The sequence below is a fragment of the Streptomyces sp. NBC_00057 genome (assembly GCF_045041165.1).
In the GTDB taxonomy this organism is placed as follows: domain Bacteria; phylum Actinomycetota; class Actinomycetes; order Streptomycetales; family Streptomycetaceae; genus Streptomyces.
In genome coordinates this window covers 8,248,367-8,363,709 of sequence record NZ_CP108256.1, presented here as the reverse complement: position 1 = coordinate 8,363,709, position 115,343 = coordinate 8,248,367, and the positions used below count along the sequence as shown (strand labels likewise).

The 115,343-nt window shown below is 69.9% G+C and carries 92 protein-coding genes, 11 pseudogenes and 1 riboswitch (2 of these 104 running past the window's edge); of the genes and pseudogenes, 52 read left to right on the top strand and 51 right to left on the bottom strand.

What is annotated here, in order from left to right:
* A protein-coding gene (dhaL, locus tag OG953_RS39265) for a dihydroxyacetone kinase subunit DhaL (RefSeq protein ID WP_405690489.1) crosses the window boundary here: on the top strand, positions 1-433 show its 3' portion. The gene continues 182 nt to the left of window position 1, outside the view; the window shows 433 of its 615 coding nt (coding positions 183-615); its start codon lies off the left edge, out of view; it ends in the stop codon at positions 431-433.
* Positions 430-840 carry a PTS-dependent dihydroxyacetone kinase phosphotransferase subunit DhaM gene (locus tag OG953_RS39260; protein WP_405690488.1) on the top strand — a complete coding sequence of 137 codons (411 nt, stop codon included), beginning with the start codon at positions 430-432 and terminating at the stop codon, positions 838-840. The genes dhaL and OG953_RS39260 overlap by 4 nt, the downstream gene beginning before the upstream one ends.
* 107 nt (positions 841-947) lie before the next feature.
* Here OG953_RS39260 and OG953_RS39255 read toward each other — a convergent pair whose 3' ends face one another.
* Positions 948-4,376: a phosphodiester glycosidase family protein gene (locus tag OG953_RS39255; protein WP_405692327.1), complete on the bottom strand. Its 3,429-nt coding sequence runs from the start codon at positions 4,374-4,376 to the stop codon at positions 948-950.
* A gap of 315 nt (positions 4,377-4,691) precedes the next feature.
* Here OG953_RS39255 and OG953_RS39250 point away from each other — a divergent pair, with 315 nt between their 5' ends.
* Entirely contained in the window at positions 4,692-5,219 is a 528-nt protein-coding gene (locus tag OG953_RS39250) for an NUDIX domain-containing protein (RefSeq protein WP_405690486.1), read from the top strand.
* 67 nt (positions 5,220-5,286) lie between these two features.
* Here OG953_RS39250 and abc-f read toward each other — a convergent pair whose 3' ends face one another.
* The 3 genes from abc-f to OG953_RS39235 form a co-directional block, all read right to left on the bottom strand.
* Positions 5,287-6,936 (bottom strand): ribosomal protection-like ABC-F family protein, encoded by a 1,650-nt coding sequence (gene abc-f / locus OG953_RS39245; protein ID WP_405690484.1) that lies wholly within the window; start codon positions 6,934-6,936, stop codon positions 5,287-5,289.
* Between the two features lie 296 nt (positions 6,937-7,232).
* Positions 7,233-8,177, bottom strand: coding sequence for a M56 family metallopeptidase (locus OG953_RS39240; protein WP_405690483.1), 945 nt, complete (start codon positions 8,175-8,177; stop codon positions 7,233-7,235).
* Complete coding sequence (locus OG953_RS39235; RefSeq protein WP_405692326.1) at positions 8,174-8,506, bottom strand: BlaI/MecI/CopY family transcriptional regulator; 333 nt, start codon at positions 8,504-8,506, stop codon at positions 8,174-8,176. Before OG953_RS39235 ends, OG953_RS39240 begins: the two co-directional genes overlap by 4 nt.
* 255 nt (positions 8,507-8,761) lie before the next feature.
* On the opposite strand from OG953_RS39235, the gene OG953_RS39230 reads away from it, so the two are divergent.
* From OG953_RS39230 to OG953_RS39215, 4 genes are read left to right on the top strand one after another with little or no spacing between them, the layout of a single operon-like run.
* Positions 8,762-9,430, top strand: a complete 669-nt coding sequence (locus OG953_RS39230) for a DedA family protein (protein ID WP_405690481.1) — start codon at positions 8,762-8,764, stop codon at positions 9,428-9,430.
* Positions 9,430-10,032: a phosphatase PAP2 family protein gene (locus tag OG953_RS39225; protein WP_405690479.1), complete on the top strand. Its 603-nt coding sequence runs from the start codon at positions 9,430-9,432 to the stop codon at positions 10,030-10,032. The genes OG953_RS39230 and OG953_RS39225 overlap by 1 nt, the downstream gene beginning before the upstream one ends.
* Positions 10,029-10,733 (top strand): phosphatase PAP2 family protein, encoded by a 705-nt coding sequence (locus OG953_RS39220; protein ID WP_405690477.1) that lies wholly within the window; start codon positions 10,029-10,031, stop codon positions 10,731-10,733. Before OG953_RS39225 ends, OG953_RS39220 begins: the two co-directional genes overlap by 4 nt.
* Positions 10,734-10,773: 40 nt before the next feature.
* Positions 10,774-11,142, top strand: coding sequence for a hypothetical protein (locus tag OG953_RS39215; RefSeq protein ID WP_405692496.1), 369 nt, complete (start codon positions 10,774-10,776; stop codon positions 11,140-11,142).
* Here OG953_RS39215 and OG953_RS39210 read toward each other — a convergent pair.
* The 5 genes and pseudogenes from OG953_RS39210 to OG953_RS39190 all read right to left on the bottom strand — a co-directional run.
* Positions 11,037-11,249 (bottom strand): annotated as a pseudogene (locus OG953_RS39210) (short-chain dehydrogenase); the annotation flags it as partial. The gene OG953_RS39215 and the pseudogene OG953_RS39210 overlap by 106 nt on opposite strands.
* 22 nt (positions 11,250-11,271) lie before the next feature.
* On the bottom strand, positions 11,272-12,486 hold the full coding sequence (locus OG953_RS39205; protein WP_405690475.1) for a PP2C family protein-serine/threonine phosphatase: 1,215 nt from the start codon (positions 12,484-12,486) through the stop codon (positions 11,272-11,274).
* A 178-nt stretch (positions 12,487-12,664) separates the two neighbouring features.
* Entirely contained in the window at positions 12,665-13,441 is a 777-nt protein-coding gene (locus OG953_RS39200; RefSeq protein WP_405690473.1) for a GNAT family N-acetyltransferase, read from the bottom strand.
* A complete protein-coding gene (locus OG953_RS39195; protein ID WP_405690471.1) occupies positions 13,438-14,358 on the bottom strand; it encodes an NADP-dependent oxidoreductase in 921 nt (306 codons plus the stop codon). Before OG953_RS39195 ends, OG953_RS39200 begins: the two co-directional genes overlap by 4 nt.
* Before the next feature lie 141 nt (positions 14,359-14,499).
* Positions 14,500-15,411 carry a TIGR03619 family F420-dependent LLM class oxidoreductase gene (locus tag OG953_RS39190; RefSeq protein WP_405690469.1) on the bottom strand — a complete coding sequence of 304 codons (912 nt, stop codon included), beginning with the start codon at positions 15,409-15,411 and terminating at the stop codon, positions 14,500-14,502.
* A gap of 55 nt (positions 15,412-15,466) precedes the next feature.
* On the opposite strand from OG953_RS39190, the gene OG953_RS39185 reads away from it, so the two are divergent.
* From OG953_RS39185 to OG953_RS39175, 3 genes are all read left to right on the top strand, one after another.
* Positions 15,467-15,682 (top strand): hypothetical protein, encoded by a 216-nt coding sequence (locus OG953_RS39185; RefSeq protein WP_405690466.1) that lies wholly within the window; start codon positions 15,467-15,469, stop codon positions 15,680-15,682.
* Between the two features lie 140 nt (positions 15,683-15,822).
* Entirely contained in the window at positions 15,823-16,410 is a 588-nt protein-coding gene (locus OG953_RS39180) for a helix-turn-helix domain-containing protein (protein WP_405692324.1), read from the top strand.
* Between the two features lie 308 nt (positions 16,411-16,718).
* Positions 16,719-17,627: an RNA polymerase sigma factor SigF gene (locus OG953_RS39175; protein ID WP_405690463.1), complete on the top strand. Its 909-nt coding sequence runs from the start codon at positions 16,719-16,721 to the stop codon at positions 17,625-17,627.
* A gap of 497 nt (positions 17,628-18,124) precedes the next feature.
* Here the strand turns inward: OG953_RS39175 and OG953_RS39170 are convergent, their stop codons facing one another.
* Positions 18,125-19,021 carry an NAD(P)-dependent oxidoreductase gene (locus OG953_RS39170; protein WP_405690461.1) on the bottom strand — a complete coding sequence of 299 codons (897 nt, stop codon included), beginning with the start codon at positions 19,019-19,021 and terminating at the stop codon, positions 18,125-18,127.
* 54 nt (positions 19,022-19,075) lie between these two features.
* Complete coding sequence (locus OG953_RS39165) at positions 19,076-19,678, bottom strand: adenosylcobinamide amidohydrolase (protein ID WP_405692321.1); 603 nt, start codon at positions 19,676-19,678, stop codon at positions 19,076-19,078.
* 125 nt (positions 19,679-19,803) lie between these two features.
* On the opposite strand from OG953_RS39165, the pseudogene OG953_RS39160 reads away from it, so the two are divergent.
* Positions 19,804-20,043 (top strand): annotated as a pseudogene (locus tag OG953_RS39160) (IS200/IS605 family accessory protein TnpB-related protein); the annotation flags it as partial.
* Between the two features lie 43 nt (positions 20,044-20,086).
* On the opposite strand, the gene OG953_RS39155 reads toward OG953_RS39160, so the two are convergent.
* A complete protein-coding gene (locus OG953_RS39155) occupies positions 20,087-20,851 on the bottom strand; it encodes a MerR family transcriptional regulator (protein WP_405692320.1) in 765 nt (254 codons plus the stop codon).
* 166 nt (positions 20,852-21,017) lie between these two features.
* On the opposite strand from OG953_RS39155, the gene OG953_RS39150 reads away from it, so the two are divergent.
* Positions 21,018-21,752, top strand: a complete 735-nt coding sequence (locus OG953_RS39150; RefSeq protein WP_405690460.1) for a transposase family protein — start codon at positions 21,018-21,020, stop codon at positions 21,750-21,752.
* A 75-nt stretch (positions 21,753-21,827) separates the two neighbouring features.
* On the opposite strand, the gene OG953_RS39145 is transcribed toward OG953_RS39150, so the two are convergent.
* The 10 genes and pseudogenes from OG953_RS39145 to OG953_RS39100 form a co-directional block, all read right to left on the bottom strand.
* Positions 21,828-23,537: an ISAzo13 family transposase gene (locus OG953_RS39145; RefSeq protein ID WP_405682394.1), complete on the bottom strand. Its 1,710-nt coding sequence runs from the start codon at positions 23,535-23,537 to the stop codon at positions 21,828-21,830.
* Positions 23,538-23,744: 207 nt separating this feature from the next.
* Positions 23,745-24,419: pseudogene (locus OG953_RS39140) on the bottom strand (IS701 family transposase); the annotation flags it as partial.
* 4 nt (positions 24,420-24,423) lie between these two features.
* Complete coding sequence (locus OG953_RS39135; protein WP_405690458.1) at positions 24,424-25,245, bottom strand: ABC transporter ATP-binding protein; 822 nt, start codon at positions 25,243-25,245, stop codon at positions 24,424-24,426.
* Positions 25,242-26,333 carry a FecCD family ABC transporter permease gene (locus OG953_RS39130; RefSeq protein WP_405690456.1) on the bottom strand — a complete coding sequence of 364 codons (1,092 nt, stop codon included), beginning with the start codon at positions 26,331-26,333 and terminating at the stop codon, positions 25,242-25,244. Before OG953_RS39130 ends, OG953_RS39135 begins: the two co-directional genes overlap by 4 nt.
* On the bottom strand, positions 26,330-27,397 hold the full coding sequence (locus OG953_RS39125) for an ABC transporter substrate-binding protein (protein WP_405690454.1): 1,068 nt from the start codon (positions 27,395-27,397) through the stop codon (positions 26,330-26,332). Before OG953_RS39125 ends, OG953_RS39130 begins: the two co-directional genes overlap by 4 nt.
* A 34-nt stretch (positions 27,398-27,431) precedes the next feature.
* Positions 27,432-27,621, bottom strand: a riboswitch (cobalamin riboswitch).
* Between the two features lie 78 nt (positions 27,622-27,699).
* A complete protein-coding gene (locus OG953_RS39120; RefSeq protein ID WP_405690452.1) occupies positions 27,700-28,923 on the bottom strand; it encodes a beta-ketoacyl-[acyl-carrier-protein] synthase family protein in 1,224 nt (407 codons plus the stop codon).
* Entirely contained in the window at positions 28,920-29,198 is a 279-nt protein-coding gene (locus OG953_RS39115; RefSeq protein WP_405690450.1) for an acyl carrier protein, read from the bottom strand. Before OG953_RS39115 ends, OG953_RS39120 begins: the two co-directional genes overlap by 4 nt.
* 87 nt (positions 29,199-29,285) lie before the next feature.
* A complete protein-coding gene (locus OG953_RS39110) occupies positions 29,286-29,432 on the bottom strand; it encodes a hypothetical protein (RefSeq protein WP_405690448.1) in 147 nt (48 codons plus the stop codon).
* A 26-nt stretch (positions 29,433-29,458) separates the two neighbouring features.
* A complete protein-coding gene (locus OG953_RS39105) occupies positions 29,459-31,330 on the bottom strand; it encodes an acyl-CoA dehydrogenase (protein ID WP_405690446.1) in 1,872 nt (623 codons plus the stop codon).
* Between the two features lie 13 nt (positions 31,331-31,343).
* Complete coding sequence (locus OG953_RS39100; protein WP_405690444.1) at positions 31,344-32,621, bottom strand: beta-ketoacyl-[acyl-carrier-protein] synthase family protein; 1,278 nt, start codon at positions 32,619-32,621, stop codon at positions 31,344-31,346.
* Positions 32,622-32,818: 197 nt separating this feature from the next.
* On the opposite strand from OG953_RS39100, the gene OG953_RS39095 reads away from it, so the two are divergent.
* Positions 32,819-34,111, top strand: coding sequence for a hypothetical protein (locus OG953_RS39095; protein WP_405690442.1), 1,293 nt, complete (start codon positions 32,819-32,821; stop codon positions 34,109-34,111).
* 65 nt (positions 34,112-34,176) lie between these two features.
* A complete protein-coding gene (locus OG953_RS39090) occupies positions 34,177-34,395 on the top strand; it encodes a hypothetical protein (protein ID WP_405690439.1) in 219 nt (72 codons plus the stop codon).
* A 75-nt stretch (positions 34,396-34,470) separates the two neighbouring features.
* Here OG953_RS39090 and OG953_RS39085 read toward each other — a convergent pair whose 3' ends face one another.
* Together OG953_RS39085 and OG953_RS39080 are read right to left on the bottom strand one after the other, a co-directional pair.
* Positions 34,471-35,403, bottom strand: coding sequence for a carbohydrate kinase (locus tag OG953_RS39085; protein ID WP_405690438.1), 933 nt, complete (start codon positions 35,401-35,403; stop codon positions 34,471-34,473).
* Positions 35,404-36,000: 597 nt separating this feature from the next.
* The gene (locus OG953_RS39080) at positions 36,001-36,888 is read right to left on the bottom strand and encodes an ABC transporter substrate-binding protein (protein WP_405690436.1); all 888 of its coding nucleotides are present in this window, start codon (positions 36,886-36,888) and stop codon (positions 36,001-36,003) included.
* A gap of 219 nt (positions 36,889-37,107) precedes the next feature.
* On the opposite strand from OG953_RS39080, the gene OG953_RS39075 reads away from it, so the two are divergent.
* Entirely contained in the window at positions 37,108-37,608 is a 501-nt protein-coding gene (locus OG953_RS39075) for a GNAT family N-acetyltransferase (RefSeq protein ID WP_405690434.1), read from the top strand.
* 39 nt (positions 37,609-37,647) lie between these two features.
* Here the strand turns inward: OG953_RS39075 and OG953_RS39070 are convergent.
* Positions 37,648-37,967 (bottom strand): annotated as a pseudogene (locus OG953_RS39070) (GNAT family N-acetyltransferase); the annotation flags it as partial.
* Here OG953_RS39070 and OG953_RS39065 point away from each other — a divergent pair.
* The gene (locus OG953_RS39065) at positions 37,902-38,246 is read left to right on the top strand and encodes a hypothetical protein (RefSeq protein WP_405692494.1); all 345 of its coding nucleotides are present in this window, start codon (positions 37,902-37,904) and stop codon (positions 38,244-38,246) included. The pseudogene OG953_RS39070 and the gene OG953_RS39065 overlap by 66 nt on opposite strands.
* A gap of 394 nt (positions 38,247-38,640) precedes the next feature.
* On the opposite strand, the gene OG953_RS39060 is transcribed toward OG953_RS39065, so the two are convergent.
* On the bottom strand, positions 38,641-39,501 hold the full coding sequence (locus OG953_RS39060; protein WP_405690432.1) for an alkaline phosphatase family protein: 861 nt from the start codon (positions 39,499-39,501) through the stop codon (positions 38,641-38,643).
* 43 nt (positions 39,502-39,544) lie between these two features.
* The gene (locus tag OG953_RS39055) at positions 39,545-41,662 is read right to left on the bottom strand and encodes an alpha-galactosidase (protein ID WP_405690430.1); all 2,118 of its coding nucleotides are present in this window, start codon (positions 41,660-41,662) and stop codon (positions 39,545-39,547) included.
* 156 nt (positions 41,663-41,818) lie between these two features.
* Between OG953_RS39055 and OG953_RS39050 the strand changes: the two genes are divergently transcribed.
* From OG953_RS39050 to OG953_RS39010, 9 genes and pseudogenes are all read left to right on the top strand, one after another.
* Positions 41,819-42,976, top strand: a complete 1,158-nt coding sequence (locus OG953_RS39050) for an ROK family protein (protein WP_405690428.1) — start codon at positions 41,819-41,821, stop codon at positions 42,974-42,976.
* Between the two features lie 141 nt (positions 42,977-43,117).
* Entirely contained in the window at positions 43,118-44,395 is a 1,278-nt protein-coding gene (locus tag OG953_RS39045; protein ID WP_405690426.1) for an ABC transporter substrate-binding protein, read from the top strand.
* Positions 44,392-45,381, top strand: a complete 990-nt coding sequence (locus tag OG953_RS39040; protein WP_405690424.1) for a carbohydrate ABC transporter permease — start codon at positions 44,392-44,394, stop codon at positions 45,379-45,381. Before OG953_RS39045 ends, OG953_RS39040 begins: the two co-directional genes overlap by 4 nt.
* A 5-nt stretch (positions 45,382-45,386) precedes the next feature.
* Positions 45,387-46,232, top strand: coding sequence for a carbohydrate ABC transporter permease (locus tag OG953_RS39035; RefSeq protein WP_405690422.1), 846 nt, complete (start codon positions 45,387-45,389; stop codon positions 46,230-46,232).
* A gap of 87 nt (positions 46,233-46,319) precedes the next feature.
* Positions 46,320-48,278: a glycoside hydrolase family 5 protein gene (locus OG953_RS39030; protein ID WP_405690420.1), complete on the top strand. Its 1,959-nt coding sequence runs from the start codon at positions 46,320-46,322 to the stop codon at positions 48,276-48,278.
* Between the two features lie 93 nt (positions 48,279-48,371).
* On the top strand, positions 48,372-50,126 hold the full coding sequence (locus OG953_RS39025; protein ID WP_405690418.1) for a glycoside hydrolase family 35 protein: 1,755 nt from the start codon (positions 48,372-48,374) through the stop codon (positions 50,124-50,126).
* 78 nt (positions 50,127-50,204) lie between these two features.
* Positions 50,205-50,501: pseudogene (locus OG953_RS39020) on the top strand (alpha-amylase family glycosyl hydrolase); the annotation flags it as partial.
* Between the two features lie 57 nt (positions 50,502-50,558).
* Positions 50,559-53,600 (top strand): alpha-mannosidase, encoded by a 3,042-nt coding sequence (locus tag OG953_RS39015; protein WP_405690416.1) that lies wholly within the window; start codon positions 50,559-50,561, stop codon positions 53,598-53,600.
* Positions 53,601-54,213: 613 nt separating this feature from the next.
* Positions 54,214-54,885 carry an HAD family hydrolase gene (locus OG953_RS39010; RefSeq protein WP_405690414.1) on the top strand — a complete coding sequence of 224 codons (672 nt, stop codon included), beginning with the start codon at positions 54,214-54,216 and terminating at the stop codon, positions 54,883-54,885.
* A 593-nt stretch (positions 54,886-55,478) separates the two neighbouring features.
* Here OG953_RS39010 and OG953_RS39005 read toward each other — a convergent pair.
* From OG953_RS39005 to OG953_RS38980, 6 genes are all read right to left on the bottom strand, one after another.
* Positions 55,479-55,898, bottom strand: coding sequence for an ankyrin repeat domain-containing protein (locus OG953_RS39005; RefSeq protein WP_405690412.1), 420 nt, complete (start codon positions 55,896-55,898; stop codon positions 55,479-55,481).
* A 37-nt stretch (positions 55,899-55,935) separates the two neighbouring features.
* Positions 55,936-56,199, bottom strand: coding sequence for an integrase core domain-containing protein (locus tag OG953_RS39000; protein WP_405690410.1), 264 nt, complete (start codon positions 56,197-56,199; stop codon positions 55,936-55,938).
* A gap of 76 nt (positions 56,200-56,275) precedes the next feature.
* Positions 56,276-57,439, bottom strand: coding sequence for an IS30 family transposase (locus OG953_RS38995; RefSeq protein ID WP_405691598.1), 1,164 nt, complete (start codon positions 57,437-57,439; stop codon positions 56,276-56,278).
* Positions 57,324-58,328, bottom strand: a complete 1,005-nt coding sequence (locus OG953_RS38990) for an IS3 family transposase (RefSeq protein ID WP_405690407.1) — start codon at positions 58,326-58,328, stop codon at positions 57,324-57,326. Before OG953_RS38990 ends, OG953_RS38995 begins: the two co-directional genes overlap by 116 nt.
* Complete coding sequence (locus tag OG953_RS38985) at positions 58,316-58,549, bottom strand: transposase (RefSeq protein ID WP_352271737.1); 234 nt, start codon at positions 58,547-58,549, stop codon at positions 58,316-58,318. The genes OG953_RS38990 and OG953_RS38985 overlap by 13 nt, the downstream gene beginning before the upstream one ends.
* 226 nt (positions 58,550-58,775) lie before the next feature.
* Positions 58,776-59,666 carry an AraC family transcriptional regulator N-terminal domain-containing protein gene (locus OG953_RS38980; protein WP_405692319.1) on the bottom strand — a complete coding sequence of 297 codons (891 nt, stop codon included), beginning with the start codon at positions 59,664-59,666 and terminating at the stop codon, positions 58,776-58,778.
* Positions 59,667-59,860: 194 nt separating this feature from the next.
* Between OG953_RS38980 and OG953_RS38975 the strand changes: the two genes are divergently transcribed.
* From OG953_RS38975 to OG953_RS38960, 4 genes are all read left to right on the top strand, one after another.
* A complete protein-coding gene (locus tag OG953_RS38975; protein ID WP_405690405.1) occupies positions 59,861-60,403 on the top strand; it encodes a (2Fe-2S)-binding protein in 543 nt (180 codons plus the stop codon).
* Complete coding sequence (locus OG953_RS38970; protein ID WP_405690403.1) at positions 60,400-61,389, top strand: FAD binding domain-containing protein; 990 nt, start codon at positions 60,400-60,402, stop codon at positions 61,387-61,389. Before OG953_RS38975 ends, OG953_RS38970 begins: the two co-directional genes overlap by 4 nt.
* 39 nt (positions 61,390-61,428) lie before the next feature.
* Positions 61,429-63,621: a xanthine dehydrogenase family protein molybdopterin-binding subunit gene (locus OG953_RS38965; protein ID WP_405690401.1), complete on the top strand. Its 2,193-nt coding sequence runs from the start codon at positions 61,429-61,431 to the stop codon at positions 63,619-63,621.
* A 72-nt stretch (positions 63,622-63,693) separates the two neighbouring features.
* On the top strand, positions 63,694-64,677 hold the full coding sequence (locus OG953_RS38960) for an XdhC family protein (RefSeq protein ID WP_405690399.1): 984 nt from the start codon (positions 63,694-63,696) through the stop codon (positions 64,675-64,677).
* 444 nt (positions 64,678-65,121) lie between these two features.
* Here the strand turns inward: OG953_RS38960 and OG953_RS38955 are convergent, their stop codons facing one another.
* Together OG953_RS38955 and OG953_RS38950 are read right to left on the bottom strand one after the other, a co-directional pair.
* The gene (locus tag OG953_RS38955; protein WP_405690397.1) at positions 65,122-65,649 is read right to left on the bottom strand and encodes a hypothetical protein; all 528 of its coding nucleotides are present in this window, start codon (positions 65,647-65,649) and stop codon (positions 65,122-65,124) included.
* A gap of 63 nt (positions 65,650-65,712) precedes the next feature.
* On the bottom strand, positions 65,713-74,337 hold the full coding sequence (locus OG953_RS38950) for a DNRLRE domain-containing protein (protein ID WP_405690395.1): 8,625 nt from the start codon (positions 74,335-74,337) through the stop codon (positions 65,713-65,715).
* A gap of 526 nt (positions 74,338-74,863) precedes the next feature.
* On the opposite strand from OG953_RS38950, the gene OG953_RS38945 reads away from it, so the two are divergent.
* The 4 genes from OG953_RS38945 to lepB all read left to right on the top strand — a co-directional run bounded on the left by OG953_RS38945 (position 74,864) and on the right by lepB (position 79,217).
* Entirely contained in the window at positions 74,864-75,385 is a 522-nt protein-coding gene (locus OG953_RS38945) for an MmpS family transport accessory protein (protein WP_405690393.1), read from the top strand.
* Complete coding sequence (locus OG953_RS38940; protein WP_405690392.1) at positions 75,382-77,751, top strand: N-acetylmuramoyl-L-alanine amidase; 2,370 nt, start codon at positions 75,382-75,384, stop codon at positions 77,749-77,751. The genes OG953_RS38945 and OG953_RS38940 overlap by 4 nt, the downstream gene beginning before the upstream one ends.
* A gap of 92 nt (positions 77,752-77,843) precedes the next feature.
* Positions 77,844-78,485 (top strand): L,D-transpeptidase family protein, encoded by a 642-nt coding sequence (locus OG953_RS38935; protein ID WP_405690390.1) that lies wholly within the window; start codon positions 77,844-77,846, stop codon positions 78,483-78,485.
* A 72-nt stretch (positions 78,486-78,557) separates the two neighbouring features.
* Complete coding sequence (lepB, locus tag OG953_RS38930; protein WP_405690388.1) at positions 78,558-79,217, top strand: signal peptidase I; 660 nt, start codon at positions 78,558-78,560, stop codon at positions 79,215-79,217.
* Between the two features lie 535 nt (positions 79,218-79,752).
* Here the strand turns inward: lepB and OG953_RS38925 are convergent.
* A complete protein-coding gene (locus OG953_RS38925) occupies positions 79,753-80,628 on the bottom strand; it encodes a LysR family transcriptional regulator (protein WP_405690386.1) in 876 nt (291 codons plus the stop codon).
* Between the two features lie 80 nt (positions 80,629-80,708).
* Here OG953_RS38925 and OG953_RS38920 point away from each other — a divergent pair, with 80 nt between their 5' ends.
* Positions 80,709-81,974, top strand: a complete 1,266-nt coding sequence (locus OG953_RS38920) for an MFS transporter (RefSeq protein WP_405690383.1) — start codon at positions 80,709-80,711, stop codon at positions 81,972-81,974.
* On the opposite strand, the gene OG953_RS38915 is transcribed toward OG953_RS38920, so the two are convergent.
* A complete protein-coding gene (locus OG953_RS38915; protein WP_114242880.1) occupies positions 81,964-82,281 on the bottom strand; it encodes a cupin in 318 nt (105 codons plus the stop codon). The two genes, OG953_RS38920 and OG953_RS38915, sit on opposite strands and share 11 nt — an antisense overlap.
* 107 nt (positions 82,282-82,388) lie before the next feature.
* Positions 82,389-82,871 carry a GNAT family N-acetyltransferase gene (locus tag OG953_RS38910; RefSeq protein WP_405690381.1) on the bottom strand — a complete coding sequence of 161 codons (483 nt, stop codon included), beginning with the start codon at positions 82,869-82,871 and terminating at the stop codon, positions 82,389-82,391.
* Between the two features lie 247 nt (positions 82,872-83,118).
* Here OG953_RS38910 and pgm point away from each other — a divergent pair, with 247 nt between their 5' ends.
* Positions 83,119-84,759 carry a phosphoglucomutase (alpha-D-glucose-1,6-bisphosphate-dependent) gene (pgm, locus tag OG953_RS38905; RefSeq protein WP_405690378.1) on the top strand — a complete coding sequence of 547 codons (1,641 nt, stop codon included), beginning with the start codon at positions 83,119-83,121 and terminating at the stop codon, positions 84,757-84,759.
* A 44-nt stretch (positions 84,760-84,803) separates the two neighbouring features.
* Here pgm and OG953_RS38900 read toward each other — a convergent pair whose 3' ends face one another.
* Entirely contained in the window at positions 84,804-86,477 is a 1,674-nt protein-coding gene (locus tag OG953_RS38900; protein WP_405690376.1) for a PHP domain-containing protein, read from the bottom strand.
* Positions 86,478-86,694: 217 nt separating this feature from the next.
* Between OG953_RS38900 and OG953_RS38895 the strand changes: the two genes are divergently transcribed.
* From OG953_RS38895 to OG953_RS38885, 3 genes are read left to right on the top strand one after another with little or no spacing between them, the layout of a single operon-like run.
* Entirely contained in the window at positions 86,695-89,049 is a 2,355-nt protein-coding gene (locus tag OG953_RS38895) for an FHA domain-containing protein (RefSeq protein ID WP_405690375.1), read from the top strand.
* Between the two features lie 15 nt (positions 89,050-89,064).
* A complete protein-coding gene (locus OG953_RS38890; protein WP_405690373.1) occupies positions 89,065-89,811 on the top strand; it encodes a hypothetical protein in 747 nt (248 codons plus the stop codon).
* The gene (locus OG953_RS38885; protein WP_405690371.1) at positions 89,811-90,860 is read left to right on the top strand and encodes a serine/threonine-protein kinase; all 1,050 of its coding nucleotides are present in this window, start codon (positions 89,811-89,813) and stop codon (positions 90,858-90,860) included. Before OG953_RS38890 ends, OG953_RS38885 begins: the two co-directional genes overlap by 1 nt.
* Before the next feature lie 9 nt (positions 90,861-90,869).
* Here the strand turns inward: OG953_RS38885 and OG953_RS38880 are convergent, their stop codons facing one another.
* Positions 90,870-92,147, bottom strand: coding sequence for a streptophobe family protein (locus OG953_RS38880; protein ID WP_405690369.1), 1,278 nt, complete (start codon positions 92,145-92,147; stop codon positions 90,870-90,872).
* 144 nt (positions 92,148-92,291) lie between these two features.
* Between OG953_RS38880 and OG953_RS38875 the strand changes: the two genes are divergently transcribed.
* The 4 genes and pseudogenes from OG953_RS38875 to OG953_RS38860 all read left to right on the top strand — a co-directional run.
* Positions 92,292-93,644, top strand: coding sequence for a DUF6777 domain-containing protein (locus OG953_RS38875; protein ID WP_405690366.1), 1,353 nt, complete (start codon positions 92,292-92,294; stop codon positions 93,642-93,644).
* A 156-nt stretch (positions 93,645-93,800) separates the two neighbouring features.
* The gene (locus OG953_RS38870) at positions 93,801-95,888 is read left to right on the top strand and encodes a SpoIIE family protein phosphatase (protein ID WP_405690364.1); all 2,088 of its coding nucleotides are present in this window, start codon (positions 93,801-93,803) and stop codon (positions 95,886-95,888) included.
* Entirely contained in the window at positions 95,878-96,072 is a 195-nt protein-coding gene (locus OG953_RS38865) for a hypothetical protein (RefSeq protein WP_405690362.1), read from the top strand. The genes OG953_RS38870 and OG953_RS38865 overlap by 11 nt, the downstream gene beginning before the upstream one ends.
* Positions 96,051-96,472: pseudogene (locus OG953_RS38860) on the top strand (hypothetical protein); the annotation flags it as partial. The gene OG953_RS38865 and the pseudogene OG953_RS38860, both read left to right, overlap by 22 nt.
* A 357-nt stretch (positions 96,473-96,829) precedes the next feature.
* Here OG953_RS38860 and OG953_RS38855 read toward each other — a convergent pair.
* Positions 96,830-97,309 (bottom strand): annotated as a pseudogene (locus OG953_RS38855) (lamin tail domain-containing protein); the annotation flags it as partial.
* A 535-nt stretch (positions 97,310-97,844) separates the two neighbouring features.
* Here OG953_RS38855 and OG953_RS38850 point away from each other — a divergent pair.
* The 4 genes from OG953_RS38850 (at position 97,845) to OG953_RS38835 (ending at position 100,539) form a co-directional block, all read left to right on the top strand.
* Positions 97,845-97,973, top strand: coding sequence for a hypothetical protein (locus OG953_RS38850; RefSeq protein WP_405690360.1), 129 nt, complete (start codon positions 97,845-97,847; stop codon positions 97,971-97,973).
* A gap of 69 nt (positions 97,974-98,042) precedes the next feature.
* Positions 98,043-99,746: an acyl-CoA dehydrogenase family protein gene (locus tag OG953_RS38845; RefSeq protein ID WP_405690358.1), complete on the top strand. Its 1,704-nt coding sequence runs from the start codon at positions 98,043-98,045 to the stop codon at positions 99,744-99,746.
* Between the two features lie 138 nt (positions 99,747-99,884).
* On the top strand, positions 99,885-100,364 hold the full coding sequence (locus OG953_RS38840) for a helix-turn-helix domain-containing protein (protein ID WP_405690356.1): 480 nt from the start codon (positions 99,885-99,887) through the stop codon (positions 100,362-100,364).
* Positions 100,282-100,539, top strand: coding sequence for a helix-turn-helix domain-containing protein (locus OG953_RS38835; protein WP_405690354.1), 258 nt, complete (start codon positions 100,282-100,284; stop codon positions 100,537-100,539). Before OG953_RS38840 ends, OG953_RS38835 begins: the two co-directional genes overlap by 83 nt.
* On the opposite strand, the gene OG953_RS38830 is transcribed toward OG953_RS38835, so the two are convergent.
* The 8 genes and pseudogenes from OG953_RS38830 to OG953_RS38795 form a co-directional block, all read right to left on the bottom strand.
* Complete coding sequence (locus OG953_RS38830; RefSeq protein ID WP_405690352.1) at positions 100,536-101,144, bottom strand: DUF6629 family protein; 609 nt, start codon at positions 101,142-101,144, stop codon at positions 100,536-100,538. The two genes, OG953_RS38835 and OG953_RS38830, sit on opposite strands and share 4 nt — an antisense overlap.
* 51 nt (positions 101,145-101,195) lie before the next feature.
* Positions 101,196-101,906 carry an SRPBCC family protein gene (locus OG953_RS38825; RefSeq protein ID WP_405690350.1) on the bottom strand — a complete coding sequence of 237 codons (711 nt, stop codon included), beginning with the start codon at positions 101,904-101,906 and terminating at the stop codon, positions 101,196-101,198.
* A gap of 51 nt (positions 101,907-101,957) precedes the next feature.
* Positions 101,958-103,070 carry an XdhC family protein gene (locus tag OG953_RS38820; RefSeq protein WP_405690348.1) on the bottom strand — a complete coding sequence of 371 codons (1,113 nt, stop codon included), beginning with the start codon at positions 103,068-103,070 and terminating at the stop codon, positions 101,958-101,960.
* A pseudogene (locus tag OG953_RS38815) lies at positions 103,063-103,857 on the bottom strand (vWA domain-containing protein); the annotation flags it as partial. The gene OG953_RS38820 and the pseudogene OG953_RS38815, both read right to left, overlap by 8 nt.
* Before the next feature lie 513 nt (positions 103,858-104,370).
* Positions 104,371-105,225 (bottom strand): annotated as a pseudogene (locus OG953_RS38810) (FAD binding domain-containing protein); the annotation flags it as partial.
* A gap of 16 nt (positions 105,226-105,241) precedes the next feature.
* Positions 105,242-106,028, bottom strand: a pseudogene (locus tag OG953_RS38805) (xanthine dehydrogenase family protein molybdopterin-binding subunit); the annotation flags it as partial.
* Entirely contained in the window at positions 106,025-106,591 is a 567-nt protein-coding gene (locus OG953_RS38800) for a (2Fe-2S)-binding protein (protein WP_405690347.1), read from the bottom strand. The pseudogene OG953_RS38805 and the gene OG953_RS38800, both read right to left, overlap by 4 nt.
* A gap of 16 nt (positions 106,592-106,607) precedes the next feature.
* Positions 106,608-106,907, bottom strand: coding sequence for a DUF1876 domain-containing protein (locus OG953_RS38795; protein WP_405690345.1), 300 nt, complete (start codon positions 106,905-106,907; stop codon positions 106,608-106,610).
* Between the two features lie 167 nt (positions 106,908-107,074).
* Between OG953_RS38795 and OG953_RS38790 the strand changes: the two are divergent.
* A pseudogene (locus OG953_RS38790) lies at positions 107,075-107,652 on the top strand (PP2C family protein-serine/threonine phosphatase); the annotation flags it as partial.
* Complete coding sequence (locus OG953_RS38785) at positions 107,629-107,958, top strand: MASE1 domain-containing protein (protein ID WP_405692317.1); 330 nt, start codon at positions 107,629-107,631, stop codon at positions 107,956-107,958. The pseudogene OG953_RS38790 and the gene OG953_RS38785, both read left to right, overlap by 24 nt.
* 43 nt (positions 107,959-108,001) lie before the next feature.
* Here the strand turns inward: OG953_RS38785 and OG953_RS38780 are convergent, their stop codons facing one another.
* Positions 108,002-109,261 carry a D-arabinono-1,4-lactone oxidase gene (locus OG953_RS38780; protein ID WP_405690344.1) on the bottom strand — a complete coding sequence of 420 codons (1,260 nt, stop codon included), beginning with the start codon at positions 109,259-109,261 and terminating at the stop codon, positions 108,002-108,004.
* A gap of 335 nt (positions 109,262-109,596) precedes the next feature.
* Here OG953_RS38780 and OG953_RS38775 point away from each other — a divergent pair, with 335 nt between their 5' ends.
* Entirely contained in the window at positions 109,597-111,144 is a 1,548-nt protein-coding gene (locus tag OG953_RS38775; protein WP_405690342.1) for a sugar transferase, read from the top strand.
* Between the two features lie 114 nt (positions 111,145-111,258).
* Here OG953_RS38775 and OG953_RS38770 read toward each other — a convergent pair whose 3' ends face one another.
* Positions 111,259-112,242: a GDP-L-fucose synthase family protein gene (locus tag OG953_RS38770; RefSeq protein WP_405690340.1), complete on the bottom strand. Its 984-nt coding sequence runs from the start codon at positions 112,240-112,242 to the stop codon at positions 111,259-111,261.
* A gap of 113 nt (positions 112,243-112,355) precedes the next feature.
* Between OG953_RS38770 and gmd the strand changes: the two genes are divergently transcribed.
* The 3 genes in view from gmd to OG953_RS38755 are tightly spaced (each overlapping or abutting the next) and all read left to right on the top strand, a layout consistent with a single transcriptional unit that may run on beyond the window.
* Entirely contained in the window at positions 112,356-113,369 is a 1,014-nt protein-coding gene (gene gmd, locus OG953_RS38765; RefSeq protein WP_405690338.1) for a GDP-mannose 4,6-dehydratase, read from the top strand.
* Entirely contained in the window at positions 113,366-113,674 is a 309-nt protein-coding gene (locus OG953_RS38760) for a hypothetical protein (RefSeq protein WP_405690336.1), read from the top strand. The genes gmd and OG953_RS38760 overlap by 4 nt, the downstream gene beginning before the upstream one ends.
* On the top strand, positions 113,671-115,343 hold the 5' portion of the coding sequence (locus OG953_RS38755) for a LamG-like jellyroll fold domain-containing protein (RefSeq protein WP_405690334.1). It continues 589 nt past the right edge of the window; the window shows 1,673 of its 2,262 coding nt (coding positions 1-1,673); it begins with the start codon at positions 113,671-113,673; the stop codon falls past the right edge of the window. The genes OG953_RS38760 and OG953_RS38755 overlap by 4 nt, the downstream gene beginning before the upstream one ends.

Below are 115,343 nucleotides of genomic sequence, written 5' to 3'. Positions count from 1 at the left end.
GGCCGTGCTGATGCTCGCCGGGCGACAGCTGATCGCGACGGTCGGCGGGGCTTCGGGCCCCTTGTACGGAACGCTGTTGCGACGTACCGGTAAGGCTCTGGGCGACGCGCCCCGGGTGCCGCGGCAGCAGTTGGCACAGGCGCTGGGGGCGGGCGTCGCGGCCGTGGCCCAGATGGGCGGGGCGCAGGCCGGGGACAAGACGATGCTCGATGCGCTGCTGCCGGCCGCCGAGGCGCTCGGCACGTCGTTCGGGGCGGCCCGGGAGGCGGCGGACGCTGGGGCGCTGGCGACGGTACCGATGCTGGCCCGCAAGGGCAGAGCAAGCTATCTGGGTGAGCGCAGCATCGGGCATCAGGACCCGGGTGCGACGTCCTCCGCCCTGCTGATCACCGCACTGGCCGAGACCGATGGTGCGAGGGGCGGTGACGCATGAGCGGCGGGAAGCAGGTCGGGATCGTGCTGGTCTCGCACAGCGGCCCGGTGGCCGAGTCCGTCGCCGAGCTGGCCAGGGGTCTCGCGGCAGGTGGTGCGACGGCTCCGGTGGCCGCCGCCGGTGGCACTCCTGCGGGCGGTCTCGGGACCAGTGCCCAGCTGATCGCCGAGGCGGCCAGGTCGGTGGACGGCGGAGCGGGGGTGGCGATACTGGTCGACCTGGGCAGCGCGGTGCTCACGGTCAAGGCGATGCTGGCCGAGGGGGACGAACTGCCGGACGACTCGCGGCTGGTGGACGCGCCGTTCCTGGAGGGTGCGGTGGCTGCCGTGGTCACCGCGTCGGCGGGCGGCGACATCGCGGCGGTGGAGGCTGCGGCGTCGGAGGCCCACGAGTACCACAAGGTGTAGGCAGACGGGTTCCGCGGTCGTAAAACCGCCCCGCACCTGTGTCCATGGGTGGTGCGGGGCGGCCCGGGGCCTGTCCGGCTGTGATCGCCGGACAGGCCCGTGGTCCGTCAGGCCGCCGACGCGGCCCCGGCTGCCCCGATCCTGATCTGCACCTTCTGTGTCGTTCCGTTGACCGTCACAGCGAGCGTGATCGTGCCCGGTCGGAGCGCGGTGAGGGTGCCGGTGGACGGGTCGAGGACCGCCGTGTGGCGGTGGCGGGCGTCGTCCCGGTCGCCGATGTGGACGTTCGGGGATCCGGTCCAGTCCGCGGCCAGCGGGAAGCCGACCGGGACACTGCGGGTGCCCTGGGTGACGGTCGCCGTGACTCTCGTACGGCTTCCGGTGCCGAGGACCGGGGGTGCCTCGATTGCCAGGGCGTCGACATGCGCTCGGGTCTGTACGGAGACCCAGTCGGGGCCGCCCTGCCACGGCCGCTGCCGCGCTGCCGCCTGTTCACCGGACGTGATGTGGTCGGCGCCGACCAGCGACCAGCCGGTGAAGCCCCCTTCGTCCGCCGGTCCGGCCGGTGCCTTGCCGGAGTTGCCGTTGATCAGATACGGCACTCCGTCGACGTGCGAGGCGTGGAAGACCCCGACATGGCTGCCGATGAAGGCCGCGCCCTTGCCCGTCGTACGGCGGAAGTCGGCGAGCCACTGTTCGACGAGGGCCGCCTCCTTGCGGTCCGCGAGCTGGCTGCCCTTCTGTACGGTCGGGTCGCGCGGCGGCACGTGCTCGATCAGCATGACCGAGCCCACGGTCCGGTCCTTCGCCGCCGCGTCCAGCTGGGCGCGGAGCTGCTTGATCTGGGCGAAGCCCCCGCCGCGCAGGCTGAGGCTGGATGTGTCGAGCGTGACGAAGCGGGTGCCCTTGTGGTCGAACGTCCGCTGGGCGGGCCCGAATTCGGTGACGAAATTGTCGATTTTTCCGCCCATCACCTCGTGATTGCCCGGTACGTAGTACCAGGGCAGCGAGTCACCGAGTTCCTCGGTGAGGATCCGGTGGGCGAAGGCCAGGTCGGCGGGCGATCCCTCGTCGACGAGGTCGCCGTTGATCACGAGGAAGTCCGGGCCGACCGCCTTGATCTCGCGCAGGGTGCGCCGCGCCTGGGTGACGATTGCGCTGTCCGGGTCGCGGGCGACGAACTGGGCGTCCGACATCACCGCGAACCGCCAGTCCCTGCGCTCGGTCACGGCTGCCGGGTCGATCAACGGGTCGGCGGCAGCTGCCTGTTCGGGAAGGTCGACGGTCGGCGGCACCTGCGCGGTGAGCTCGTCGATGACGATCTCGCCCGTGTACTGCTTGGCGGCCGCGGTCTCCGCGAGGTAGAAGCGGGACACGGAGAGCGGCATGGCAGCTCCCGGCGGTACTGCGAAGGTGACTTGCCGCCAGCCGGTCCAGGTGACGTACGGTCCGCGCAACAGCTGGTCGGAGCCTGCGGCGTCCTTGAGGTGCAGGGTCGGCCAGGCGCCCTTGCCGTCTCCCTTGATCCACAGCTTGAACGACTGGGGCTGGCCGGGCACGGTGACCGGCTGGGGCGGGGTGGCGTAGGCGGCGCGGGTCGCGGTGGACTGGGTGAAGTCGTAGGTGAGCTTCAGTCCGGTGCCGGTGTGGCCGTCGGGCGTGCCGGCGAGGGAACCGCTCGCCCGGGCCTGGCTGAACTTCCAGGACCCTGCGTCGTCGAAGGAGGAGACTGCCTGCTCGGTGAGGCCGACGCTGACGGCGAGGACGGTGGTGGTACCGGCCACGGTTGCCTTGATCTGTCCGGCGCCGGTGCCGGTGCGTGAGGTGACGGTGAAGGAGCCCTGGCCGTCGTCGCGGATGTCGAAGAGTGCGTGGTCGTAGTCGAGGGTGATGTCGCGCGGTTCGACGGGGGCGCCGGTGCCGTGGGCGTCGAGTCCGACGATGCCGAACGTGCCGGTGGCCTCGGCGTCGGCGAGGCCCACCCGCTGGGTGGTCGGCTCGATCCGGGCGAGCTTGTCGAGGACGGTCAGGGACGTGCTGCCGCGCGCCCGTCCGTGCTCGGCACGTACGTCGGTGGTGCCGCTGCGGCGTGCGGTGAAGAGCCCGTTGCCGTCGACCGTACCGATGGTGCCTCGCACCGTACGCCAGCGAGGGTTGCCGTCGGCGGGGCCGTACGTCTCGTCGTATCCGGTCGCGGTGAGGCGTCGGGTGAGTCCGGGGAAGACGCGGTCGGGGCGGCCGCCCTTCACGGGGTCTACGCCCGGTGCGGAATCGGCGGGCGTATGGGGCTGGACCCAGAAGCCCTTGAGCCGGCCGCTGCCGTCGGGGGCGGTGAGGGCGAGGCCGTTGGGGACGGTGCGTTCGCTGCCGTCGGACGGGCTGTTCTCCACCCGGAGCGCGTCGCTGCCGGGCTCGCGCGCGACGAGGGTCGACGATCCGCCACCGTCCAGATTGAGTGCGCTGTACGAGCCGGCGCGCTGCATCATCAGACCGAGTTCGGTGAGGGTGACGCCGCCGCTGTCGGCCTGCCGCCCGTCGACGGTGAGGATCTGCATGGTCCGGCCGTCCTTGGAGAAGCCGACGGCGGTGCGGGGCGCTGCGGTGTTGTTGCCCTCGCCGTCGTGGTTCTCTGCGACTCCGTCGACGACGAGAAGTTCACGGCCGCCGACCGCGGTGCGCGGCACGGCTCCGCTGTCGGTGCGTGCCCGGTAGGTCAGGGACACCGGGTCGCCGGGCTGCAGGGCGTTAAGTGCGACGGCCCCGGCTTCACGGCCGACCAGGACGGTGGTGCCGTCGGGGACGGCTCCCGATCCGGGGGTGTCCGAGACGGAGACGACCTTGCCGTCCCGCACGACCGCTTCGGTGACCGGGGTCGCGTTGTCCACGGTCAGGGCACGGTCGGCGGCTCCCCAGGCTGAGGTGTACGCGCCGACTCCCCCGGCAGGCACATTGGCGGCGTTGTACGCGGCGAGCGGCTGCTGCCCGGCGGGCAGGGTGAGCGTCCCCTCGAAGTACAGGTTCAGGATGCGGCCGGCGCTGTCGGGGCCGATGCCGACGGCCCGGTTGATTCCCGGGGCGGGCGACTGGACGGTGATCCCGTCCTTGATGCCGATCCCTTGCGGTGCACCGGTCTGGTTGATGTCGAAGAAGTCGGCGTTGATCGCGGCGACGGTGCGGCGGCCGCGGCCCGCGTCGTGGCCGGCGGCGAGTTCGGAGACCGTGCGCCGGTCGGAGACCTTGCCGGAGGAGAGGTAGTCGGCGTGTACGCCGGTGCCGGTGAGGTCGACGGAGAGGGAGTCGACCCGCAGCCACTTGTCGGATTCGAGCCGGTCGTACGAGTCGATACGGACACCCGGGGCGATCGGGCGCGACGTACGAGCGGTCTCGATACCGTCGCCGTCCGCGACCGATCCGGATTCCCCTGCCACGTTGCTCGCGGGTGGCGGGGCGACCGGTCTGAGGATTTCGGCGGAGGTACGGGGACGGGGGTCGGGCGTCGAATCGGCCAGCGCGGGAGAGATCGCGCCGACCGTCATCGCGGAGACCGTCGCAAGCAGCACGAGCGGTCGCGCGACCGTCCCGTACCCTCGCGCCGCCCTCCCGCGCGGTCCGGTCGTCTTGCCGACTATGCCAAGGACCACAAATCCTCCTGGAATCCCGATGGTTGCGCGGCTCGGCCCGCGGGCAGAGAGCGCTGTCGGCGGACAGCATGGCCGCACGCACAGCCGCGCACCAGGGGGCATCGGGAACCTCAGGGGAAACAGGGCGCGTCGACTCGATGACGGCGTTGATCACCGGGGAAGGGGTGTCGTCCGTGGCGGCGTACGGTACCGGGACGCAGACTTGACGGCATGCCATCCCAGAAGCGCGCCACGCGCAGTGCGGGTCTCCTTCTGTTCCGCCGACCGGACGGGGCATCGTACGACAGCGCCGGTTTCGAGGTGCTCATCGGGCATATGGGCGGCCCGTTCTGGGCAGGCCGCGAGAGCGCGGCGTGGTCGATCCCCAAGGGTGAGTACGGCCCGGCCGAGGACCCCGCGGCCGCGGCCCGCCGTGAGTTCGAGGAGGAGTTCGGCCGTCCGGCGCCGGACGGTGAGTGGGTGGCGCTCGGTGAGGCCCGTCAGTCCGGCGGCAAGACCGTGACGGTGTGGGCGATGGAGGCGGATCTCGATGCTGCGGCGGCCGTTCCCGGGACGTTCACCATGGAGTGGCCGAGGGGGTCCGGTGTGCTGCGCGAGTTCCCGGAGATCGACCGGTTCGCCTGGTGCACGCCCCAGGAGGCCACGGTGCGGCTTGTCACGGGCCAGCGGATCTTCCTCGACCGGCTGCGGGAAAGCGTGGAGTACGGCCGGGTGACACACGCTCAGGACGGGCCCTGAGCGTGTGTTCCGCCGTCTGGGCGGTTGATCTCCGGGCTGTGCAGGTGGTGTTCAACCGCGTCCCGGCTCACACGGAGCCGTTCCCGACCGGACGGCCGCCGTGCAGCTCCAGCCGGTCGCCGGTGAAGCGGTTGCGGAAGCTGCGGTCGTGCGAGACGACAACGACGGCTCCCCGGTACTCCGCGAGCGCTGCCTCGACCTCCTCGACCAGACTGAGCGCGATGTGGTTCGTCGGCTCGTCCAGCACCAGCAGATCGGCCGGGCGGGTGACCAGGCGGGCCAGTGCGAGCCGTCGCTGCTGGCCGACGGAGAGGGCGGCGACCGGCACCGTCAGGTCCTCGGGACGGAACAGGCCCAGGGCGAGGAGGCTCTCGACGTGCTCGTCGGGGTGGCCGGACCGCCCCGCGGCGAAGGTCGCCAGCAGTGTGCGGCACGTCGGCCGGGCGGGAAGTTCCTGCGGGAGGTAGCCGATCCTGGCGCGGCGGCGCACCGTGCCCTCGTCGGGGGCGAGGTCCCCGGCCAGGACCCGCAACAGGGTGGACTTCCCCGCGCCGTTGGGGCCGGTGACCAGGAGACGCTGCCCCGGGTCCACGCGCAGTGCGGGCAGGCGGAGCCGGTCGCCGACGACGACGGAGTCGAGCGCGGCGAGGAATCCGGGGTCCGCATCGCCGTCGGCTGCGACGGCGATGTCGGCGCAGAATCGCAGGGGTCGGGGCGGGGCGGGTACGGGTTCCCTGCGCAGCCCGTCCAGCCGGCCCCTGGCGGCCCTGACCTGCCCGGACAACTTGGCCTCGTGCGAACGGCGGTGCTTGCCCCAGCCCTCGCCCGGGTCCTTTCCCGTCCCGGCGAGGCGCCGGCCGGCGGCGCTCACGAGTTCTTCGGTACGGGCCAACTCGTCCAGCCATTCCTGGTGGTCCTGTGCCCAGCGGCGGCGGGCGGCCGCCTTCGCGGTGCGGTAGTTGTCCCAGCCGTCCCCGTACCGCACGACACTGCTCAGGTCACGGTCGACCTCCAGGATGACGGTGGTGGTCCGCTCCAGGAAGGTCCGGTCGTGGGTGATGACGACGACGGTGCCGCGGTGGGCACGCAGGTGCTCCTCCAGCCAGGTGGTGGAGCGGAGGTCGAGGTGGTTGGTCGGCTCGTCGAGCAGCAGAAGTTCGGGGGCGGATGCCAGTACGCAGGCGAGCGCGAGCCTGGACTGTTCGCCACCGGACAGCGTGCCGAGGGGTCGTTCGCGCGCGAGGTGGGCGAGTCCCAGGCCGTGCAGGGCCGTGTCGACCCGGGTGTCGGCCTGGTATCCGCCGCGTTCCTCGTACGCCGTCAGCAGATCGCCGTACGCGGCGAGACGGGATTCGTCCGGAGTCCGGGCGGCGGTGAGCGCCTCTTCGGCGGTACGGATGTCCCGCTCCAGCTCGCGCAGTTCGGCCAGGGCCGTGTCGACGGCGTCCTGGACGGTGCGGTCGGGGGCGAGAGGGAGCGTCTGGGAGAGGTAGCCGGTGCCGCCGGGGAAGCGGACGGTGATCTCGCCGCTGTCCGGTGCCTCTTCTTCGGCCAACAGCCGGAGAAGAGTGGATTTCCCGGAGCCGTTCTCGCCGATCACTCCGACTCTGTCGCCGGGGCGGACGGTGAACGACACCTGATCGAGGACGGTTCGGTCCCCGTAACTCTTGGAGACGTCCTTCATGGTCAGCTGGGCGCGGGCGTGCTTGGGCGTCATGGGTGCTTTCCCTGAGGTGACATGCCTCGGCGGCGCATGAAGGTGCGCTGCGGGGCGGGGCTGCCGGACGGGCGGAGGGGACTGCGGCACGCGGGGGTGGCCCCTGGGGTCACCCGGCGACGCTCAGCGTCACGCGGCGGCGTCCGTGCCCGGAATCAGCGAAAGAAGTAGTACGAACCCATGGCATTCAGTGTAACCAAGGCCGTTGGAGCCGCCCACGAGTTTTTCGGGCAACTCCGGCCGAGGGCTCGGCCCAGGAGAAGCGGCGGCCTGCGGCGGCAGCCCGCCGGGCGAGGTCAGTGCTGCGGGTTCGCGCCCTGGGCCGCTTCGATGCTGCTGTGCAGATCGCTCGTCGCGTCGAGCGCGGCGGCGCCGGAGACGACCAGGCAGGCCAGCAGCGCCGCAACGGCCGCCCGGCCGACGCGGGGTCGCGGGGCGCTCCGGCCGAGGAGTGCGGCGACGCGGCGCGGTACGGGCCCTGCCGCTGCGGCGAGCGCCACTCGTGGGCGAGGCTGAGCGGCGCCTTCGGCGGCGCGTGCGGCGAGGGCGGCTCGGCCGATGGCCCGGGCGGCGACCCTTCGGTCGCCGACGGCGGAGGCGGCAGCCTCGTCGGCGCAGCGCTCCAGGGCGTAGCCCATGGGCGCGCGCAGGGAGCGCAGCGCGGGGTGGCAGAGCGCCGCCATTTCGGCGGCGGCGATGAAGAGGTGATGGTGGCCCGCGAGATGGGCGCGTTCGTGTGCCAGCAGGGCGTCGCGTTCGGCGGGGTCCAGGGCGCGCAGCATCCCCGTGGTGACGACGATCCGGCCGGGAGTGCCGGGCCGTCCGGGCAGCGCGTATGCGTCGGGGCGGCTGTCTCGCAGAACGGCCAGCTCGCCACCGGTGTACTCGGACGGCTGCGCGGACCGGTGCAGCTCCGCCCAGTGGCGGCGGGCGGTGCGGGTGACGGCGGCGGCGCAGCCCGCAAGCAGTGCCAGTGCGGCAGCCGCGAGGGGCACGGCGACGGCGGGAGCTGCGTCGGAGAGCGGCCTGACGAGTTCACCGAAGGTGGAGACGGCGGAGAACCGGGTCGCACCGGGCACCACCAGCAGGGCCAGGGCGAGCAGGCTGCACAGGGCGAGGCCGATGCCCGTCGAGGCAAGCAGCCGTACGGCCCGCACCGGCGACAGGGCGTCTGCCAGGCGACGGGCTGCGGGTACCGCGACGAAGGGCATCAGCAGCGGAACCCACACGGCATAGATCATCGGGCTTCTCCGTCGAGCAGGTCCCGGAGCAGCTGCTCGTCCTCGTCGGTGAGCTGTGACACGAATCGGGCCAGCACCGTGCTGCGGTCCTCCTCCTTCTGCAGTTCGCTGTGCATCCGGCGAGCGGTCAGCCCGGGCGCGTCCTCGGTGGGGGTGTAGGCGAATCCGCGGCCTGCGCGGGTTCGGGTGACCGCACCCTTTTCGTAGAGACGCGACAGGATCGTCGTGACGGTGGTACGGGCGAGAGCCGCCCCGATCGCACCCTGCACCTGGCCTGGAGTGAGCGGGGTCTCGGCCGCCCACAGGGCCGCCAGGATCGTGGACTCCAGCTCGCCGGACGGGCGCCGCTCCGATGCGGTGTGGTGCGGTGACGGGCGCTCCGGCCGGTCTTCCGTTGCCGGCCCGGGGGCCGGTTCGCCGTACGAGCGGGGGTCGGGTTCTTCGCTCGATATCCCCTTCACCTGGGACATGGGAACTCTCCTCCGCCTTCGGGCGTCTACAGTGACGTAGACCGTCTACATCACTGTAGTCAGTCCGGGCGTTCCGCAGGGCCGCCCGCTCACCATTATGGGAGACCTTCCACCGTGTCCGTATTCTCACTGGCGGCTGCGCCACAAGCGGTGAACCTGCTCGACGCGGGTTCGCTGCTCGGAGCGTTCGGTGCGCTCGGCATCGCCGTCGTGCTCTTCGCCGAGACAGGACTGCTCGTCGGCTTCTTTCTGCCCGGCGATTCCCTCCTGTTCACGGCGGGACTGCTCTGCGTGTCGGGCACCCACGGCCCGGTCCAGCTGTCGTTGCCACAGGTGCTGATCGCCGGCCTGGCCGGCGCGCTGCTCGGTGCGCAGGCGGGCTACTGGATCGGTCGCCGCGGTGGCCGTGCCCTGCTCGCCCGCAGCCGCGCCAAACGGCTGCACGAGGGCGCCGCCCGCGCCGAGGAGCTGCTCGGCAGATACGGCCATGCGCGGGCGATCGTGCTGGCCCGCTTCGTACCCGTCGTACGCACGGTGCTCAACCCGCTGGCCGGGGCGCTCAATGTCCCTGCCGGACTCTTCACACTGTGGCAGGTCGTCGGCGGGGCGGTCTGGACCGTCGGCCTGGTCCTCGCGGGATACGCACTGGGGTCCTCGGTGCCCAACGTCGACCGTTATCTGCTGCCGATCGTCGCTGTTGTGGTCGTGGTCTCCCTCATCCCGCTCGCCGCCGAACTGCTCCGCTCCCGTGGCCGGCGCACCGCCGAAGGAGACAACAGCTGATGCCTCTCGCCTCCACCGCCACCTCGATCGACGGCGGCCTGTACACCTGGATCACCGAGTTGGCCCAGCGCTCCCCAGCTGCTCTGGATTCCACCATCCGCGTCTGGTCGGACTACGGACTGGCACTGTTCGCCCTGCTGATGCTCGCGTCCTGGTGGCGTTCCCGCTCCGCGGGCCCCGCCCGTACCGCCATGGCGCTCTGCGCCCCGCTCGTCGTGGTGGCCGCGTACATCGTCAACGATCTGGTGAAGTCGGCCTTCCATGAGCAACGGCCGTGCCAGACCCTGCATGTCGTGACGGTGGAGGCATGTCCCGCACTCGGCGACTGGTCCTTCCCCAGCAACCACGCCGCCGTCGCGGCGGCCGCGGCGATGGCGATCTGGCTGACCGACCGCCGGCTCGGGGCGCTTGCGGTGCCTGCCGCTCTGCTGATGGCGGCATCCCGGGTGTGGATCGGCGTGCACTATCCGCACGATGTGCTGATGGGGCTGGTCACCGGCGCGCTGGTCGCCTGGCCGCTGACGGTCGCGGCGCGGCGCTGCGCCCCGGCGGTCGTCCGGCTGCGCGAAAGCCCGCTGCGCCCCCTGGTGGCGACACGGTGACCGAAGACGCTTCGGCGGTCGCGCGCGCCCGGTCCGTACCCGTCGCGTTACCGCTCCGTGCACCACTGGGAGCCGTTCTCGTCGGGCTGCTCGGACTCCTCGGGCTGACGGCTCTCGTCCTGGCCACCCGGCACGGCTCCCCGCCCGCCCTGGACCGGGCCGCCCACGACTGGTCACTGCGGCACCGGCCGTCGGGCCTCGTGGCGACCGCCCGGGCCGTTACGGCCACCGGTACCGGAGTCTTCCCGTACGGGACAGCGGTGATCGCCGGGCTGATCGGCGGCCGTGACACCCGCCGACGGCTGGGGTACGCGGCAGGCGCCCTGGCCTTCCTGCTGCTTGCGCAGGGCGTCCGCTACGGCCTCATGGAGCTGATCGCCCGGCCACGCCCGCCGCTGGGCGACTGGGCCACGCACGCCTCGGGCTTCGCCTTCCCTTCGGGGCACGCGACGACGTCCGCGCTGATGGCCGGCCTGCTGATCACGGCCATCGGTCTCCGGAGGCGCGGTGAGACCGGGCCGCGTCCCCTCCGAACCGTCGTCGCCGTCCTGGTGGTCTGCTGGGCCGCAGCCGTCGGTGTGAGCCGGGTTCTGCTCGGCGTTCACTGGGCGACGGATGTACTCGCCGGATGGCTGTTCGCCACGGTCTGGATCGGGTTCGGGACCGCGCTGATACGGAAGGCACTGCCGCTCCCGCAGTGACCGGTCCGTTCAGGCCCCACCCCCATCGAGGTTCCGTGCGATGCCACTCATCTCTCCCGCACGTGCCACCCGTTTCATCCGTCCACCGGTTGTGCCGCGTCTGCTCTCGCTCCTCCAGCGACGGCTGACCTGGGTGATGGTGGCCGCGTACACGGCGGCCACGCTGCTGCCGCAGGCCGGACCGGCCCTGCGGCAGCTTCACCTCGCCGCAGTGCCCGTCCCCGGCGGCGCCGCCCGTACCCAGCTCACCCTGCCGTCGCTCCTGCTCGGCTATCTACTCTTCACCGCGGCGTTACGGGTGCCTGCCGGGGGGGCTGCCTCGGCTCGTCCGCCGACCACTGCCGCTGCTGCTGGGAACGGCCGCCCGACTGCGCCGCCGCCCGCCGCGACGATTGCGGGGAGCTCGTAGCGCATCGAGTAGAAGACACCGCTGAGGTTGGTGGCGACGACCCGGTTCCAGTCCTCGATCGCGTATTCACCGGTGGGGTTGCTGGGACCGCCGATGCCCGCGTTGTCGTCTCCACTGACACCGGCCGCTCTACCGGCCGCTGAAGGTCTCAGCGGCCCGGCGAGCACCGTGACCGGTCGCCACGGGCCGGTGGCGGCTGCCTGCCGGTGCCCGCCGCAGGGCGAGGGCGGCGATGTCGTCGCGTCGCACACCTCCGGAGAAGGACTCCAGGTCGGCGTGGAGCGCGTCCAGCACCTCGCGCGGCCCGAGCCCTGCCCAGTGGCCCAGCCGGGCGTCCAGCGGATAGAAGGCGCACGATGCGTCGCGGGCCTCGGTGACCCCGTCGGTGAAGGCCAGAAGCGTCGCGCCGGGTGGGAAGTCCAGCCATTCCGCGACCCGTCCCTCCGTGCTGAGCTCCGCCATGCCCAAGGGAACGGATGTGCGCCGCAGCGGAACCGGGCAGGCCACCCCGTCGTGCAGCAGCCGGGGCGGCAGATGGCCGCAGTTCACGGCCTGCACCCGGTCCTTCCCGTCGAAGCCGAGCACCAGAGCGGTGACGAAGCGTTCGATCTCTCCGGTCTGGGGGGAGAACGCGTTGTGCCGGGCGACGGCGTCCTCCAGCGCATCGACCACTCCGGTCAGAGCGGGCTCGCGAATGGCCGCTTCCCGGAACGCTCCGAGCACGGCAAAGCCTGCCCCGATCGCGGCGAGCCCCTTGCCCTGGACATCCCCGATGATCACCCGGGTTCCGTAGGGCGACTGCACGACCTCGTAGATGTCACCGCCGACCAGGCGGTCCTCCTCGATCGGCGTATAGATGCCGTGGGCGAAGATCTGCTCGGTCAGGATGGGCAGCGGGCGCAGAATCTGCCGCTGGAGCGCAACGGCGGCGGAGCGCAGTCTGGCTATCTCGGCGGCATGACGGAGCCGCAGCGCGCAGGAGCCGACACCCAGGAAGCAGGCCAGCACGGTGACGGCGACGTTGCTGGTGATGTCCCAGAACGTCCCTCCGGTCACCAGCCGGGAGCAGACGACGACGGTCATGATCCAGGTGGCCACACCGACGGTCTGCCGGATCGTTCCGAAGACCGAGACGAGTGCGGGCACGACCACGAGGAGCGGTATGAGGCGCAGCTCGTCGCCGGTCCGGATGTCGAGGACGGCAACCAGGGCGGTCAGCAGTGCCAGCCCGCCGAACAGAGCCCCGTTCCCGATCCGGGGGGCGAAAACGGCTTCCTCCCCCGCGTCCATACCAGGGAGCGTCGCTCCACGCGTCGCCGCTCGGTGCTGGAGCCCGATCGTCACGGCCCATTCCTCCCGGGATCTGCCGGCCCTGCGCCGGCGTTCACTCCCAGTCCATCCGGTTCACAGGTGGCAGCACACGAGGCTTACGACCTCTTGGAGCGCGCCGAAGGTCCCGGAACTGGAAATGGCAGTGACCTTCGGCCCGGAAGCCCCGGGACGAAGGTCACTGTGTTGCGGTTCAGCGCACGGCTGCCGCACGGGCTTCGCCGTCGCGGCGGACGCCGCCGGTTCCCGGCAGGCGCGTCGGCGGGTGTTCCGGTACGAGCGCCGAGAGGAAGGACGTCCGGAGGCGGAGCACGAATCCCAGCGATTCGTAGAGGCGGACGGCATCGGTGTTGGAGGCGGAGGCGTGCAGGAACGGTGTTTCGCCGCGCTGCCTGATCTCGTGGGCGACGGCGAGGACGAGCCCGCTGCCGAGCCCCTGCCCGCGCACGCACTCGTCCGTGCAGACGCCGCTGATCTCGCTCCAGCCGGGTAGGTGGAGGCGTTCGCCCGCCATCGCGACGAGCGCTCCTTCGCGCCGGACGCCGAGGTAGGTGCCGAGCTCGAGCGTGCGGGGCAGGAACGGCCCCGGGCGGGTGCGGGCGACCAGGTCGAGCATCTCGGGCACATCGGCGGGTCCGAGCCGTACGGCCTGCGGAAACGGGGCCGCCGCGACCCCGGCGTCGACGAGCTGGACACCCTCGGCGTGAAAGGTGATCTCCCAGTCGTCCGGCGGCGGTTCGCGGAAGGCGGTGATGGTGACGGCGCCACCGGGTCCGGCGAGCGTTGCGGCGTCGGACCAGTCCTCGGCCTGCGGCGCGTCCGGGATCGCGACCCAGGGGGCCACGTCCGCCGGGTAGCGCAGGATGCGGCCACGGTGCTCGGCGAAGTGGGCGTGCGGGCCGGTCAGCGCGGCGCGGACCGGGTTGTCCAGCGGATGCGTCTCACCGGCAGTGGCATGCGGTGCGCTCACGCGATCGCCTCGATCACGATCTTCCCGCGCGCATGTCCGCTCTCGACGGCGCGCAGCGCTTCTCCCGCCTCGGCGAGCGGGAAGGTCCCGGTCACATGCGTCCGCAGGGCTCCGGTGACGACGAGGTTCGCCACCTCGTCGAGGACCGCCGCGGTGCGGGCCCGTGCGACGGCCGCCCCGCCGAGCTCCACCGCCAGTGGCTTGCCTCCGGCGCTGATCAGCGTGGCCGGGTCCGTGAGAAGCGGGGCCACGGCCCTCAGGGTGTCGCCGCCGACCAGGTCGAAGACCGCGTCGATGCCGTCGGGTGCCGCTGCCCGGACCCGGTCTGCGAGACCGGCGCCGGATTCGACATGCACAGCGCCGAGCGACTCGATGAAGTCCTTCTTGGTCGCGCTCGCGGTACCGATGACATGGACACCGGCGTGGCGGGCGAGCTGTACCGCGGCCGTTCCGACACCGCCTCCGGCCCCGGTGATCAGCAGGGTCGAACCGGGGGCGAGTCCCAGCTGGCGGACGCCGTCGTACGCGGTGGCCACCGCGACCGACAGCACGGCCGCGTCGGTGAACGACAGCTCGGCCGGCTTGTGCGCGGTCACGGCGACGGGCAGCAGCGTGTACTCGGCGTACCCGCCGGTCACCGGATTGCCGAAGACCTCGTCCCCGACCGCGAATCCTTCGACATCCGGGCCCACGCCCTCGACGACTCCGGCGGCCTCGCTGCCGAAGACGGTGGGAAACGGCTGAGGCTCACTGCCGGGCCTGGTGTACCCCGTACGCAGCTTCCAGTCGACCGGGTTGACTCCAGCCGCCCGGACGGCGACGAGCAGCTCGCCGGGGCCCGGCACCGGCACGTCCTGCTCGATGAGGGCCTCCACCTCCGGCCCGCCGTTGCGGGTGAACACGTACGCCTTGGGCATGGGCTCCCTCTCTCCTGGTCATGGCAGCGACGGTTCACGGCACCGACGGCCGGGCCGGTCCCCGGTCGCTACAGCAGCAGGAAGGTCCTTTTCCGTGCAGGTATTCCCGGGCCGGTGGAGTGTTCATCGGGCCGCAATGATTCAGCGGACGCCGCCCGTGACCGGGTCCACGACCTTGTTCACGAGGAGTTCGAGAAGCCTCCGGTCGTCGCCCGCGGTGCCGCGTTCGGCGGGTGTGTCCGGGTTGACGTCGAGCAGAACGTGGGTGACGCCCAGCTCGCCGAGTTCTGCCAGATCGGCCCGGATCCGGTCGATCGTGCCGTGCCCGGCGGGGCGTTCACTGCCGAGGAGTGCGTCGGTGACGCGGATCTGCAACCGCGGCACGAGCGTGGGAGCGGGGCGCCGGACCCGTTCGGCCTCCTCGGTGATCACCGGCAGCCCGGCCCGGATCGCATCGAGCGGCAGCCGGTACGGGTGCCAGCCCTCACCGAGCCGGGCGGCGCGGCGCTGGGCGGCTGCCGAGTTGCCACCGACCCAGACGGGCAGACAGGGGGCGGATGCGGGCGCGGGCGCGGTCCGTACCCCTTGGTACGAGACGTGCTCGCCCCGGAACGTCGTGGGGTCCTCGGTCCATGCGGCACGGATGGCGGCCAGGTATTCATCGGTGATCCGTCCCCGCTCGGCGAAGGGCACGCCCAGCGCCTCGTACTCGGCCCTGGACCAGCCGATCCCCGCGCCGAGGATGAACCCGTCGGCGTTCAGGTTGTCGATATTGGCTGCGAGCCGGGCCGTCTGCAGAGGGTGCCGGTACGGAATCACGGTGACGGTCGTACCGAGCACCAGACCTGGCACCCGCCCGGCGATGTGCGCGGCAAGTACGAACTGGTCGTAGAACGGGGCGGGATACGTCTCGTGCACGTCGGGGGTGACCGCGATGTGATCGGAGATCATCGCGAAGGAGTACCCCAACTCACGGGCATCCACAGCCTGTTGAAGGAGGCTTGCCGGAGTGGCGCCGACACCGAAATTGAGTATGTTCACACCGAATTTCACGATCGGAGCCTAACAACCGGACGTGGGCGCCGACGCGGGGAAGGTGGGCACAGCCGTGCGACGTGTCCGTGAGGCGATGCTGCGGCTGGTCCATCCGGTCGAGGCCCGGATCAGTCCCGACGGGCGCGCGGTCGCCGTGGCCGCAGCCGGCCCGGAGACGTCGGACTGGTCCTGGCCCCGGTCCCGGTCCCGGCCGGACCGCAGGGCCCGGGGGCGGATGCGCAGCCCCTTGCGCTCCTCGCACCGCCGGAGCCGTCCGCACCCCGCATGATCGACGCGCTGCCCGAGGTCGCGGGCAGCAGCGACAAGGATCTGACCGGCCGGCAGCCGCGCCGGTAGAGTGTGCCGCTGACCTGCGCGTACCACCGGGAGCGAACAGGAACGGCGTCCGAGCCACCCGTCACCGTCGACCTGCCCGCGCCCCCGCGTCCACCGGATGCACAGCAGTCCGCCGCCGCCGGCGTGCGGACAGCGTTGGCCGGAAATCTCAACCGCCGTCTGTTGGCCCATGGTTGGAACCTGCGCGAACTCTCGGCGGCGACCGGTGTCAGCGAGGGGCTGCTGTCCCGGATCGAACGCGCCGAAGCCAAGCAGACGGTCGATGTGCTCGTGCGCATCGCCGACGCGCTGGACACGAATTGCACGGATCTGCTCCGTCAGCCGCTGCTGCAGCCGGAGATCGTCCGCGCCGCCTCGCTGGACGAACCCGAGGACGAGACACCGGTCGACCTGCTGTACTCAGGCCACGAGCAGGGCCGCATCGAGATCTACCGTACCCGTCTGCATCCGCACGCCCAGAGCCAAGTCAGTTCGCACGGTGCGGATTCGGTGGAGTACGTGTTGGTGATGTCGGGCCAGGTGACACTGGTCGTGAACGAGGTCCCGCATCTCCTGGGGGCGGGGAACACGGCCCGGTTCGCGGGGCTCAGCAGCCACTACTGCACCACCGAGGATTCCCCCGCCGTCACGCACACCATCGTGGGCTACCCGCGCGACTGAGCAGTCCGGGCATCGTCCGCAGTCGGGGCACCGTCGATTTCGACTCAACTACCGCCGGATATGAGCCGGTCGGCCCCGATGAGCCGTCGGCTGTGGCAACCTGGAGGCGACCGCCCCACCGGGCTCCCCCGTACCGGTGGGGCGGTTCTGGTGTCCGGTGCGCCTCGCCGGCACAGAGATGACGAGGGATCACGACGATACCCCGCCATTGATGCCGTGTGATCTGATCGACTTCCACTTTTCCGCATGGGAGCCTCCTCCGGGGGCAGACGCATACACCTCACCTACGACCAGGGGAGCGTGACGAGATGACGGCGCACACTGCGCGGACTGCCGGTGCGGAGCGAGCGGAGAGTGCGCGGTCGACGCAGACGGGGGAGGCTGCCGGGGACATCGGCGACCTGCCGTGGATCGAGGACGCGGGGAAGATCGCTCCGCCGGATGCGCGTGAACTGTCCAGGCTGTTCTTCGACCGGCTCCGGGTCCTGGAGGAGGGAACCCCCGCCCATCAGTACGCGCGCAACACCCTCATCGAGATGAACCTCTCCCTTGTCCGGTTCGCCGCAGGACGGTTCCGCAACCGGGGCGGCGGCGACATGGAGGACATCGTCCAGGTGGGCACCATCGGGCTGATCAAGGCCATCGACCGGTTCGATCTCTCCCGCGAGGTCGAGTTCACCTCCTTCGCGGTCCCTTACATCACCGGCGAGATAAAACGGTTCTTCCGTGACACCAGCTGGGCGGTGCATGTCCCGCGCCGACTACAGGAGTTGCGGGTCGACATCGCCAGGACCAAGGAGTCCCTGGCCACGCAGCTCGACCGCGACCCCACCCTTCCGGAGCTGGCCGAACAGCTGGGGCTCAGCGAGGGCGAGGTCACCGAGGGCATCGTGGCGGCCAACGGGTACACGGCGGGTTCGCTGGACATGCCGGCCGATCCGGCGGACGCGGGCCGGCGAAACGCACCGGGGCGCACCTTCGCCGATGTCCTGGGCGGACCCGATCCCGCCATGGAGACGGTCGAGAATCTGCATACGCTCGCGCCGCTGCTCGGCGATCTCGACGATCGTGAACGTCGCATCATCGGCATGCGTTTCGGCCAGGAGATGACCCAGTCCCAGATCGGCACGGAGCTCGGCATCTCGCAGATGCATGTGTCGCGGCTGATAAGCAGAATTCTGCGGAAGCTGCGCAGCGGAATGCTCGTCGAGGAGTGATCTGAGCGGACGCGGTCTCCGGCTGATGCATCAGCCGGAGTCTCCATCGCCCGTCTGCCCCGCGATCGCGCTCGTGCATTGCGGCCGAATGAAATCGGGCGCCCGCATCGGGCCACTCGGTGACCCGCTTGCAGCGGTCCCGTACGGCTGCGCAACAGGTTCGTCACGCAGGTCGGAGCCGATACGGAGACATGGCGGGCAGCGCCGTGACCAGTGGCTGAACCACATACGCCACGCCGTGCAGCCGTACGGAAGAGCGGTTGACGCCTTTCGGAGCCGCTGCCACGCTCACGCCACGCCCGCGAGTCCGGTTCTCGTCTCGCGGCGCCACGTCGATCCGGGTCGCCTCGCGTCCGCGGCGTGTCGCCGGGGCCCCTGCTGCGTCCGATCGAGCACGGCGCGGATGTCGTCGTCCGACGGCTCTACGGGCCCGGCGGGGCCGGAGCGGATTGCTCCGGCCCCCTGGGCGGGCCGTCCGGCGGGACTCAGTCACCGTCCTACTCCGGGGTGCGGCCCGCGTAGTAGGTGGCGATCATGTCCTCGCCGCCGTGCCCTGCCGCCTCGGCGCGCGCGAAACGGTCGGCCGACGCGGCGACCAGGTCCAGCCGCACCCCCGACTTCTCCGCCGCGTCCAGGATGAGGTGTGTGTCCTTGAGTGCTGTGGACAGGGCGAAGCTCGGGGTGAGGTCACCGGAGAGGACGGCGGCGGACTTGCCCTGGAGGTAGGCGGAGTCCAGCGGGCCGCCCTTCATGACGTCCAGGAACGTCTGCGGAGCGATCCCCAGTCCTTCGGCCAGGTTGAGGCATTCCGCGATGCTGTTGACCATGGTGATCACCCAGGTGTTGACCACGAGCTTCAGCCGCGAGGCCGCCCCGGGAGTCTCTGCGACCCAGACCGTTCGCTGCCCGATCGCGTCCAGCACCGGGTTCACCGACGCCCGGGCGGTGGAGGGACCGGACACGAAGACCGTCAACGTGCCCTGTTCCGCAGGCTGTTTGGTACCGGAGACCGGTGCGTCGAGATAGACCAGACCCGCGTCCATCGCGCGCCGGGCGAGATCGGCGGTGGCGTCGAGCCCGACGGTCGAGCTCTGGAGGAGCACCTGTCCGGCGCGCAGCGCCGGCGACGCGGCGGTGAGTGCGGCGGCGACGGCGGGGCCGTCGTTGAGCATGGTGAGGATGACATCGGCACCGCGTACGGCTTCCTCCGCCGTCGCGGTGACCGTGGCTCCGTCGGCGGCGAGCGGTGCCGCCTTGGCCTGCGTACGGTTCCAGGCACGGACGTCGAGTCCGGCCCGGAGCAGACTCCGGGCCATGCCTGATCCCATGATTCCGGTGCCGAGGACGGCGACCGTCGACCGCTGCGGGGTTGCGTCGGCAGCGCTTGAGGTCATGAGAGGACTCCCTTCATCGGCCGCGCCCCGGTCGGCTCGCGGCGCGGTGGGTTCTCAGCATTGCCGCAGCGCACCTTCGAGGACGGCAGCGTGCACGGCCCTGGCGAGTCGTGCACCCCAGCGGGAGCGGGGTCCTGCGAAGGGTTCACCGGGGGTGGGTCCCGGGGAGGGGGCGGCGATGCAGACGGCGTCGGTGGGGGTGCCGGAGCAGTCGAGTCCCGCATCCAGGAGTGCCTGGACCTTGGCCTCGGTCGCAGTGGCGACCGCGTTGACGAGTGCGGCGTCGGAGAGGGCCACCGGCAGGGTGACGACGATATTGACCGTGCCCGGCCGCGGCGGCCCCTCGGTGCCCTCGGCCGGGGCGGCGGCCCAGCCGCGTACGCCGAGTCCGCAGGTGGCGGTCGCCGTCACCCCCTCGTCGTCCGCGACTGTGTACGCCGTGACATCGGCGGCCGTCATCAGTCCGGCACCGGGTCCGCCGAGGTGTTCCGCAGCGGCGATCTCGGCGAGGTGACGGTCGGGGTCCAGGCGCGGATAGCCGCCGGGTACCTGTGCGTTGAGGATCCAGGAGCGCGGGCCAATACCACCGCCGAGCACGGCACTGCTGCACACCCGCCACCCCGGCCCGAGCCGCCATACCAGATGGTGAATGTCCAGGCCGTCCTCGTGCCGGGTCAGCAGTTCACCGCGCTGTTCGGGGAGCCGGATGCGTACGGAACGGATGAGGCACCCCCGGTGGCGCGGCAGGACGACGGTGGGCAGTCGGCCCGTCGATCATATGCGCCGGGTCGGGCCGGTACACCCTCACCTCGACCGCGGCGTTTGCGCACCGGGGTCAGGAGTGGGCCGACCGCATCACCGCGAACCGGTCCGTCGCCTACCGCATCCACCTCGACACCGGCCGTGGCCGCTGGTACCTCACCGCCTCCTGGCAACGCCCCGTCGTGAAGACCCTCCCGCTGGAGACCGCTCGCGCCCGGGGCGTGATCGGCGTCGACACCAACGCCGACCACTTCGCCTCTGGCTGCGCCCATGACCCACCGAACAGCCCTTAGGCGCGTGCGGTCAGCTCAGTCGGGCATCGGCATACACGGTCATCGCATCGCGCTGGTAGACGGCGAGACCGTCGGCGATCTTGTCGAAGTTGGCCCGCATCTGCGGGTCGTCGACATAGGTCTGGCCCACTCCCTTGTACGCGGCCGCGGTCGGGGTCCAGAACCGGCAGATGCCCTGGTAGTTGGCGTCCACCTCGGCCTGTACCGCCGGGTCGGATACCGGCGTGCCAGCCACCATGAACTCCGCCATACGGATCATCTGCGCCGTCACCTCACGCTGCCAGCGCTCCGTGTCCTCGGAGGTCATCGCCTCGACGGCCTGCCGGGACTGCTCCCACGCCTGCGGCCACCGCTCCCGTACCTCGGCCTCGGCCTCGGAGGGGGGCTGGAACCCCTCGAACAGGTTCTCCGGCTTGTTGATTTTCGTCATATGGCCCTTGTCCTTACCTTCTTCCAGTTCGGCGATGGTGCGGCCGACCGTACGGGCCAGCGTCTCCAGCCGGTCCCGTTCCGCGAGCAGCCGTTGGTGGTGCTCACGGAGCACGGCCACCTGGTCGAGCTGGCTGTCCAGGACCGCCTGGATCTCGCGCAGCCCCAGGTCCAGCTCCCGCATCAGCAGGATCTGCTGCAACCGCAGCAGATCGGCCTCCTCGTAGTAGCGGTGCCCGTTGCTCCCGATCCATGCGGGCGGCAGCAGGCCGATCTCGTCGTAATGCCGCAGCGTCCGCGATGTCACCTTGGACATCCGCGCCACCTCCGCGATCGACCAGGCCATTGCCGGTGCCTCCCTCGCCGGGCCGGTCTCTCCGGCCACACACATGACCGTAGAAGTTGCCGCAACGGAAAGCGCAAGCCCAAAGCCCTGTTGGACAGGCACCAGGGCCTGACCCGTCGGACAGGCCCTAGTCACCCTCATCCATCTGCGGCACGGGCTGCCGCACGTGGTCCTGGCCGAGTTCTTCAACGTGGACCGCTCCACTGTCTCCGCCGCGGTCCGCCAGGTCCGTCCCCTGCTCGCGGCCCGGGGTTTCGCCGTCCCCGACCGTCCCGGCCTGCGGCTGAAGACGTTGGAGGACGTCTTTGCCTATGCCGAGGCCGAGGAGGTCGAGCTGCGGTTGGACGGGGCGGAGACTCAGGTCCGCCGCCCGCAGGCGGGGCGGCCCGGCCGGCGGGCGTTCGTCTCGGGCAAGCGCAGACAGAACACGATCAAGACGACGACGTTCAGTGACGGCCAGGGCCGCATGCTGTTGTCTGGTGTCGTCCGGCCGGGCCGCATGCATGATCAGACGGCGGTCCGCAGCGAGGGCATCGCCGAGCAGTTCCGCCACCGTCCCGGCGTGAAAGCCGAGGTCGACTCCGGGTATCAAGGGCTGGCCAAGGAGTTTCCCCGCCAAGTGAGCGCCCCGCCGAAGAGTCCGAAGGACAACGCCTGCGACGGCGACAAGTACGCCTGGCGCGAAGCGCGGCGCCGCCAGTCCTCGGCCCGGATCTGCGTCGAGCACACCAACGCCGAACTGCGGCAGTGGGCTCCTCTCCGGCGGTTCACCGGACGCCGTGAAACGCATGCCGAGACCCACATCGCAATCGCCTGCCTGGTCTCCGACCGAGCCGCCAAGCGACCCAGCCGCCCCCGGACAAACACCGAACTGGTCCTCGCCCGCACCATCGCCTGCTGATCAACCACCAGCCGAACACAAGGCCAGCACACCCCGAATTCAATTCCTCCCGAGGTCGTTAGGGCTCGCAGAGAATCAACATGCGGGTTTGATCTCTTTCGGGGGTTCGGTCCCGTATTTTTCGAGGTAGGCGGTCACGTCTGTGGGGGTGCGGAACCGCGCTGTCGAGGCGGGGATGCGGTGGCCGTGCTGTTTCAGAAGCGGGCGGACCTCGCCGACGGCGTCGGTGATCGTGCTCCGGTTCACAGCGAAAAGCTGGCCGAGAAGGTCTTGAGTACCGAGTCTGCGCAGGTAAAGCACGGTGGCCAGGATCCGGTCGGCCGAGGTGAGCTTGCACTTGGCGCCCGCGCCGGGGGCTCGGCGGCGTTCGCCTCCGCGTTGTTCGCACCGGGAATGCTCGCGAAGTTCCGCCAGCGCTGGAGTCAACTCGCCGATCAAGGCGTTCAGTTGTTGGTGAGTCATGCCGGTCAGTTCCGGGTCGCGGAGTGAGGCGGAGTTGATCCGGCCTGGCTTGTCGGTCGTGTGCATGGCGTGTGTTTCGGTGGTCTTGGTTCCAGTGCGGGCGGGGTGGGGGTGTGCGGGGTGAAGGGTGTAGTTCCAGTCGCCGTGGAAGCGGTGCCGGCTCATCGGCAGCGCGTCAATCTCGGCGTCGGTGACCTTCACGCCGGTGGGGTAGAGGCTGGTGTCGAGTTCGGCGCGAACGGCCAGTCCGGTGCGGGTGGTGGTCGCCGCGATGCTGTTCACGATGACTTCGTGGCTGGTCAGGGGCCTGCCGCGCCAGTTCATGGAGATGTGGGAGAACAGTCGGTGTTCCACCTTGTTCCATTTCGAAGTCCCCGGAGGAAGGTGGCAGACGGTGATTTCCAGGCCGGTCTCGGCGGCCAGGACGGCGAGTTCGGCCTTCCAGGCGCGGGTGCGGTAGCCGTTGGAGCCGCCCGCGTCGGCGGTGATCAGCAGCCGGGTGGCCGTGGGGTAACTGTCCCGCCCCTGGGCGTGCCACCAGCGGTGGATGGAGGCGACCGCGAACGCGGCGGTGTCGTGGTCAGTGCCGACGCTGACCCAGCCGGTGTTCGCGATGGTGTCGTAGATCCCGTACGGGATCGCCTTGCCCGGCCCCTGCCGGTCAAGGAAATCATGCGTCTTGACCTTGACCGGTTCACCCTGGGGCTGCCACTCGCGTCCGGCGTTCCTGTACTGCCCCACCAGTTCCTTCTTCTTGGTATCCACGCTGATCACCGCGTCTCCCGCGTCCCGGTGGGCGCGGGCCTGCTCGTTGATGTAGCGGAACTGGGCGTCGCGGTCCGGATGCTGGGCACCCTCGACGGTCTTGGCGTTGGCCTGCAGACTGAAGCCCTCCTCGCGCAGCAGGTCACCGACCGTGTCCGCGCAGACGCGGTGCCCCTGGCGGGTGAGCTCGGCAGCGAGGTTACGCGTCGACTTCGTCGTCCAGCGCAGCGGCGACATCGGGTCCCCGCGCATGTCCGGCTCGACCAGCTCAAGCAGCGCGGTCCGCAGGCCCGCGTCCAGGTCAGCGGCTTTCTTCCGCCCGCCGCCAGGACGGCGCACCCGGCCCAGCGACGCCTCGCCCGCCTCCAACTCGTCCACACCTTTGCGTACCGTCGCCTCGCTGACACCGGCCGCCCGCGCGACGGCCCGGATCCCACCGTGCCCGAGGATCCGGGCCTCGGCGCCCATCAGCAGCCGACGCTGCCGCTCGTCCAGATGCGGGAACAACACCGCGAACTTCGCGGCGAGTTGCTCACGAGTCGACTCGGATACGCTCATACCACATCAACGAGCCGAATCACGGGAAGCAACACCTTGATTCTCTGCGAGCCCTTAGTACTGCAACCGCATCTGGAGAATGTGGCCTCGGCGTTTGTAGTGGGAGCGGCGGGCTCGTGCCTGGCTGCGTCGTCGGAAGCGTGACCAGTGCAGATAGTGCTCGTTGCTGTGGCAGTGGCGCGTGACGACGACGTGGCCCATCAACCGGCGGATGGCCAGCACGTGCGCGACCCGACGTTCCTCCAGCCACACTCGCAGGTGCTTGACCTGCCCGTATGCCTCGTCAGCGGTGACCCACGCGAACGGGACACCCGCGTCGATGGCGCGTTGCAGCATCCACTTGAAGTGCTCGTTCTTGGTCGCGAAGGGAACTCCGTCATCGATCCCGGCCGCGCGGCAGCGCTCACGGTTATCCGTCCAGGAGACAGGGATGTAGAGCTCGCGGTCGATCAACGCCCGCCCCCTGGAGGAGGCGTAGGCCAGGAATGTTCCGATCTGGCTGTTCTCCGTGCGGCCGGCCGTGCCGGTGTACTGACGCTGGACGCCGGCGGACTTGGTGCCCTTCTTCAGGAAGCCGGTGTCGTCGCCGATCAGCACCGCATCCTTGGCACCGATGGTCTCCACGACGAAGTCCCGCACATCGTCGCGGACCGCGTTCTCGTCCCAGCCGGAGTGGTTGAGCAGCCGCTGGACGCCGTCGGGGCGCAACTGCCCGACCTGCTCCGACAGCGTCCACCCGTTCTTTTTCTCAAGCGGCGCGAGCAACCCGTTCAGGTAGTCCGACGCCCGCTCGCGGGGCTCCGACCTGCCGAAACGATGGGCGAACCGGGCATGGAACCCGGCTATCCCCTCGGACCACGACTCGACCTGCTCAACCGTCAACGATTCATCGCACAGTCGGAACAACGAGCCAATCCGGCCCCGGCCGCTGGGGCAGGAAGCGCACCGAGGGCCGCCCGTCCGGGCCATCGGGAGTGACCCGCGCCCTGACCCGGTAGACGTCGGCGATCAGCTCCTCGGTGAGCACTTGCGCCGGGGTCCCGGCGGCCACCACCCGCCCCTCCTTCATGACGACGATCCGATCGCAGAACATCGCGGCCAGATTGAGGTCGTGCAGAGCGATCACACCGGTGAGGGGCAGCGAGGTGATCAGCGACAGCAGATCCAACTGGTGCTGGATGTCGAGGTGGTTCGTCGGCTCGTCGAGCAGCAGTTCACGCGGCTGCTGGGCCAGTGCGCGCGCTATCTGGACACGTTGCCGCTCACCGCCGGAGAGGGTGTGCCAGGACTGGTCGCCGCGATCGGCGAGACCGGTCCGCTCCAGGGCTTCGCGCACCGCGTCGTCGTCCGTCCGGCCTGGTGCCGACCAAGCCCTGCGGTGCGGGATACGCCCGAGGCTTACCACATCCAGGACGCTCAACTCGACCTGGGTGACGGCATGCTGGTCGACCACGGCAACCCGCTGGGCCACGGTTCGGCGACCGATCTCGTCGAGCCGCCGGCCGTCGAGGGAGACCACGCCCGCATCCGGGGCGAGGACTCCTGCCAGCACCCGCAACAGGGTCGACTTGCCGGAGCCGTTCGGCCCGATCAGCCCGACGGTGGCGCCGGGCGGCGGGGCGAGATGGACCCCGTCGAGGATGAGGCGGCCGCCCGCCTCCCGGCTGACCCGCTCGGCGCACAGCCCCTCAGTGGCTCCACCCGTCATGTGATCCTCCGGCTGCGGTACAGGACCAGGACGAACGCGGGTACGCCGATGAGGGCGGTGACGACTCCCACGGGCACTTCCTGCGGGTCGAGGACCGTCCTGGCCAGGGTGTCGACCCAGACCAGGAAGACCGCCCCTGCCAGGGCGGTGACCGGCAGCAGCCGCCGGTGCCCGGAGCCGGCGAGCGCACGGGCAGCGTGCGGCAGGACCAGACCGACGAAGCCGATGGCGCCGACCGAGCTGACGAGTGCGGCGGTCAGCAGCGCGGTCGTGCAGAGCAGCACGATCCGGGTGCGCGCGACATGGACGCCGAGTGTGGCGGCGGCGTCCTGGCCGAACGCGAAGGCGTCGAGCGTACGGGCGTGGCCGAGGCAGATCAGCAGCGTCACGACGAGAACGGCGGAGCAGAGCCACACATCGGTCCAGCCGACCCCGCTGAGCGAGCCGAGCAGCCAGAACAGCACCCCGCGGGTCTGCTCGGCGTCGGCGGCGGTCATCACGACGAAGGAGGTGAGCGCGGAGAACAGCTGCATGGCCGCCACACCGGAGAGGACGACCCGGTCGGTCGTGCCGCCCAGGGTGTGGCTCAGCAGCAGAACCAGGGCGAACGAGCACAGTGCGCCGATGAACGCGCCGGTCGAGATCGACACCGCTCCCCCGCCGACGCCGAGGACGACGACCACGACCGCGCCGGTCGACGCACCGGAGGAGACGCCGAGGACGAACGGGTCGGCGAGCGGGTTGCGGAGCAGGGACTGCATGACGGTTCCGCACACCGCGAGCCCGGCGCCGCACACCGCGGCGAGCAGGGTGCGCGGCATGCGCAGGTTCCAGATGATGCCGTCCCGGATCGGGGTGAGCCTTGACCGGCCCCAGCCCAGGTGGGAGGCGACCGTGGACCAGACGTCGGCGACGGAGATACGGGCCGGGCCGATGGTGACGGCGACCGCGACGGACAGCACGAGCAGTGCGATGCCACAGGCCCACAGGGCTCCGCCGCGCAGCTTCCGCATCCCCGTGCCACTGCGCACGGCTGCTTCAAAGGCCCATGGCGCGTCCACCGCCGTGGCCCGTTCGGTGTCCGTCACCCCGTGAATCCGAATGTGCGCAGCCCGGCGGCGACGCGTTCCACACCCTCGACCGTCCGGATGGACGGGTTCATGGCCTGGCCGCTCAGCAGGACGTACCGCTTGTGCCTGACGGCGTCCATGTTCTTCGTGACGGGGTTGGACTCCAGGAATTCGATCTTCTTCGCGGCGCTCTCGGCGGTCTGTGCCTTGCGGGTCAGGTCTCCGATGACCAGGACGTCGGGGTTGCGGTCGGCGACGGTCTCCCAGCTGATCTGGGGCCATTCCTCATGGGTGTCGTCGAAGACGTTCTTCGCGCCGAGTTCCCTGGTGATGATGCCGGGCGCTCCGCAGCAGCCGGCCAGGTACGGGGCCTTGGAGTCGGAGAACCAGTAGAGGAGGGTGGCGTCGGAGGCGTCGACGCCCTCGGTCGCCTTCTTCACCCGGGCCCGCAGCTGCGCCACGAGCGTGTCGCCGCGTTTCTGCACGCCGAACACCTTGGCCAGGTCGCGCACTTCGTCGTACACGCTGTCCATGGTCAGCGGCGCGGTACGGGCTCCGTCGCCGCCGCCGCTGTTGTCCTTGCCGGTGCAGTCGGCGGGCGAGACATAGGTGGGGACGCCGAGATCCTCGAACTGTTCGCGGGGTGCGACGCCGCCCTTGGCGAGCGTCGACTCGAACGACGCGCTGATGAAGTCGGGTTCCTCGTCGAGGACCTTCTCCGACGACGGCCGGTTGTCCGCGATCCTGGGAACCTTGGCGTTGGCCTTCTCCAGGCCCTTCATCACCGGGTCGGTCCAGGTCGAGGTGGCGGCCAGCCGGTCGGCGAGGCCGAGGGAGAGCAGGATCTCCGTCGATCCCTGGTCGACCGGGACGGCCCGGTGCGGTGCGGCTTCGACGGTGACGGTGCGTCCACAGTTCTTCAGCGTCACGGGGTATCCGTCGGCGGAGCCGGACTTCGCGGCAGAGCTGCTCGTTCCGCCCCCGCAGGCGGTCAGCAGGACGAGTCCCGCCGAGAGCAGGGCAATGGTGCGGACAGGGCTGGCTATGGACGGCACGGAGTCCCTCTGCGTCTCGGGGCTCATGCGCGGAGCCCGCTGTACGGAGTCCTGCGCCCGGTACCGGGTCGCAGATGCCAGCAGGTCTTCGGACTCGGGCTCCTACGGACGGGACGCCTTCCCAGGACACCCGCGGGTGGTCCCAGTGGCCGTGGCCCCGCCCGTCCCCCTCACCGCTGCGCGTCAGTTCCGGATTCTCACCGGATTCCCTGACCCCTACGTGGAGTTTGACTGGCTTCGGCAAGCTATCACGAGCCTCCGCGCATCTCATGGGCGGTGTGGCCGGTGGTACGCCGGGCTGTGCTCCCGTCGCACCACCTGCCCGATGCCTATGGACGCTGAAGAGCGATCACGGCGTTGTGCCCGCCGAAGCCGAAGGAGTGGCTGACGGCGCGCCGGATGGGCTGCCGCAGGGGTTGCTCGGTGACGCAGTTGATGTCGAACTCCGGCGCCGGGGCGTCCAGGTTGGCGATCGGCGGTACGACTCCGCGCTGGAGCGTCAGGACGGTCAGTCCGGCCTCGATCGCTCCGGCCGCCCCCATGCAGTGCCCGAGTACACCCTTCGGGGCGGTGACGGGCGGCCGGTGCGGGTAGACCCGGCCGATGAGGGCGGCCTCGGTTGCGTCGTTGATCGGTGTCGCCGTGCCGTGTGCGTTGACGTGCTCGACGTCCTCGGCCACCCAGCCCGCGTCACGCAGCGCGGCCTCGACCGCGGCCTGGGCGACCGCGCCGGACGGGTGCGGGCTTGTGGGGTGGTGGGCGTCGGTGGTGGCGCCGGTGCCCGCCAGCAGTGCCCGCGGCGCGGCGCCCCGGGCGACGGCGTCGTCCGCCCGTTCCAGCACCATGACGGCGGCGCCCTCACCCATGACCAGCCCGGCACGGTCGGCCGCGAAGGGCCGGCACCGCCTGGCCGGGTCGCCCTCCGCCCGGGCCGTGGCTCCGGACCGGGCGAATCCGGTCATGGCGACCGGGTGGACGATCGACTCGGTGGCTCCGGCGATCGCGATGTCGCACTGTCCTGTGACCAGCAGATCGCGGGCGACGGACAGTGCGGTGGCGCCGGACGAGCAGGCGGTGCACGGTGCCAGGCTGGGGCCGGTGGCCCGCAACTGGATGGCGATCTCGGCCGCGGGCATGTTCGGAATGGTGAGCAGGATGCCCGACGGCGAGGTGGCATCCGGTCCGCGCCGGTCGAGTACGACGGCCTGCTCGGTCAGCGCGGCGGAACCTCCGCTGCTGGTGCCGACGACCACCGCGACCCTGCTGCCCTCCCACCGCGCCGGGTCGAGTCCGGCGTCGGCGACCGCCTCCCGCGCGGCGAGAACGGCGAACTTGACGTACTTCCCCATCCGGAAGGACGTGCGGCCGCCGATCGCGGCGTCCAGATCGATACCGTCGACCGTGCAGGCGAAGTCGACCGCGCACCCTTCGAGTGCCGCGACGGTACGCACCGGCGAGACTCCGGCGCACACACCTTTCCAGGTGGATTCGGTGTCGTTGCCGACCGGGGTGATCATTCCCAGGCCTGTTACGGCAATCGCGGGCTTGTTCATCGGGCGTTGCTCGTCGGTGCCGCGCCGCCCATCAGCACCCCACTGCCGGCTGTCGCGTCGATGTACCCCGTGATGTCGGCCAGGGTGGCGTCCTTGGGGAGCTTGTCGAAGTCCCCGTCGCCGCCCATCGTCTCCCTGATGAGGACGGCGAACTCGGCGACGGCGAGGGAGTCCATCTCCATGCTGCCCATCGTGGAATCCGGCCGGATCTCGGCGACGGGCACTTTGAAGGTGTGCGTCAGAACCTCGGTGATCTTGGGATGAATCGCACTCATGAGCTTCCTCTCCATCATTCGGTACGGCTGCCGGGGACGGCGGGGGCACCGTCCCGACGCCGAATCAACTGGGTGACGTGCCTCCAGTTACGCCTTGTGCCGAACCGATTCGCCACCGCCCTGCTGCGGCTGCGTGCACCACCGGGCCAGGACGGCTGCCGTACCCCAGAAGACCAGCAGCGCAACGCGGACACCGAGGGCCTCGGCCGCCTCCCGTACCCGCTGCGTCCGCACAGTTGTTCCCATCCCTGTCGCGGCCCTCACTGCTCCCCCGGGGCCGTCGCCCGGTCCCCGTCCGACTGCCAGGCCGCCGCCGGATCGTCGTACGCATCGACGTAATCGGCCCCCGCGATGGGCCAGTCGGCGAGCAGTTCCTGCGGCAGCGCGAAGGAGTCGGCGAGGGTGGGCAGATGAGCGGCGACGGCGGTGATCAGCTCTTCCAAGGCGTCCGGCAATCCATTGACCTGATCGGCCGTCAGATATCCTGCGGCCATCAGATCGCCGCTGTTCCGGGCGATCCGGTCGAGTGCGAACAGCCGCTGCAGCTCGACCAGCCGCTCACGGGCGGGCCCGTCCGGCAGACCTGCCACCGCGTCCGTGTACGCCTCGGCAGCCTGCCGGTGAGCGTGGGCCTCGACGCCGCGAAGGGCGGGACCGGATGCGATGTTCCACCGCTCCAGCGGGTCACCGTGCGGTGCGTGGCCCAGCCTTTCCCTGGCCCGGCCGAACCAGATCTCCTCCAGCACAGCCAGGAGTCTGCCGAGGAACCCGGGGTCGGTGAGGTCACCGGGTTCGCCGCCGAAGGGAGCGTCGAACGCGGCCGGTTCGGTGGCGAAGAGCATTTCCGCGGCCGCCTTGGCGTGGATGGCCAGGTTGTCGCCCTCAGCGGTGATGACGCCTTCCACTCCGGTGATGAGTTCGGTCATGCCGTTGTTCTCCAGGAGCGCCTGGGCACCGCACCGTTCACGGCATTCGACGATCACGGACCTGGCCTGCCAGCTGATCCATCCCTTGGCGACGGCGACCAGCCGCTCCGCCTCCTCCCGGTCCGCGCCCGAGCCGTCCTCCCGTCCCTCCCAGCGGTTCAGGGCCCTGCGGTGCAGCAGGCTCATGGCGAAGACCGTGGCCATGGCCCGGGCGAGCGGGCCGTGGTGGCTGCGGTGGGCGATCACCGGTACCCGACGCGATCCGCGGGGCCCGGAGATGTACCGGTGGCTGCCGTAGCGGACGGCGACGGCGAGCGTTGCGCGCGCGGAGCCGACCGCGCAGGCACTCATGGAGATCTTGCCGGAGGTGACGCGCCCGATCGACGCGAGGAGGCGACATCTGCGGTTCTCGACGGCGCTGCTGAACTCGCCGTCGTCACCGATCCGTCCGTGGTCCCCGCCGAGCAGCGCGTCGCGCCCCACGAAGACCTGGTCGAAGGAGGTCAGGCAGTGGTCCACCGGGCTCCCCATGCGTGCGGGAAGTCTGCGCACCCGTACGCCGGGCAGGGCCCGTACGGCATCGGTGAGCGGTACGAGGAAGAGGAAGACGCCGTGATCGGCGCCGTCGACGAGCAGACGCGCGGCCACAAGACCGGTCTTGGGGCCGCCTGCCGGACTGGTGTTGGGCATGAATTTCTGGGCACCGGCATGCGGTGTGTGCAGCACAAACCCGTCGCGTTCGCGGTCGTAGGCGGCCGTGGTCTCGACGGCCGCCGCGTCATTGCCGTGCGCCACCTCCGTACAGAGAAAGGTGCCGATACTACGTAGTCGCAGGAAGTCCGACAGATCGCGCCGGCTGTCGCCTTCGTGGTCGAGGAGGCTACCGAGAAAGAGGTTGTAGTGGATGCCCGCCACCGTGGTGAGGGCCGGGTCGACCGGGCCGAGCCATTCGTGCAGGGCCGCGAGGGCGCGCGGGTCGGCGGCGAGCCGGGCGCCGCTGTCGAGGCAGTCGTTGAGGATACGCAGCCGCTCGTACGCGAGACGCAGGCGTTCGTCGGGAGTGCAGCGGTTCGGGCGGCGGAACGGTTTCGTGCTGATCAACCGCTGCCAGAAGCCGTGCTCCCGGCTGAAGTTGTCGCCCAGGAGCACACCGGTGAGGAGTTCCATGGACCGTTCGGTGGAGAGGTCGTCGATCGTTGCGGTCATGAGACAAGAACGATCAGCCGACGGCGAGGACACCGGGGGCCGTCTTCGGCAGGCCGTCCGCGTCGACGCGCTGGAAGGCGAGCGCAACGTTGTGTCCGCCGAAACCGAAGGAGTGGCTGAGTGCCCGCTCGACGTGCTGCGTGCGGGGCTCCTTGACCACACAGTCGAGGTCGAACCCGTCCGGCAGCGAGTCCAGGTTGGCGATCGGCGGGACGAGACCGTGCTCCAGGGTCAGTACGGTGGCCACCGCTTCGATCGCCCCGGCCGCGGCGAGAGTGTGCCCGAGCACACCTTTCGGGGCGGTCACCGACGGCCGGTGGGGGAAGAGCCCCGAGATGAGCGCTGTCTCCATCGCGTCGTTCGCCGGGGTCGATGTTCCGTGCGCATTGATGTGGTCCACCTCGTGTGCCGCCCAGCCCGCCTCGTGCAGCGCCGCCTCCACGGCCCTGCGCGCCCCGGCTCCTTCCGGGTGCGGGGCTGTGGGGTGGTGGGCATCGGTGCCGGAACCCGCGCCGGTCAGCAGGGCGCGCGCCCGTCCGCCGCGGGCTTGCGCATCGAGTGTCCGCTCCAGCACGAGCACGGCGGCGCCCTCACCGATCACGAAACCGTCCCGGTCCGCGGCGAACGGCCGCGACGCGCCCGCCGGATCGCCGGTACGCAGGGAGAGCGCTCCCATTCCCGCGAAGGCGCTCACCACCAGCGGAGTCAGTACGGACTCCGCGCCACCTGCCACAACCACATCGCACCGGCCGCTCGTCAGCAGGTCACGGGCCACGGCGATCGCGGTGGCCCCGGACGCACAGGCCGTGGCCGGTGCCAGGCTGGGCCCGTGGGCCCGCAAGGCGATGGCCACCTCCCCGGCGGCGGCGTTGGGCATCATCATCGGGACCAGGAGCGGCGACACCGCCTCCGGTCCGCCGCCGTCCAGCTTGCGCAGATTGTCGACGAGCACGGACACCCCGCCCACACCGACGCCGAGCACCACTCCCACCCGGCCGCCGTCCCACCGCTGCGGTTGCAGCCCGGCGTCCGCCACCGCCTGCCGGGCGGCGACCAGCGCCATCTTCACGAACCGTGCCATGCGCCACACCGAGCGTCCGCCGACGGCCTCGTCCAGGTCGATCCCGTCCACCGGACAGGCGAAGTCGACCGGGAGCCCGGCCAGTTCCTCACATCGCCGTGCCACGGACACACCGGCGCACAGTCCTGCCCAGAAGGTGTGCTCGTCCGCGCCCGCAGGGGTCACCAGCCCCATTCCCGTAACCGCGACACCCATGTCGACCCGCCCCATGATCCGCCCCTCCTCCGTAATCGATCACGTCTACCGGATGTCGAACGGCAGTCGCCCCGGCGAGGATGCGCTCACTGAGCCGAACGGGTCACCGATGGGCCGAGTGGGCCGAACCTCGCCGCGCGCCCGGTGAAGGAGTTCACCCGTCCGCAGCAGTCCGCCGCGCTGTGTGCACCGGCAGGGCATCCCCTTGGGGCATGGAAGCGGACGGTAGCCAGTCTCAGTCCCCGGAAGCGCGCGCGGAACTGGAGGCGCTGCGCGCCAGGGTGGCAGCGCTGGAGGCCCGTGCTCCGGCACGGCACCGGCCGCGGGCCCGTTCGTTCTTCGCCGTGCTGCTCATTGTCGCCGCGGCCGTCCTCACGCCGCTGAGCATCGTGTCCACCTGGGCGAACAACCAGATCGGCGACACGGACAACTATGTGGCGATGATGGCGCCGCTCGCCTCCGACCCCGATGTGCAGTCCGCGGTGACCGATCGCGTCACCGACGCCGTCATGAAGCACCTCGACGTGAAGGCGCTGCTGGCCGACGTCGCCCCGGCGGACCGGCCGGTTGTCGACAAGGCACTGTCGAGACTGAGCGGCCCCCTGACCACGGGGGTTTCGGACTTCGTGCACGGGACCGTGGAGAAGTTCGTCGCCAGCGACGCCTTCGGGACGATCTGGACCGACCTCAACCGGGCCGCCCAGTCCGCGACGCTCAAGGCACTGTCCGGGAGCGGAGGCGGGACGGTGAAGCTCACGAATGACACCGTCACCATCGACCTGGCACCGGTGATCGACCGGGTGAAGCAACGCCTCGTCGACCGGGGGCTGACGGTCGCCGCGAAGATCCCGGCGATCCACACCGACTTCACGGTGCTGACCTCCGACTCGGTCGGCAAGGCCAAGAAGTGGTTCCGGGCCCTCCAGATCATCGGTTTCTGGCTGCCGTTGGTCACTGTGGTCCTTGCCGCGGGCGGGGTGCTTCTCGCGGTACGCCGCCGTCGCGCACTGGTCACGGCGGCGCTCGCGATCGCGGCGGGTGCCGCGGTGCTCGGGCTGGCCGTGTGGGTGGGCCGTGCCTTCTATCTCGACAGTCTCCCGTCCGAGGTGTCCCAGCCGGCCGCCGGTTCCGTCTTCGACTCCCTGGCCGGCCCCGTACGCGCCTTGGTCCGCCTGATGGTCACGCTCGGCATTGTGGTAGCCCTCACCGCCTGGCTCACCGGTGGCGGCCGTGCCGCCACCCGCGTCAAGACGATGTGGAGCGGCGGCATCGGTGCCGTACGGGACGCGGCCGGTGTCACCGGCGGCCCGGTCGGCAGGTGGGTGCACCGCGCGAGGCTCTGGCTGAACTGGACGGTGGTCGTGGTGGCCGCCGCGGTCCTGGTGGCGTGGGACCGGCCGACGGGCCTGGTCACCGTATGGATCGCGCTGTGCGCGCTGTTCGCCCTCGCCGTCATCGAGTTCCTCGACGACGACAGCACGCCGCATCTGGCAGTGCCCGGGTAATGAATGGGGAATGAGCGGTTCCTACCGTCTCCCGGCGTCATGGTCCGGAATACGGAGGGACTCCGGTGACCCCGTCGGTGAGTCAAGACGTCACCATCCAGTTGCTCGGCGAATTCCGCGTGCGGTGCGGCGGCAGGGGCGTGGCGCAGAGCAGTGATTACCGCTTCGTCGCGCCGCACTCGGAGCTGGTGAAGGGCAGATTCCCGGGCGTCCGTGTGACGGCCGAGGACCGGCCCGGCAACACCGTCGACTCGGCGCTCCCCCGGGCCATTCCGGTCGGGTGACCCCGCGCTGACGGCATGACATGACGGTGTCACCGACCTCGGGAGGGGGCGGTGACACCGTCATGCCGGGGCTGTTCAGAAACGGGCGAGTGCCGCCTTCAATTCCGCCTCGTCCGGCGGGTTGGCACCGGCCCGTGCGACGGTCACGGCGGCGGAGGCCGCGGCATGGCGCAGGACATCGGTCACGGTGTCCCGGCTCAGCGAGCGCAGCCGTTCACGGCCGTCCGCGCCGAGCAGCCCCTGCGAGGCGAGGGCATGCAGGGTGCCGGACATGAAGGCGTCGCCCGCCCCCACGGTGTCGACCACGTCGGTGGGCAGCGCGTCGACCGTCACCTGCCCGTCGGGAAGGACGGCCAGGGCACCGTCGCCTCCCCGGGTGACGAGGACGACGGCCGGGCCGGTGGCGAGCCACCGCTCGGCGACCCGCTCCGGCTCCTGGCCCGGATACAGCCACTGCAGGTCCTCGTCGCTGGCCTTGATCACATCGCTGAGCGCGACGCAGCACTCGACCTTGCGGACAGCCTCGTCGCGGTCCCCCATCAGCTCGGGCCGCACATTGGGGTCGTAGCTGACGGTCGCCGACGTCCGCAGCGACTCGACGGCGGCGAGGACGGTGGCCGCTCCGGATTCCATCACCGTCGCGATGGATCCGGTGTGGACGTGGTGGGGCGCCCGGTCCAGCGAGACCGGGTCGAGCGTCCAGGTGATCTCGAAGGTGTACGCGGCCTGGCCGCCGTCGTCCAGCGTCACGGCGGCGGACGGGGTGGGCTCCGTGGCACCGTCCGTGCGGATCTCGACCCCGGCACCGGTCAGATGGTCCCTGATCAGCCGCCCGTTGTCGTCCGGGCCGAGCTGGGTGAGCAGGGTTGCGCCGTGCCCGAGCCGGGCCAGACCGTACGCGACGTTGGCCGGGCTGCCTCCCGGGTGGACCTGGTCGGCCGCACCCGGCAGCCGGACGATGTCGGCGACGCATTCGCCGATGACCAGCAGGTCGAGTCTGTCGAGCATGAGCTGGGGTCTCCTGGAGTGCGGTGACGACGGTGTCCTGGTAGGCGGTGCGGCCTCCGAATACATTGAGCCCGATCCTGCCGTTTGCATAGCGGGTGTCCGTCACATCGATGACCGGACGGCCGTCGATGAACGCCTCGATCCGTGTGCCCCGGGCCCGGATCCGCAGCGGAAGGTTCACCCCGGTGCGCAGCAGCAGGGGCACTTCGGCGAGTACGGTCGTCTCTCCGCCGTCCCTGCGGAAGAGCCGGGCCGTCCGCAGGTTCGGGTCGAGGTTCACGGCGTATCCGTCGCCCGTGTCCGGCATGGCGCGGATCAGCGCGGAACCGGCACCGCTGGTCCCGTCCGGGCCGCCGAACCGTACCGGCGTCGTCAGTTCCAGGTCGCCGTACACGGTGCTGGGGACGGCGGTCGAGTCCCGGTCGAAGGTTCCGGCGCGGCCGGCGCCCGCATGCCTGCTCCTGGGGACGTGCGGTGTCGGCTCGGGACGCTCCTGGCCGGCCTCGCGAACCGGAGCGGCCGGCGCGATCGGAAGCGTCCGTACGGGGCATCGGCACACGCGGCCCATGGGGGGTGACCACACCCTGGCCGCGTACGTCAAAGCCGGCGGGTGGCGGCCTCCAACGCGTCGGCCACGAGTGCCAGGAACCGTGCCTGGGCCTGCGGACTGCAGACCGGCTCCGGATTCCATGGCAGCACCCGGGCGACGCGCTCGATCGCCGACCACTCCTCGTTCGTCCGGAGCTCGTCCAGGGGTGTGGCGTTGGCCCGGATGTCGGCGAGCACGATGGCGGGGCGCAACGCCGCGGCATCCGCCCAGCCGACCGTGGACCAGTTCACGCCGGGCCCCTCGGCCGGCTCCACCAGGTCGACGCCGAGCTCGGCCAGCACACGCAGCTCGGGCCACATGCGGGGGCGGGCGAGGTGCGTCCGGTCCTGCCCGGCCGGGGAAAGGGCGACCACCCTGGGCCGGTCCTGCCCGGCGGCAAGCGTGCGCAGCCTGCCCCGCGCAGCCTCCAGGTCCCGTGTCGCCGTCGTGGCCTCCTCGGCGCCGAGTGAGCGTGCCAGCCGCGCGAACCGGTCACCGATCTCCGCGAGGGTGCGCGCCTGGCCCACGTCGATGACGACGACCGCAACGTGCTCCTCCAGATGCTTGGCGGTCTCCGGGGCAAGCCCGTAGACGTGACCGCCGCCGTAGCTGACGGCCACCACGAGGTCCGGCTCACCGCTCAACAGGGTGTCCACATCCAGGGTGCTGCCCGCACCGAGATAGCCGACCTCGGTCAGCGACAGCGATCCGGTCTTCGCCGCGTCCGGCACGGCTTGGTCGTCGTGATCGGAGCCGAATATTGCGCTCGGGCATATCCCGTGGTCCCACAGGGTCGCACCGGCCTGGACATAGGCGAGCACCCGCGTCGGGCACCGCCCGGCGGTCGACAACTGTCCACGATCGTCGGAGAACTGCCACACGGTCTGCTCCCTCACGTCACACCCCCCTCGGCACCGGCCGCTTCGCCCCTGTTTCCGGGTCGTACACCAGTACCTGCCCAGCCAACCCCCGCGACACCCCCTCCCATGGCCTGTCCGGTACGGATGACGCGAAGACGCCCGCGGGTGGCCGGGGCCGGCGCCCCCGGCACGGATCCCGCCCCGGTCGAGGACCTCCCCCGCCGCTCGTCAGAGCGTGCGTGTGATGCTGATGCCATGACTGGTCGATCCGACATCGTCGTCGTCCGCTGGCCGGGTCGGCGCGGTGCCACCGAGGACGGGCCGGCCCGGCTGCTGACCGCCTACCATCTGCGGACCCAGGCCGAGAAGGGCGAGGCCGTCGCCGACGCGGCCGGGCTGCCCGACCGGTACCGGGCGGAGATCTCGGACCCACGGGCGGCGTTCCACGACGATGTCGTGCTGCTGGCGCTGAGCGGTGACACCCCTGTGGGCTGTGTCGTGGTCACCGCCGCCGTCGGGGGGCGGTCGGAGATCAAGCGGCTGTGGACCGATCCGGACTTCCGGGGACGCGGCATCGCCTCCCATCTGATGAGCGCCGCACTGGCGCACGCCGAACAGAGCGGAGTCGGCACGGTTCGGCTCTCCGTATGGAAGTGGCGCACGGGCGCCATCGCCCTGTACGAACGGCTCGGCTTCGAGATCACTGAACCGTGGGACGCGCGGGACGAGTTGGTTTGCATGGAGCGCACCGTGTGAGTGGGCGCCGGGCATCGTCCCGCCCATGCCGACGGACCACTACAGGTCCGCTTCGGTGGTGCGCCCCAGGTAGGTCACGGGCCCGGGGTCCGGCACCCGGATCTCGCCGAAGCCGAGACGGTCGTAGAAGGCCCTGGCCGGAGTGTTGGACGTGAGCATGGACAGATCTCGCTGGGGGTACGCGGCGGACCGTCGAGCGCCGGGAAGCGCTTCTCGACCAACGGCAGCCACTTCTCGCGGAACGCTTCGACGAACTGCGCCGTGTTCGCGGTACCCAGGATGTAGCCGACCGCTTGGCCCGTGCCGTCGTCGATCACGAAGGCCAGATCGGGTTCGAGGTGGACGGGCGTCCGGGCGAACTCCGGAACGGGCAGCGGCTCTCCGTCGGGCAGGCCGGCGAGCCACTGGCGGAGCCGGCGGAGGGCGGCAGCCATGGTGGTGCCCGGCGCGGGGATGCGGACTCGGTAGGTCTGCCCGGCGGCGAGGGAGCGGCGCAGCCACACGCCGAAGCGCTTGCGCTCCTCGGAAACACCGAAGCGGATCCAGGTCTCCTGGACGGTGCAGTCGGTGGCGAGGGCGAGCAGGCTGCGACCGGCGGTGTCGTAGAGGCAGCCGACGGGTGCGGATCGTACGAGTGACAGGCCGCGCCATGCCGACCAGTCGGCATGGCAGGGTGCACTCCCAGCCGGCGTCGGGGTGCCAGAAGCCCGCGGCGTCGCCCAGTGGGGCGTCCAGGCGCAGGGTCACGGTGCCGTCCGCCGTTGCCGTCACAAGAGCCTCGGTCCCGGCAGCGCCGTCGTGCGACAGGGTCAGGGTGGCACTGTGGGCGAGGGTGTGCAGGCTGATTCGTGTGTCGCCCACATCGAGGGTGTATTCGCCGTCTTCCCACTGGCTGGGGTCGAAGGCGGACAAGTCGATGGAGTGGATGGACATGGTGTCCACGGAGGGGACCTCTCTGCGGGACGCGAGTGGGGCGTCCTTGTGGTTGGCTGCCGCGCTTGGAGGTCGCCGGCCGGCGGTTTCCTGCCGGCGTCAGGCGGTCTGTGGTGTGAGGGAGTGGAAGGGCCGTCCGTCGAGCGTCCAGTGCAGGTCGGGCGTGATACCCAGGGCGGCGTAGACGTGGGCGGCGACATCGGCGTGGCGGAGGCTGTCCGGTGGGGTGGTGGAAGCGATGCCGGGGCCGTTCGCAGCGATCCAGGCGGTGCGCTCCAATGTGCTGCGACCGCCGTGGCCGCCTTCGTCGCGGTGGCCGTGGTCGGTCACCACGATGGTGGTCCACTCCTCGGACCGGGCGTCGGGACGTTCACGTACGGCGGTAAGGAGCTGTCCGAGTTGCCGGTCGGCGGTCTCGATCGCGCTTCGGTACTCGGCTCCGCAGGCGAGGAAGTGGGCGGTCTCGTCGACGGCGCCGAGGTAGACGAAGGAGGCGTCGAGGTCTTCGCCGGAGCTGAGAACTCTTACGGCTTCGTCGGTCACGCTCTGGTCGCATTCCTCCCAGCCCTGCGGGGTGTCCTCGCGCGGGGCGATGTAGGCGAGCCTGCTCGGGGCCGCGAAGACCGGGCCGCCCTGCCGGGCCAGGAACAGGGGTTCCCAACCGCCGGCCGCGAAGGTCCGCTTCCCCCGCTCGGCGGCCAGCCGGGTGGTGAAGTCGGGGAACACCTCAAGCCGATTTCCGGTGAAGTTGTTGCCCCAGACTCCGTGCTTGGCCACGCCGACGCCGGTGACGATCGTGGTCCAGCAGGGGCCCGACATGGTCGGTGTGTCGTCGTCGATGTGGACGGGCGCGAGGAAGCCGGCGTTCGCGAGTTCGTCGAGGTTGGGCGTTTCCAACATCGGCAGCAGATCGAGGCGAACGCCGTCGATTCCGACGACCAGGACGCGGGGTGTGGGCATGTTCTCGGTTCCTTCGTGGGTCGGGCAGAGAAGGGGGCGGGGGTCAGGCGGTGCGGCGCAGCCGGATCAGGCGGCTGGCGTAGTCGCCGGCGGGCAGCTGCAGGTCGATGCCCCGGCGGGTCAGGACGGCGCCGCTGTGGGTGATGCCCTCGTCGATGTCGAGGTAGCGGGCCGCGGGGTCCAGGGCCGGCAGGGCGAGCTCGGGGGGCTGGTGGCCGAAGCGGGTTGCGGGGCGCCAGGCAAGGACGGCGTGTTCGGTGTCGTCCTGGGACGCGTAGTGCACGGCTGTCACTCCGTCAAGGCCGTGGAGGCGATGCTGGCGGCCGTGCTGGACCAGGGGGCGGATCTGCTTGTAGCGGATGACGAGCGCGGTGGCCTCGTCGAGCTCCTCCTCGGACCAGGCGGTGAGGTCCCCACCGAGGCCGAGAGCTCCGGCCATGGCGACGTGGAAGCGGAACCGGAGAGGGGTGGTGCGGCCGGTGGTGACGTTGGGGCTGTCGGTCACCCAGGCGGCCATGGCCTGGGCGGGGAAGAGCTGGCTGAAGCCGTGCTGGATGCTGATCCGGTCGACGGGATCGGTGTTGTCGGAGGTCCAGGCCTGGTCGGTGCGGGCGAGGATGCCGAGGTCGGCCCGTCCGCCGCCGCCCGCGCAGGCCTCGATGCGAAGGCCGGGGTGGTCGGCGCGGAGGCGGTCCATGATCCGGTAGACGGCGCGGGTGTGGTCGATCCACAGCCGGTCGGGGTCCAAATGGCCGGCCCATCCGGCCTCGGTGACGGCCCGGTTGGCATCCCACTTGAACCAGTCGACGTCGTGGTCGCGCACCAACTGGTCCAGAGTCCGATGGGCCCAGGCCTCGACGTCAGGGCGGGCGAAGTTCAGCATGAGCTGGTTGCGCAGTTCGGTGGCGTCCCGAGTCGCTGAGTGGATGACCCAGTCGGGATGGGCACGGTAGAGGTCGCTGTCGCGGTTGACCATTTCCGGCTCCACCCACATTCCGAAGGCCATGCCCAGGCGGTGTACTTCGTCGGCCAGTGGGCGCAGCCCGTCGGGGAATGCCTCGGGCCGGGGTGTCCAGTCGCCGAGGCCCGCCCGGTCGCTGGTACGGCCGCCGAACCATCCGTCGTCCAGGACGAAGAGTTCGGCGCCCAGACGTGCGGCCAGCCGGGCCAGGTGCAGCTGGCCGGGCTGGCCGACGTCAAAGCCGGTGGCTTCCCACGAGTTGTAGACGACGGGCCGGTCCTGGTCGGGGGCGGGCAGGACGCTGGTGCGTATGTGGGTGTGCCAGGCGCGGCTGGCGGCGCCGAAGCCGTCGGGGGTGTAGAGGCCGGCGAAGACGGGTGTGTGCAGGCTCTGGCCGGGCTGGATGGTCCAGCTGAGTCCTTCGTGGCCGAAGCCGCCGGTCCAGGTGGTCCGGCCGACCGGGTCGCGGTGCACGGTGATGCGCCAGCTTCCGCTCCAGGCCAGGGCGGTGCTCCAGATCTCGCCGTGTTCCTCGTCGGCAGTGCCGTCGTCAAGGGCGAGCCAGGGGCTGGCGTGGTGGCTGGTGAGGCCGCGGCGGCTGGTGAGCACGGTCTCGGCGACCGGGACCCGGTCGCGCTGTAGCTGGAACTCGCTGTTCCAGCCGCCCACGAGGTGGCTGAGCCGGTAGTCGGGCAGCGCCGGTAGCGTCCAGGAGGCCGAGTCCAGCCGGTCGACGGTGATGGGGCCCGAGTCGTCGGCTCCGGTGTGGGTGAGTTCCACCCAGCGCTCGATGACGTCACTGCCGGGGCGGACGCGGTAGCACAGTTCGGCGGCCAGCGGGTAGCGGCGGTCGTCCAGGTGCAGGCGAAGCTCCCCGTCCCGGACCGTGTGCCCGGTAAAGGACCACTGGGCGCCGCGGGTGCCGTCGGCGAACCGCACCTGGAGGCCGGCCGGCCCGAACCGAGCACCGGTCTGCGGGGCCAACTCGTCCGGGGCGGGGTCTGTCTCGAAGCTGCTCGCGGCAGGTGAGGTGGCCGCGGGCAGTCCGCCGAGGGCGTCGGTGTCGAGCATTTCCCCCCAGTGCAGATGCCGGGGGCTGCCGTCGGCGCCGATGCGCACGGCGTAGACGCTGTTCGGGGTCCGCAGGACCACCAGCCCGCGGGTGGGGTCGAAGGAAACGGATGAGGGCGTGGGAGGCACAGGAGATCCCGAGGGGTGTCGAGCGTCGGTGAGGACCGGGCGGCCGACCATGGCGAACAACGTTGGAAGCGCCCGGAGTTGGGCCAGAGCGTAGGACTGCCCGGGCGGGAAAATCAATACTGGACGAAGTTATTTATTTGCCGGTAGGTTGCCGCCGTGTTTCCAAACCACTCGCGACCACTGGTCACCGCACCGGCCGAAACCGCCATCCTCGCCCTGCTGTTGGCCGAGAGCCCGCTCAGCCGGGTGGAGCTGGCCCGCCGGACGGGCCTGTCCTCGACCGCTGTGACCAAGGCCGCGCGACCACTCATCGACGACGGCTACCTGCACGAACTCCCCCCGGAGCGCACCGCCCCAGGGGCCGGACGCCCCGTGAACCCGCTGGCCGTCACTCCCGACCGGGAGTTCGTCGTCGGTGTGAAGATCAGTGCCGACACCCTCTACGGCGCGGTCTGCGACCTGCGGGCCCACATGCGCACCACCGCCAGCCGACCGTTGGGCGACCGCGACCCGGCCGCCGTGTGTGGGCTACTGGCCGACCTCGTCGCCGAACTTCTCGACGCGAAGCCCGAGTACCGGGCCCGCACCCGGCACCTGGGCATCGCGGTCTCCGGCGACGTGGACCGCCCCTGCGGGCGTGTCCGCTACTCCGCGCTCCCCAACTGGCGCGACGTTCCGCTGGCCGATACCCTCGCCGCGGCGACCGGCCTGAGCGTCACCGTGGAGAACGACGTCAAGGCCATCACCGCCGCCGAGCACTGGTTCGGCGAGGGCATCGGCACCGAGTACTTCGCGCTGGTCACCATCGGAGCGGGGATCGGTTCCGGGATCGTCATCAACGGTGAGCTGGTCGCCGGAGCGTACGGCGTCGCCGGAGAGATGGGGCACATCAGCATCGACCCGGCCGGGCCACAGTGCCACTGCGGCCAGGTCGGCTGCGTCGAGGCCATCGCCTCCAGCGATGCCGTCCTTGCCGCCATCCGCCGCGCCACCGACGACCCGGACCTGGACTTCGACGGCGCCGTTCAGCTCGCCCGTGGTGGAAACCCTGCCGCGCAGGGCGTCTTCGCGAGGGCGGGCCACGCCATCGGCGTCGGCATCGCCACCCTTGTGAACCTCGTAGGTCCCGAGCGCGTCGTCGTCACAGGCGAGGGGCTCGACACCTACGACCTTTTCGGAATGCACATCAGGGACGCCTACGAAGCGCACTGCTTCAAAGCAGCAGCGAAATGCCCGCTGACCCTGCGTCCGCTCCCCTGGGAGGAGTGGGCCCGCGGCGCCGCCGTCGTCGGCATCCAGGCCCTCTTCCCCTGAGCGAGCGTCACCATCCCGTTCGCCGGCCCAAGCTTCCGGCGCAACCGATGTCCATCACCGTCTGCCAACTGTGAATGCCGGACACCGGCTGCGCCGGACAACAACACGTACACCCAACCCTCTCAACCTGAAGGACGCGAAGTGAGCGCACGGAGCTCCAAGCTTAGTCGCAGAGGATTCCTCGGCGGATCCATCCTGTTCGTCGCGGGAGCGGCGGTGGGCTGCAGTACCGACCCGACGGGCGGCGGCTCCTCCGGGGCGAAGACCACCCTGAACGTCTGGTCCCACGCCTACGGCGAGGCCGGCACCCAGCAGGCCCTCACCCGTTATGCCACCGCGTTCACCAAGGCCAACCCGGACATCGCGGTCAAGGTCACCTGGACCCCTGGCGACTACTCCGCCAAGCTCAACGCGACCCTGCTCACCGACTCCGCCCCGGACGTCTTCGAGATCGGCGACTTCAACGAGAGCTTCGCCCGGCAGGGCCAGATAGCCGAGCTGGACGACATCTACGGCAGCGCAAGGTCCGACTTCAACCCGGGCGCCCGCGAGATGGTGACCGTCGCCGGCAAGCTCTACGGCGTCAAGACCCTCGACGACGTCATGATGCTCTACTTCCGGAAGAGCGTGCTGTCCAAGGCCGGCATCACCCCGCCCGACAGCTTCGACGCGCTCGTCGACGCGGCCAAGGCCCTGAGCTCCAAGAAGACCAAGGGGCTGTTCGTCGGCCAGGACGGTCTGGGCGACAGCGCCATCCTGTCCGTGTTCTCCAACGGCGGCGACCTCGTTACCCACGACGGCAAGGCGGCCTTCGGCTCCGCCCAGGCCGCCGAGGCCGTGGCCGGGCTCAAGCGCCTCCACGACGACAAGTCCCTGCTGCTCGGTTTCACCACCGACTGGTGGGACCCCTCGGCGCTCACCCAGAACGTCGTCCCGATGCAGTGGGGCGGCCTCTGGTCGATGCCCGCCATCAAGACCGCGCTCGGCGACGACTTCGGCGTCCTGCCCTGGCCCGCCTTCAAGTCCGGCGGCAAGCCCGCGGTCCGCGTCGGCGGCTGGAGCACCTGCGTCAACGCCAAGGGCAAGCACGTGGAAGCGGCCAAGAAGTTCGTCCAGTGGCTCTGGGTCCAGCAGACCGACCTCCAGACGGACTGGTCGCAGAGCTACGGCCTCCACATCCCGCCGCGCAAGTCCGTCGCCGCCACCGCCAGCAAGCTCACCCAGGGCCCCGCCAAGGAGACCGTCGAGCTGGCCGCCAAGTACGGCAGGAACAACCCCAGCACCTGGAACAAGACCGTGAGCGACCTCTTCGCCGCGGCTGCGGCGAAGATCGTCAACGGGCAGGGCGATGCGGAAAAGCTCCTGGCCGACGCGGCCAAGCGGGCCCAGAGTGACATCGACAAGCAGCGCGCATCATGACGTCCGCGCCTCCATCCACGCTTGACCACGAGCGTGTCGGGTGCCCCGCGGCTGAGCCGCGGGGCACCGCCCCCCTCCGCCGTTCCCGCACGGACTGGCGTGCCTGGGGAGCGTTCGCGCTGCTCGCCGGACCCCTGCTGATCGGCCTGGGCCTCTTCAAGTACGTCGCCATCGGCTGGAGCTTCCTGCTCAGCCTCAGTGAGGCCCGCGGCACCATCTCCCTGGGACACTGGGTCGGCCTGGACAACTACCAGACGCTGCTCTCCGATGCGGTGTTCCGCAAGTCGCTCGGCCAGATCCTGCTGTTCACGGTGTTCATCGTGCCGCTGACGTTCGCCGCCTCGCTGGGACTGGCGCTGCTGGTGCACCGGATCCGGCGCGGCCGGGCCGTGCTGCGCACCGCCTTCCTGATCCCGGCCGCCGTCTCCTACGTCGCAGCCTCCCTGCTGTGGAAGATGAGCCTGTTCAACGGGTTGCCGAGCGGCATCGCCAACACCCTCGGCGGCTGGTTCGGCATGGACGCCCAACCATGGCTGCAGACCACCTCGCCGCCGCTGTACTGGGTCGCCCTCGTCACCCTCCGCCTCTGGCTCCAGGTCGGCTTCTACATGGTGCTCTTCCTGGCCGGGCTCCAGGCCATCCCCAAGGAGATGTACGAGGCCGCCGCCCTCGACGGCGCCACCGGCCTGCGCCTGCTGCGCAGAATCACCCTGCCGATGCTGCGCAACACCTCGGTGGCCGTCCTGATGCTGCAGTTCATCGCCGCGTTCCAGGCGTTCGACGAGTTCTACAACCTGTTCAACAGCGGGCAGTCCGGCGGGTCGGGGGCCCCGGTCCGAACCCCGCTGGGCTATCTCTACGACACCGCAATGGGTTCCCAGAACTACGGCCTCGGGTCGGCCGGAGCCTTCGTGCTCACCGCCCTCATCGTCTGCGTGACCCTGATCCAGGGCCGGATCACCGGCTTCGGAAAGGGTGAGGAGTGAGCAACATGACAACCGCCCGACACCTGCCGCAGGTGCTGCGCCGGTCCGTGCGCGGCGTGCTGGCCGGCCTGCTGACGGCAGTGTTCCTGGCGCCCTTCTATCTGATGCTGCGTAATGCTCTGATGGACACACAGGGCCTGACGTCACCGCACTGGACCTGGTGGCCGTCGACGATGCACTGGGACAACTTCACCTCGCTCTTCAGCGATCCCACGCTGCACATGGGCCAGGCCCTCGGCAACTCGTTGCTGATCGCCGTGATCACCGCCCCGGTGTCGACGCTCCTCGCCTCGGCCGCCGGGTACGCCCTCGCGCGGATCCCGGTACCCGGACGGGGCGTCCTGCTCGCCCTGGTGGTGGCCACGCTGATGATCCCCGGCTCGGTGACGTTCGTCCCCACCTTCGTCGTCGTGGGCTCCATGGGCGGGGTCAACACGTTGTGGGGAATCATCGCACCCGGGCTGTTCAACCCCTTCGCCGTCCTGCTCTTCCGTAACTTCTACCTCCAGTTCCCCAGCGAGATCGAGGAGGCCGGACGCCTGGACGGGCTCGGCTGGCTCGGCCTCTACCGCCGGATCGCGTTGCCGTCGTCCGGAGCGATGCTCGCCTCGCTCGGCGCGCTCGCCTTCATCGACAGCTGGAACGCCTTCCTGTGGCCGCTGGTCATCGGGCAGGACCCGTCCTCGTGGACGGCCCAGATCGCCCTGTCGACCTTCCTCACCTCACAGACCGTCAACCTGCCCGGACTGTTCGCCGGAGCCGTCGTGACCATCGCACCACTGGTGGCCATGTTCCTGGTCGCCCAGCGTTACATCGTCGAAGGCATCGCCACCAGCGGACTCAAGGGCTGAGCCGCACCTGACTCCGGACCACCGGTCCGGGCCGCACCACCTGAAGATCCAACCCCCACACCCACCCCACCCTTGGAGGGGACCATCATGAGATCCGATAGGTCGGCTCCCGCCGTCAGGAGATTCTTCTCCCGAATCCTGCCGGCCACGGCAGCCGCGGTCACCCTCGTCCTCGCGGGAACCACCGGCTCCGTCGCAGCGCCCCCCAGTGCCACCGACACCGCCACTCCCATGACCGGACCGCAGTTGGCAGCCTCCTGGACGGCGCCGCTGAGTACCCGCGGGCGGTACATCGTCGATGCCAACGGCAACCGCTTCAAGCTGAAGGCCGGCAACTGGGCCGGTGCCCAGGGCACCTGGGAAGGCAGCGGCGACGTCAACGACCCCGCGAACCACCAGGCGGACCAGATGTCGCACAACCTCCCGTTGGGCCTGGACCGCGCGCCGATGACACAGATCATGGCCGACTTCCACGAGCTCGGGCTGAACAGCATCCGGCTGCCGTTCGCCAACGCGATGATGCGCGACACCACGGTGGTACCGGACTCCGCGGTCGCGGCCAACCCGCAGCTGAAGGGCAAGACCCCGCTGCAGGTGTTCGACGCGGTAGTGGCGGCCCTGACCGCCGAGGGATTCGCGGTCATCCTCAACAACCACACCACCTCCTACCGCTTCTGCTGCGGCCTGGACGGAAACGAACGCTGGAACAGCGGCCAGTCCGCCCAGCAGTGGCAGGACGACTGGCTCTTCCTGGTCAACCGCTACAAGGCGAACAAGCGTGTCGTCGGCGCCGACCTGCGCAACGAGATCCGCCGCGACACCTGGGACGACCCCAACTGGGGCTGGGGTGACGACCACGACACCTACGCGGCCTTCGAGCTGGCGGGCACCCGCATCCTGCAGGCCGACCCCGACATGCTGGTCATCATGGAGGGCATCAACTGGTACGGCATCCCGCTGGACGGACTGGACTACGGCAGGCCGATGCTGACGCCGGTCCGTGAACTCTCCAACACCCTGATCACCTCGGGCAAGCTGGTCTACGCCGCGCACTTCTACGGCTACACCGGCCCGAACTACACGGGTGCCGACAGCGGACCGGGGCACACCAACGACTGGCCGTACGAGGACTTCCCGCTTGAAAAGCTGAAGCAACTGGTACACGACGAAGCCCTGTTCGTCACCCAGTCCGGCCAGCACTTCACCGCCCCCGTCTGGATCAGCGAGTTCGGTGCCGGCGGCCGAGGGTCGCAGGACACCAAGGAGAAGACCTGGTTCGGCAACTTCACCGACATCCTGGTCGAGAACGACACCGACTTCGCCATCTGGCCGCTGGTCGGATGGACCGGTGCCAATGGTGCGCCGCAGGACACCTGGGCCCTGATCTCCTACGACACCGCCGGCAAACGGCAGAGCCTCAGCGACTCAGGTGACTGGCGGTCCGCCGACTGGAACAAACTGGTCAACGCCTCGGGAACGACCGGTCCGGTCGCACAGGTCGACCACTGGAACATGCTCGACCTCGACTTCCGCGACCACAACGTCTCCTCCCGCATGCTCGCCCAGGGCGACTGGAGCCCCGGCTATCGCAAGGGCAACTGCCCCGACAGCCAGCGCCTGACCGGTCTCGGCCGCAGTGACAAGCGCGGCCTGTGCACCGACGCGAACCAGCCCGCCAAGGGGACCGGTGACTGGGTGGCCGTCCATGACGAGCGCTACGTCACCCACGGCGACTGGGCCTCGGGCTACAACAAGCTCCAGTGCCCCGACAACACCTTCGCCGTCGGCTACAGCGTCAGCGGCAACTCCATGGCCGGCCTGCTCTGCGCGCCGTCCGCCGCACCGCTGCCGCTGAACGGCCGCAACGTCTGGTTCGACCAGGGCAACAACCGCCCGGCCACCGGCGGCTCGGTCGAAAGCGACTGGGCTCCCGGCTACTACAAGGGTCAGTGCGCCGACAACGAGTACATCGCCGGTGTCGCCTTCACCTGGAAGTGGAACCACGGCGGCGTCCCCGACGCACTGCTCTGCCGCCCGCTGAGCTGACCCACCTCCACCAGCTCCATCAGTTCCATCAGTTCCATCAGTTCCATCAGTTCCATCAGTTCCATCAGTTCCATCATCGAGGAGACCACGGCCATGCCCCGACTCGAGGTTGCCGCAGACGGCTTCCGTCTCGACGACCGACCGCTGCGGATCATCTCCGGCGGGCTGCACTACTTCCGGATCCATCCGGAACAGTGGGCCGACCGGCTTCGCAAGGCGCGCCTGATGGGACTGAACACGATCGAGACCTACGTCCCATGGAACCTCCACTCGCCCCATCCGGGTGAGTTCCGGCTGGACGCAGGTCTCGATCTTCCCCGATTCCTCGATCTGGCCGCCGCCGAAGACCTGCACGTGCTGCTCCGCCCCGGCCCGTACATCTGCGCCGAGTGGGAGGGCGGCGGCCTGCCCTCCTGGCTGCTCGCCGACGAGGACATCGAACTGCGCAGCCGCGACCCGCGCTACCTGAAGGCGGTGGACGACTACCTCGGCGCCCTGCTGCCGCCCGTCCTTCCTTACCTCTCCACTCGTGGCGGCCCGATCCTCGCCGTGCAGCTGGAGAACGAATACGGCGCGTACGGCGACGACTCGGGCTACCTGAAGAATCTGGCGGAGCTGCTGCACCGGCACGGAATCGACGTGCCGCTGTTCACCTGCGACCAGCCCTCCGACCTGGAGCGTGGCAGCCTCGACGGCGTCCTGCGCACCGTCAATCTCGGCAGCCGGGTGGACGCCGGGCTCGCCGAACTGCGCAGGCATCAGCCGTCCGGGCCGCTGATGTGCAGCGAGTTCTGGATCGGCTGGTTCGACCGCTGGGGCGGCACCCATGTCACCCGCAGCACGGCCGACGCCGCGGCGGACCTCGACCGGCTGCTCGCGGCCGGCGCCTCGGTCAACATCTACATGTTCCACGGCGGTACCAACTTCGGATTCACCAACGGCGCCAACGACAAGGGCACGTACCGCGCCACCGTCACGTCGTACGACTACGACGCGCCTCTGGACGAGGCCGGCGATCCCGCCCCCAAATACGCCGCCTTCCGCGAGATCATCGCCCGGTACGCGCCCGTACCCGAGGAGCCGGTACCCGCCCCCGCACCCAAGCTTGCCCCGGCCGCCGTGGAACTCACCGCATGCGCCGGCCTCCTGGACCAGTGCGAGCGGCTCGGCAGCGCGGTGCACGCCGACCGCCCGCAGGTCATGGAACAGCTCGGCCAGTCCTTCGGATTCATCCTGTACGAGACGGCGCTCCCGGCGGCCGGGCCGGCCGTCCTCCGCATCGCCGAGGTGCACGATCGCGCCCAGGTCTTCGTCAACGGTCAGCCGGTCGGCGTCCTGGAACGCGAGAGCCATGAGCACACCCTCGCCTTCCACACCCCCCGGCGCGGCGCGCAATTGGCCGTGCTGGTGGAGAACCAGGGCAGGGTCAACTACGGGCAGGGCATGCACGACCGCAAGGGCCTGCTCGGCGAGGTCTCCGTCAACGCACTGGCCCCGGACGGCTGGTACAGCCGGTCGCTACCTCTCGACGATCTGGGCCGGCTGTCCTTCACCGCGTTCGATCCCGCCTCGCCCCCGGTCGGCCCCACGTTCCACCGTGGACACCTGGACATCGAGCAGCCGGCCGACGGCTACATCGCCCTGGACGGCTGGACCAAGGGCCACGTCTGGATCAACGGCTTCGCACTCGGCCGGTACTGGTCCCGAGGACCGCAGACCACTCTCTACGTCCCCGCACCGATCCTGAATGCCGGCCGGAACGAGATCACGGTCCTCGAGCTGCACGGCTCCACCACCCGCACGGTGGAACTGCGGGGCACTCCAGATCTGGGCCCCATCGAGGACTGACGTCCGCGACACCGGTCGGTACGCCTCAGCCGGTGGACCGACCGGCCACGCCGACACGAACCGCCAGAGGGACCGAGAATGCCCCAGCACCCTGCCGGTGCCCATGACACCGCCGCCCCGGCCGGATCCCCGGCAATCTTGTGGCGACAGGCCGTCATCCACCGGCTGTACCCGCGCAGTTTCGCCGACGGGAACAGCGACGGCATGGGCGACCTCCCGGGCGTGCGCAGCCGGCTGTCGCATCTGAAAGAGCTCGGCGTCGACGCCCTGTGGCTGAACCCCTTCTACGCCTCCCCACAGACCGACGTCGGCTACGACATCGCCGACCACCGTGCGGTCCAGCCCACGCTCGGCACGCTGCTTGACGCCGATTCCTGACGGCCGGCCGGCCGCAACCAGATCCACCGTCCTCCACCGACGACAGAGGAATCCATGCACAGCAAGCAACGCCTCACCGAGCAGCGGCTCGACCGGGTGCTGAACCAGCGCATCCGGCCCGCGGTCCACGCCCGTCCTGTCCCGGTCGAGATCGCGATCTGGAACGTGCCGGGCGAGCCGGTCCCCGTGTCCGACGGTCTGGCCGCACCGTACGAACCCGTGGCACTCGGGCACAGGTGGGGGCCGCCCTGGTCCACGAGCTGGTTCAGGATCAGCGGCAGGGTTCCGGAGGAGTGGAACGGCCTGCGGGTCGAGGCAGTCATCGACCTCGGCTTCGACGTCACCGGCGCGGGCTTCTCCGCCGAGGGTCTGGTCTACCGGGCGGACGGCAGCGTGGTGAAAGCCCTCAACCCCCGCAACGCCTATATTCCGGTCGCCGACCCGGCGGTCGGCGGCGAGGATTTCACCTACTACGTCGAGGCCGCCGCCAACCCCAACCTGGTCGATGACCACATCCCGTCCCGGACCGGGGACCGGCCCTCCTGGATGACGGGAGTCGGCTCCGAGAGCGCACCCTTGTACCAGCTGCTCCGACTGGAGTTGGCGGTCTTCGACGCGCAGGTGTGGGAACTCGTCCACGACCTGGACGTCCTCGGGGGGCTCATGCGCGAACTGCCCGAGGCCGACCCGCGCCGCTGGCAGCTCCTGCACACCATCGAGCGGGCCCTGGACGCAGTCGACCTGCAGGACATCGCCGGCAGCGCCACCGCCGCCCGCGAGGTGCTGCGTCCGGCGTTCGCCGCCCCCGCGGCCGCCAGCGCCCACCGCATGTCCGCCGTCGGACACGCCCACATCGACACCGCCTGGCTGTGGCCGCTGCGCGAGACCGTCCGCAAGGTCGCCAGGACGCTCTCCAACGTCACCCATCTCATGGACGACCACCCGGGCTTCCTCTTCGCCATGTCCCAGGCCCAGCAACTGGCCTGGCTCAAGGAGCACCGCCCCGAAGTCTACGGCCGGGTCCAGGAGAAGGCGAAGAAGGGGCAGTTCCTCCCCGTCGGCAGCCTGTGGGTGGAACCCGACACCAACATCACCGGCGGCGAGGCCCTCGCCCGGCAGCTGATCCATGGAAAGCGCTTCTACCTCGAGGAGTTCGGCGTCGAGACCGAGGAGATGTGGCTGCCCGACACCTTCGGCTACAACGCGGCCATGCCGCAGCTGATGAAGCTGGCCGGGGTCCGGTGGTTCCTCACCCAGAAGATCTCCTGGAACACCACCAACAAGTTCCCGCACCACACCTTCTGGTGGGAGGGCATCGACGGCACCAGGATCTTCAGCCACTTCCCGCCGGTCGACACCTACAACGCCGAGATCACCGGCGCCGAACTCGCCCATGCCGTCAGCAACTTCCAGGACAAGGAGGCAGCCAACAGCTCGCTGCTCCCGTTCGGCTACGGAGACGGCGGCGGCGGCCCCACCCGGGAGATGCTGGCCCGGGCCAAGCGTCTCGTCGACCTGGAGGGCTCGGCCAGGGTCGTCATCGAGAGACCTGCGGACTTCTTCGAGCGGGCACATGCCGAATACGCCGACGCGCCGGTGTGGCAGGGGGAGCTGTACCTGGAGTTCCACCGCGGCACGCTGACCAGTCAGCTGAGGACCAAGCAGGGCAACCGGCGCAGTGAGCACCTGCTGCGAGAGGCCGAGCTGTGGTCTGCGACCGCCGCCGTGCGCACCGGATTCGCGTACCCTTACCAGGCCCTGGACCGGCTCTGGAAGACGGTCCTGTTGCACCAGTTCCACGACATCCTGCCCGGCTCCTCCATCGCCTGGGTGCACCGGGAGGCGGAGCAGACCTACGCCGCCGTCACCGCCGAGCTGCGCGCGATCACGGACGCCGCCCAGCGCGCCCTGGCCGGCGAAGGCAACCTGCCCGTGGTCTTCAACGCCGCCCCGTTCGCCCGCGACGGTGTCCCCGCCCTCGGAGCCACGCTCCGGACCCGGCCGCCGGGCCGACCCGTCGCCCCGGTCCCCTGCCGGGACGGTTTCGTGCTGGACAACGGCCTGGTCCGCGTCCGGATCGATGCCCAGGGCCTGGTGACCTCGGCATACGACATCGCGGCCGAACGCGAAGCGCTGGCCCCCGGCGCCGCCGCCAACCTACTTCAGCTGCACCAGGACTTCCCCAACGAGTACGACGCCTGGGACATCGACGCTTTCTACCGCAACACCGTTCACAACCTCCTCGACGCCGACTCGGTCAGGGCAGAGGAAGGCGGTGTCCGGATCGTGCGGACCTTCGGTGACTCCCGCATCGAACAGCTGGTCTCCCTCTCCGAAGGCTCCCGACGTCTGGACATCGACACCGAGATCGACTGGCACGAGAAGGAGAAGCTCCTCAAGGCCTCATTCCCGCTCGACGTGCGGGCCGACCACTCCAGTGCGGAGATCCCCTTCGGACACGTCCGGCGCCCCACCCACACCAACACCAGTTGGGACGCCGCCAAGTTCGAGATCTGCGCCCACCGCTTCCTGCACCTCGGCGAACGGGGGTGGGGGGCGGCTGTGGTCAACGACTCGACCTACGGGCACGAGGTCACCCGAGACGTCCGCGCAGGCGGCGGCACCACCACCACCGTCCGGCTCTCCCTGCTCCGCGCTCCCCGCTTCCCCGACCCGGATGCCGACCAGGGCCACCACCGCCTGCGCTACGGGTTCGTCATCGGCGCCGACATCGCCGACGCCGTCCGCGAAGGCTACGCGTTCAACCAGCCGGAGCGCAGCCTCCCCGGCTCGGCCGAGGTCCAACCGCTCCTCACCGCGGACAACGAGGCCGTCGTCATCGAGGCGGTCAAACTTGCCGACGATCGTTCCGGCGACATCGTCGTACGCCTCTACGAGGCCCACGGCGGACGCGCACGAACCGTTCTGACCGCCGGCTTCCCGCTGGCGTCGGCGGCCGAGACTGATCTACTGGAGCGCGAACTCGACCCGCGCGAGAACGTGGACGCCGTACAAGCGGACGGCCGAAGGGTGCGCCTGGCACTCCGCCCGTTCCAGATCCTCACTCTCCGGCTGAGGCCCCGGACGGGTGACTGACCGAGGCCCTCCGGGACGGGCCGTCTCCACCGTCAGTAGCGTGCTGGTGGGATCTCACCCCGCGAGGGTGCCACGGTATCCGGAGACCTGCTGACTTCGTAGGGACATCCCAATGTTGTCGCCAAACAACTTCCGGGACGGTCAGTAAGGTGGCAACACTCTTCGTCACGGATCAACGCCCGCAGCACGTTCACTCGACGGCCGGCGAGCGCGAGCAGGACCTGCTTGTGGCCGTTGCCCCAGGCGCGGTGAGGTCGGCCCGGAGCGCCCTGCCGGCATTGCTGCCGGCGGGCTTCCCCGGACCATCTCCCGAACCCGACGCACCCACTACCGGGCACCGGACTCTCCACAAGTCCCGTTGGACGGCCTCGGGTTCCGAAACCCGTGGCCGGCCAGGGCGAGGGAATACGTGTTCCCCGGCAGCGGTAGCGCGTCGTGCGTACCATCGTCGGATCGAACAGTGCGATCTCCCTATTGGTTGGCCACCATCTGCCGCTGCAATAGTCAGGGCGGTGTCGGCGAGCAGCGGAGAGAGGATGCCGGCCATAGATCCCCGGGGCCAACGACCTTACAAATGATCAGCCAACCCACGACCAAAAAAGGTAGGACCGCCGTGCCTGTACTCCCCGCCGCAGTCCTGTTCGACATGGACGGCACCCTGGTCGACACCGAGCACCTCTGGCTCCAGGTCACCGCCGAACTCGCCGCCGGCCTCGGCCACACCCTCACCGAGGAGGACCTGCCTGAGGTGCTCGGCCGCGCCGTCGGCCACACCGCCGCCCATCTGCACCGCATGACCCGGACCAGCTTCACTGCGGATACCTTGGCCGAACTCCTCAGCGACGCGTTCAGCAGCAAGGTCGCCGCCGAGGTCGTCCCCCGGCCCGGCGCACTGGCGCTGCTCGCCGAACTGTACGACGCCGCCGTGCCTACCGCGCTGGTCTCGGCCTCTCCCCGCCGCGTAGTAGACCTGGTCCTGGACAGCCTCGGCGATCACTGGTTCACCGTCACCCTCGCCGCCGAGGACACCGAGCGCACCAAGCCCGACCCTGACCCCTACCTGGCCGCCGCTGATCGACTCGGGCTGGACCCTTCGACCTGCGTGGCCGTCGAGGACACTCCGACCGGGGTCGCCTCCGCGCGCGCCGCCGGCTGCTCGGTGGTGGCCGTTCCCTCCAGCGTGCCGATCGCCGAGGCCGACCGGATCACCCTGCTGGACAGCCTCAAACAGGCCGACCTGGCGCTGCTTTCCGCGCTGACCGTGCCGACGACGCAGACCGCCTGATGCCGTCACCCACTGCTCGCGCTCGCATGTTCGCGAGAACCTGGTTCCACCAGGAATCAGGTGTGGTTCGCCTGAATGGCCTACAGGGTTTCCGGTAGGCCGGGTGGTCTACGCTCGTCCGGTGGAAAGGCGCCGCATCTCCGGGGAACCTCACCGCATATAACGCGCACCAGAAAAATACCAGGTCAGGAGCCCGTCGCAGCCGGTTCGAGGATGGCGACGCACTCCACATGATGCGTCATAGAAATCACGTCACCGGAAGCGGCATAGCAAGAACCAGCAGGTCAGATGCAGTCTCACGCTCACGGGAAGTGACTTCCACGCACTCGGAGCGTCATTCGAGCGTCACGGCCGAAATGGGTCAGCCTCGCTCGAACACCCTTTCCGCCCCGTCGCGTCCCCGCACCGGCGCGGCCACCCACCACATCGACCACAGGTCTGCCCATACGGCACCCGACCCACCGGGAACTTCACGCTTTGCGTACCCAGAACAAACCCCCGTGAACAACCCCGGCCAGGGTCGACGAAGCACATAGGGGCACCCCCAGCAGCACTCGGCAAACCGGAGGTGCCGACCGTCCGGTGGGGACGGCTCAAACGGTGAGGTTGCGCAGCCGCGCCAGGACGGCTTGCCGCTCCTCGGCGCCGTCGCTCCAGCCCTGTGCCCAGGCGAGCGCCGAGCCGCCCCCCGACTCCCGCAGGTGCGGGTCGGCTCCATGACACAGCAGCAGCTCGACGAGTGGCAGGTTGGCCTTGGCGGTGGCTGCGGCGAGTGGCAGTCCGCTGCGCCACCCCCGGGATTCGGCGTTGGGCGAGGCCCCGGCCGCCAGGAGCAGCTCGGCACAGCGGTTTTCACCTTGGACGGCGGCGAGATAGAGCGGTGTGGCTCCGTCAGGGTCGCGGGTGTCGGGATCGGCTCCTTGGGCGAGGAGTCGCTGGAGAAGGGCGACTCGTCCGTCACCGGCAGCCGCGGCAAGCCGCTTCGGCAGCTTCTTACGCTTTCTGTTGTTCACGTGTTTTGTCAATCCCCTGATTTCGTAGAGACCTTGGTTATGCAGCCTGGCCCTGGTGACGGGTGTGGCTGCGTGCTTCTCGGATGGTGTTCTCGAACGTGATGGGTGACTGCCCGCCAGCCGCGCTGTGGCGGCGCCTGGTGTTGTAGAAGTCCGTGATCCAGGTGGCGATCCTCAGCCGGGCCTCGGCCCGGGTGGTGAAGCGGTACCGGTGGACGTACTCGACCTTCAGTACGGAGTGGAACGACTCCGCGGCAGCATTGTCCAGCGCGGACCCGACGCGCCCCAGGGATTGCACCACGCCCCAGCGGCTGCACAGTTGCCCGAACGCCTCACTGGTGTATTCACCAGGTTCAACCAGTGGATGCAACACCGGCTTATTTCATCGATAGTAGATGGTCGTTGAGGGCCTCGGCGGGCGTCTTCCAACCGAGGCTCTTCCGGGGCCGGCTGTTGAGCGTGGCAGCGACCGCCTCGATATCCTCAGCCGCCCATCGAGAAAGGTCAGTTCCCTTCGGGAAGTATTGGCGCAACAGGCCGTTCGTGTTCTCGTTGGTGCCGCGCTGCCAGGGGCTGTGCGGGTCGGCGAAGTAGACCGGGATGCCGGTCTCGATCGTGAACTGGGCGTGTGCCGACAGCTCCTTGCCGCGGTCCCAGGTCAGCGACCGCCATAGTTGCCCGGGCAGGGTGCCGACCGTTGCTGCCAGCGCGTTCTTCATCGTCACCGCTCCGTAGCCGGCCAGCGGCGGCCCGTTCTTGGTGCGGGGAACCGTGCCGTAGCCGTCCTCGCGGGGAAGGTGGACGAGCACCGTGAACCGGGTGGTGCGCTCGACCAGCGTGCCGATCGCCGACCTCTCCAGTCCGATCAGAAGATCGCCCTCCCAGTGTCCCGGAACGGCCCGGTCGTCGGCTTCGGCCGACCGTTCACTGATCAACACCTCGGGCGTGACGTGGGCCCACGACGTCCGCTTGGACCGAGCTCGGGGCACCCGCAGGGCCCTGCCGGTGCGCAGGCAGGCGACGAGCTCGCGCTTGAGCGTTCCCCGGCCTTCGATGAACAGGGCCTGATAGATCGCCTCGTGGCTGATACGCATGGACTCATCATCGGGAAAGTCGACCTTCAGCCGGTTCGCGATCTGCTCCGGACTCCACGCCATGACCCACCGGCGGTCGCCGCGGTGCGGCTTGTTCCTTCCCTTCCACCGCGGCCCCTCTGGCCCCATCATCGTCCCGTCGGGGCGGCTGACCTGGCCGGAAAGCCTTTCCTGTACGTAGTCGCGCAACCGGTCGTTGGCCGCCAGTTTCGCGGTTTTCGGGCGCCGGGCCACCAGATCGGCCTTCCACTGGGCGACCGAAGCCCTGTAGTCCAGCCAGCCGCCACGAGTCGCGGCGTTGCGCCTCAGTTCCCGGGACACCGTCGAAGGATCACGGCCAAGACGTCGCGCGGTCTCCCGGACCCCGATGCCCTGCGCTTTCAGGATCGCGATCTCTTCCCGCTCGTGAAAGGACAGGTACCGGCCGGACTGCGGAGCAAGATCCATTGGTGGCATGCCGCCACCGTGGCGGAACCATCTTCCCCCCGCCGCTTGGGATACGCCGACCGAAGCTGCCGCCTCCTCCGGGAGCAGTCCCTTCGCGATCTCCCGCCAGAACTGACGTTCCGCTTCCCGCCGTAGCGCCGGCGCACCTGGTGACTTCATCGGCGAACGCCCGGTCAACGCTGCCATCCACCCTGCTGGCCTGCCCATCAACATCTCCGAGGACGAGGTGTTGCAACGACCGGTTGAATCCGCCTTCCGAGCCGCGGTCGGTGTGGAAGACGAAGCCGTCCACGTCGCCGCCCCGGGTGGCGACGGCCATCTGCAGGGCGGCGCTGACCAGGGATGTGTCGTGCCGGGGTCCCATGGCGTAGCCGAGGGCCCGGCGGGAGAACGCGTCGTGGACGCTGGCGAGGTAGAGCTTGCCCTCACCGGTTTCGATTTCGGTCATGTCGCCCCACCACAGCACATCCGGAGCGACCGCGTCGAAGCCGCGCCGGACCAGGTCAGGGGCGGCCTTCCGCTTCCCGGGCTGGGTCAGCGAGCGGCGCCGGCGGGGCGGCTTGCGGCCCTGCAGGCCGAGCTCGGCCATGATCTCGGCGACCGTGTTCTGCGACACCTGCCAGCCCTCCTCCCACAGATCCAGCGTGATCCTCGGCGAGCCGTAGGTCCGGCCTGACCGGTCGAAGAAGTAGCGGATCCGCTCGGCCGGCGCCTGCCGCCTGACCTCGCGTTGCGTCGGCTGGGCGGGGCGGCGGCGCCACTTGTAGAACCACGCCTCCGACACGCCGAGCGCTCGGCAGGAGGTCCGGTACGGAATCTTGTGCTCGGTCTTCTGGTCGCTGATCACCCCGACGACGGCCGCCGGGTCCGCCTCAGCTACTTCACCCACAAGACCATGCAGCGTTTGAGGACATCGCGCTCCATCCCCAGCTCCTTGACGTCCCTCTTCAGCTGGGCGTTCTCCCGACGCAGCCGCGCGAGCTCCTCGCTCTCGCCCGTCGGACCGGCCCCACCGGCCCTGCGGGCCCGCGACACCCAGCTGGCCAGCGTCGTCTCATTTATCCCCAGGTCCTTCGCGACCTGGGCGACCGGCTTCCTGGTCTCGGTCACGATCCGCACAGCCCCTCACGGAACTCCGCGTCGAACTTCCGCCTCTTCTCCGCCATGACTCCCAACTTCCCCTGCAGTCAGGGTCTCTACGCTACGAGGGAAGACTCAGTCATCGGCTCGCGCAGCTGCGGCAGGCGTTCGAAGAAGTGGTCGCGAGCAGGACGGTGTACCGCAACCTTCCTCCTGCCTTGGTGTATTCCGCCCGCAGGTCGCGCGTTCCGGCCGGTCAGTTCTCTGCGTCGGCGGTGCGCGCCGTGAATCTGATCGCGTCCTGACTGGGCGGCGCGCCGAAGAGACGCCGGTACTCCCGGCTGAACTGGGACGGGCTGTCGTATCCCACGCGGTACCCGATGTGCGCGATGTCTGTTGGATGCGCGGCCAGAAGAAGCCGAGCCTTATGAAGTCTCATCTTCTTCTGGAACTGGATGGGACTCATTCCGGTGACGGCCTGGAAATTCCGGTAGAAGGCGGAAGTGCTCATCCCGATCAGCTCTGCCACGTCGTCCACCCGGAACGGCTCTCTGTAGTTTTCCCGAATCCACTGCACGGCTCTGGCGATATGGGAGAGCTTGCTGTCCGCGAGGCCGATCTGACGAACCGTCGCGCCCTGCTCACCGGTGATCAGGCGCCACAGGATCTCCCGCTTGATGAGGGGGGCGAGCATGTCCCTGTCCCGCGGCTGGTCGAGCAGGCGCAGCAGTCGCACGGCGGCCTCGAGGAACTCGTCGGAGGCGTCACTGACGGCGAGAGCGGGTGGCGCGGTGCCGTTCTGCGCAAAGCTGCGGGGAGCGGCCTGCAGCATCACCTCGGCGACGTCCGAGGCTTGCAGGAGCAGGCCGAGACCCAGCGCCGGCCGCTCCGGGGTGGCCTCGACGAAATGGCCGGTGACGGGCAGGTCGACGGAAGCGACCAGGTACTGCCCGGCGCGGTACTCGTACACGTACTCGCCCAGCGCAAGACGTTTGGCGCCCTGAGCGATCAGCGCCATGACGGTACCTGTCATGGATGCATGAGGTGCCTGCGACTCCGCGCGGCCGATCCGCACGTGCTCGATGGCGGTCGTTCCGTCGGGTCGGGCGTGACGGGTCAGCAGAGTGCGGAGTTCGTCCAGCAGCATGGACCGATTGAAGCATTGCGAGTGAGGAAGGGTCCAGCAATCGAACCTCTCCGACTCATGTGAAATCACAAGGAGGATCGTGCAAGGCTCCGCCCCTTTTAGGCAAGGCAATTCTCCGGCGGACTGGTTGAATGTCCGGAGTCTCTGAGGCCCTGCTATTCGGGGATTCGCGGCATTGAGGAAGGACAAGCGGTATGACGGACGGAACCCACAGCGAGATACGTCTTCGCGTCAACGGCCTGACGCGCCGTCTGACCGTCGACCATCGCAGGACATTGCTCGATGCGCTCCGTGAGGACACAGGTCACACAGGGCCGAAAAAGGGCTGCGACCGCGGGCAGTGCGGCGCCTGCACGGTGCTTCTGGACGGACGGCGTGTGGTGTCCTGCCTGACGCTGGCGGTCGCCGCCGACGGCTCGGACGTCACGACGGTCGAGGGCCTCGCGTACGACGGTGAACTGCGGCCGTTGCAGCAGGCGTTCGTACAACTCGACGGCCTCCAGTGCGGCTACTGCACGCCCGGGCAGCTCTGCTCCGCGGTCGGGATGCTGGCCGAGCACGCGGCGGGCTGGCCCAGCGCGGTCACCACCGACGTCTCCCCCCAGGGACCGGCGCCGGAGTTGGACGCCGAGGAGGTGCGCGAGCGCCTGAGCGGCAACCTGTGCCGGTGCGGCGCGTATCCGTCGATCGTGCGCGCCGTGCTGGAGACGGCGTCCCGCGAGGAGGCAAGGGGATGAAGGAGTTCAGCTATCAGCGGCCGAGGCAGGTCCGTGAGGCCCTTGCCGCCGTCGCCGGGGACGATGGCGCCCGGTTTCTCGGCGGTGGAACGAATCTCGTCGACCTGATGAAGGACGGCATCGAGACGCCCACCCGGCTGGTGGACGTGCGCCGACTACCGCTGGACGGTGTCCGCGAGGCGCCCGGCGGAGGACTCGTCGTCGGCGCGACGACCACCAACAGCGACCTGGCGGCCCATCCCGAGGTGCGCCGCCGGTACCCGGCGCTCAGCCAGGCCGTGCTGGCGGGCGCGTCGGGGCAGCTGCGCAACATGGCCACGGTGGGCGGCAACCTGCTGCAGCGGACCCGGTGCGGCTACTTCGCAGACCGCTCCCAGCCGTGCAACAAGCGCAGCCCGGGCAGCGGCTGTTCCGCAATCGCCGGAGAGCACCACAACCACGCGATCCTCGACTGGTCCGACCACTGTGTGGCCACCCATCCCTCGGACATGACCGTAGCCCTGGCCGCGTTCGACGCGGTCGTGCACTACGAGACCCTGGACGGGACCCATGAGATCCCACTGTCCGATTTCTACCTGCCGGTCGGCGAGAGTCCGCAGCGGGAAACGGCGCTGCCCCCGGGCGCCCTGATCACCGCGGTCACCCTGCCGGCCGCATCGGCGAGCCCGCAATCGCGCTACCGCAAGGTCCGCGAGCGCGCATCCTACGCCTTCGCCAACGTGTCCGTCGCAGCCGCGCTGGACGTCCACGAGGGCATCGTCCACGGTGCCCGGATCGCGCTCGGCGGCCTCGCCTCACGGCCCTGGCGCGCCCACGTCGCTGAGACCGCCCTGCGGGATGTCCCTGCCACGGCTGACCGCTTCCGGGCCGCCGCGGACGCGGAACTGTCCGCCGCGCGGCCGCTGCGCGACAACGCGTACAAGGTCACGCTCGCCCGCAACCTGATCGAGGCCGTGCTGACCGAGCTCGCCCACCGGGGCGAGTGACGAACCGGTCCCGTCACACGTCCTGAAGGAGATCAACATATGAACGCGTCCTCGACCAGTCCATCCCCGGCACCGGCCGGACACCCGGCCATCGGACCAAGCACCGCCGGGACCTCCGCCCCGTCGGCCGGCACGAGGGAACGGCCACTGGGAGCCGTTGGCACGGCGCGGCCCCGTATAGAGGGTCCGGCCAAGGTCACCGGCTCGGTGCGCTACGCCGCGGACGAGCCGACGGGCGACCTGGCGCACGGCTGGGTCGTCACCTCCACGGTGACCCGCGGACGCATCCGCGACATCGACACCTCCGCCGCGCTGGCCATGCCCGGCGTGCTGGGTGTGATCGACCACCACAACGCGCCCCGGCTGAACCTGGATGCAGGATCGTTCTTCGGGCCCGACGGTGGCATGCACCTGCTGCAGAGCGATGAAATCCCTCACTCCGGTCGGCCGATTGCGCTGGTAGTGGCGGAGACAGCGGAGCAGGCCCGGTCGGCGGCCATGGCGCTGCGGGTGACGTATGACGAGGAACCGTACGACGTCAACTTCTCACTTGAGCACCCGGCCGCCCGGCCGGCGACGTCGTTCTTCGGAGAGGACGCCACCGTCGGTGACGTGGACATGGAGCTGGCTGCGAGCGCGGTGGTCGTCGACGAGCACTACGTCACCCCCGAGGCGCACGGCGCCGCCATGGAGCCGCACTCCGCGACCGCCTGGTGGGAAGGCGAGCGCCTGCAGGTCGTCGACTCCAACCAGGGGCCCTTCCTGGTCGCCATGACGGTGGCCACGCTGTTCCACCTCGACCCGAAGCAGGTGCGCGTCCGGTCTCCGCACGTCGGTGGCGGCTTCGGGTCCAAATCAGGAGGGTGCGGCCCCCAGTTGGTCCTGGCGGTGATGGCCACGACGGTGTTCGATCGTCCCGTACGCGTCACCCTGACCCGGAGTCAGGTGTTCCAGACGGTCTCGATGCGGCCGGCGACCGACCAGCGAGTGCGGATCGGGGCCGATGCCGACGGCCGACTGCGCGCCATCGACCACAAAGCGGCCTTCGAGGTCTCGAAGCTCGCGGATTACCTCGAGAACTGCACCGAGCTCTCCAACACGCTCTATGCGGCACGGGCGATCCGTACACGGCGCACCGCGGTCCCGGTCGACATCCTGCCGCCGTACTCGGTGCGCGGGCCCGGCGCGACACCCGGTTCGTTCGCGCTTGAATCCGCCATGGACGAGGTGGCGGAACGGTTGGACATGGACCCCCTTGAGCTTCGGCTGCGCAACGAGCCTTCCGTTGGCCCCGTGTCCGGCCTGCCGTTCAGCCGCCGCAATCTCGTCGCGTGTCTGAGGGAGGGCGCTCACCGGTTCGGCTGGGCCACACGCGACCGCCACCCGCGGACGCGGAGGGAGGGACGTCTGCTCGTCGGCACCGGGATGGCGGCCACGTCCTTCGGCGCGGGGGCGCTGCCCTCGACGGCATCGATCACCGCCGAGGCCGACGGGGACTTCACCGTGGCCATCGGCGCCAGCGACATCGGCACGGGCGCACGCACCGCGTTGACCGCAGTGGCGGCCGAGGCGCTGCGCGTAAATCCTGAAAGGATACGGCTGCTGATCGCGGACAGCGACCTCGGTCCCGCGTGGGGCGCCGGTGGATCCCGGGGGACGACGTCCTGGTCCTGGGCGATCACCGAGGCCGCGGCGAAGCTGCGCTCCCAACCGGGCGGCGCCACGCTGCCGCTGACCGTCTCGTTCGACACCACCGAGTCGCTCGGTGAGCTGCCCCTCATGGAACGGCACTCCTACAGTGCCGTGTTCTGCGAAGTGACCGTCGATCCGGCGACCGGCGAGGTGCGTGTGCGGCGGCTTTTGGGGATGTTCGCCGTGGGCCGCGTGATCAACCCGTTGCTCGCACGCAGTCAGCTCGTCGGGGGCATGATCATGGGACTGTCGATGGCCCTGCACGAAGATGGCGTCCGTGATCCGGCCACCGGCCGCCACGTCAACGGGGACTTCGCCGGCTACCACATCGCCGCACACGCCGACGTACCCGACATCGAAGCCGACTTCGTGCCCGACTACGAACCCGGCGACCCGTCAGGCATCAAAGGCGTCGGTGAGATCGGCACCGTCGGCACCGCCGCCGCGATCGCGAACGCCGTCTGGCACGCCACCGGCAGCCGCCGGCGGACCCTGCCCATCCGTCCGGACCGCGTGCTCGAGGAGCGGCCTCCGTCGTGAGCTGTCCGCGAGCAAGGGCTCTCGGACCGCTGCCGTCGCCGCCCCGGCCCGGGATCTGAACAGGAGGTACGCGTGCTACGCGAGGTGTGGCCCTTCGTCGACGCCCACCGTCGGGCGGGCCGCCCCGTCGCGCTGGCCCGGCTGGTGGGCCGTGACGGTCCCGGATCACGACCGCTCGGCGCAACCATGGCGGTCGCCGGAGACAGTACGTGGCGCGGCTCGCTGTCGGGCGGCTGCGTCGAGGGCATCGTCCTGGAGGCAGCCCGCGCTGTCCTGGCAGGGGCCGCGTCCCATGTGACCGCGGTGTCGCCCGGGGACGACCTCCTGCCCTGGGAGGACGCTCCCGCCTGCGCCGGCGAACTGCGAGTCCTCATCACGCCCGCGCCGCCCGAGCCCGTGCACTCCGCCATCACCACGGCCCTGGCCAAGGACCGTCCGCTCACTGTGCGGGTCGGGCTGAGGCCGCCCCACCGCTGGTCGACGGCAGCCACCCCTGGCCAACTGCCCGACGTGGGACCTGCGTTCATCGAGGAACTGACGGGGCGGCCGCGGCTGCTGCTGGTCGGCGCGACGGATCTTGCCGCAGTCCTGGCCACCCTGGCCGGGACCTTGCACCGCAAGGTCGTCATCCTCGACCCGCGGCCCGGCCACGTCGCCTCCGGGGCCTTCACCGGCACCGCCGACGTCGTCCGTGCCTGGCCCGACGAGTGGATCGCCCGCCATCCGCTCGGCGTACGCGACTCGGTCGTCACCCTGAGCCATGACCCGCGTATCGACGACCGCGCTCTTCGCGCCGCTCTGGCAGGCCCCGCCGGATACGTCGCCGCGCTCGGCAGCCGGGCCACCCACGCGCAACGCCTGCGGCGCCTGGCCGACGCCCCCGGACTGGACCGGCTGACCGGCCCGGCGGGCCTCGACCTCGGCGGAGCGTCGCTCGCCGAGAGCGCACTGTCGATCCTCGCCGAGCTCGTCGCGGTGGACAACGGCCGCGGCGGGCAGCGCCTGCGCGGCGGCGATCTGCCCATCCGGGCCACCACTGCCGCAGCGCACACCTAGCCGATCAGGTCGCGCCCAGTACCCGTCGACCCCTTCCGCGCGGGGCGCCGCTGCGTGAGCAAGTCTGCAAGAGCGACAACATGCAGGCCGGATGGGGTTACGCCGCAATCCAGGCAGATCGTCGGCCGTCAGGAGCGTCAAACGAGCGTCGCGACCCAGCAGGCTCCTGCACTCCCCCGCCTCCGGAGCACCCGCTCAACGCCACGCCAACAGACACCACGGCGGCCTGCGCCACCGTCGCCCGCGATGGGCTGCCATGTTCCGCTCCCGAATCCCCGTACGTACAAAGGGAGCTGGTTGTACAGGAGCGCGATTCCGGGACATGAGCGGACGGACGTTAGACACATTTGGCTAGATATTAGGCCAAGACGCACATAACGGCCCCTACAGGGGCTCGGGGGCCGTCACTGAAGACTCACGTCGGGCGCAAGAGTGCTGCGCGACTCAATCCATCGGGTAGAAGTCAGGCTCCGGCATCAGCCTCGCGATCGAGAACGGCTCGAACTCCGGATCCGTCAACACGCGGTAGACGAACTCGGAGGTGCACATGCTCACTTGTTGCAAGGGGTACGGGTCGCCCTGCGTGACGATGGGCCAGCTCGCCGGATCTTCCTCCGCAGACGCCAGCCAGAAGTAGCTGCACTCCATCTCACCGAACGCCCAGGGAATGAGACCACGCCGACCGGGCCGGTACATCTGGTAGGGCTTGAAGAGGGGATCGGGCCCGTCCTCCGGGGCACCGTCGAGAAACTTCTTCCAGATTCTGGCCAGGTCGAACTGCCTCGTGCTATCCACGGTGAGAACACGCAAGAATTCCGAGAATTCTCCCTTACCAAATGTCTCCGCAAGCTTCTTGTAATCCTCGGGCAGTGCCGTACCGAGATCTTCCTCAACGCTGCTCCACGGAATCTCGAGCCGAAGCGGCTCCCAGTTCGTGGCCTCAGCGATTCGCTCGATCCACATTCTCTTCACATTCCGATCGAAGACTTGGACCGGGGGGCGTGCCACGTATCCGGCACGCCCCCCGGTATCACCCTATGGGGTGTTGTAGAGCGGCACCGAATCGCTGGCGCCGCTCGAACTGCTCCAGGTTATATCGAAGCGGTCCGGCATCGGATCGGTGGCACTGGGGTAGTGCACCATGACCTGATAGAAGACGGTGTGTCCGCCGTTGATCTCTTTGGCAACCGCGTCCTCCACCGTCGACATCGCCTTCTGGTTCACGTCTGGGTGCATCGGCGCCAGGTTCCGGATGTCCTCACCGGAGCCGCCGAACCGGTTGGCGATCAGGTGCCCCCGGTCCAGTCCCTTCCGGTAGAGCGGACCGCCCTTCTGCATCGCCTTCGGGATGTACAAGGGGTCATCGGTGGGCCAGACCGTCCCGCTGCCGAAGATCCCGTCATCCCCGTAGATCTCGCCGGTCCCCTTGTCCACGTTGTTGGTGTCGTGCCAGTTCAGGCAGCCGATCGCTCCCTGAGCGCGTCCCGCGCCGTCGAGCGGCATGTAGTAGAGCATGCTCTGACGGTTGTCGTTGCAGTCCTGCTGCTGGAACGGGAACCGCGTGTCGGCGCCGGTCCATTCCTTCTCGTCGCCCGGCTTGACGAGCAGACCCTTGCCGTAGTCCGGCGTGGCACCGGGCTCCGTTTCGTACCCGTTGGGCGCCGTCTCGTTGTACCAGCCGATGCCCGTAAGGAACGTGTCGGCGACGGTCAGCCATCCGCCCTTGGCCTTCTTGGTCCCGCCTGAGACGAGGTCTCCGATTTCATCGATGACGTCGTCGCAGACGTCACACCCGAAGATGTGACCGTCCAGTTCGACATTGCTGACGGGGTTGCCACCGGTGAAGGCGTACCGGTTCCCTGTGTAGGGGTCCGACCCGAGTCCCATGTCCGAGAGGGCCCCGTTGTACATGTCCCGGCTGGTGAACCGGTTGAGCCCCGGGTTGTAGTCCCGGAATCCCATGTCGTAGGTGCCGGTCTGCGCGTCCCAGCGCTTGGCGTTGAACCGGTAGGGGTTGTACGCCTCCTTGGTCGGATCGGCCGCTTCCGGCTTGTCGATGCCGGTGAACTCGTCCTCGTCGTCGGAGCCGTAGGCGGTGTAGCCGTAGGTGGACTTGGTGTCGCCGTCCTTGTCGGTCAGCGTCTCGACGTCCGTGTGCGAGTTGTAGCCGTAGAAGCCGTCCTCGCTGGTCCCGTCGGTGTTGTGCTTGACCTGGGAGAGACGCTCGCCCCACGGGCTGTACTGGTAGGACTTGGTGAGCTCGCCGGCGACTTCCTCACCCAGCACCTCGCTGGACATGCCGAGGTAGTTGAAGTCGGTCGTCTTGCCGTCCGCCGTCTTCGACGCGGTGCGGTCCAGCGGGTCGAACGTGTACTTCGTCGACTTCAACGCACCCGTGTCGTCCGCCTTCTGGGACTCCACGACGTGGTCGAACCCGTCGTAGACGCTGCGCTCAACGACCTTTCCGCCTGCGGTGACCGATTCCTGACGGCCGAACGGGTCGTAGTTGTAGTTGGCGGTCGAGCCGGCCGAGGTGGCGGTCAGCAGCCGGTTGCGGTCGTAGTCGAACGTCGTGGAAACGCCCTTGACCGACTGGCTGATGACGTTGGCGTTGTCGTCGTGGACATAGGTGTCGGTGCCCGCGCCCGTGCCCGTCTTGACCGACTTGGCGAGTCGGTCGGCCGGGTCGTAGGTGTAGTCCGTGGTGGAGTCGAGGTACGCCGCGTGGTTGTCGGCGTTCATCTTCTTCGCCACGTCCTGCGCCTTGTTGCCGTTGGCGTCGTAGGCGTAGGTGTGCTCGGAGACGAGGGTGCCGGAGCCCTTCTTCTCCGTCGTCGACTTCAGGGAGCCGTTCAGGTAGTAGGTGGAGTCGACCGTGTTCTTGTTGGCCTTGGTCTCCTGGAGCTTCTGGCCTCGGTCGGTGTATGTGTAGGAGCTCACCTTCGGTGAGGCATCGGCCGCCGTCTTGCCGACCGACACCGTCTTGACCTGCTCTCGCAGGTCGTAGGTGTACTTGGAGAACTGGTCGGGGTGGGTGACCGTATCCGTCTGGCCGTTGGCGTCGTACGTGTACGACGTGACCTTCTTCTCCGCGCCGGCCAGCGCCTCGGTCACCTTCGCGACCTGGTTCAGGCCCGTGTACGCCACCGTGTAGGCGTCGATCTTCGCGCCGGACGAGGTGTCGTCGATCGAGGTGAGGTTGCTGTTGACGTCGTAGGCGTAGGCGAAGGTGTGCTTTTCGCTGTCGGTCTCACCGCTGGCGTCGCGCACCAGCTTGACCGCGTCCGCAACGACCGCACCACCGCTGTTCTGGTCCAGCTTGAGCTTGCTGTCCTCGCCCTGCTTGAGGGTGTAGCTGCCCAAGCTGACCCAGGTGCCGGTGTTCGCCGTCTGGTCCTTCGTCGCCGAAGGCTCGGTCGTCGTGCCGTGCGTGAGGGTGTACTTGGCGGTGGTGGCGGCGCCGGTCACCTTCGGGTACTTCACGTACGCCGTGTACGTGCCGTCCTTGGGGATGTTCAGCGTCCAGGTGAAGGCATCCGTGCCGGTGCCCGCCGCGTGCGTGCGGTGGTCGTAGCCCTGCTGGCCGGTGAGGTCTCCCGTCGCCCACGTACCGGTGGAGGAGGTGTGCTGGGTGTCGGAGTTGTCGACCAGCACGACCGACTTGCCGACCGGCACACCGTCGTCGGACTTCGACTTGAGCTTGCCGTCGGGGTAGTACGACCACGCCATGGTGCGGTCCGAGGAGCCGCCCGCCGAGGTCAGCGTGCGGGCCTTCTGCTGGCCCGTCTCGGTGTAGTCGTAGGTCGTGGTGATGTCCCACGGATCGGTGGACTTCCTCGTCCAGCCGTTGTCGAAGTACTCGTAGGTGGTGTCGTTGCGGACCGTCTCACCTGCAGAGGGCGGCAGCGAGGTCTTCGCCACCCGGCCCACGGCGTCGTACGACGTCTGGGTGTAGACGTCCGCCTTGTTGTAGCGGCCGTCCGTCGGGTCGTACGGCTGGAACTGCTTGACCGGACGGTTCAGCGCGTCGTACTCGGTGCGCTGCGCGAAGTCGTCCGCGGTGCCCGTCGTCGCGGTGCCCCGCGGCGTGATGACCTTGGTGGTGTTGCCGACCTGGTCGTACTCGAACTGGGTCTTGCGGATCGTGGTCCCGGAGTAGGGGGCGCGGATCTCCTTCTGCTTGCCGCGCTTGTCGTAGTCGAAGAACGTGGAGTTGTTCTCGGCGTCCTTGGTCTCGACGACCAAGGAGTCCTTGTTGTACGTCCGCGAGGTGGACTTACCGGCCGCGTCCGTGACCGTGGTGACCCGATGGTTCAGGTCGTAGGCGGTCTTGGTCATGTAGTCGTCGGGGTCGGCGGTGGCGTTCTTCTTCGGGTCCACCACCTTGGTGAGGTTGCCGACGTTGTCGTACGTGTAGGAGATCCTGTCGCCGTCCGCGTTGACCGCGGAGAGAAGCTGGTAGACCTCGTCATACGCGTTGGTCGTGACGTAGTCCGTCGCGTCGGACGTGGTCAGCGAACCCTTCGGCTCGGTCGTCGTCTTGAGGTTGCCGACCTTGTCGTAGGTGTACGTCGACTTCCGCTCACCCGATGTGGAGGTGTCCTTCGGTGCGGTGGCCGAGGTGATCTGGTCCGCCGCGTCGTACACCGCCGTGGACACCGCGCCGTTGGGCGAGGTCGACTTGGTGGTGTTGTCGTTGGCGTCGTACTCCGGCTCCGGGGTGGTGATCAGAACCCCGGCTTCCTTGGGCACCGTCGCGACCTTGGGACGCCCGAAGGTGTCGTAGGTCTGGGTGACCTTCTTGCCGAGCGCGTCGGTGACTTCCTTGACCTGCCCACGCTCGTCGTACACGTAGGACGTCGGGTTGCCCAGCGCGTCGGTGATCGTCGCCGGGTAGCCTGTCGGGCCGAAGCCGCTGTTGGTCGTCGGGTTGCCCTTGGCGTCGATCACCTTGGTCAGCTGACCGTAGGCGTCGTACTCGTACTTGGTGGTGTAGTCGTCGGCCGTCGCAGTCGCGACGCCCTCGGGGTCGGTGACCGTCTTCAGATTGCCGAACGAGTCATAGCCGAACTGCCACTTGTTGCCCTCGGGAGAGGTCTTCGTGTGCAGGTCGGCGGAGAAACCGTCCAGACGGGTCTGGTAGCTGTACTGCTGCGAGTTCGCCGGGTACGTTCCCGGAGCGCAGTCGGCCGCGGGCGGCACGCCTGCCTTGTTGTTCTCCGCGTCGCGCTGCCAGAGCGGGTAGCCCGTCTTCTGGTCGTAGCAGTAGGCGGTCTTGGCGCCGTTGTCCTCCTCCAGGTACGTGACGTTGTTGTCCGCGTCCCAACTGATCTTCGTGGTCTGGGACTTGGCGTTCGTGGTCTGCACGGGACGGCCGAAGTCGTCCGTCACGTGAGTCGCCGTGTGGGACTCCGCGTCCGTGACCTTGGTCTGGGTGAACTTCGCGTTCGACGCGTCGACCGCGTAGGTGTAGCCCGTCGCACCGTTCAGCCGGTCCGTGACCGTCTTCGTCCACCAGTGGTACTTCGGGTCGTCACCGGACTGCGGTGCGTAGTACGCCAGGGACGTGCCGTTGCCGCGCGGGTCGGTGACCTCGACCAGCTTGACGTTCTTGTTGCCCTGGGTGGCGTCGTACGTGAACTTGAAGTTCTTCGGCTGTGAGCTGCCCACACCGTCGGTGAACTGCCCGAGCAGACCCTTGGCCGTGTAGTAGAACTCGACCGTCCGGCCGGAGATGTCGGTGACCGAGCGGATGTGGTCGTAGATCTTCGAGTTGTTGAGGTTGCCGGTGTCCGAGGTCAGCACACCCGAGTCGTTGATGTACTGGTAGCCGTTCTGGCCCTTGTCCCAGTACTCGACGTTCAGCGACTGCCGGCCTGCCGGGTCGGTGATGTACTTGAGGAACTTGGTCGGCTTGTTGTTGGACTTCCGCTCCTCGTACGTGAACAGCTGTGTGTTGCCGTTCTTGTCGATCGTCGAGGTGAGGTAGCCGTCGCAGCCGAACAGGAACCGGGTCCCGTCCGGGCGGGTCATCGTCCAGGCGTCCGGGATCGGGTCCTTGGCCGGGGTGCAGTCCAGGCCCGCCTTGGCCGACAGCTTGTAGTGGACGCCGGCCGGCGCCTTCCACACGCTGTTGGTGGCGTCCCAGCGGAACACATGGGTCGTGCCGTCACCGTCGGGCAGGCGGATCTCGGTCGGGTTGGGCTTGGGGTGGAACTCCAGCGGCGCGCCGAGCCGGATCGGACCGGCGGCCTGCATCGACCAGCCATGACCGGAGACCGTGTCGGAGGTGTCGAGGGAGTTGTAGGCCATGCGGAAGAACGTGCTCAGGCCCCGGCCGGGGTTGCTGAACGCGTTGTACGACCACACGCTGTTGCCCGACGCGAGGTTGTTCATCACCGTCGAGCCGGCGCCGGTGTTCTTGCCCGCGTAGGCGTAGAACTTCTCCATGCCCAGCGAGTTGGAGGTCGGGTCCTCGACCGCCACGCTCTGCTTCAGCGGGGTGATGGTGGGATTGGTGACCGAGAGCCAGGAGCCGTCGGCGACCTTCTTCACGTCCCAGCCGAGGACGTACTCGGTGCGCTTGTTGCCGCTGTCCGAGTTGATCGGTGTCTTGACCGTGGCCTTGACGGTGGCGGACTCGCCGGGGATCAGGGCCGGGACGGCGGTGGCCGCCTGGTTGCCGCCGGTGGTGACGTCGGTGCCGTCGGGCAGCTTCCAGGTGTAGGAGAGCTGGCGCTCACCGGCCGCCCATGCGGTGCTCGTGGTGTTGGTGACGGTGAAGTCCACGGTGTACGTGGAGTTCGGCGTCATCCGGGCCGGGGTGGTCGGCGCGTAGTACGTGTCCTCGGTGGTGGAGTCGACGTAGATCACGCGCAGCAGCGGGCCGAGCTGCCAGTCGGCGGCCTCGGAGGCCAGCCACAGGGTGCGCTCCTGCTGGGTGGCATCGGTGTCGCCGGCCAGTTTGACCAGGGCGCCCTTGTTGTTGGCGGGCGTCTTCACCCAGCTCTTGGTGAGCGTGGTGGCGTCCCACCAGTGGCGGCCGACCTCGTCGGTGAACTGCGGCACGGTGTCCGAGACCGTGGCCGAGAAGTCGCCGCCGGGAGCGGTCCAGGGGGCCGAGGTGGCCGACTGGTTCCACGTGGCGGTGGTCTCGTCGAAGGTCTTGTTCAGGCCGTGGAGTTCGTAGACGGCTCCCGCGGCGGTGTTGGTGGTCTCCGCACCCCACAGGTACATCCGGCCTTCGAGGACGGTCGCCGTGGTGGGGATGGCAGCGGTGTTGAACTTCAGCGCGGCCCGGGTGGTGCCGTAGGTGCCGGAGTTGTCACCGGTGCTCAGCCACTTCTGGCCGACCCCGAAGGACTGGATGGTGTCCTGGTTGGTGGTGGGCTGCTGGGAGGAGAGCGTGGTGTCGGTGACGTCGTCGGTGCCCTGGAGCAGGCGCATGGTGCGGCCCGGCTTGGGGATGCCGACGGTCCGCGTGGGCGAGCCGAGCAGCTGCCCGTCGGCCGTCTTGACCACGATCTGGTAGTAGTACGACCGGCCGATCTCCGGTGTTCCGGCCCCGTTCGGGGACGGGGTGGCAGTGGTGTCGGTGTATGTGGTCGCGGTCTTGGCGATAGGCGCCACCAGGGTGGCGGACGACGGCGTGAACGCCTGTTGGGTCGACCGGTGCAGCTGGTACTCGGCGATCTCGAGCTCGGTGTCCCCGGTGTCGTTCTTGTACGCGGGCCAGCTCAGTTCGGGGCCGGTGGAGTGCACGACCTCAGGTGAGTTCAGCGAGGTGCCGACCTTGCCGTACGTGACGGTCAGCCGCGGGATGGTCGACGTCTCTCCGCCATATGTGGAGCCGTCGGCGGCCTCGTAGCGCGGGCCGCCGGTCGGTGCGGTGGCCGACTCGTCGGTGGCCTTGAGCACGAACCCGTAGTTGGTGGCGGTCCCCGATACCCACTTCTGGACGGTGTCGGTGACCGGGAAGTTGTGCCACTGGTTGTACTCGCCGGTGTTCTTGACGATCGAGGCGGGGTTCACCAGGCGCACGGCGTCGGCCATGGTCCGCTTGGTGGAGTCGCCCGTGTCACCGAGGACGATCTTGTCGGCGTTGCCCTTGTTGAAGTCCAGCTGGGTGCTGGTCAGGGCCTTCCAGGTCGACGCGGTCCCGGCCGTCTGGTCGACGGTGTAGCTGTGGGTGAGCCCGTCGTGGAGGACCTTGTACGGGGCGGCGGTGGTGTTGTCGGCCAGCGGCGAATAGTGCGCCTCGACGCGGTAGGACGCGGTCTCGGCGATCCGCGGCTGGTAGGTGTAGGTCTCGCCGGTGGCCGCGTTCTTGTTGTAGGTGTAGTCGCTGCCGATGTTCGCCGTGCTGGTGGTGGTGACCCTCGGCCACTCGCCTACCGCGGCCGTGCCCGCGTCACCGTCGTCGATCTGCACGGTGGTGCCGGACAGCTCCCCGACCAGGGCGCTGGTGTTGGACCAGGTGGCGCCGGCTTCGGTCCAGGTGCCTGTGGCCCGGTAGGCGCCGATGGTGACGTCGTTGGCGTTGGTGGTGTGGGACTGGTCGAAGTACATGCCCAGGCGGGCCGAGTCGACCTTCACCCCTGACGGGATCTCCGACAGCGGGAACTCCACCAGGGAGCGGGAGATTCCGGTGTCGGTCTTGCCGGCCGACAGCTTCCAGGTGGTGTTGAAGTTGGTGGACGGCTGGTCCGACAGGACCATGGTGTCCTTCGAACCGGTCGCGTCCGGGGTGATGGTGATTGTCGGGTCGATCACGACCGGGTACTGGCGGTCCTTGTCGGCCAGCCATTTGGTGTTTGGTGCGACGGTGATCTTCCAGTTGTCACCGTCCTTGGTCAGCTTCTGGGTGACCTCGGTGCTGTAGGTGCCGCCGGTCGGTGACTTCGAATCCTTCGCCGCGTCCGTCATGTACGGGGCGGGGATGACCATCACCGGGGTCTGAGGGGCCTCGCCGTACAGGGCGATGGAGCCATCCTTGCGGGACGTGGGCGTCAGGCCACCCGCGTCCAGCGTGAAGGTGAACTTCACCGCTCCGTCCGGGCGCTCGGCCAGGACGATGTTCTCCTTGACCTGGCCCGGCTCGACGACGTATTCGAGGTCGGCGCCCTCGACGGCGTTCGGATAGGTGACCTTGGCGCCCTTGGCCGCGGGCTTCAGGTCCTTGCCGCCGAGGGTTGCCGCGGCGTCCAGGCCGAGGGTGACGGACTCGCCGCCCTCGCCTTCGATCCGCACCAGCTCACCCGGCTCGGAACCGAAGTAGGTCCGGCCGAGGTTGGCGGTGTTGGCGTAGTCGAAGCCCTTCTTCGAGGTCTCCCGCACGGAGACGTCGATCGGCTTCCAGGTCTTGTTCTGCTCGTCCTGGTACGCGGTGGGGACCGCAGTCAGTTCGGCTTCGACGCGACCGTCCGAGAGCTCGAAGAACCGGGCACTCGGAGTGCGCCGGTTCTTCAGCTCCTTGACCCGCTTCGGCTTGGGGTCTTTCGCTCCCTTGGGCAGTTTCTCGCGGCTGGATATCTCCAGGGCGTTGGCCGGTTCGGGTTCCTCCTCGTCGGCGAACCATCCCTTGACGGCGTCGAAGACACCCGTCTTCTCGCCCCTGTCGCCGCTTGAATCCGCCGCTGCCGCTGGCGTCACAAAGGCCATGGTCGGGAGCAAGGTCCCCACCACGGCCGATGCGACGAGACCGGCAAGCAGTCTTCGGTGTCGCGTTCTCACGTACGGTCCGCCTTCTTCTTCGCGCCATTTGCGCTGCATTTTCGCGACCGGTAACCACTTCCGGACGCCCCGGCCTGCTTTTGGGCATGCCAAAGGCGCGATCGGATTCGGGACCGGAGCGCTGCCGATGAATCAGAGCGCGTTCTACACATGTCAATGACGGGGCGTCAACAGGGCGGACGAACGGGATCCTTCACCACACACAGCTCGAAGCACCGCAGGTCACCGCATTGCAGCGACACGTGTTGGGCGAATTGTCCGTGGGGTTTCACACGGTGCTCGGCGTGGGGTATAACCAGCCGGATTTGACTGCCATTCACTCATGAGGGGACCTCGCATTGACAGACGTCCGGAACTCCGATCGGTGGTCCGGCCCTGCAAATGCGTTGTTCCTTCCGACCGGTCGAGCAATTCCCGCCCTGGTCGCCTCTCGTATCGGAGACGCCCCCGCCCTATGAGCACCGACACCCTGAACACCGATACCGCCGATGCCACTTCCGGGGCGTCACCGGCAGAACACCGCTCTGAGGACCCCGGCACCGGCCGCCGCACCTTCATCGGCGCGGCCATCACCCTCCTGCTCGCAGCAGGCGTGGTCACCTACGGCTTCCTCGCCACCTCCGACGAGCCGAAGCCGAAGCCGGTGCCGACCGCCTCCGTCACCTACGAGGTCCGCGGTTCGGGCACGGTGCAGATCGACTTCATCGCGCACGACAAGCAGACGAAATCCCTCACCCTGTCCGGCTCCGAACTGCCCTGGCGCAAGAACGTCGAGGTCGGACTCGGCACGGAGCCCACCATCCGCATCGTGCTCGACGGCAAAGGCGGCGACGCCGGATGCGCCGTAGCTGTCCGCGGCAAGCACGTCCAGCGCTCCACGGCGGCCGGCCCGTACGGACGGGCCACCTGCAGCGCCCCGCTCCCCGCCGCCCAGAACGCCTCCGACAGCACTTCCGAGAACAGCGAGACACAGTGAACTGCCCCCGTATCGCTCTCGTGGCCGCCGCTTTCGCGCTTGCCGCGCTCCCCGTCCCCACCGCGTCAGCGGCCGTCCCCGGTGACGGCGGCAAAGCCCGTAGCGGATCCGTCACCACGTACGGGATCACCGGAGGGAGCAAGGGCGGCAAGGTTCTCGCTCCGCGCGCCACCGGAGAGTTCAGCCTGCTCGGTGTCACCTGGGACGATCCGCGCGCCCGGCTCGACGGAACGGCCGAGATCCGGGTACGGGACGCGGAAAGTGGGTCCTGGTCCCCCTGGCGCGCGCTGGACACCGACGTCCGTACTCCGGAGTCCGGGCCGGACCACGAGGGCCCTGGGCTCCGGGCCGGCACCCAGCCCCTGTGGGTGGGCCCGTCGGACGGTGTCCAGGCCCGCATCACGGGCACGAAGCTCCCGCAGGGACTCCGCGTCGACCTGGTGGACCCCGAGGGCGGCACGGCCCTGGCCCGAACCGCAGCGCTGGGAACCGCTACCGCGGCGGGTGCACCCGTGATCACCTCGCGCGCCCAGTGGGGCGCCGACGAGTCACTGGTCGCCGACCCGCCGACGTACACCACGGACACCAAGGCGGTGTTCGTGCACCACACGGCCGGCACGAACGACTACACCTGCGCCGAGTCCGCCTCCCTGATCAGGGGCATCCTCACCTATCACGTGAAGTCCAACGGCTGGAACGACATCGGCTACAACTTCTTCGTCGACAAGTGCGGAACCCTCTTCGAGGGACGCGCCGGCGGGATCGACCGGCCGGTGTACGGGGCGCACACCTACGGGTTCAACACCGACACCAGCGGCGTCGCCGTCCTCGGCGACTTCAACACCGCGAGCACCACCCCCGCCGTGCGCGACGCGATCGCCCGGCTCACGGCCTGGAAGCTCGGCCTGTACGGCATCAACCCCGCGGGGACGACCGTGATGACGGCCGGCGCGGACAACGGCAAGTTCACACAAGGCCAGCAGGTCACCATGAACCGGATCTCCGGCCATCGTGACGGCTACCCGACAGAGTGCCCGGGCACCAACCTCTACGGCGACCTGCCCGCGATCCGCACAGCAGCAGCCGGTGTCAACGCCCGCTCCGTGTACGGCGACACCAACGGCGAGGGCCGCGCCGACCTCTCCGTGGGCGTGCCGCGAGCCACCGCGAACGGGCATATGGGCGCGGGCCAGGTGAGCGTGGTGCCCGGCACCCCCACCACTCCCTACGCGGCCAACCGGTCGGTGGTCACTCAGGAGAGCGAAGGCGTACCCGGCGGTTCCGAGGACAACGACGGCTTCGGAGCGGCGAGCGCCTTCGGCGACCTCGACCACGACGGCTACCAGGACCTCGTGGTCTCCTCGCCCGGCGAGGAAGTCACCTCGGGCGCGAGCGACGAGGGCGGCATCAGCGTCCTGCGCGGTGGCCCCAACGGCCTCACCGGCCAGGCCGGCATGATCAACGAACCGGTGGGGGTCCGCACCGGCAACGCCCGTTTCGGAGCGGCCCTGGCCACAGGGGACTTCGACGGGGACGGCGGCGACGATGTCCTCGCGGTCTCGCCCGGGGCGGGCCGCGCCTGGACCGTGGACGGTGCCGACCGCCGCTTCTCCACGCCGCTCACCCTCTCCGACGGTCCCGTCCAGGACCCCGCCGTGGCCACCGGGGACTTCGACCGCGACGGCTTCGACGACGCGGCACTCACCTTCCGGACGGCGGGCGGCTCCTGGCCGCTGGTACTTGCGCGGGGTTCGGCAGCCGGACTGCGCACCGACACCGCGACGATCCTCGACGGGGCCGGTGGCCTCGCGGCGGCCGCCGGGGACCTCGACGGTGACGGATACGCCGATCTGTCGGTGGGGCGACCGGCGGCGAACTCGGGCGGCGGAGAGATCGTCACGTACCTCGGCTCCTCCGACGGCCTTCGGACCGCTGACGCAGCGGTGATCGGCAGCGCCGATCTCGACGCGGCGGGCGTCGGCAGCGAGACCGGCACCTCACTCGCCATCGGCGACACCGACGGGGACGCGTACGCCGATGTCCTCGTCGGCGCACCGGGCGGTGCGGGGCGCGCGTACCTGCTGCACGGCTCCGCCGAAGGGCTCACCACGGCCGGTGCGGTCTCCTTCGTGCAGGGCTCGGGCGGAGTTCCGGGCGCTGCCGAGACCGGCGACCGGTTCGGGTCGGCGGTGGTGCTGGCCGATCTGAACGGCGACGGCACGGCCGATCCGGTGCTCGGGGCCGAAGGCGAGAACTCCGGCGACGGCACCGTGATGACCACGACCGGCGGTATGGGCGCCTCGTACGGGCCCACCGCCCTCGCGACCGGTACCGGCCGGGGCATCGGCGCCGCTCTCACCCGATGAACCACTGCGGGGCCCTCTCGCCTCGGACCGGGCCGGACGAATCCCCCTCGTCCGGCCCCGCCATCCTCACTCCGCACACGAAGGAAAGCACAGTGCAGTCCACATCCCGTCGGGTCTCGGCCACGCCGGCCGCAGCGAGTGCGATGGTGCTCGCAACCTCATGCGGGCAGCACGAGCAGGCCGAGTCGGCCGATGCCGCTCCCGGCTCCGCAGTCGCGGCGAAGCGCACCGAGAGCAAGCCGCCCTCGCCCAGCGCCTCCGCCGTAGCCGCGAGCGGGCGCGTCGGGGCGAACGGCGTCACCGACGGTGCGACCCGCAGGCAGAACACCTCCACCACGCCTACGGGCACCTACACCATCACTGAAGGATTCGGTGTGGAGTACGGCGGCACGAAGATGCCGTACACCCGGGTCGACTCCTCGCACTGGTGGGTGCAGGACCCCGAGTCCGCCTACTACAACTCGATGCACACCGCGGCCGGGGCCGACTTCCCGCTCGTCGAGACCGGGGACCGGGGCAGCGAGCACCTGATCAACTACCCCACCCAGTACGCCAAGGCACTGGTCATCGACTTCAACCGCCGGCCGGCCACGCCCGGCCGCGGGGCCGGGATCTTCCTGCACGTCAACGGGAGCGGAGCGACGGCCGGTTGTGTCTCGGTACCGCGCGCCACGATGGACAGGATCACGGCCTGGATCCAGCCGGAAGCACATCCACGCATCGCCATCGGCTGAAGTGGTCCAGTCCTACCACTGCCCCGCACAGGGGCCTGACCCATCGATGTACCGGAAAGCGACGGAGAGACGATGCAAAAGAATCGGCGCAGACCTATCGGTAGAGGGCTGCTGATCGCGGGAACGATCCTTGTGGCCCTCGGGCTCGTCACGGCTACGGGGGCACTCGTGGCCCTCCAGACCTCGTACACCACGGCGACCGCCCGTCGAGCGATGGAACCCACCTACCGCGACGGCGACCGAGTTCCCATCGAGAAGATCGGTGGCGCAGCGGTCCGGCGGGGCGATGTCGTGCTCTACAAGGTGCCGAACAGGTACGGCGGCCTGCCCGTCCTGCAGCGCGTCATCGGGCTCGGTGGTGATCACATCGTCTTCGCGGACGGTTCCCTGACCGTCAACGGCCGAACGGTCAGGGAGCCGTATGTGAAGCAGGCGCATGCCAGGCTGAGCACCCCCGACCTCGATGTCATGGTGCCTCCCGGCCGCATGTTCCTCCTGGGCGACAACCGGGAGAACTCGAACGACTCGCGGTACTTCCTGAGCGAAAGCTCGGGCACCGTACCCACCGCCGCGGTCCAGGGCCGCGCACTCGCGAGCGGTACCGCGCCCGTGATGCTCGGACTGACCGTGGTGCTGGGCGTACTCTGCGCCGTCGGCGGCGGCATCTGTGTACTGGCCGGCCGACGAACCCGCCTGGCCCGGGCTTCACCGGGGCCCGCCGCATTCGCGTGAGCGGCTGCGGCCCCCTCCGCTCGACCTTGCCGCGTTCCATCGGCCTGCCTGGGAATGCTCAGCTCCGCCATGGGCGTGCTGCGCGCTCCGGCCTCTCGAAGGAGAAGCCACTGGGGGCTCTTTCGACCGGCCGGGGGCTGCCGCGGTCGGCTTCGCGGGCGCCGGGTGTGCCGCGTCGTCCCGGGACGGCGTTGCGCAGTAGGCGTCCACAGCGTCTTCTCCTCCTACGGCGTCCGCCAGTTGCCGGAAGGCGACCCCTGGTGCCGGCGGTCGTCCTCGCTCCATGCGCGGCACAGTGCCACGTGATTCGCCGGTAGCGCCGTCGCAGACGCCGAGGGCTCCCCGTAGGCGGGAGACTCCGGCCCGTCGGCTCGGATGTCCCACCAGGGGCTGTCCCACTGTGGGGACGCGCGGGGCATCCACGCCGGACGCCGCGTCGGCGTACGACGCCGCTGTCGACCGCACGTAGAACAAGGCCGAGCGGGACTTCCTGCGGAGCCGCCGCCGGTCGCTGCCGGAAGGCTGAAGGGAATGTTCAGCCGGCGTCGACACCGAGTCCGGTCAGGAACGCCGCAGCGGCCGGGGTGGGGCGAAAGCGGCTCCAGACCAGCCGCTCCGTGCGGGCGGGCGCGTCGCGGACGGGCAGCACATGCACTCCGGTCAGTTCCGCCGCGAAGGCGGCCGGAAGCATGGCGATGCCGAGCCCGCTGCGGACCAGCCGGACGATGAAGTCGGTGCCGCTGACCTCGAAGGCCACCTCTCGGGTGAGCCCCATCGCCGCGAACGCCTCCTCCGACTGCGCCCGGGCCGCGGTGCCGTCGGGATAGTCGACGAACATCTCCTTCGCCAGCCGTTCCAGACCCACTTCCGCCTCACCGGCCAGGGAGTGGGTGGGGGCCACGACGGCGACCAGTTCGCCCGTGGCGAGTTCGTGATCGCTCACGCCCTTCGGCCGGTAGCTCGGCAGCACGCCCAGGAAGGCCACGTCGAGCGTGCCGTCCCGCACCTCCTGGACCAGGTCCTTGCTCGCCCCGTCCCGCAGGACGATGTGCACCTTCGGGTAGCGGAGGTGGAACGCCCGCAGCGCGACCGGGATATCGACCGCGGCGACGGTCGGAATGGCTCCGACCGCCAGACGCCCGCGGACCTCCCCCGCTGTGGCAGCCACTTCGGCACGGGCCCGCTCCGCCGCGTCCAGCGCCTGCCTGGCCTCCGGCAGGAACGCCTCGCCCGCCGCGGTGAGCCGCACCTGACGGCTGGTTCGGTCGAAGAGCCGGGCCCCCAGTTCCTTCTCCAGCCGCGCGATCTGATGACTCAACGCGGACTGGACGACCAGACATTTCTTCGCGGCACGGGTGAAGTTCCCCAGTTCGGCCACCGCGACGACGTACCGCATCTGCTGAAGTTCCATCCATCCATCGTGAACCACGATCGATGGAATGAAAAACATGTGTTGGACTCATGGATGGTGGATCCCCGACGCTGAGGGACATGGCTCATTCCACACACGGGACCCGAAGCCGGGCCGTCCCACGCACTCTCCCCGATTCGCCCGTGCTCGGGCGCGGCCTGGTCCTGCTGATGGCCCTCGCTGCCGGACTCTCGGCCGCCGGCAACTACTTCGCGCAGCCGCTGCTCGACATCATCGAGGTGAATCTGCACATCGGTGTCACCGCGGCGGGGCTGATCGTGACCGCCGCCCAGGCCGGTTACGCGCTGGGCCTGATCCTGCTCGTTCCCCTCGGGGACGTCATGGAACGCCGACGACTCGCCGTGAGCCTGTTCGCGCTGACCGCCTTCTTCCTCCTGGCCACGGCCGCTGCCCCCACCGGCCCCCTGCTGATCGCCGGGACCCTGCTCACCGCCCTGACCTCCGTCGGCGCGCAGGTCGTGGTGCCGTTCGCGGCGACGCTCGCGGCTCCGGCCGAACGCGGCAGGATCGTCGGCGTCGTCATGTCCGGTGTCCTGCTCGGCGGGCTGTTCGGGCGGATGGCCTCCGGCGCGCTGTCCGAGCTCGGCGGCTGGCGGACCGCGTACTGGGTGAACGCGCTGCTCATGGCCGTCATGGCGATACTTCTGCACAACCGGCTCCCCCGGCTGCCCCGGCAACGCGACGCGGCCCCGATGTCGTACACCGGACTTCTGCGCTCCACACTGTCCCTGCTGCGGCGGGAGCCTCTGCTCCGCTGGCGGGCAGCCATCGGCGCGTTCTCCATGGCCTCGTACAGCGTGCAGCTGACCGCGCTGACGTTTCTGCTGACCCGGCCCCCTTTCCGCTGGAACGCGGCCGCCATCGGACTCTTCGGTCTGGTGGGCGTCATCGGTGTGGTGGGCATGAACTTCGCGGCCCGGTTGAGCGACCGCGGCCGGGTACAGGCGGTGTCGGGAACGGCGGCCGCGCTCCTCACGCTCTCCTGGCTGCCGCTGCTGGCCGGCGAGTCCTCCCTGCTGTGGCTGGCGGTCGGCGTGATCTCGCTGAACATCGCCCAGCAGGCGGGGCTCAACAGCGCACAGAATGTGATCTACGCACTCCGCCCGGAGGCCCGCAACCGGATCAACTCCGGATTCATGACGCTCTTCTTCATGGGCGGGGCGGCCGGAGCCGCACTCGCTTCGATGGTCTGGGCGCGGGCGGGCTGGAGCGGCATCTGCATCCTGGGCGGTTCGCTGGCCGCCGGAAGCCTTGTGCTGTGGGTCCTGGAGCGCGTCCGGATGGCCTCCGCCGCACGTCCCGGATCCGTCGCCGTCACTCGTTGACGGTCGTCAGCAGTACTACGGCATCCTCCAGCGCCAGCAGCCCGTGCCGCTCCTGCGGGATCGGGTGGAGTCCTCCGGCACTCAGTTCCACATCGCCGGAGGGCGCCGTGAGACGTACTCTGCCGCGGAGCACCTGGAGGGAGGCCGCGGCAGGTGCGTTGTGCTCGTCGAGGGCGGAGCCGGAGGTGAGGGCGATGACGGTCTGGCGCAGGGGCTCCTCATGCAGCAGGCGGTGGGCGCTGCGGCCGTGTGCTGAGGTGCGGGCCGCGGCCAGATGCTCGTCGGCGAGGGCATTCAGATCGTCCATATGCCCACTGTGCCGCAGCCCTCGTCCCCCCGCGATCCTGCCGCAGGCCCACTGCACGGATTACCCGGTCGATGTACCCGCGCATTCGTCCCGGACGGGGCAGGCCATCAGCCGTTCGCGGTCCACCGGTACCTGACGTCCGGTTCCTTCTCCTCATTGCGGCTGCCGTCGTCGAACCCGACCGCGGTGAAGCCGTACCGCTCGTAAAAGGCCCGGGCGTCGGTGTTGCGCTGGAAGACGTACAGAGTGAGCTCGTCGGGGGCGATCTCGCGCGCCTTGGCCAGGAGCAGCGAGCCGATGCCCCGACGGCGTACATCGGGTCGCAGATACAGGTGTTCCAGCTCGGTTCCGTCGAGGGAGGCGAACCCCAGCACGTCCCCGGTCCCGGTCTCGGCGATCCACACCGTTGTTCCGGGCAGGACGACATGGGTCATCCAGGCCAGCGTGTCCTCGTCGCTGTGCACCTTCGGCAGGTACGGCATGGCTGCGGCGCGGGAGGTGAGGAAGAGCCGGGTGAGCGGCTCCGCGTCCTCGGCGGCGGCCTCGCGCAGCAGGACACGGCCGGCCGCCGCGGACTCGTTCGGTGCCATCTCGTCTCTCCCCTGTTCGTCCGGAACCCGCCATGTGTCGCCATCGGCGGTGAACTGCTCGTCATCCTGGACGAACATATGTCGGGCCGAGCCACGCCTCCACAGGATTTGGGCTGTTCATCGGGCCGGCCCTCCCCTCCGCGCCGGTGCGTGTCCATGGCGGGGCAGTCGCGGACCGGCGCAGGCCACCCGCGAAAATAGGGGAGGCGAAGATCGCAAGGACCGACCGATACGGAGGAGTGGGCAGATGCCGCACGAACGAGCTGGACAGCCGGCCCGGCCAGAGGATCTCACCGATGTGGCCCGGCTGGTCACCGCTTATTACACGCTGCACCCGGATCCGGCCGAGCCCGGCCAGCGGGTGGCGTTCGGTACCTCCGGCCATCGCGGGTCGTCCACGGCCACCGCGTTCAACGAGGACCACATCGCCGCCACCAGCCAGGCCATCAGCGAATACCGGGCGCTGCAGGGCACGGACGGGCCGCTCTTCCTCGGCGCCGACACCCATGCGCTGTCGGAACCGGCCAGAATCACCGCCATCGAGGTGTTCGCCGCCAATGACGTGACCGTGCTCATCGATCCGGCCGACGGCTACACCCCGACCCCGGCGGTGTCGCACGCCATCCTCACCCACAACCGGGGCCGGACCTCGCAGCTCGCCGATGGTGTGGTGGTCACTCCGTCCCACAACCCGCCCGGTGACGGCGGGTTCAAGTACAACCCGCCGAACGGCGGCCCGGCCGGCTCCGAGGCCACCGGCTGGATCCAGGAGCGGGCCAACGAGATCATCTCGGCCGGAATGAAGGATGTACGACGGCTGCCCTACGTCCGCGCACGGGCGGCGTCGACCACCGGGACGTACGACTTCCTCGGCAGCTACGTCGCGGACCTCCCGTCCGTGCTCGACCTGGACGCGATCCGCTCGGCGGAAGTACGCATCGGTGCCGACCCGTTGGGCGGCGCGTCGGTCGCGTACTGGGGCCGCATCGCCGAACAGCACCGGCTCGATCTGACCGTGGTCAATCCTCTGACCGACCCCACCTGGCAGTTCATGACGCTGGACTGGGACGGAAAGATCCGGATGGACTGCTCCTCGCCGTACGCGATGGCCTCGCTGATCGGGCAACGCGACCGATATCAGATCGCGACCGGGAACGACGCCGACGCCGACCGGCACGGCATCGTCACACCCGACGCCGGGCTGATGAACCCGAACCACTACCTCGCCGTCGCCATCAACTACCTGTACGCCCACCGCGAGCAGTGGCCGGCCGGAGCGGGCATCGGCAAGACGCTGGTCTCCTCGGGAATGATCGACCGGGTCGCCACCGGCCTCGGCCGTGAGCTGGTCGAGGTACCGGTCGGCTTCAAGTGGTTCGTGGACGGGCTGGTCGACGGATCGCTCGGGTTCGGCGGCGAGGAATCGGCCGGGGCGTCCTTCCTGCGCCGAGACGGGTCGGTGTGGACTACCGACAAGGACGGCATCATCCTGGCGCTGCTCGCCTCCGAGATCATCGCGGTGACGGGCAAGTCCCCGTCCGAGCACTATGCGTCGCTCACCGGCCGGTTCGGCGAGCCCGCGTATGCCCGGATCGACGCTCCCGCCGACCGCGAGCAGAAGGCAGTTCTCGCACGGCTCTCCCCCGAGCAGGTCACGGCCGACACCCTGGCCGGTGAACCCGTCACGGCCGTGCTGACGGAGGCGCCCGGCAACGGCGCACCGATCGGCGGCATCAAGGTGACCACCGAGAACGCCTGGTTCGCCGCCCGTCCATCGGGCACCGAGGACGTGTACAAGATCTATGCCGAGTCGTTCCTGGGCGCCGACCATCTCGGCCGGGTGCAGGAGGAGGCCAAGGCCGTGGTCTCCGCGGTGCTGGACGCCTGAGTCCGGCCGGGGCCGCCTCGGGCGGCCCCGGCCGTTCGGCGGGCTCAGCGCACGATGTCCACGAAGACCGGGTTGGTGTAGAACCAGGTGTCGAGCCATGGGTTGCCCTTGCCGGGCTCGTGCGGGAGCGGGCCGTGCGGGTCGATCGACGCACCGAGGAATCCCTCTCCGTGGCGCTTGCCGTCGCTGCCGCGCAGCCGCAGGTAGAACGGCTCGTCCGCGCGCCCGACCGGGATGCGCAGGGTGTACGTGCCGCGTCGGCCCGCAACGTCGGCGGTGTGGGCGAGCCGCGTGTCCGGGGCGTGCCAGTCGTCGCGGTCCGCGGCCGGACCGCGGACCGCGCCGCGGATGACGTCGACGTGCTCCAGGCGCGGCAGCACACCGTACGGATTGCGGCGGGAGGCGGCCGTCACCGTGACGGTGAGGGTGAGCTTCTCGCCGCGCCGGGCGCGCAGCCGGCCGCCGAGTGTGGCGCTGTTGCCGTGCTCGCCGCGCACCTTGACGTCGATGCCGTCGATGAGATGGCCGTGGTCGACCCAGACCCGGCCGGCCCGCAGTCCCTCCATCACATGCCGGTATCCGTACCGGGTGACGCCGACATGCGTACGGCTGAACTGGCCCGGCCAGAAGTCACCGCCGGGCTGTGGCTCGGTGGTGTCGTACGGGTCGGGGACGTGGCCGGTGTTGTCGAAGTTCTGGCCGGGCGGCCAGGCGCCGTTGACCCAGGTGTCCTGGGCGACACGGTGGACGTCGGAGTTGGAGGTGATCGTGAAGAGCTTGCCCTCCGCCAGCATCGCGTCCCACAGGCCGCCGACGGTCGCGGTCGCCCAGTCGAAGCCCCCGTAGGTGACGTACGCCTCGCGCGGGTAGCCGGGCCAGGAGTCGGCGGACGGTGAATTCGTGTACTCGCCGCGGATGTTGGTGTCCGGGTGCCAGCCCGGGATCGCCCCGGCCTGGGCGCCCGGGGCGCCCTCCATGCCGATCATGATCTCGGGGGCCGCGTCGCGCCAGCCTCGCATCTCGTGCGGGGAGTCGATGCCGAGCCGCATGGGGTGGTTGGCGAGGACGAGCACGTCGTCGACGTACCGGGTGCGGCGTTGTTCGGCCAGCCACTTGAGGGCCTCGACCGCATGCGCCTCGTTCCGCGCGGTGTCGGGGTGTGTGGGGGCGCCGGCGGTGTAGCCGAGCAGCTTGCCGTCGAAGGCTTCCTCGAAACGGGTGAGGAGGTCGACTTCATGCCGTCCGGGCGGCGAGAAGACGGTGCAGTGCTCGGCACCGGGGATGTACCACTCCAGGCCCTGGAAGATCAGCATGCGTTTGTTGTCGGCGCGGGCCTTGAGGATCTCCCGGTGTTCCTGAGCGGCGCCGAGCTCGGCATGCCCGATGTTGCTGTGCTCGGTGAAGACCATCCAGTCGAGGCCGAACTTCTGTCCTGCCGAGGCCAGCTGGGAGAAGGTGTACTTGGCGTCATGGCTGTAGACGGAGTGGTTGTGGTGATCGCCGACCAGGTAGACCAGGTCGGGTGCGTGTCCGTGACCGAGTCCCTGGGACGGGCCTCCCCGGCTGTCGGCCAGCGCGGGCAACGGCAGCGACGCGGCGACGAAGGCCGCACCGAACAGACCGGCTCGGCGCATCAGCCCTCGGCGGCTGAGACCCTGCGGGTCGAGTGACTCCGCGGGAACCTGGGGGTCGGCCCATTCGGGCACGGGGTGGGACATGGCGCGACGTTCTCCTCAGTCCAGGGCGGCAACGGCCCGGATCGCGGCGCCGCAGTGATCAGGGTTTCTTGATTCCGGAAATGTCGGGTGAACCCGGCCTGAAGGGCGGGGGTCGCACCTGTGGCGCGCCGGATGCGGTGGCTGCGGACCGGCTGGGCGGAGTCCGTTCAGCGCGAGACGCCGGGCATACAACGGCACGTATCGCTACAATTTGGGCATGGGAGAACGGCCTGAAGCGCCGACTGCGCCCGAACTCGTTCTCGAAACCGACGCAGGACCGACTGTGATGAGTCCGAGCCGGGATTACCACGTCGGGCGCGACCCCATGAGCGACATCGTCATCGACGACGCACGGGTTTCGTGGCACCACGCGGTGCTGCGGCCGGTGGCCGACCACTGGTCACTGGAGGACGAGGACAGTACGAACGGCACGTACACGGAGGGCAGGCGCATCCATGAGTCGGGCGTGGGCCCCGGCAGCGTCATCCGGTTCGGTCACCCCGCGGACGGGCCGTGCGCCGTTCTGGTCGGCCAGGGACCCCCGGCCTCCGCGCTGCATCCGGCCGACCGCCCGAGCGGCGTCTCCGTGCCCGCGGCCACCGGTACGTTCCGGCAGCCGACCACCGTGCGGCCGCGGCCCGTCCATAACGTAAGCATCGGCCGCAGCGCCGACAACGACCTCGTCGTCGACGACCTGACCGTGTCGCACCGGCACGCCGAACTGCGGGCGCATCCGGACGGCATGTACGAGATCGTCGACCTCGGCTCGTACAACGGCACGTATCTCAACGGCCAGCTGGTCGGCCGCGCCCCGGTCGCCGCCGGTGACATCGTCGGCATCGGTCACTCCGAGTTCTCTCTGGTCGGCGACGTGCTGCAGGAGTTCGTCGACACCGGTGAGGTCTCGCTCGATGTGCAGGACCTGGCGGTCACCGTGGACCGGGGCAGCAAGACCCTGCTCGACCATGTCTCCTTCCCGGTGGGCGAGAAGTGTCTGCTCGGCGTGGTGGGTCCGAGCGGCTCCGGTAAGTCCACCCTGCTCAACGCACTGACCGGCCTCCGCCCGGCCGACGAGGGCAGCGTCCTCTACGACGGCCGCGACCTTTACCACGACTACGCCGAGCTGCGCCATCGCATCGGGCTCGTCCCGCAGGACGACATCCTGCACTCCCAGCTGACCGTGCGCCGCGCCCTCGGATACGCCGCCGAGCTCCGCTTCCCGCACGACACCGCTCCGTCCGAACGCCGGGCCCGGGTCGCCGAAGTGATGCGTGAGCTGGCTCTGGAAAAGCGGACGGAGCAGTCGATTCACAGCCTCTCCGGTGGCCAGCGCAAGCGCGTCAGCGTCGCGCTGGAGCTGCTGACGAAGCCGTCGCTGCTCTTCCTCGACGAGCCGACCTCGGGGCTCGACCCCGGCATGGACCGATCGGTCATGCACATGCTCCGGGGGCTGGCCGACGACGGGCGTACGGTCATCGTCGTCACACACAGTGTGCTCAGCCTCGATGTCTGCGACCGGCTGCTGGTCCTCGCCCCCGGCGGGAAGACCGCCTACTACGGGCCGCCGGACGACGCGCTCCCCTTCCTCGGGTTCGAGCAGTGGCCGGAGGCGTTCGAGGCGTTCGAGAACGACCGGGACCGGGCATGGTCGGCGGAGTACCGCGCGTCCCCGTTCCACCGGCAGTACATCGCGAACTCCACCGCGCAGCCCCGGCTGCCGCACGCCGCGGTCGCCCCTGTCGCGCCACCGCCGAAGACCCGGAGCGGGGGCGCTCAGCTGCGAACGCTCGTCCGCCGATACGCCTCCGCGCTGAGCGCCGACCGGACCTTCCTGGCCATCATGATCGCTCTGCCGTTCGTGATGGGCGCGATGACCCGAGCCCTGGCCGGCAGCCGGCTGACCCAGGACACGGCGATCAACGCGCTGCTGATCCTCTGTGTGGGCGGCGTGCTGACCGGCGCCGCCAATGCCGTACGGGAACTGGTCAAGGAACGGGCGATCTACCAGCGGGAGCGGGCTGTCGGACTGTCCAGATCGGCGTATCTGATGTCCAAAGTGGTTGTCCTGGGCACCATTACAGTGCTGCAGGCCGTGGTCCTGACCCTCGTCGGTCTGGTGGGCGTCGACCTGAATGCCCCCGGCGGCAAGGGCGTTCTCCTGCCACCGCTGGTCGAAATCACGCTTGCCGTGGCCCTGTTGTCGTTCACGGCGATGATGCTCGGTCTGCTCGTCTCCGCGCTGGTGCGCAAGGAGGAGGTCACCATGCCGCTGTTGGTGCTCCTCGCCATCGTCCAGGTCGTCTTCTGCGGTGCGTTGCTGAAACTGCACGGGGTGCCCGGGCTGGAGCAGCTGGCGTGGCTGGTCCCGTCCCGGTGGGCGCTCGGGGCGATGGCCGGGACCATCGGGCTCGCCAGGATCGTGCCGGGAAAGGTGACCTCGGATCCGCTGTTCGAGCACTCCGCAGCGGTGTGGCTGCTGAACATGGGGATGCTGGTGGTGCTGTCGGTCGTCTTCGGACTGGTGGTCGTGCGGCTGCTGCGCAGGCACGAACCCGCCATTATGCGGAAGTAGCGGAAGGAGGCGCCCATGGTGACTCCGGAGTTCCGCCCGACCCATGTCGTCCCCCAGGACGGGCTGCCCGCCTGGGAGGCGCCGGATGTGTCCCGCCCCACTGAACCGCTCGACCCGCTGCTCCCGGTACAGCTCATCGACCGGCGCGGGGACTGGGGGCAGGTCCTGTGCGCCAACGGCTGGTCGGCCTGGGTCGACGGCCGCCTGCTCGTCTCCGTACCGCACGGACCGCCGTTGGCCGGGCAGCCGTTCGCCCGTACGGCGGACCCGCGCCCTCTGCTGGCCCGGGTCCAGGAGTCGCTGGCCCAGTACCGGCGCGCCTCGGAGGAGCTGGCCGATGGGCGTATCAACGGGGAGACCTTCCGCCGCCGTACGCAGGGGCTGCGGGTGGGAATGGTCGTGGACGGCGAGGCGGTGTGGCTGTACGACGCCGAGCACGAGCGCTGGGTGTACTGCGACGGGACGGGGCTGAGCACCTACGCGGCCTCAGCCGGACCGGGCAGGCCGAGCAGGGCCCCGGTGGACGGGCCGGCAGAGGCGGTCGAAGCGGATCCGACGCAGGCCGTCGCGCCCGAGCAGTTGGCCGACGCCCGAGCGCCGGAAGAGGCCGACGAGCAACTGACACAGGTCGTCCGCCCACAACAGATGGCCCGGGACCGGCCGCCGGAGGAGGACGGCGAGGAGCTGACACAGGTCGTCCACCCGGTCGACGAATCCGGCCCGCCCGCCTCGCATCCGCCCACCCGGGCGGGTGACGGGTGATGGTCGGCGAGCCCCGGCCCCCGGCTGCCGCGCACTCCTCGCGGGGCACCGACCTGCCTGTCGGCAGGCCTTCCGGTCTGATCGGGAAGCAGATCGCGAGCTACGTGGTGGAGAGCGAGATCGGCCGCGGTGGCATGGCGGTGGTCTACCGGGCCAAGGATCTGCGGCTGGACCGCACGGTCGCTCTCAAGCTGCTGGCACCCGAACTCGCGCGCAACGACACATTCCGTAAACGCTTCACCCATGAGTCGCGGGTCGCGGCCGCGATCGACCATCCGCATATCGTGCCGGTCTTCGAGGCCGGTGAGACCGAAGGCATTCTCTACATCGCCATGCGCTACGTCGCAGGTCAGGACCTGCGCGCCCGCATCGACCGCGAGGGGCCGCTGCCGATCGGCACGGCGGTCCGGATCGCCGCGCAGGTGGCGTCCGCACTCGACGCCGCCCACGATCACGACCTGGTGCACCGGGACGTCAAGCCCGGCAACATCCTGGTCGCGGCGGGCACGGACAGCGACCACCCCGAGCATGTGTACCTGACCGACTTCGGCCTGACGAAGAAGTCGCTGTCGCTGACCGGATTCACCTCGGTGGGCCAGTTCGTCGGAACGCTCGACTATGTGGCGCCCGAGCAGATCTCCGGCCGTCCGGTGGACGGCCGGTGCGATGTCTACAGCCTGGCGTGTGTCGTCCACGAGACCCTGGCCGGCGGACCGCCGTTCCGGCGCGACGACGACATGGCTCTGCTGTGGGCCCACCAGTTCGACCCGCCGCCGCCCCTGAGCGGGCTGCGCCCCGATCTCCCGGCCGCGGTGGACGACGTACTGGCGAAGGCGCTGGCCAAGAACCCGGACGACCGGTACGACTCATGTCTGCAGTTCGTGGCCGCCCTGCGCTCGGCCGCCCGGGGCGGTGCGCGGGAGAACCATCCGCCGCCGAGGGTCGACCGGCGGATCGCCGCACGGCCCCAGGAGCCCGGGCCACCGCCCGGGCCGCCGCCCGGGCCGCCGCGGTGGGCACTGCCGGTGTTTCCCGGGCTCCGGCGGTAGGCGCGGTGGTCAGCCGGCCACTTCGCCGCGCCGGAGGACCCTGGAGCCGAGCAGGCTGCCGAGGAACCCGGTGATCAGCCCCCAGAGTGCGGCCAGAGCGAGTGCGCTCCCTACGTGCGGGCGCAGAGTGACCTGCCCGCCGAGGCCGCCGTCGACATCCCCGATGCCCAGCAGCGACAGTCCGAAGTGCGCGGAGATCCGGACGGTCAGGCAGATGGTCAGCACGGTGAGTACGAGCCCCACCGCCATGTGCACGGCGTGCTGCCAGGGCGGCATCCGAGCGGGCGAACGAATCGCCATGAGGAACGCGGCGGACAGGGTCAGGACCGCGGCGACGACCACCAGCCACCAGGACCGCGCGTCGGCATCGGCCAGCGTGGTGACGTCGAGGGTGGAGATGTCCGGGGCACGGAGTACGGAGTCGAGCACATGCGGCACGGGCAGCCCGAACGGACCGTCCACCTGTCCCTCCCACGACGCCCCGAGTCCCAGCGTGAAGGCGAGCCACACAAGGTTCGGCAGCCCCAGGAGAATCACGGCGAACGTCTCGGCCGGGTGACCGCGGGTCACCGCGACGACGAGCCCGACGACCAGTCCCAGTACGACGTATGCGAGCAGCAGCACCACCATGGAGTACGCGGCCGGGCGCACCGACTCCTGGAAGCGCACCAGCCGGGCGGGCAGCGGCGCCGCCCGCGATACGAGGAGAGCGAGGACGAGAACCCCTGCCAGCCAGATCAGGCCGAGGACGAGGGTGAGGAGGACATCGGCCCGGAATCCGACCTCGGAGGATGCGTCGAACACGTCGCTGATGACGGTGCCGGTCGGGCCCCCGACCGCGACGGCGAACGTCTGGCGGGCGAGCAGCGAGAGGCCGATGAGCACCAGCGCCCAGAGCACTGCCACCCGGGCGGCCCAGCCCGCCAGTTCTCGGGTGCCCGCGACGGCCCGGTGACGCAGCGGACGCAGAAAGCGCGCGGCGATCACCAGCGCTCCGGCGAGGGTCACCGAGAGCGGCAGCACCGAGAGGTCCGCGTGGGTCTTCGCGAGGTCCCCGGCGTTCCCGGAGAGGTCGACCGTGCCGCCCGCCGCCATCACGACGACGGCCGCGACGACCCGCGGGAACGCACCGTCCGGCAGAGCGGTCGCGCCGGCCGCCCACAGTCCGAGCGCGGCCGTGACGGCCATGGCCACCAGCCCGGCGAGCACCGTGACGAGGGCGTCGCCCCAGCCGTGCGCGGCGCTGCGTGCCGTGCCGCTCCGGTCCCCGGCTCCCTGTTCGCTCACGGGGCCACGCTAGGCACGGCGCCGGGCATCCGCCCCTTGGGAGAGCCGGTCGGCGTCGGCTTGCGGGCCTCGCGAGCACGGGGCACACAATATGTGCGTAAGGGAAGAATCGGGACCAATGCCTACCGCCCGGAAGAAGAACCCGTGAGTGACCGAACCCCGCCGTCCGGCCGCCCCACAGGACCCCCCTCCGGCCCTCTCTCGGGCCCCACGCAACAGGGACCTGTGCCACCGCCACCGCCGCACCGTCCCTCCGGCCCTCCGTCCGGACCGCCGGTCGGAGGCGGCTCCGGAAGCACGGGTGGCCCCGGTGGCCCCCGTCATGCGGCGCAGCCTTCCGGCTCCGGCGGGGGCCCCGGGCGTCCCTGGTGGCGGTCGGTGCCCCTGGTGGCGTCGATCGCCGCTGTGATCGTGGCCGCGGTGGTGCTGACCGTCGTCCTCACCCGCCCCGACGGCGGATCGGTGGCGGGCGGCGAGGTCTTCCTGCAGGCGGCAGGCTCGACCGGCCCCGATCCGTACACCCCCTCGACGGCGCGGACCAGTTCCGGGGCGACGACACCGACCCCGCTGCCCAGCGCGTCCGCGACAGCGGCGAACGTCACGCAGGCGGTGCAGGGCTCGACGCCGGGGCTGTACGGAGGCACCCGTAACGTCTCCAGCTGTGACGTGGAGAAGCAGATCTCCGCGCTCACGGCCGATCCGGGCAAGAACAGTGCGTTCGCGTCGGTCCTGGGGGTCGATCCCTCCGGCGTCCCCGGCTATCTGCGCTCGTTGACCCCGGTCCAGCTGCGGCTGGACACCCGGGTCACCAACCACGGGTACCGCAACGGTGCACCCACCAGCTTTCAGGCGGTGCTCCAGGCCGGCACAGCCGTCCTGGTCGACGACCACGGCGTGCCACGGGTGCGCTGTGCCTGCGGAAACCCGCTGCTCCCGCCGGTCGCGGTGAAGGGCAGCGTGAAGCTGATGGGCGACGCGTGGCCCGGCTACCGCCCCTCGAATGTCGTGGTGGTGGAGCCGGCGCCGCAGGCGGTGAAGGCCTTCGTCATGTTCGACCCGAAGAGTGGCGACTGGTTCAGGCGCGACGCGGGTGACACCGGTGGCCATGACAAGAAGACCGCCCCGCCCTCCAAGACGATCTTCTCGCCCTGCTCGTCGCAGCCTCCTGGCGCCTCCACCGGGCCCTGCCCTTCGACGTCGACCTCGTCCTCGACCTCGTCGAAATCCCCGTCCTCGGAACCACCGTCCGCGTCCTCTTCCTCGGCCATCGCGCCGTCCTCGCCGTCTTCGGCCTCCTCGCCGCCCACCACGTCCACGACCACCGAACCGCAGGCTCCGGTGCCCCCGTCCACCGGAGCGCCGCCCCCACCGCCGGCGTCGGACACGGGGTCGGCCCCCGAGTCCGTGGCGCCGCAGTCCGCGCCGGAATCCGTGCCGACGCCCGCCCGGCCGGCCTCCGGTGGCACCCCGTCGGCCGGCGGGCCGACGGGCGCCTAGAAGGGTGCGCTGAGCGGCGTGAGCCGTCGTTCTTCCATGATCCCGGCGGCTGTTAATCCGTCTGCCACTGAGCAGTGGCGAAGCGCGCAGGGTACGTCGACGCTTGTCCCTACCCACCGATTCGCGAGGTGGACGGAGCCTGATGGGGGTGAATCCGTGTCGGACGCCGGTACACCGGGCTCCGGGTCGACTCCGGTCGACGGCATGGGGGCGGCGGTCCTCCACACGCTGTTCGCCCAGTCCGCGGTGGGCCTGCATGTGCTGGACACGCAGTTGCGGGTGGTGCGGGCGAACCCCCTTTCCGACGTCGTCCCCGCCGAACTCCTTGCAGGGCGTCACTTCACCGACGCGTACCACCTCGAACAACCGGACAAAGCGGAGCGGATGCTGCGCGGAGTGCTGGTCACCGGCGTGGCCTCGCGCGACCACGTGATCCGCGGCCGGCTCCAGGACGCCCCCGGCCCCAATCGCAGCCTCAGGGTGTCCGTCTACCGTCTGGACGATGCGGACGGTCACGCCCTCGGGCTGCTGGCCGCGGTCGTCGATATCAACGAGCAGGAGAAGGCGCGCGTCCGGGCGGCGTGTCTCGCCGCGGTGCGCACGCGGGTGGGCAGGTCACTCGATGTGGCGGCCACCTGCGAGGGGCTCGTCGAGGCCGTCGTTCCGGTGTTCGCCGACATCGGCGTGGTCGAGGTGGTGGACGAGGTCCTGCGCGGTTCGGATCCACCGATCGGACGCCTGGGGCGCGATGTCCCACTGCGCCGCGCGGCAGTCCGAGGCCTCGGCCCCGACGGTCACCGGGACGGCCTGGTCGGAGAGATGCGCAGGCTGCCCGCCCGTACCCCCTACGCTCTGGCCGCGTCGGATCTCCGGCCCCGTCTCATCCAGATCGGTCCCCGGACACCGTGGCTCGACGCGGACCCCGACAGCACCCGGATGATCGAAGCGACCCGGGCCCACTCCTTGATCGTGGTCCCGCTGAAGCTGCACGGCACGGTCCTCGGTCTTGTGAGTCTCTACCGGTGCCGGGGGACGGAGCCCTATGAGGAGAACGATGTCCCGCTCGCTCTGACCGCAGCCGCTCATGTCGCACTGAGCGTCGACAACGCACGGCGCTACGAGCGCGATCATGTGATCGCGTCGACGGTCCAGCGCCGGCTCCTCCCCCAGCACAACGGTGACCGGATCGCCGTGGAGACGGCACACGTCCTGCTGCCCGGGCACAACAGCGGCTGCTGGTTCGACACCATCGGCCTCTCCGGCGCGCGCACCGCTCTGATCATCGGCAATGTCGAGGGTCCCGGCCTCCAGGCGGCCATCACCATGGGGCAGTTGCGGACCGTCATCCACGCGCTGGCCGGTCTCGACCTGGAGCCGGACGAAGTGCTTGCCCGGCTGAGCGACACCGCCGGCCGCCTGGCCGTCGAACGGGCTTCGCTTCCGCCCGGCGACCGGCTGCAGCGGGAATCGCTCAAGGCGACCTGCATGTACGCGGTCTACGACCCGTTCTCGCGTACCTGCACCATCGCACGGGCGGGGCATCCGACGCCGGTCCTCGTCACGCCCGACGGCACCACGACCACCCTGGACGTACCCGAAGGACCCTCGCTCTTCTCCACCGACAGCTCGCCGTTCGCCACCGCCGCCTTCGAGCTCGACGAAGGCAGCGTTCTGGCGTTCTTCACCGGCATCCTCCTGACCGGCCACGAGTCCGCGAACCGGGTACGGGAAGCGCTCGCACAGCCCGGCCGTCGTCTGCAGGACCTGTGCGACGACGTCGTCTACGCCCTTCCGGCCGAGGACTGTCCCGAAGGCGCCGCCCTTCTCCTCGCACGTACCGGCGTCGTCCCGGCCGAACGGGTCGCGACCTGGGATCTGGCCCACGACCGGACCACGCCCGCCATCGCCCGTACGCTCGTGCGCGACCGGCTCGACGGCTGGAACCTCGACGAGGAGACGACCGAGGCGACCGAACTCATCGTGAGCGAACTGATCACCAACGCCGTCCGCTACGGCACCCCTCCGCTCCAACTGCGGCTGATCCTGGCCCGCTCGCTCACCTGCGAGGTGCACGACGGCAGCCGAGTGTCACCCCATCTGCGCCATGCGCGCACCGTCGACGAGGGCGGACGCGGACTGTTCATCGTCTCCCAGCTCGCCACCCACTGGGGCACCCGGTACAGCCACGACGGCAAGGCCCTGTGGACCGAGCAGGAGATCCCGTCCGTGGCAGATGAGTCCTGACCTCGGTGTGCGGCACCCGCTGCGCACGGCCGTGGCAGCCGTGGCCCCGACGGCGGTCTCGGACCGGACCCGTGCCGCCGTGGCCGAGCTGCGTACCACAGCCGACGGCGGCACCTGGGACATCACCCAGGCGCTCGCCGCGTCGGGGAATCAGCTGGACGCCCGACCGAGGGCGTCACACTGATCATCCAGGACGCCATCAGCGGCGATGACACCGCGCGGGCCTTCCGGCAAGCCGGGTTGCTGGATCTGGTCCACACTCCGGACCCCGACCCCGCGAAGGCGTGGCCGACGCTGGGCGAGATGCTCGACAGCGGCCGGCGGCTCGTGGTCTTCGCCGAGAAGGCCGACGGTCCCACACCGTGGTACTGCTCAACCACTTCATCATCGCGGGCGGGAGCAGGATCGACGCGGGCAAGGTCAACGCCCGTGACTGGGTGCTCGATCGTGCGCACCGGTGCGAGCAGCAGCGGGGCAGCCCGGTGAATTTCGTCGCCGTCGACTACACAACGATCGGAGACGTCCGCGGGGCGGTCGACGCGCTCAATGCGGAGCGCCCCGCTCGGCGGTCCGACGATCACTGACAAGTGCGGCGCCCCGCGGCCGGGTCAGCCGCGGGGCGCCGCGATCAGGGTGGTGGCAGCCGTTCCGGGGACGGGGAGCGCTCGCCGGTCGGGTCAGTCGCGACCGGCGTGGTGGTTACGGCCGCCACGGTCGTCGCGGCTGTCGTGGCCGTTACGGCCGTCGTGGCCGTTACGGCCGTCGTGACCGTTACGGCCGTCGTGACCATTGCGGCCGTCGTGACCGCGGTCACGGCCGTCGTGGCCCCGGCCATCGCGGTCCCGGTCACGGCCGTCGTGCCCACGGCCATCACGGTCCCGGTCACGGCCGTCGTGCCCACGGCCATCACGGTCCCAGTCACGGCCATCACGGTCGCGGTCGCGGCCCCAGGACGTCGAGTCGACCCTGTGACCGTACGCGTCCCGCAAAGTCGCCGTGTCGCCGGCGTCCCATACGTAGTTGCGAAGGTCCTGGTAGACGTCGCGGCTGGTGTCGCGGCCGACTCCGGTGTGCACACGTACCGAGGAACGGCCGGCCAGCCGCAGGTCGAACCGGTAGGTGCGGCGGCTCTCGTCGCTCAGGGTCCAGCCGCGGAGGTTGACCGAGTGACGGCCGGTGTTGGTGACGGTGACCCATTCACCGTTGAGGCTGCGGTTGGAGCCGTTGTCGTACCCGGGGCTGTTGTACTGGATCTCGCCCAGGACCACGAACGAACGTGGGTCGGTCTGGGTGTGGCCGTGACCGCGGTCGCGACCGATCCCGTGGTCGTGTTCGTCTGCGATCGCCGGCAGTGCGGCGGCGGCCACCAGTGCGCCGGAGGCGAGAACGGCAGCGGTGAACCGCCGTGCGGAACGGGACATGAAGACCCCTCAGATGCAGGCCCGGACCGTGCGGTCCGAGCGTTGTTCGGTCTCGGCCTGTTGCCGAGAACGCACACTGTGGCCCGATTGCCCGAGTCACGAAAGACGCACCGATACGCGTTACGAAGTACGGACATTTCCGTCACACGCGTCTGTAACCGGCACGCATCCGACCCTCCGAGTACCTGTCAACCCCTGCCTGCTGCACCCATCCGCGCGACACCGAACCGACGCAGCGAGGGGCGGCATCCAATACCCGGTGCACACCGACACAGCCCCTGCGTGGCCGGTCCGGGAAATCCGTAACAACCACCGTCCATGCGGCACCGAACACCCATTCCCTCGCCTATGGAAAGAAGAACGACAGTTCTACTTCGAGCCATTGCACCGCGAGAACAACAGTGGTTGAGTGACAGAGGAAGATATGAATCGAGGTTCAGAACATCACTGACACGCCCTCGCCGAGCCGGCCATCGCCGCGGGTATCGATGCAGGTGGGCTGCCTGCGGCACATGCACAGCTGTCGGCCGCCGCCGTGATCGGGGCGGTCGGCGAGGCACTTCTCGGCCCGTTGTCTCCGGTCGGCGAGCGGACCGACCCGGGACCGGTCGTGGAGGGCATCGCCACGCTGTGCCTCAGAGCCGTCGTAGCCGACGGCACCTGATCGCGAGCCGCACACCGCCGCACCCACTCTCCCGCCGCCCCGCCCATCGACCCAGGACAGGAAACCGCAATGACCGTCATCCCGCAGCGGACCGACGTTCGGCCCGAGGCGCCCGCGCCGCGCCCCACCCATGAGGTCACCAACCAGGCGCCGCCCCGGATCGGCCTCGACGAGTACGGCACCAATCTGCCGCTCGCGCAGGCCGTCCGGACGTTCGGCGCGGCCTGGCACGAGCCGGAGCTGCACGACATCGGCACCCTGGTCGGTTCCGAGCGCTTCCAGATCAGTGCGGAGCTCGCCCACACCTCCCCGCCCGTCCTGCGCACCCATGACCGTTACGGCAACCGCGTCGACGAGATCGACTTCCACCCCGCGTACCACGAGGTCATCGGCGCGGCGGTGAGTCATGGCACGCACACCGCGGGCTGGGCCGACCCGAAGCCCGGAGCAGCGGTGGCGCGGGCGGCTTCGTTCATGCTGTTCGCCCAGATCGAGCCCGGCCACGCCTGCCCGATGTCCATGTCGCATGCCGTGGTCCCGGTCCTGCAGCGCGATCCGGATGTGGGACGGGACTGGCTACCCGGCCTGCTCAGCCGTTCCTACGACCCGCGGCCGATCGCCCCGGGCAGCAAGTCCGGGCTGACCTTCGGCATGGGGATGACGGAGAAGCAGGGCGGCTCCGACGTCCGCGCCAACACCACGCGGGCCGTCCCGCTGGCCTCCGACCCCGGGGGCCGGGCCCATCTGCTCACCGGCCACAAGTGGTTCTTCTCGGCCCCGCAGTCGGACGCCTTCCTGGTCCTGGCCCAGGCCGAGGCCGGGCTCACCTGCTTCCTCGTACCGCGGGTACTGGCCGACGGCACCCGTAACACCGTCCGTATCCAGCGGCTGAAGAACAAGCTCGGCAACAAGTCGAACGCCTCCTCCGAGGTGGAGTTCGACGGTACCTGGGCGGTACGGGTCGGCGAGCCCGGCCGCGGCGTCCCCACCATCATCGAGATGGTCAACCACACCCGGCTCGACTGTGTGCTCGGCACCACCGCCGGCATGCGCCAGTCGGTGTCCGAGGCGATCTGGCACGCGCGCCACCGCAGCGCGTTCGGTGCCCGGCTGGCCGACCAGCCGGCCATGACGGCGGTCCTCGCCGATCTGGCGCTGGAGACGGAGGCCGCGACCTGGACCTCACTGCGCCTGGCCCATGCGTACGAGGCCGACAGCGGCGAGTCCGAGGCGATGTTCCGGCGGCTGGCCACCGCGGTGTCCAAGTACTGGATCTGCAAGCGCGGCCCGCACCACGCCTACGAAGCGCTGGAGTGCCTGGGCGGCAACGGCTACACCGAGGACTGGCCGCTGGCCCGGCGCTACCGCGAGCAGCCGGTGATGGCGGTGTGGGAGGGTTCCGGAAACGTCATCGCGCTCGATGTGCTGCGGGGCATCGCCAGGACCCCGCAGTCGCTGGACGCCTTCTGGGCCGAGCTGGAGACCACGGCCGGTGCCAGTTCCGTACTGGACGCACACATCCGTCGGGTACGCCGGGAGCTGGCCGAGGACCTGCGCGACCCGCTGGCCGCGCAGACCCGCGCCCGGGCGACCGTCGAGGGCATGGCGCTGGCTCTGCAGTCCTCGCTGATGCTGCGTCACGCTCCCGCGGCGGCGGCCGAAGCATTCGTCGCCGCCCGGCTCGGCGAGGCCCATGGCCATCAGTACGGCATCCTGCCGCGCGGCACCGATGCCGCGGCGATCGCGGAGCGGCACTTCGGCGGAACCATCTGAGGCAGTCACCATCCTGAGGCAGTCACCGCCGCCGGTCCCCCGGTGCGGCAACAACGGGCGGGCAGAGGCCGAAGAGAGCCCCCGCCCGCCCGTCGTCGTACGGCGGGATCCGCCGACATGGGCGTTGGGTTGGCTCCCATGGAGTCGAGACCCCGCACGCTGTGGCTGCGCACCGAGCCCCTCCACTCAGTGATCTACTTCGACGCGGAGTGCCGGGGCATCGGCCGGTCCGTGGGCCTCAAGGGTTTCTGGATGGGCTACTTCGCCACCCGTACCGCCCCCATGGGGCCGGTCCTCCCCGAGACCGCGACCGCTGTCCTTGCCGTCTTCGCCCCGGGCATGGTGGCCCGGGCGCTGCCCGCCGCGTGGCAGATCGTCACCCCCGAAAGACTCACGGACCTCCGCGCACAGCTTGCCGCGCGGGCGCTGCGCAGGCTGGTCCCCGGCATCGGCACTCTTGCCGAACAGCTCACCCCGCCGCTCACGGCGATGGTCGAGGACGCAGGGCATCCAGCTCGACCGGGGCTGGAGCGACATGGAGTGGGCGGCTGCCGAGGAACGGCTGCGCTCCCGCGGACTGATCGACGCGGAGTCGGCTCTCACGCCGCGCGGTCGTGAGGAACGGGACCTGATCGAGGACACCACCGACCGGCTGGCCGCCCGGCTGCTGCGCCCCCTCACCGACAGCATGGTGGACGCGCTGCTCGCCGCTCTGGAGCTGCCGACCCGGCAGGTGCTGGAAGCTGAGCTGCTGCCGTTCCCGAACCCGATCGGCCTGCCCCGGTCCGTCTAGACGAACTGCTCCGCGGGGCGTCGGCCGGTCCAGCCGAGCAGGATCACCGAGCACACCGCCGCGAAGGCGCACCAGGTCGAGACGAACTCCAGCCGCCAAAGCGCCGCACAGACGGCGGCCCCGACCGCGACCAGCACGCCGAGCCATCGCAGCAGGCGGTCCCCGGCCAGGAGCAGTGAGCCCACCGTGGCCAGCAGGTACCCGCTGACGAGCAGCCCGGAGCCGGGGAGGTCGAGAACGTAGCCGAGGGTGTGCCCGCGGATCTCTGCGGTCACGGGACGGGCCGCCAGGCAGTACGCGAGCGGGACAGCGGTCGCGATTCCGGCCGCGAGCGGCACCAGCAACCGGCGTCGGGCGTGCGGCGGCGCGGCGCACAGCACACCCAGCGGAACCCACAACGGCAGCAGCGGAAGGGCGATGACGGCCCAGGCAAGGGTGGCGGGCCCGGTGCCGCCACCCGAGCGCCAGATCACGGACTCGATGATCTGATGGGCCCCGAGGAGCAGCGGCAGGTCACGGACCCGGCGCACCTGCGCGACACACGCCACTCCGACGGCGGCGATGCAGGTGCCCGCGACGAGATCGGCGGTCGCGCTCCAGCACATGGCTCCCCCCTGGACCCGGCATTGTGGCTTCGGCCTCTTCCGTGCGCAACGCTACGGCGCTCCCGGCAGGCGCCCGCTGTGACACGACCGGCACACTCCGCCGCAGCGGCAACGGCTGCGGCGGGCGAGGATCACGGCCAGTACCGCGATTGCGACCACGGCAATGGCTCCCGCCGCGCGCCTGGTCACCGGACCGGCTGCTGTGCGCAGCAGATCGATCGGCTCGGCCTCGCGCATCGGCGTGCTGTCGGACGCGAAGGATTGCGTACCGTCCGCCGCAAAGGCAGCAGTGGCCGGTGCTGTCGTGGACGGTTCTCCCGTGGCCGACAGCTTTTGCGACAGGCAGTCGGCGAACCGGCCGATGAGTTTGTCACTCACATCGGCCATGACCCCGCGGCCGAACTGGGCCGGCCGCCCGGTGACGGTCAGGTCGGTGGTCACGGCGACGGTCGTCCCTCCGTCGTCATCGGTCAGCGTGCCGGTCACCGTGGCGCTCGCCGTGCCCTGGCCCCGTACTTCGTTGCCCCGGGCGGACAGGACCACGCGGTGGGCCGACTCGTCCTTCTCCAGGAAGGTCGCCGTGCCCCGGTACGTCACGGTGATCGGTCCCACCCGCACCTTCACGGATCCCTTGATGGTGTCGCCGTCGAACTCCTCCACGCTCGCACCCGGCATGCAGTGCGAGACGCATTCGATGTCGAGGAGCGCCCGCCAGGCATCGTCGACCGGGACCGGCACAGTGAATGAGTTCTGCAGCTGCATGGTCTGCTCCTCACACGAATCACGGGGTCACGAATCACAAGGGTCACGAAGTCATGCGGATTTCAGCCGCGGCGGGTGGATCGCCCCGACCGTGTCCGCGAGCGGGCTGCCGGTGCCGCCCCAGCGCAGTGCGACGATCTCCGCCGCGATCGAGACGGCCACCTCCTCGGGGGTACGCGCGCCGAGGTCGAGGCCGATGGGCGAGCGCAGCCGTGCCAGTTCCGCTTCGCCGAGACCGGTCTCGCGCAGCCGGGCCAGGCGGTCCTCGTGGGTCCGGCGGCTGCCCATCACGCCGATGTACGCGGCCGGGGTGCGCAGGGCCACCTCCAGCAGCGGGACGTCGAACTTCGGGTCGTGGGTGAGTACGCACATCACGGTCCGCCCGTCGATCTCCGTGTCGCTCAGGTACCGGTGCGGCCAGTCGACGACCACCTCCGCACCGTCCGGGAAGCGGCGGGGGTCGGCGAAGGCGGGGCGGGCGTCGCAGACGGTGACGCGGTAGCCGAGGAACGCACCGATCCGGGCCACCGCGGCAGCGAAGTCGATGGCGCCGAAGACCAGCATCCGGGGCGGCGGGGCGAACGACTGGAGGAACACGGTGACGTCGTCCTCGCGCCGTTCGCCGTTGGGGCCGTAGTGCCGCAAGCCGGTTGCGCCTTGGGCGAGTTCTCCTCGCGCGTCGGCGGTGACGGCGGCATCGAGGCCGCTCGCGCCCAGCGATCCGGAGACGATGTCCGGCCAGACTGCGAGGGCGGCACCGCGCGGGGCGGGTCCGTCGGTCACGGTGGCGACCACCACCGGGCGGTGCTCGGCGACCGATGCGGCGACCTCGCCGAAGGAGGTGTCGTACACCGCCGTCACGGGACGTACGAGAAGTGTGATCTCGCCGCCGCAGGTGAGGCCGACGGCGAAGGCGTCCTCGTCGCTGTAGCCGAAGGTCTGGAGCTGGGCCCGGCCCGTTTCCACGACCTCCTTGGCCAGTTCGAAGACGGCGCCCTCGACGCAGCCGCCGGAGACGCTGCCGACGACCTCGTCGTCCGGACCCACGGCCATCGCCGCGCCGGGGCCGCGCGGTGCGCTGCGGCTTACCGCGACGACGGTGGCGAGCCCGAACGGTTCCCCGGCGGTGTACCAGCGGCTGAGCGCCGGAAGGATCTCACGCATCGGCGGCCGCCCCTCGCACCACTGCCGCCAGCCGCTCCAGGGCGGCCAGCCTGTGCCCTTCGATGAAGGCGTCCACGTGCGGCAGCGCCGCCGCCATGCCCGCCGCGAGCGGTGCATAACCCGGGCGTGCCTTGCGGGGGTTGGCCCACACCACGCGGTGCGCGAGCCGGTGCAGTCGGCGCATCTGGGCCGCGAGCAATACGGGGTCGCCCCGCTCCCAGCCGTCGGAGAGGACGACCACCACTGCTCCCCGTACGCAGGAGCGCTGCCCCCAGCGGTCGAGGAAGCTCCGCAGCATCTCGCCGAGCCGGGTGCCGCCGCTGCGGTCGGGGACCGCGTCGGCGACCGCAGCCAGTGCCGCGTCCGGATCCCGGTGGGCCATCTCGCGGGTCACCCGGGTCAGCCGGGTGCCGATCGTGAACACTTCGGTGGGTGTACGAGCCGTCGCGCCGTGTGCCGCCGCGTGTGCGAAGCGCAGCAGGGCATCCGCATACGGGTCGATGGAGCCGCTGACGTCCAGCAGCAGCACGACCCGTCGCGGCTTGGTGGTGGGGGTGCGGTGGCGCAGCCGGGCGGGTTCGCCACCGTGCCGCAGGAGCTCGCGCACGGTGCGTCGGGGGTCGACATCGCCGCGTCGGGCCGGGCGCAGCCTGGGGGTGCGGCGCGGCTCGCCGCTCAGAGCGGACGCGGCGAGCAGTCGCCGTAGTTGGGCTCTTTCGGCGGGGGTCAGCTCGGCCATGTCGCGGTGGCGCAGGACCTCGGCGGAGCTTGCCAGGGCCGCCGAGGGCGGTGTTCGGTCGTCGCCCGTTCCGTCGGTGCCGTCGGACGCGCCGGACGCGGCGGCCGCCACGCGCGGCTGCGGTTTCGGTACGCCCACGGACCGCATCGGGTCGCGGGCCTGCAGCAGCGGGCGTGCGACCAGGAAGCGTCTGCCGTACAGCTCGCTCTCCAGCCGGTACGGCTCGGTGACCCCGGCGGCTTCGGCGGCCCGCAGATGAAGCAGCCGGCGCGGGAAGTCCCAGTCGTACAGGGCCTGGGAGGCGTCGACGCCCTCGTAGCACTGGAGGCGGATCAGGGGTGCGTGAAGGACTTTCGCGAGGGCCGGGGCGAGTGCGGTCCTGCCCACGCCCGCGTCGCCCTCGCAGAACAGCGGCCGGTGCAGCCTGAGCGCCAGGAAGCAGGCGATGGCGAGCCCTTCGACGACGAGGTAGCCCGTTTCCTCCAGGCGGGCGCGCAGCTCGCCCGGTCCGTCCGCCGGCCCGTCCGCTCCGATCACCCCGTTCGCCGGGCTCCACTCCATCCCGGCCGCTGCCAGCACCGCACGCCGGGTCAGCACCCGTACGAGGTGTTCGCGGTACTCGGGCGAGGCCGACAGGTCGGAAGCCGGGCGAGTGCCCTCGGCCGCGGCTTCGGCGGCCCGCGCCACGGCGGCCGGTCCGGCCTCCGTGGCGGTGAGCGCCTGCTCGGTGGCGCTCGCGCGCAGTGGCGTGGTGCCCATGTTGGTCAAACCGATGCGGGCCTCGGCGATGTGGCCGTCGTCGCGTCGTACGAGCGCCGCGATGCCGACGACCGCCCAGCCCTGGGCGACCCGGCTGAACTTCTCGTAGTGGAAACCCCAGGCGTCGGTCCTCGGCACCCGGATCTCCACCAGCAGCTCGTCCTCCGTCAGGGCGGTCTGCAGGTAGTCGACGAAGAAGTCGCGTGCCGGGATGGTGCGTCGGCCCTGCGGCCCCGCGGCCACCATCTCGCCGTCGAGGGCGAGCAGCACCGCCGGGAGGTCGCCGGCCGGGTCGGCGTGGGAGAGCGAACCGCCGAGTGTGCCCCGGTGCCGTACGGCGGGGTCGGCGACGGTCTCGGTGGCGGCGGCCAGCAGTCCGGCGTGGCGGCGCACCAGCGGATTGTGGATGACGTCGTGGTGGGTCGTCATGGCTCCGATCACGAGCGATGCGGTGCCGGTGTCCTCGCGGACGCCGCGCAGCTCCGGGATCCGCCCGAGGTCGACGAGGAGTTCGGGGAAGGCGAGGCGCGGCCGCAGGATGGGGATCAGGCTCTGTCCGCCCGCCAGGACCTTCGCGTCTTCGCCGCCGTCGTGCAGCGTTCGTACCGCCTCGTCGAGGGTCTGCGGCCGTGCGTAGTCGAATGCGGCGGGGATCATGCCGTCGCCTCCTCGGCCCGTGCGTCCGTGACGGCCTGCCGAAGCCGCCGCCGACGTCCGGGGCGATCACCCGCAGTTTCTGTTCGGGGATCTCGGTGACCGTGGACAGGATGACCCGGGCCACGTGCGGGACCTGGGTCGAGGAGTACAGGGTGTATTCGTCGGAGGCCGTGGGCGGTGTGGCGACGACGGCTCTGGGGTCCATGGCATTGGGGATGAGGCGCTGCTGGGTGTAACGACGGTGGAGTACGACGTCGGCGCGGGCCTTCTCCGCTGCGTAGTCGTCCGTGGCGAGCGGCCAGGTGTAGCAGCGGTTGGTGCCCTTGTCGGCGTGGACGAGCGGGGCGTCGTCGGCCAGTGCGGATTCCAGGTCGAGGACGGGCGGCAGGGGTGTGTAGTCGACCTTCCAGAGCGTCCGCGGCGGCATACCGGTCGCGGGCGATCACCAGGGCAACGGGGTCACCGACGTACCTGACCTCGTCGACCGCGACCGCCGGGTGGTCGGGCATGACGATGTCCTCCGTCACGGGCCATACACAGGGCATGCGGCCGAGTTCACCGGCCAGGTCGCGGCCGGTGAAGGCGGCGACCACACCCGGACGTTCCAGCGCGGGCGACACATCGGCACGGTCGATGTACGCGTGGGCCATGGGGCTGCGCAGGATCGCCGGGTGCAGCAGGCCCGGCACGGTGATGTTGTCGGTCCAGGTGGTACGGCCGGTGACGAGGCGGGCGTCCTCCTTGCGCATCCGGGAGCGGCCGACCTCGGGGCGGGATCGCCCGGTGGTGATCAGGCCGGTCATGTCCGGGCCTCCTGCCCGGCGCCGATCGGGGCCGGGGCCGCGCCGGTCCGCGGCATCGGCCGGCCGATGTCCGAGGGCTGGGGTGCGGGGGCGCGGCGGCGGCGCTCCTCGGCGGCCGCCGCCAGGACGGCACGCACGATGTTCTGGTAGCCGGTGCACCGGCAGAGATTGCCCTCGAGCCCGTGACGGATCTCCTCCGGAGTGGGGTCGGGGTTCTCCTTGAGCAGGTCCCTGGCCGCCATGATCATGCCGGGGGCGCAGTAGCCGCACTGCAGCGCGTGCTGTTCGTGGAAGGCGGTCTGCAGCGGTGTCCATCCGCCGTCGGGGGCGAGCCCCTGGACGGTCGTCACTTCGCCGCCGTCGGCCTGCACGGCCAGTACGGAGCAGCTCTTGACACTGTCGCCGTCGAGTTCGACGCTGCACACCCCGCAGTTGCTGGTGTCGCAGCCGACGGGCGTGCCGGTGAGCCCCAGGTGGTCGCGGAGGTAGTGGACCAGCAGCAGGCGGGGCTCGACCTCGTCCTCGTACCTCGTGCCGTCCACCGTCATCGAGATGCGGGTCATATGCCCTCCCCAGGGCTCAGGCCGTGGTGTCGGACCATGCGTACGGCGGCGCGACGGGTCCGCTCGCGGGTCCGGCTCCGACCGTTTCCAGTTCCTGGTCGGCGGCCTTCATCAACTGGGCGGCGATGTCCTTCATGGCGCGGCTCGCCGCGAGTTCGTCGCCGATGACGGGAACGTCCACGTCCTGCGGGTTGCAGCGGGCGACCCCATGTCCGATGAGCTTTTCGGAGCCGGTGTCCAGTACCGCCTCGGCCCTGGTCGTACCGTCCTCCTCGGACAGACCGACGCGGACCTGCCACTCCAGCGTGCGAGTCATCGCGCACCTCCTGCGACCGCGCCCGGCCTCGGTCCGCCGCCCACGACGCGGTCCTGTCATCAGGATCCACCCGGCCGGGCCGGTTCGCGCGTTCCGGCTCGTCCTGCGGGGATCACACCGCCGGAATAGGATGCGTGGAGTCACTTCCACCGAGTGCGGAGCGGCCCATGAACCGGCGTCGTCCTGCTCGTTCGGCGAGCCCCGGCGAACTGCTCACCACTCTGCAACAGCTCACCTCACGGACGCGCCGTGAGGTGAGCTGCATCAGGCGCGGGTGGAGCCGGCCGAGGCGCTGCAGCGCGGGATGATCCCGCCGTCGGCGCTGCCCGCCGTTCCGGGGCTGCAGGCCGCTGCCCGGTACACGTCGGCCCGCAGCGGGCTGGACATCGGCGGTGACTGGTACGACGGATTCGTGCTGCCGGACGGGGCGCTGGCGTTCGCCATCGGGGACGTACAGGGCCATGACGTCGAGGCGGCCGCTTTCATGGGCCAGATCCGCATCGCCATGCGGGCGACAGCCGCCACCGCCACGGACCCCGGCGAGGTCGTGGGCCGGACCAACGATCTGCTGCTCTCGGTGGACTCCGGCCTCATCGCGACCTGCACGTATCTCCGTCTCGACCCGGTCACCCGGGAGCTCCACAGCGCCCGCGCCGGGCATGTCGCCGCCATATGGGCCACCGCCGACGGGCGGTGCGGCTTCACCTCCGACGAGGGCGGCCTGCCCCTGGGGATCGAGCCGGGCGGGTGGTCGGGGGACGCGATGGGCGTGCTCGTGGTCACCCCGCTGCTGCTCGTGATGCTCAGGGTGCGGATGCCGCGGATCACCGACCGGTGGATCGAGGCGAGCGCGCTGCTGGTGGTCTCCGTAGCGGTCTCGCTGCTGGCCGGCAGGAGCTCACTGGCGATGATCTGCCTGGTGTTTCCGCTGCTCATCTGGGCGGCTCTGCGATTCCGGCCGGCGGGGAGTGCACCGTGTGCGTTTCTGGTGTCGGTCCTGGCGGCCCCCGCCCGGCCGTCCCGGTCCGAGGACGACCTCGACAGCCTCTGACTCCGTTCCCCCGGGCGGCCGGGACACCGCTGCGGAAGGCCGCTCACCTCAGGAAGTGGCGCGCCAGGAAGTCGTTTCGGAACGTGCCCTCCGGGTCGAACCGGGCCGTCAGCCGCTCAAAATCGGCGTATTTCCCGTACAGCGTGCGCAGTGTCCCGGGGGTGGTGGTGAACACCTTTCCCCAGTGCGGCCGCGCACCGAACGGTGCCAGGGCCTCCTCGATCGCCCCGAGCACCGGTGTGACGGCGGCCGTGTCCGGCACCCAGGTGAAGTGGAAGGCCACCGAGTCCCTGCCGCACGCCGGGCTCAGCCACAGATCGTCGCGGGCGACGGTGCGGATCTCGGTGATCTGCAGCAGCGGGGCGATCCGCTCCCGGAGCCGGCCCAGTGCCTCGTACGCCGCAGGCGCGTCCTGCCGGGCCACGAAGTACTCCGACTGCAGTTCGTCCCCGTTGCTGGGGGTGAACTCCAGGCGGAAGTGCGGAAGGCGCCGGTGCCACGGTCCGGCAACGCCCTGCTGGCGGGTGCAGTTCTCGGCCGGCATCCCGGCGATCGGATGGCGCGGCCCGTCCGCGAGCCGCGCGCCGAGCCACTCCTCGGGCGCCCGCTGCGGCCCGTCGGAATCCACCCGCTGCTTGAGCCACACCTGGTTGAGCGGCCCCGCACGCCAGTCGGTGAAGACACTGACGCTGTACGCGGCCGACATCACCTCGTCGAAACTTCCCGTGAGCCGGGACTCCGGCAGATCCTCGTAGACCCACTGCTGTACGTCGAAGGCGGGCACCAGGTCCAGCGTCAGCGCGGTCACCACGCCCAGCGCGCCCATGGCCACCACGGCTCCGGGAAATTCCGCGTCGCCACGCCTCAGTGACACGTTCCGGCCGTCCGCCGTGACCATGTCCAGCGCCCGGACGGCCCCCGCAATGGAACTGTTGACGACTCCCGAACCGTGGGTTCCGGTCGCGCAGGCCCCGGCGACCGAGATATGCGGCAGCGAACCGAGGTTGTGCAGGGCGTACCCGTTCTCGTGCAGCACGTCGGCGAACTCCCCGAAGCGCAGCCCTGCGGCGACGGTGACCGCCCCTGCCTCCCGGTCGAGCTCGACCCTGCGGGGCAGCCCGGCCACCGACACCAGATCGCCGCGGGTGTCGGCGACGGTGTTGAAGGAGTGCCGGGTGCCGAGCGCATGTACCGCGGTCGAGGCGGACACCGTCTCCCGCAGCTCGGCCTCGGAGCGGGGCATACTCAGCCGCCGCGCCCCGAACGTGATGTTTCCGGCCCAGTTCTTCTCCGCGGGAGTCACCGCGCGTCCCCACTTTCGCTCCTGGCCGGGTGCCGTGATCCCGACGGTGCATCCTCCCAGACAAACCTGTCGGCGAGGCCATACAACTGGTGACGTACATATCCGCACAGCATCCGATTCCGGCACCTTCCAAATGCGAACAGTCACCCACAGACCAAGAGATCCAGCCCGGAACGGGACGAGTTCCGAGTCAGTGCGCATGTCTGAACTTCACTGGAACTCCAGCGAAATGGCACGTGTGTGGATATCGTGCAGCGAGCGAGGGCGCATCCGTCAGTCCATGGGATCGGCGGATGCGCCCCGTTTATGGCGATGCAACTGTGACTGGGGGGTTCATGGGGCATGTCGAGCTACCCGATTCGGACAGATCAGGACCTGTGGGACTGGCGGGGGCGCCTCGTCCACGGACTGCTTCAAATCGGCCTCGCAACAAGCAACTCGACGATCTGTGGAGGGCGCCGACCGTACAGCGCGAACGTTCAGGACCGGCCGCGACGAAAAGAAGGACGGGCTGGTGTCTGCCGTTCGTCATCGGGGCCGAACTTGTCGGCCTGGGGATTCCGGCATGGCTCGTGCTGCGGGCCGGCGGGCAGTCGCGGGCCGCGGTCGCCGCGGCCGTGGCCGCGCTCGCGTGGTCCGGTGTGCGGGCCGCGCGCGGCCGGTACGCGGACCGGCCTCCGGGCGATCCGCCGGGGGTACTGAGCACGACAGGCGACTGGCTGCTGCTCATCGGCGTACTCGCCGTGCTGAGGACCATGACCGGCGATTCGGCCGATCCTGCGACGGCGGTCGTGGCCCTGCTGCCCGGCCTGCTTGCGGGCATTGCGATATGGGGGGTGCGGCGGTTGCCCTGGCCGGGGCGGCAGCAGCGGGCGGTCCGGCGGGTACTGGTGGTCGGTGAGGCTCCGGGGGTGGAACGCGCGGTGCAGCTGCTCGGTTCCCGTGCGGACCATCCGTACTCGGTCGTGGCCGCCATACCGGTGGGGACCACGCCGCTGGAGTGCGAGGTCCAGGTGCCGGGACGGCTCGCACCGGCACCGGCCGACGACGATGCGTCGACCGTGCTGGGCGGAGCCTTCGCCCATGACGCGGACCTGGCTCTGGTGGTACCCGGGCCGCAGCTCTCCGAGGAGCGGCTGCGCCGGCTCTCCTGGGGGCTGCACGACGGCGGGCTTCCGCTGTCCGTGCTGTCGGAGCTCTCGGGCATCGCGGCCGGCCGGGTACGGCCGTCCGCAGCGGCCGGGCTGACCCTGCTGCACATCGCGCCGCCGCTGCGCCGGGGACCGCAGATGGTCCTGAAGGCCGTGGTGGACCGTACCGGCGCCGCACTCGGTCTGCTGGTTCTGGCACCCCTGCTGCTCCTGATCGGGGCGGCCGTGCGGCTCGGCTCGAACGGGCCGGTCTTCCACCGCCAGATCCGCCAAGGGCAGCACAACCGGCCGTTCACCATGTGGAAGTTCCGGACGATGGTGGTGCACGCCGAGCGCCACAAGGCGCAACTGGTCACGGCGAACGAGAACGACGGCCCGATGTTCAAGATGCGCCGCGACCCCCGGGTGACCGGGATCGGCCGTCTGCTGCGCCGGACATCTCTCGACGAACTGCCGCAACTGCTCAATGTGCTCCGGGGCGACATGTCGCTGGTCGGTCCGCGGCCTCCACTGCCGGACGAGGTGTCCCGCTACGACGAGCGCGAGCTCCGGAGGCTCGCGGTCAGGCCGGGACTGACCGGCCTGTGGCAGGTCAGCGGGCGCTCGGACCTGTCCTGGCAGGAGACCGTCTCGCTCGACCTGTGGTACGTCGACAACTGGTCGGTGGCCACGGACATGGGACTCATGGCCCGTACGCTGCGGGCCGTCACCGACGGCCGCGGGGCGTACTGAGTGCGACGGCCGTCGATGCGAAGAGTGCGAAACCTCCGACCGTGCGGGGTCGGAGGGACGGGCGGCCGTCGCGTTGCGGCGGCCGGCCCGTGCCGGTCGGCCCGTCGGGTCCGCTCAGACCTGTGCGGTCTGCCGCTCCAGCCACCATGCGTAGGTACGGGCGATCCCGTCGCGCAGTGGAATCTGCGGTGCGAAGCCGAGGGAGGTGAGCCGGGAGACGTCGAGCAGCTTGCGCGGGGTACCTTCGGGCTTCGATGTGTCCCATTCGACACGACCCTGATACTCCGTCACATCCCTTACAGTTTCGGCGAGTTCGCGAATCGTCAGGTCCTCGCCGCAGCCGACGTTGACGGGCTCGTCACCGTCGTAGCGCTCCAGCAGCAGGAGGCACGCGGCGGCCAGATCGTCGACGTGCAGGAATTCGCGGCGCGGGCTGCCGGAACCCCAGAGCGTGACCGCAGGCGAGCCGTCGCGTCGCGCCTCGTGGAAGCGGCGGATCAGCGCAGGCAGTACGTGCGAGGTCTCCAGGTCGAAGTTGTCGCCCGGGCCGTAGAGGTTGGTGGGCATGGCACTGATGTACGAGGCGCCGTACTGCCGGCGATAGGACTGGGTCTGCACGATTCCGGCGATCTTGGCCAGTGCGTATGCCTCGTTCGTCGGCTCCAACGGACCGGCGAGCAGGGCGCTTTCGGGGATCGGCTGTGGGGCGCGCTTGGGGTAGATGCAGGACGAGCCGAGGAAGAGCAGCCGCTCGACCCCGGCGGCATGTGCTCCGGCGATGACACTCAGCTGGATGCGCAGATTCTCTTCGAGGAACTGCACCGGATACGTGTTGTTGGCCATGATCCCGCCGACCTTGGCGGCGGCCAGCACCACTGCGTCCGGACGGACTTCGCGGAGAAATGCCTCGGTCCGCGCGGCGTCGCGCAGATCGAGGTGATCGCGATCGCGGATGATCACCTCGTGTCCGGCGGCGGTGAGGCGGCGTACCACCGCCGAACCGACCAGACCACGGTGGCCCGCGACGAATATGCGGGCGCCGGGTCGTAGGAGGGGACGGACGGATTCCTGGGGAGGGCCGGAGAGAGCAGGCGTCATGGCTCGGATTGTGCCAGCAGCCGCAGGCCGCGGTGACGTTTTGCCGCAGATCGCTCAATTCCGATATTTCGGTGAGAACCAACAGCCTTTCAGGCGAACACAGAGGGGGAGTCGTGGCGAAGACCGCGCTCATCACCGGCGTGACCGGACAGGACGGTTCGTACCTGTCCGAGCTGCTGCTCGACAAGGGATACACGGTCCATGGACTGATACGCCGCTCGTCGAGCTTCAACACCGAGCGGATCGACCACATCTACCAGGGACCGGAGGAAGAAAACCGTTCGTTCGTCCTGCATCACGCCGACCTCGCCGACGGGGTGGCACTGGTGAATCTGCTGCGCGACATCCGACCGGACGAGGTCTACAACCTGGGTGCGCAGTCGCACGTCCGCGTCTCGTTCGACGCCCCTCTGTACACCGGTGACATCACCGGTCTCGGCACCATCCGGCTGCTGGAGGCCGTCCGCGCGAGCGGTATCGACACCCGTATCTATCAGGCGTCCTCCTCGGAGATGTTCGGCGCCACCCCTCCGCCGCAGAACGAGAAGACCCCCTTCCATCCGCGTAGCCCGTACAGCGTCGCCAAGGTCTATTCGTACTGGGCGACCGTCAACTACCGTGAGGCGTACGGGATGTTCGCGGTCAACGGGATTCTCTTCAACCACGAGTCCCCGCGCCGCGGCGAGACGTTCGTGACGCGGAAGATCACTCGTGGGGTGGCCAGGATCAGGGCGGGTCTGCAGACCCACCTCCACCTGGGCAATCTCGATGCCGTGCGTGACTGGGGCTACGCCCCCGAGTACGTCGACGCGATGTGGCGAATGTTGCAGTGCGACAACCCTGACGACTATGTGGTGGCCACCGGCGAGGGTGTCAGCGTCCGGCAGTTCCTGGAGTACGCCTTCGCACACGCCGACCTGGACTGGCGGGAGCACGTCCGCTACGACGCCAAGTACGAGCGCCCCAGCGAGGTCGACGCGCTGATCGGTGATGCCGCCAAGGCCGAGGAACTGCTCGGCTGGAAACCGGCCGTGAAATCGCAGGAGCTCGCCAGGATCATGGTCGAGGCGGACATCCGTCAGCTGTCCGACCAACTCGCCGGAGCGGCTGTGCGGGTGGACCGATGAGAGAGCCGGGCACATCCGACAGCCGCACCGCCCTGCCGGTCACCGGTGTGTGGACCGGTTCGGCAATCACCCACAGCACCCGGCCGTCGCACCCCACGACCGTGCCGGGGACCAAAGCGGGCACGACCTCGGTCTCCACCGGCTGCCCGGTGGACCCGAGCGCGCCCGCACCGGTGCGGGCCCCGGGCCCGGACCACTCACTCGCCCTTGCCGGCAGCGGGACGGACAGTTTCCTCCGCCGGTCGGACGAGGCAGGAACCGCGGCCTTCCGGCCGCAGCTCGTTCTCACCTTCGGAGCTGAATGATGAACGGAAGTACGGGGCGCAGACCCATCGGACGCGGAAGGGCACGTGCCGCGGCCGCCGCGCTCTGCCTGCTCGCCGGAGCCCTGACCGCCGCCGCGTCCGGGGGCTCCCCGGCCGCGGCCCTCACACCGCCGGTCTCCCTGACCGCGGACGACCTCACCACCTGGCAGACCAACGGCATCGTCTGGTCGATGGCCGCGTCGGACGCCGGTGTCGTGTACACCGGCGGGACCTTCTCCACCGTCCGGCCGCCGGACGCGGCCGCCGGAACCTCCGAACAGCCCGCGGTGAACTTCGCCGCGTTCGATGCGGCGACCGGTGCACCGACCGGCTGCAGTCTGTCGTTCACGCTCTCGTCGGGGACAGCGACCGTACGGGCCCTCGCGCTCTCCCCCGATCAGAAGACCCTGTACGTCGGCGGGCAGTTCGGGGCGGTGAGCGGGGTCGGAGTGAGCAATATCGCCGCGATCGACACCGCGACCTGCACCCCGCGCCAGAACTTCAAGGTCTCCGTCTCCGCGACGGTACGGGCGCTGGCCGTCACGGCCGACACCGTCTATCTGGGCGGTGACTTCAACACAGTGGCGGGGCAGACCCGGAACAAGTTCGCCGCGGTCACCACGGGCGCCGCGCTGAAGCCGTGGACGGCCAACACCGACGAGGTGGGCCGGGCCGTTGAGCTGACACCCGATCAGGAGCACGTGTTGATCGGCGGTGACTTCTTCACCGTCAACGGCACCACCTCGCACGCACTGGCCGTCGTGGACGCCACCACCGGGGCCGTCGCCAAGAGCTACCCGGCCGGCTTCATTCCGAACACCTCCACGGTGCAGGACCTGACCACGGACACCACCGGCTTCTACACCGCCAACGAGGGCACCGGAGGCGGTGTCTTCGACGGCCGGATCGCGCTGAACCTCAGCAACTTCGAGCAGCGCTGGCGCGACACCTGCCTGGGCGCCACCCAGGCCGTCCTCGTACACAACGGCGTTCTGTACAGCGGCAGTCACGCCCACGACTGCGCCAGCATGGGTGAGTTCCCGGACCAACCGCGCAAGCATCTGCTGGCCCAGTCCGTCGACGACCCCAAGCTGCTCCCCTGGTTCCCGGACACCAACGACGGCATCGGGGAGCCGGTCGGACCGCGGGTGATGGCGCAGACCGACAAGGGCGGCCATCACTATCTGTGGGTGGGCGGCGAGTTCACCACCGTCAACGGCTCCGCGCAGCAGGGCCTCACCCGGTTCGCCGACGGCCCCGACACCGGGGCGCCGTGGGTGCCGAACGTCAGCCTGTCCACCATTGCCGCGGGCAAGGTGGAGGTCAACTGGCAGACGAGCTTCGACGCCGACGACGGTGAGCTCACCTACCGGATCTACAAGGACGGTGCGAGCACCCCGGTGTACACCACGACGGGATACTCGCTGTTCTGGGACCGGCCACAGCTGAGGTGGACCGATACGGACGTGGCCGCGGGTGAGACCCACTCGTACCGGATCAGTGCGAGCGACGGCACCAACACCAGTGCCAAGTCGCCCGCCCTGTCCGCCACCGTGGCATCAACCGTCGAGAAGTACCCCGCCAAGGTGCTGGCGGACGGTGCTTCTCTGTACTGGCGGTACGACGAAGGCACCTCGACGTTCGCCGCAGACACCGGCACCGGGCTGGA

Excerpts from the sequence above, each read along its gene's own strand:
- OG953_RS39255 (WP_405692327.1), bottom strand. The coding sequence starts at position 4,376 with ATGACGGTCGGCGCGATCTCTCCCGCGCTGGCCGATTCGACGCCCGAC.
- OG953_RS39115 (WP_405690450.1), bottom strand. The coding sequence starts at position 29,198 with ATGAGTGCGATTCATCCCAAGATCACCGAGGTTCTGACGCACACCTTC.
- OG953_RS39195 (WP_405690471.1), bottom strand. The coding sequence starts at position 14,358 with ATGCCCAAGGCGTACGTGTTCACCCGCAACGGCGGGCCGGAGGTGGAG.
- OG953_RS38795 (WP_405690345.1), bottom strand. The coding sequence starts at position 106,907 with ATGACTCGCACGCTGGAGTGGCAGGTCCGCGTCGGTCTGTCCGAGGAG.
- OG953_RS38900 (WP_405690376.1), bottom strand. The coding sequence starts at position 86,477 with ATGTCCCACCCCGTGCCCGAATGGGCCGACCCCCAGGTTCCCGCGGAG.
- OG953_RS38895 (WP_405690375.1), top strand. The coding sequence starts at position 86,695 with ATGGGAGAACGGCCTGAAGCGCCGACTGCGCCCGAACTCGTTCTCGAA.
- OG953_RS38950 (WP_405690395.1), bottom strand. The coding sequence starts at position 74,337 with ATGGCCTTTGTGACGCCAGCGGCAGCGGCGGATTCAAGCGGCGACAGG.
- OG953_RS38835 (WP_405690354.1), top strand. The coding sequence starts at position 100,282 with ATGGAGTGGGCGGCTGCCGAGGAACGGCTGCGCTCCCGCGGACTGATC.
- OG953_RS39025 (WP_405690418.1), top strand. The coding sequence starts at position 48,372 with ATGCCCCGACTCGAGGTTGCCGCAGACGGCTTCCGTCTCGACGACCGA.
- OG953_RS38980 (WP_405692319.1), bottom strand. The coding sequence starts at position 59,666 with ATGCTGCTGGACGAACTCCGCACTCTGCTGACCCGTCACGCCCGACCC.
- OG953_RS38825 (WP_405690350.1), bottom strand. The coding sequence starts at position 101,906 with ATGCAGCTGCAGAACTCATTCACTGTGCCGGTCCCGGTCGACGATGCC.
- OG953_RS39075 (WP_405690434.1), top strand. The coding sequence starts at position 37,108 with ATGACTGGTCGATCCGACATCGTCGTCGTCCGCTGGCCGGGTCGGCGC.
- OG953_RS39135 (WP_405690458.1), bottom strand. The coding sequence starts at position 25,245 with ATGACGGGTGGAGCCACTGAGGGGCTGTGCGCCGAGCGGGTCAGCCGG.
- OG953_RS38970 (WP_405690403.1), top strand. The coding sequence starts at position 60,400 with ATGAAGGAGTTCAGCTATCAGCGGCCGAGGCAGGTCCGTGAGGCCCTT.
- OG953_RS39170 (WP_405690461.1), bottom strand. The coding sequence starts at position 19,021 with ATGACCTCAAGCGCTGCCGACGCAACCCCGCAGCGGTCGACGGTCGCC.
- OG953_RS39175 (WP_405690463.1), top strand. The coding sequence starts at position 16,719 with ATGACGGCGCACACTGCGCGGACTGCCGGTGCGGAGCGAGCGGAGAGT.
- OG953_RS39100 (WP_405690444.1), bottom strand. The coding sequence starts at position 32,621 with ATGGGGCGGGTCGACATGGGTGTCGCGGTTACGGGAATGGGGCTGGTG.
- OG953_RS38915 (WP_114242880.1), bottom strand. The coding sequence starts at position 82,281 with ATGGACGATCTGAATGCCCTCGCCGACGAGCATCTGGCCGCGGCCCGC.
- OG953_RS38945 (WP_405690393.1), top strand. The coding sequence starts at position 74,864 with ATGAGCACCGACACCCTGAACACCGATACCGCCGATGCCACTTCCGGG.
- OG953_RS39015 (WP_405690416.1), top strand. The coding sequence starts at position 50,559 with ATGCACAGCAAGCAACGCCTCACCGAGCAGCGGCTCGACCGGGTGCTG.
- OG953_RS39030 (WP_405690420.1), top strand. The coding sequence starts at position 46,320 with ATGAGATCCGATAGGTCGGCTCCCGCCGTCAGGAGATTCTTCTCCCGA.
- OG953_RS38865 (WP_405690362.1), top strand. The coding sequence starts at position 95,878 with ATGAGTCCTGACCTCGGTGTGCGGCACCCGCTGCGCACGGCCGTGGCA.
- OG953_RS39215 (WP_405692496.1), top strand. The coding sequence starts at position 10,774 with ATGCCACTCATCTCTCCCGCACGTGCCACCCGTTTCATCCGTCCACCG.
- OG953_RS39040 (WP_405690424.1), top strand. The coding sequence starts at position 44,392 with ATGACGTCCGCGCCTCCATCCACGCTTGACCACGAGCGTGTCGGGTGC.
- OG953_RS39155 (WP_405692320.1), bottom strand. The coding sequence starts at position 20,851 with ATGGCCTGGTCGATCGCGGAGGTGGCGCGGATGTCCAAGGTGACATCG.
- abc-f (WP_405690484.1), bottom strand. The coding sequence starts at position 6,936 with ATGACGCCCAAGCACGCCCGCGCCCAGCTGACCATGAAGGACGTCTCC.
- OG953_RS38770 (WP_405690340.1), bottom strand. The coding sequence starts at position 112,242 with ATGACGCCTGCTCTCTCCGGCCCTCCCCAGGAATCCGTCCGTCCCCTC.
- OG953_RS39035 (WP_405690422.1), top strand. The coding sequence starts at position 45,387 with ATGACAACCGCCCGACACCTGCCGCAGGTGCTGCGCCGGTCCGTGCGC.
- OG953_RS38800 (WP_405690347.1), bottom strand. The coding sequence starts at position 106,591 with ATGACCCGCATCTCGATGACGGTGGACGGCACGAGGTACGAGGACGAG.
- OG953_RS39145 (WP_405682394.1), bottom strand. The coding sequence starts at position 23,537 with ATGAGCGTATCCGAGTCGACTCGTGAGCAACTCGCCGCGAAGTTCGCG.
- OG953_RS39085 (WP_405690438.1), bottom strand. The coding sequence starts at position 35,403 with ATGCTCGACAGACTCGACCTGCTGGTCATCGGCGAATGCGTCGCCGAC.
- OG953_RS38840 (WP_405690356.1), top strand. The coding sequence starts at position 99,885 with ATGGAGTCGAGACCCCGCACGCTGTGGCTGCGCACCGAGCCCCTCCAC.
- OG953_RS38845 (WP_405690358.1), top strand. The coding sequence starts at position 98,043 with ATGACCGTCATCCCGCAGCGGACCGACGTTCGGCCCGAGGCGCCCGCG.
- OG953_RS38760 (WP_405690336.1), top strand. The coding sequence starts at position 113,366 with ATGAGAGAGCCGGGCACATCCGACAGCCGCACCGCCCTGCCGGTCACC.
- OG953_RS38830 (WP_405690352.1), bottom strand. The coding sequence starts at position 101,144 with ATGTGCTGGAGCGCGACCGCCGATCTCGTCGCGGGCACCTGCATCGCC.
- OG953_RS38775 (WP_405690342.1), top strand. The coding sequence starts at position 109,597 with ATGGGGCATGTCGAGCTACCCGATTCGGACAGATCAGGACCTGTGGGA.
- OG953_RS38925 (WP_405690386.1), bottom strand. The coding sequence starts at position 80,628 with ATGGAACTTCAGCAGATGCGGTACGTCGTCGCGGTGGCCGAACTGGGG.
- OG953_RS39095 (WP_405690442.1), top strand. The coding sequence starts at position 32,819 with ATGGAAGCGGACGGTAGCCAGTCTCAGTCCCCGGAAGCGCGCGCGGAA.
- lepB (WP_405690388.1), top strand. The coding sequence starts at position 78,558 with ATGCAAAAGAATCGGCGCAGACCTATCGGTAGAGGGCTGCTGATCGCG.
- OG953_RS38920 (WP_405690383.1), top strand. The coding sequence starts at position 80,709 with ATGGCTCATTCCACACACGGGACCCGAAGCCGGGCCGTCCCACGCACT.
- OG953_RS38995 (WP_405691598.1), bottom strand. The coding sequence starts at position 57,439 with ATGGATCTTGCTCCGCAGTCCGGCCGGTACCTGTCCTTTCACGAGCGG.
- OG953_RS39250 (WP_405690486.1), top strand. The coding sequence starts at position 4,692 with ATGCCATCCCAGAAGCGCGCCACGCGCAGTGCGGGTCTCCTTCTGTTC.
- OG953_RS38975 (WP_405690405.1), top strand. The coding sequence starts at position 59,861 with ATGACGGACGGAACCCACAGCGAGATACGTCTTCGCGTCAACGGCCTG.
- OG953_RS39225 (WP_405690479.1), top strand. The coding sequence starts at position 9,430 with ATGCCTCTCGCCTCCACCGCCACCTCGATCGACGGCGGCCTGTACACC.
- OG953_RS39120 (WP_405690452.1), bottom strand. The coding sequence starts at position 28,923 with ATGAACAAGCCCGCGATTGCCGTAACAGGCCTGGGAATGATCACCCCG.
- OG953_RS38910 (WP_405690381.1), bottom strand. The coding sequence starts at position 82,871 with ATGGCACCGAACGAGTCCGCGGCGGCCGGCCGTGTCCTGCTGCGCGAG.
- OG953_RS39060 (WP_405690432.1), bottom strand. The coding sequence starts at position 39,501 with ATGCCCACACCCCGCGTCCTGGTCGTCGGAATCGACGGCGTTCGCCTC.
- OG953_RS39240 (WP_405690483.1), bottom strand. The coding sequence starts at position 8,177 with ATGATCTATGCCGTGTGGGTTCCGCTGCTGATGCCCTTCGTCGCGGTA.
- pgm (WP_405690378.1), top strand. The coding sequence starts at position 83,119 with ATGCCGCACGAACGAGCTGGACAGCCGGCCCGGCCAGAGGATCTCACC.
- OG953_RS39105 (WP_405690446.1), bottom strand. The coding sequence starts at position 31,330 with ATGACCGCAACGATCGACGACCTCTCCACCGAACGGTCCATGGAACTC.
- OG953_RS38890 (WP_405690373.1), top strand. The coding sequence starts at position 89,065 with ATGGTGACTCCGGAGTTCCGCCCGACCCATGTCGTCCCCCAGGACGGG.
- OG953_RS38820 (WP_405690348.1), bottom strand. The coding sequence starts at position 103,070 with ATGCGTGAGATCCTTCCGGCGCTCAGCCGCTGGTACACCGCCGGGGAA.
- OG953_RS38885 (WP_405690371.1), top strand. The coding sequence starts at position 89,811 with ATGGTCGGCGAGCCCCGGCCCCCGGCTGCCGCGCACTCCTCGCGGGGC.
- OG953_RS39125 (WP_405690454.1), bottom strand. The coding sequence starts at position 27,397 with ATGAGCCCCGAGACGCAGAGGGACTCCGTGCCGTCCATAGCCAGCCCT.
- OG953_RS38965 (WP_405690401.1), top strand. The coding sequence starts at position 61,429 with ATGAACGCGTCCTCGACCAGTCCATCCCCGGCACCGGCCGGACACCCG.
- OG953_RS39260 (WP_405690488.1), top strand. The coding sequence starts at position 430 with ATGAGCGGCGGGAAGCAGGTCGGGATCGTGCTGGTCTCGCACAGCGGC.